This is a genomic window from Pareuzebyella sediminis (assembly GCF_008367235.1).
Lineage (GTDB): Bacteria > Bacteroidota > Bacteroidia > Flavobacteriales > Flavobacteriaceae > Pareuzebyella > Pareuzebyella sediminis.
The window spans coordinates 749,728-848,906 of the sequence record NZ_VTZS01000003.1 but is presented as its reverse complement, the minus strand read 5'-3'; the positions used below and the strand labels follow the sequence as shown (position 1 = coordinate 848,906).

Below are 99,179 nucleotides of genomic sequence, written 5' to 3'. Positions count from 1 at the left end.
AACGGAATCGGAAGTTCCTACGGCTATAGTAACCTTACTCTGCTCTTTTGTTCTTTGGTTTTAACTAATATAAATTAATCAAAGACAAACTTAGGATGGTTATAGCAAAGAGGGCTTCAAGTGCTATATTTAATGGCATGGGCATGCTTGCGAAGACCGCCAAATCTTTTGGATTTGGCAATTAAATATGAAAAAATAATTACAAAACAAAAAGCTTTGGCTCGGGGCCAGTCGGAATGGAAAGTGCCCATTACCTGCCCTACTTGCCATAGCCGAGACGTTAGGCGCAATAGAGCAAGTACAAGGAATAAAGCTATCACATCTCGGGGGGATTTTTTAATGACTATACATGAATCTAAATATTCAAAAGATCAATTATGAGAAATGTCTTAAAACCCTCTAGCAATATCTATATTATTACCGCCCTCATATTCTTGATTACAAGCATAGTCGCATTTGCACCGACCTCAATAAATCTAATTTCCAAAATAGAAACTGGTCAACGCCCAATGCCTCCTTTGATCCTTCATTTTCATGCTGCTTCAATGTGTTTGTGGCTATCGTTACTTTGCGTACAGACCATACTAATCAAATCCAAAAACTATGCAATTCATAAGAAACTAGGTATTGCTTCTATGGTTCTGGCCACAGGCATCCTAATATCAATGTTTGGAATTGATATAGCTAACATTGAAGGACGCTTGGGAATATCAAACAGTAACACTCAAAATTTCCTAATTGATTCTTCTGGGTTGTTGCTAATTCATGGAGTAAGCTACCTGTTCTTTCCACTTTTTTATGTTTGGGCAATTGTTTCACGACGCAAGGACAGTGAAACTCACAAGAGAATGATGATCCTTGCAACTGCCGTTTTAATGATCCCAGGACTGGGCCGTTTAATTATGTTTTCGAAAGTTCTTCCCGACTTTGGTCTTATTCCTATAGACGCTAGACATTTATACATGCTTGTGCTTATCACTCCAGCAATTACCTATGATGTCTATATACGACGATTGCCTCACCGTTCCTATTTGATTGGGCTTGGATTGCTCGCAGTATGGATTGTTTCTGCGCATTTTATCTGGGGAACGACTTGGTGGATAGGGTTTGTGACAAAGTTGCTTGGGTAACTTGACCTTAAATTAAAGTAAATACGGCTAACAAAGGATAAAGTGCATTAAAACGCATTTATCCAGACGGTTATGCTCAATATCTAAACCGAACATCCTTAAAACATGAACTATTTCAGACTATTACTTTTTTTAGTAATTGTTCCGTATTCAAATTTATTTGCCCAAACTTATGATGGTTTTTCAAATAAGGAAATTCAATCCGTATTTAAGCAATGGAATTTGGATAATTGGGATGATGGAGGCGAAATATCTCGTTATATATTTTTAAATATGCCTGAATTTTGGACTCATGCCATTATCAATAGAAAAGGCAATATTAAAAGCCTGAAAAAAGATTTCCGCAAAGAAATCGGGGAGTTTGTTGTTACTTCTGAATTAGGACAAATGAAACTTCAAGATTATGTCAAAACTAGTGAGAAAGTGGATGGCCTAATAATATTGCAAGGAGACCATATTGTCTATGAAGCCTACCCAAGAATGTTTCAAAACGACAGGCATCTTTACTGGTCAGTATCTAAAATATTTGCTTCAACTCTTATCGCAATTCTGGAAGACAGAAAACAACTTGATGTAACAAAACCAATAGAATATTATCTACCTGAACTTAAGGGCTCTGGATGGGAAAACGTTCCTGTCAAGGACATTCTCGATATGGCTTCAGGAATTAATTGTCGTGAGTGGGTCAATGGCGCTTTTGAGAACCCTGAAACTTGTTACTATCAATTTGAAGCAGCTCTCGGACTTCTAAAACGAACAGAAAAAACCGCAGACAATGCTTTTGAGCACATTAAAACCTTATCATCTGCAAAACCCTCTGGAGAGGTATTTGAATATACTTCAGTAAACACCTTCGTTCTCTCTTGCCTCATAGAGAGAATTACAGGTCTTTCTTATGCAGATAATATTGAAGGTGAAATTTGGCGAAAAATTGGTGCGGAATCTGATGCATTTATTACACAAACAAATGGCACTAGCGTTTCTCATGCTGGAATCAGTTCTACACTCCGAGATTTAGCTCGTTTTGGATATATGTTTTTAACCGACGGTCGGTCAGATGATAATGCTTTCGTTTCAAATAATTATTTTAATAAAATTCAAAAACAAGGTCGTCCTCAATTGATAACTGCATACGGTTCGGAAAATTATAAGCTTAACAATGAGAAAGTACGTCACAATACTTATCAATGGGACAAAGTAATGGAAGATGGAGATTTTTTTAAAGCTGGATTTAGCGGACAAGGTCTTTACATTTCACCTTCTCGTAATCTAGTGATAGCCTTTTTTGGAACTGCTGATGAAAATGGAGTGTCCAACGAATTAGATGATATTTCGAGACAGATTTCTACATCTGAACTTTTTGAATAAATAGGAGGATTGAATAAAACAAGCATCGATGTCTCTACATATCCATCCAATTTATATAAGATTGTGCTAGAAGGTAAACATAATGCCATTAACACATGGGCTCTCAAAAAATAATATTAAAACGAAGTAACGGAATAAGATAATCATAGATTCTTGGTTTATACCAATTGATTTAATTTTGAACAATTGGCATACAATTCAGTTTTAATGGTGGTAACCTCAAGTTTTAAGAAGGTAACCTTATTGGTAACCTTTTTTTTACTAAAAAACTGACAAGTTGACTTTTGGCAGGAAAGTGCACGTAGGGCATATAATGCAGTTAAAACCTTATATTACAGGCTTTAAACTAAAAAACCCAACCTAACGAATAGATTGGATTTTCTTGAAGAAGCTCCCCCTCTTGGGCTCGAACCAAGGACCCTCTGATTAACAGCCGAAAATGAGGGGTTTTCATATATCCTCATTTGCTTTCTTATAGTCTGATTTTCAATATTTTATGAAATTTTGTTTTGCATTTGGCTTAGCAATTTTTATATTTAATAGCCTATTTGTTGTCCCTATGTTGTCCCCAATATTATCATATGCAACCAGTAACAGCAAGGTCTCCAGATGTATAAATATGATCACGCTCAAGATTGTTCTCAAAAAGAAACTGCTATCAGATGGAACATATCCTGTCTGTTTGCGTGTTACAAAAAATAGGCAATGTAGATATTATAAAACTCCGTTCAGCGCAAAGTTAACCGAATGGATAGAACCCACAGGAAATTTCAATAAACGAAACCCAAACCATATTCAATATAACCGGCTACTTATAAAGTTTAAAGAAAGAGCTTACAAGATTATAACAAATCTAGAAATTGAAAATCCAGATTATTCTTTACAGGATTTCGACCGAAATTATAGAATTACATTTAACCCGGTAAAAAACGATGTTTTTGCTTTTTTTGATGATATCATTGAAGAAATGACCTTTGCTGGACGTATCGGTAACGCAAAGTCTTATAAAGACGCAAAAAACTCCATTCAAATCTTTCATAAATTCAAGAAGCTCAGTTTTAGGGAAATCAATCCTACTTTTCTAAGTAAGTACGATGCTTTTCTCAGGTCAAGGGGTGGTACCGACGGGGGTATCGGTGTGAAAATGCGTTCGATACGTGCATTATTCAATAAAGCTATTGAGCGCGGAGTAATCAGAGAAAGTCTGTATCCTTTCAAAACCTATAAAATATCGAATCTGCGAGGCAAGGGCTTTAAACGCGCTTTGGATTTCGAAGAAATCATGCGCATTATCCATCTGGATTTGACCGATAACCCACATTTGATAAATTCCAAAAACTATTTCGTCTTTAGCTTCTATACCCGGGGAATGAATTTTGCTGATATGATGTGTTTGGAATGGAAAGATGTTGAAGCCAATGTCATTTATTATACAAGGGCAAAAACCAAAGGAAATTTCTCCATCACCATAATGCCCCCTGTCCAAAAAATATTGGACTTCTATCGCATACATGGTTATGGAAACAAATATGTCTTCCCCTTACTCTTTTGTGAGGACTATACCCCAACGCAGCTAGCAGATAGAAAACATAAAATGTTGGGTATTTATAATAAAGAACTTAAGGAAGTAGCCAAGCTTTGTAAGATTACCAAGAACATTAGTAGCTATGTTGCCCGGCATAGTTTTGCCAATTGCCTCAAACAAAAAGGTGTCGCTACGGATGTGATCAGTGAATCTTTGGGCCACCAGAATCTTGGCGTAACCCAAGCCTATCTTAAAGAATTGGATACTGAAATTGTAAATAAAGCTCTTGAAGTACTTTTGTAGCTCTTAAAAGTGTGGAGGTCAAGAATACTAATGGTAGATAATTAACTGGCGAGAAAAACGGGCGTTAAAAGGATGGAAGTCTTCAATTGCACCTGAAATTAATAAATAAAATTTATATTTTTAGAATATCAATTGCAACATTCTCTATAAAAGGTAGATTGAAGTATGGTAGAAATCGCTACTTCATTAAATTCGCTGATTCAGAAGTGGTATAAACACTTGATTATCATATAATTAATTTGTGCCTTAGAGAGAACAAAACCCCGAAAATGAGGCCTTAGCTCAAAAAACGGGGTTTTAATTTAAATATCTATGTCCAAGGTACGAAGAATCCACGATTTCCAGCACAGCTTTTCATTTGCCTCCCAACAGGAACAGTTCAAAACTTTTTACGATTGTTTTCTGGGGAGCGGCCTGGGCAAGATCTACCGGGCCGTCCCTTGGGACGACCTTGTGTCGGCCTTTGGGTCAAAGGAACCTAAAAAAGGCCCTACTCCGATCTTTGGCACCCAAGGTAAATTGGCCCTGATGTTCCAGAAGAATTACTCGGGGTGTTCCGACCATAGGCTTATGGAGGGGCTCAACGGCAACCTGCACTGGCAGTTTTTCTGTGGCATCTATCTTGGCAGTGACTGCCTTGCCAATTTTAAGATTATCAGCGAAATCCGTACGGAACTTTCCAAGAAACTTGACATGGACAAGGTACATCGGGCCCTCTATGGGCATTGGGCACCCTATATAGCGGACAAGGTCAGTATCACCATGGATGCCACCTGTTACGAAAGTTATCTTCGCTATCCGACCAATGTAAAACTGTTATGGGAAACGGTGGACTGGCTCCACGCCCTGATGAAGGACACTTCCAGGGAGCTGGGCCTGCCCTTGATGCGGAGCAAATACCTTAAATGGAAAAGGCGCTATGTGTCGTAAAGTAAGATGAGAAGGAAGACCCAAAAGAAGAAAAGGGCGCTCACGCGAAGCCTATTACGGCTTTTGGGAAAAATAAGCGATGATTTGGACTGCTTGGAGGCGGTATATAAAATACCAATGACCAAGGACAGATACCGGCGAAGGGCGACGGCCAAAAGAATCCATGGCCAGCAATACGCCTACTTTCATCATGGGAAAAAACCTAAAAATCGTATTGTGAGCCTGGACAAGGACTACATCCGTCATATCCTACTGGGGAAAGAGAAAAAACCGGTGGAGTTCGGGGCCAAGGCCAACAAGTTCCAGATCGACGGGATCAGCTTCATAGAGTGCCTTGGTTTCGATGCCTTCCATGAGGGCAATAGGTTCCAGGATACCGTCTTCAAGGTACAACGCCTTACCAAGGCTAGGACAAGGCTGGCGGGGGCCGATGCCATCTATGCCACCACCAGGAACAGAAGGTTCGCCAGCAAGAACGATATCCGTACCGACTTTAAGAGAAAGGGCAGGGCCGGTAAACACGAAAAATAAAGAAAGAAGTTGGCCATGGCCATTACCAAGGAAAGGGCAAGCCGATTGGAGGGCAGCTTCGGTACGGAAAAGGAATACTACCACCTGAAAAAAATCAAGGCATGCACAAAGTCCACGGAAACGCTATGGATATTCTTCGGCATCCATACCTCCAACACCTTGGATATCGGAAGACGAATGGCAAAACAGCGACTTCAAGAGGCGACCTAAAAAAGGCTTCGGCAAAAATCCAGGGATTCCTATGCCCGATCTTCAAATAACGCCCGAAAACATCACTCTCCAAAGGTAAACCAACACAACAATCCCTTAAGAATCGTAGATGCCGTTCAAATCTTAGAATTCGGACAGCATAAGCATTAAATTTTCTTGATAATTAAGCGTACTCCCAAATATCCCTAAATTGTATCCCCCAGGTAAATCTTAACAGAAATTAATTCCATTGCGAATTAATTTTTTCTTCAAAATGCTTGGACAAATTTATTTCTTTTAAACATCCATCATTTTCTGAAATGTAGGTCTTATCTTTTAGTTTTTGAACATTTGTTAAGTCAATATCTAAAATTATGCTGACCTCTTGAAAAAAGCTTTCTTTAACAGATAAACTAGTTTTCGGTAGTATAAAAAAGAATATTTCACTTTTTTTCTTATATTTTGATAGTTGGTGTAATTCCCATGATAAACTCTCAGTAATCTCTCCTACCATTATAACAATTGAAGAAGAAATTTTTATAGTAGCAACAACTAGTTCTTTCCAATCGTTTTCATTTATCTTTCTAAATCTGCTTGCTCCTTTAAATGAATTGTCTTGATAACCCTTTAGAGCTATTAATGGCCCGTATTCTTTGAAATCCTTAATAAGGAAAGATTCTTTATTGTCTCTTTTAGTGGTTTCAGTAATAAAATAATAGTTATTTCTTCTTACACGAATTTCATCAATTCCTTGGGAGACATCGCTCTTAAAGTTTCTTAAAAAAAGGATTGGCCTTTTAAAATTTATATTCATTTTATAACCTGCCTGTGAATCTGTCCTTATTTTTTCCTGTAAATATTTTACGATTGGTAATATTATAAACCCAACAATCATAGTAGAAATAAACATAAATACGTGTCTAAGTCTCGCCAATATTGTAGTCCCAATAATTTCATCCAAAAAATTATATATGGTATAGAATACCCACAGCACTGATACTACTATTAATCCTAATAAAATATAATATAATAGCTTCCCTCCCGGTGAATTTGATTCATTAAGAGTTTTGATTAGGAGTTTTTTTTCTTTTTTAGAGAGGTTTTTCTCCTTATTGATAGTTTTTTTCAGTCTCATATTTTAAAAATTAGATACTGCCTATAAAAGTTCTCCCATTCTGCGAACACTTGAAATATCATTATAAAAATTATCTAAAATAAAATTCAATTAAGAAGAAAAAGTTCGTTTATTCGCCTTATGTACTAGGTTGTGCAATAGAATTGTTGGTTGTTTGTGATTATGTTTTAGACTATTAGACCATTAACCTCAAATGACGAAACTTGTTCGGAAGAATCATCTTCAAAATGTCTTATTTGTACCGATTCCAACTTTAAAGGTGTTGGTTTTATGATTGCATGACGGTCAATAGCATTATCAAATTTTAGTTTTGTGAGTTCTTCGATTAATGAAATTGGAACTTGATAATTTTCATCTTCTCTAAAATTTAGGAATGGTTTGAGGGATGATACACTCTCTTCTTCTCCAAATCCTCTTAAACTAAATTCATCAACTAATTCATCCCTTCTCAGCGGATTAATTTGACCCATTAAAAATCCAGCATGGTACAGTTTACCATCTTGTTTTATATAGTAAATTACCTTCCAAAATAAAATGGGAATTTTAAATGTTGAGCCATCATAAAGTTTTTCCTTAAATTCAGGGTCATTTTTATCTAATACTGGCCCTGTAAATACACATACTTTTGATGGTTTGGGAACTCGACCTTTGATAATTACGGAGTTTTCCAAATATTTCCAAGGTCCATTATTTAACGAGTCGTGTTGAGGTGATGCATTAGGGTAATAAAAAGTACTTTTAGCGGCTTCTTGAGCGTTATTTTCATTGCCATTGATATCCCATTGAACATCTTCTCTTTTGGTCATATGACCTTTTTCTATGGCAGCTGCTTTAATTCTGTTGAAACGTTTATAGTCATTTGTAGTTAATTGCTCATTTTTATTAATACGTTTGTCCCCTTTAAAAATACCTGTCCTAGAAACTTTTTCAAATTTTACCCTGTATATATTACTTGCACTAATTAAGGGAACTCTTCTGCTTTTACTTTGAATTACACTATAAGAGATATAATCTAATACACTATCATTTGTTTCTTTATTTACGGCAACATCATTAACAAATACCTGATAATCTGGTATGTTAACGACAGAATTCCCCCCAAGAAAATGACTATTGTAACCCCTCATATTCAGTATTTAGATTCTTCCATCACGAACCAATCGCCAATAGTGATGACCTAATGGAGTAAGTCTACATGACTTTGACCTAATGGCAGCAAAATACATATGTTCTTCATCAACAGGAACTACTAATCCCACACCTTCCAATTTTTGAAGGTCCTTAAAGATTGAAACATTCTCTTTCTTCGCCAACGGTTCAATTATATCATGTGGTACCTCTTTAGAATTGGTCTCTTCAAATGAAGGGTTCAATTGAAAACTATCTGACGGTTGCTTAAAGTATTCAATAAGCTTTCTTAGAGTACTAAGTGAAACTTGTGGGACAATGCTTCTCAACTCTACAAATTCAGTAACATTGGTTTTAAAAACTGGTCTTTGTTCATGTGCCCCCAAGCCTTGGTCTATATAAGCATATAATCCCCCTGGTGATATATGGCCTCTTATATCAGCCGCACCTCCTTTTAATCCCTCCATTAATAAATTTGTAAAAACCCCACGACCGTTAATTTCTTTTGACGGCTCATCCTCTCTGGAAGAAGTAAGAATCGAAATTCCCGTGCTAATAGCTGTAACTGTAGTATTTTGAGCTGGGTCAGCAAAACTTCCTGATTTACAACAATCAAGAATAATAATTTTGTTTCTAATTTCTGAATTATTGGCTAAGTTCAAAATGTTATCCATCGCAATTCCTTCATCATAACGACTATGGTCGGGTGTCACTAAGAAACCTCCTAATTCATTAACATAGCCGTGACCAGCGAAATATAAGACTCCCATATCAGCATTTAGATTAAAGAAATTGGCAATTTCAGTCATTAATTCCGTCTTGGTCTGAACATCGCAGATAGTCCTCACTTCAAAATTAGTGGAATCGTTTCCGTTAACTTTCAAGAGTTTAGAAATGCTTTGGGCATCATTAGCCGCTCCTTTTAGTGGATGTTTCGGATATTCATTAATCCCTATTACTAACGCCTTTTTCATACTTGCAATTGTTTAAAGACTATCGATAAAATTATTAATATTAATATCTGACCAAACTTTAGTATTAACACCTATTATATTTGTACGGTCTCCACTAGAAGCCCAAATACCCAGAATTTTTTTTTCTTCATCCTTTGCACATTTTATTTCCCATTTTTGACCACTTGATGAAAGAGAATTTCTGCTCACAAGAACAATCACCCCATGAGAACGTCTAATTCTAGTTCTCACTCTTGCTTTCCAATCTTCATCATAAGCCTGTTTAACCGACATATCAATGAATTCATATGGCGCCCTAGGATGTAGAGATTGCCCTTTCAAAAAATCCCTTTTTATTTTATCCTCGATTGCAAATGCAATGAATACAACTTTTTTATATGCCATAATATTTTGTTTTAATTGGTTAGTATTTTTTATATATCATTTGTGAATTATTCATTAAATAGATTAACCAACCACAAAGGCTTTTTATTAAATGAAATCCAATCATTTTTTAAATTCTCGTAGAGGTTGTCAATTTCGATAAGGTCTTTTAATTGATTTTCATTATCGGCCTTGAGCTTTAAAATATAAGCCATAAGCTCATAACAAATTGTAAACTGACCACAGGCAATCAAGGTTTCCATACGATTTTTTGCAACATCGTTTTTATCCCACCACAGCGTTGTAGGTGTTTCGGAAGCGGTTAAACAAACATTTTCCAAATTTTTACTGGGTGCAGGCTTTATCTCCTTATTATAACCCAATCCCTTGCTATAGGGAGACTTTTTACCATTCAATTTATAGACTGTAGCTGTAATACGTTTGTTTTTTAATTCGTCTTTTGAGTAGAACAAGTCGTAATTTAATCTTCGCATTTGTTTTAAAAAAACATCATTAATCATAGTCATCGCTGAAGTAAAACGATCTATCAGCATACGTTGAATCAAACCAATATCTAGCCTTTGAAAGGTTAGAACATCATATAATAAAGGTTCAGGTACATTCTTTTTGAATATTGTTTTCAATCTAGATAATACAGAAGCTTTAATGACTGAAGCTACCAAACCAAATACAGTTAGTAGTATGCCGATACCCATAACAACGCTTCCGAAGATATAAAGACCCATATATGATTTTGGACCAAACATTAGCATGTTATTAAAAAGTATAATTAGTAAGCCCAGTATTAACGTAATCCAATATGATGGTTTTATGGTAAAGCACTTTAGTAATTTATTTACAGTAAGTTTAACAGTAGAACTTTTTCCAACTTTATTAGTATCCTGCTGCCAAGGTAGCATTATATAGCTTCCTACGTCATTGACAATAATTAAGTCTAATTCACCTTTCATACGATCATTTATTAGCATCATGCTTCCGATACCTTGATTGTCAGCTATACCTCCATCCATGATTCCGACACCATCGATAAAATTGTCTAGCTCTTTTAAATTTTTATAGGCTGAATCGTCTTGATTTTTAAAATAATCATCTGGGAAAACCAAAGGCTCAAAACCTACTGGAAAACAAGATGATGATGCAATAACATCACTTAACTGCACTTTGTTGCGAAGTTCGTCGATTTCTCTTTGATTGCCTTTATACAGCGGGTTATTACCAAAATATCCACGATTTTGAAAGCGATAGGTTAAACCAAATGAAAAGTCGGTCGCATTAAAACACACCTGTTCTAATTGTTTGATTTTATCCTCCCCAAATTTCTCAAATGAGCCCTCAAATAAAGACATTTCGGCATATGTCAATGCGAATGCGTTGATAAGCGATCGTTTTTTATGTGGATTTGCCTTCCAAATACTATCATCTTCTAATTTGGCGATAGCAGTTTCTAGCAGTATATCATTTTTTGGTGTGAAAGTATTGTAAAATGTCTTAAAAAAGGCCTGGAAGTCGTAATCTTCAGACTGGACAGCTTTGGCGTAAGCCACCCCGGTTAAGGTACCTCCACTCACGGTACTTATTGCTTTAACCGATTTTAATAAAGACTTCCCGTAGTAATCAACATTATCTAGGTATGATAATACTCCTAACGCAAAAAAAGTGGCCCTGTAGCCTCCTCCGCTAAAACAAAGTCCTATATTTTCAAAAGGCCTGAAGCTTTTAAATTCTTTATCAGTGTCCATAGCTTTAATTTTTAAAAATCTATTATTTTTCTTTTCTTGACTTTATTGTTTCACCTGCATCCTTATAACTTTTGATAATATCAAAAGTGTAACATATTTTAAAACCTATTGTAGTTGCCATTTTATTTCGAAATATATTATTATCGTCGGAATCAAAAGAAACTTGAGCAGCATCGTCTACTGAAAATGATTTGTCATTTCCTTCATATTCTTCTATAAACCATTCTTTTGCTTGTCGTACATTGAAAAATTCCAAAGTTCCAACTATTAAAAAGTCTCCGGCAAATTTCCATCCTAGTCCAATTCCAAAATCTATCATGTTGAAAAATCCTTGATTGTCAGAAGCCTGATTAAAACTAAGTGGATTTATGAATGATATAAAAGTCCAACCATATGGTACAGAAATTTCCTCATCGTTCTCTGTTCGAATTAAAGTCAAGGTTTGTGGTGTGTAGGCTATGCCGAGGCTAATATTAGTTTTTAAACTCTGAGCTTTAGAAATGATTACATTCTTTGTAGATAAATCAACAACGGGGTTTTGATATAAAGTATTTGTGATATAGCTAGCCCCAACACCGGCAATAAATGATATTTTTTGATCTTCATTGTTAATTCCAGAGCGAGGTGCTTTTGTAGTATTAAAAATTTCCTTTCCCTCCATTATGGAATCAATTCTTACTGCCATATCTCCTTCCTGAGCCAAGGAATTTTGCGCTAAAGCTAGAGGTAGAATGGCTGAAAAAATTAGAAGTTTTTTTATTCTCATAATCACTGATTGAGTTAATGAAATTTTGAGATATAGCTAATAACTGTTGATGCCAGAATGTAAATTCTTAAAAAGGGGGAAGTTCGACGTAGGAAGTCAATTCTTTGGAGTTCTTAAATATAATAAAATTTAACAAGAAAAAAATTACGGATTTCTGTAACTGATTTGAACTTGTAGTTAAAACCTATTCCTCACAAATTAATTTCCTCTTCAAGGGTGGCCTTAATAATGAAGTTTTTATGCCATTTTGTGCGAGACTAAGTATTTCTGCCTTAGTTAGGAAAGTTTTTCTTGTTGTATTAGTTTATATATAAATCCACCTAAAAGTTAAAATTTGATTTGAAAGTCTGTAAAGAACAACTGTCCTATACTAATCGTTAATAACAGAAATAAAAAACGTATTTGGCAAATTAATTCTTCAATCCCAAATCTTACCATAACCTTACCTGCGCGTGGATCCTGTGCGGTTTTTATAGCGTTCCGGGAGATAAGCGTAAAGCAAAAATCGGATAGGGCGCACTTGCTTAGATAAATTGGAAGCATGATACCTTTTTTTCAAGGTACGTGACCGTTGGTTGGCAAGGATAAAGGCATGGGGCGTTTTTTCTACGCTCCATGCTTTTAGGAGTGGTTCCGAGGAGGTTGAAAAATCCGGAGGTTTTTCAACTTCCGCAGGAACTTGATTTGTTTTGCCGAAGCGTCCTCTTGTTTCTAACAAAACAAAGGTTAGGGTTTTGTGTAAAAACTTGACCTGACAGTAAAAGGTCTTCAAAAACTATTTCTAAGAAATTATAATTTGCCGCAAATTTTTGCCATTTTACAGGGGTTCCCAAGCCATTTGACGCAAAAAGAAGTTCGCTGAAAATTAATTATTTGAACTTCTTGCGCCTTTACCTATTGTTAATCAATGGGTTAGGATTAAATCAAACACTGCAACACCGCGCGAGCGTGTTGCCCTCTTGCTATTCCTTATCTTTCATCAGTTATTTTCTCCGACTTGGGCCGTCCAATTTTAAACGGTTGAACATTCTAACGAACCGATCCGAGATCTGTCTTCCGTACCGGTCCTCTATTTGGGAATTGTTTAAATTGGTCGTGATATGGGTCTTTGTCCCAAGGTTCTCAAAATTCCGATAACGGTTGAGCAGGATCCGTACGAATATTTCCTCCTTTCCATATTGGTAGACATTGTTTCCCACGGTTTCGGACCCCAGGTCATCGAATAGGAACGTCCCCTTGGAATAGTATTCGATGATCTCTTCCTTGTTCTTGTTTTCATTGTATTTGGCCACTACCTCTTGGGTGCTGATGCAGGGAAACCACAGTTCCCTAAGCCCGTATTGTTTGGACATGTCCTGGATGACCTTGAAGCTCGATGTCTTTCCGGTCCCGAAGCACCCGAAGACCAACAATCCTTTTCGGAGCGATATATTTTCCAGAAGCTCGAATCCGTGGTCCTGGTTCCAATACCTGCAAAAATGGCCCAGGAAATTTTTATTGTCTCTGTCCACCTCGAAGTCCAGATTCGCCCGGGCGTAAAATTCCTGTGCCGCCCTAAAAAAACTTTTTTAAAAAGCTCTGGGGCACATAACGGTCTTGGTTCCGCTTGCTTGTTTGAAAATTGGTCTAACCTTCCCTTTTCCATATTGTCTATTCCAATATTGGACTTCTATTTTTTTCTTTTAAAAAAGTAAATTGTTTTGTTTCTTGATTTATCTCTTGTTTAGTATGGTAGACACTTTTGTCAATGCTGCCTGGACAATTTAGTCTAGGCTGCCCGGAAACTTTTGTCGGGGCAGGGTTGTCCGTTTCTGGACCAAAATGCAGCAGACTTTTTAGATAGCGTTTTCTTCCGTTAAAGGAAGTCTCCGCTATCCAGCCCATGGATTTTAGTTCTGAAATGTACCTTGTGACCTGTCTTTCGGAAATATGGAGAAAGGAAGCGATGTATTTGTTGGACATATAACATTCCCTACCGTTTTCGGTAAAGCTGTGGATCTCCAGGAACAAGATCTTCGCGTACCAGTTCACTTCCGGATTCAGATAGATAATTCTTGGTATCCAGATTCCTTGAAAATTCCGCTCCGACAGTTTCATATTAATGGGAAGTTATTTCCTGTTCTTCAACAGGGACTCATTGAAAAGCTGTTCCAAGCTTTCGTCCGATAACTCCGGATTTCCCATCAACCAGGCATCGATTATGTCCTTGTCGAAGAACTTCTGGCGGATATGGGGATTGTTCCCCATGGGGATGAGCTTCAGGTGGGTCAGTTTGTAGATCTTGCTCTTGGACAGTCCGGTGTAGGCGGCAAGGTCGTCCACGTTCATTACTTTTTTTTGGTGCCAGAGCAGTCCCTTGATATCGGAGAGCAGCCCCACCACGTTTTCGTTTTCTTCCATGGTATTTCTTTTTAGGGTTCGGGCCAAATTAGAAGTGCAGGTACCGGTAAAGGAAAGCAATGGAAATTTTAACGTTTGAAAATGGTGGATTTTAAGGAATTATCAACGAGTCTTAGAAAACGCTTCGAATTGCGCAATAGGCAATTTTCATTTGATCTTTTTGCACGAAGGTATTTATGGCAGATGCTATTGGGATGAAAAATGTTTTAACAATCCATAGTTAACATCATGAAATCGGAAGCTGTAGGATTTGTTGTCCCTATGTTGTCCCCATTTAAAAAAGAAAGCCTCCCGATTTCTCGAAAGGCTTGCTATCACTGGGCTCCCCCTCTTGGGCTCGAACCAAGGACCCTCTGATTAACAGTCAGATGCTCTAACCAACTGAGCTAAGGAGGAAAATATGCCACTAAATAACGATTTAGCGGGTGCAAATATAATCGTTTTTTCAAAACCCTCAAACAAATTGCGGGCAACTTTAAGGGTAAAAAATAAATAGGGCCACAGTCCTGCAACATTGGCCCTACCTTATGTATAAAATCAGTGCGTTATTCAACAATCATGCTAAAGTCTTGAACCGTTTCATTTCCGGAAACGATAACCACCTCTTCGGCAATCTGTGTGGCATATCCGTTACGTTCAATAACAACCTCATAAGTTCCAGAAACGAGACCCTGAACCAGATAACCTCCCGAAGCGTCTGTAAACGTAGTCATTTGTACTTCGCCATCCTTTAAAATTGACAATTGGGCTCCCTCTACATCTGTTGCGACATCTTCTACCAAAGTTCCTACCTGACCCATCAAAGTTCCCGCAACCGACATATTCGATGCCCTGATCACAGGTTTGTACGTAAAGCCCGTTATTTCGGAGACCTCCTTGGTGCTTCCTTTGGCAATGAAAGACTGGCTCACATCGAAATCGAGCAACAATTCACTGGTCAAATTGCCGCTAACAATCAGTTCAGGGGCAATGAAAATCTTTATTCCACTTTGTTCGCCACTTGGTATCTTGAGATCAAACGTTCTACCATCGGTCAATAAAATAGTGGCATCCTTGACAAAGACCCTGACCAAATCATAACTTCCGGCAGGCACTTCGGTGTCACCCAACGACTCGGTAACTCCGTTTGTAAGTTCCAAAAGGTTCACGTGCTTTTCACCCGCAAAAAGCACTTGAAAGGCATCATTTTCATCACCTTCAAGGGCTTCATCTGATTTTAATCGTGCATCTATCTTGAAAATGGTAACATTTGCTTCTGACACCATATCGTACGGAAAAGGGGCGTCCGTAAGTTGTACCGAAATTTTACCAACTTCTACATACTGAAGTTCATTTCCGAAAGGCGAGTTGGAACAGGCGGACAATAGCAATGTGCAAGCCAGCACCGTGCCAAGCACGGTCTTGATTCTTTTCATAGGTTAAATTTTTAAGATTATTCGGGGACGTTATGTCAATAACGCATAATAAAGGTAATTACACAAAGCCATAATACCTCATTTTTTCGATAAAGCGCAATATGCAATTGAAAAGTTACACCAAGTCTGATACCTGTGAACCCTCTATAATCCCCTGTTCATCAATGCATAACCAGTGACCTGTTACATTACTTGTTTTGCCCTGCGAAGAACGTTTATTTTGTTAGCCAGCGATAAAGATCATTCCCATTGGCAAATACAATCAAGGCCAACAACAAAAAGAAACCGACCATTTGGGCATACTCTAGAAATTTGTCGCTAGGCTTTCTACCCGTAACCATTTCGTAAAGCAGAAACATCACATGCCCACCATCCAAAGCAGGAATGGGCAACAAGTTCAAGACGGCCAACATGATGGAAAGAAAAGCCGTGGTTCCCCAAAAAACGCTCCAATTCCAAGAATCGGGAAAGAGCCCTCCGATAGCCGCAAATCCTCCGACACCTTTATAGGCCCCGGTGTCGGGATTGAATATTTTTTTCAATTGTTTGAGATAGCCCGTTAGGGTATCTACCCCCTTGTCAATTCCCGCAGGAATGGATTCCAAAAATGAATACTTGATGGTTTCGACCCTCAACAGACCCCTTTTCTCCATTTCCTTCATGGATAACAGACCGGGGCGAACACCTATTTGGGCGGAATCATTGATGACCACTGGAATTATTTTCCTCACCTCATTATCGCGTACTACGGTCAAATCGACCTCTTTGCCTTTATACTCCTCAAGAATCGGCTTTACCTGATCAAAGTACTCAATCTTCTGACCTCCGATAGCCACAACCTCATCGGCTTTTTCGAGACCGGCATCCTTGTTTAAGGACTCAGGGGAAACTTCGCCTATTACAAATGGAATTCGTGGCCCTAGAAATCTGGCCCTGTCCATGTCGTCTATGAGCGTAGCAATAAAATCGACGGGGATTTCTTCATCAAACACTCTACCATCTCGCTCAATGGTCAAGGTATTCCCATTAATGATTTCCATGAGTACCGCATCGAAATCCTCCACTTTTTCTCCGTCCACCGCTAAAATTTTGTCCCCTGTCTGTATCCCGATCTTGTCTCCAATCGATTTTTCTACAACATGCACGCCGTCTTTCAAACTATCGGCAGGGATATATTCGTCGCCGTAGGCATAAGCCAGCCCAATATATATTACCAAAGCAAGAATAAAGTTGACGGTAACGCCCCCCACCATAATAATCAGGCGCTGCCAGGCCGGTTTGCTTCTAAACTCCCACTCTTTAGGCTCTTCTTTCATGGCCTCGGTATCCATGCTTTCGTCGATCATTCCGGCAATTTTCACATATCCTCCCAGAGGAAGCCATCCGATGCCATACACCGTCTCGCCAATTTTCTTTTTAAAAAGGGAGAACTTGACATCGAAAAAAAGATAAAACTTCTCGACTCGCGTCTTAAAGATTTTTGCGGGAATAAAATGCCCAAGCTCGTGGAGCACGATTAAAAGCGAAAGACTTAAAAAAAATTGTATGGTCTTGATCAGTATTGGACTCATCTAGGTTTTCTAAAATTAATAGAACTTATTTCAAACTATTCCTCGCCCCATGTCGGTTTTTGCCATCACCAAAATAAATTCAGCGCACAAAAGTACACTTTTAAGTACTCTTAAAAAAAGAAAGTCTATGTACCTAGGAGTTTTTAAGAAACATTTAGCAGCCCCCGAACGAATACCGCTTGAAAGCCATAAAAGTCTAACGTATCTTTGCACAAAAGCGTATGCGGTCGTTCTTCAGCAAATACAAATTCTTTGGAATCGTTCTATTTTGCATCTCGTGCATCATCGTATATCTTTTTTATGACGCGCTTAAGCCCAAAAAAATCTTACCTATCTATCAACCTTCGATGGTAAATTCCGAACTGGTAGACAGTACGGTGCAATACATTAAAAAATATCACACCATTGGCCCCTTCTCGCTTGTAAATCAAAATGGTGAGCAAATTACCCAAGACGATTATCGCAATACGATTTATATCGCTGATTTTTTCTTTACGACTTGCCCGACCATATGCCCTATTATGACTAAAAACATGGCCGATATCCAAAGTCGTATAGGTCACGATGATGTAAAACTGTTGTCACATTCAGTGACGCCCGAAATTGATTCTGTAGCACAATTGAAAAAGTATGCCCTTGAAAAAGGGGTAGACGACAGGAAATGGAACTTGGTTACCGGAGACAAAAAGCAAATTTATGAGTTGGCCCGAAAATCATACTTGGCGGTTAAGGATGACGGTGATGGTGGCCCTTATGACATGATTCACACTGAAAATTTTATTCTTGTGGATAAGGAAAAGCGAATTCGCGGTTTCTACGATGGCACAAAATCCGAGGAAATCGATCGGTTGATGGAAGATCTAGAGGTTTTAAGATCCTCTTACCATAAAGATTAAGACATCATTTTACTACCCTTAGGGGGCGACCTACTTCTATTTTACGACGCTACAGGCCACGTAGATAGGTTAAATAAGCGTCGGTATATGTGACCAAACCCGAAGCAATTGACCTTATCCTATCCTGCCCCAAGTTATATAGCGTTCAATATGCCACTTCAACTTCCGCTTCCCCTTAAAAATCGTTTGTCTTTTTTTGGCAAACCTCCGTCTATTCAAGATTTTTCCCTTAAATTTGTTGTTACTTATAATCAATCTAAATAAAAATTGACTGTAACCGTAGCACAGTTGAAGAGAGGGCAAAAGGGCATAATTAAAGAATTTGCCGATGATATTCTGCCTATAAAGCTTTTAGAACTTGGCTGTTTACCTGGCAATGAAATAGAATTGGTGCAGGTAGCTCCCCTTAATGATCCTATTTACATCAATGTCAATGGGTCTCATATCGCCATTAGACGAGAAACGGCACTTCTCATAGAACTGGATGTTTTTGAAGATAAGGTCGTCGTATGAGCAAACAGATCAACGTGGCCCTTATAGGAAACCCAAATACGGGTAAAACTTCAGTATTTAATCAATTAACGGGCCTTAATCAAAAAGTAGGCAATTATCCGGGGATTACGGTCGAAAAGAAAGAAGGTATCTGTAAATTGGCCCGAGGAGTCAAGGCCCACATTTTAGACCTACCGGGTACCTACAGCCTCAATACGACCTCCCTTGACGAGAGCGTCGCCGTAGAACTGCTGCTCAACAAAAATGACAAAGACCATCCCGACGTCGCCATTGTTATTTCGGATGTCGAAAACCTGAAAAGGAACCTACTGCTCTTTACCCAGATCAAAGACCTGAAGATACCGGTAATTCTGGTTATCAATATGGCTGACCGTATGTCGCGCAAAGGCATATCGATCGATATTACTTTGTTAGAGGAAAAGCTAGATACCAAAATTGCCTTGGTCAGTACTCGTAAAGGAACGGGGATCGATCGTTTAAAAGAACTTATCGCAGATTACAAGAATCTCTCCACGGCTCCTAATGTCGATACCACGGTCATTGCCCCCGAATATTTTGACAAATTAAGGACTACGTTCCCGAAACAAGACCTGTATAAGCTTTGGTTGGTAATCACACAGGATGTGAATTTTATGCCCATCGAAAAAAAGCTTATTAAAGACACCTCCTCCTTTGCTACAAAGTCATCCTCTGAACTCAAACGGCTACAACAAAAAGAAACGATTCTTCGGTATCAATTTATTAATGGTATCCTCAAGGAAACCTACAAAGTAGATTTGACCGCGGCAAAAGGGTTTAGGGCAACTCTTGATAAAATTCTAACACATAAGGTTTTTGGTTATCTGATTTTCTTCATCATTTTATTGACCATTTTTCAGGCCATCTATGATTGGAGCAGCTATCCCATGGACTTTATCGACGAACTTTTTGCTTCGGCCAGCGAATGGGTCAAAAACACATTGCCTCCGGGAATGTTCACAGACCTTCTGGCAGAAGGTATACTTGCGGGTATCGGCGGTATCGTCATCTTTATACCGCAAATTGCATTTTTATTTCTCTTTATTTCATTGTTGGAGGAAAGTGGGTACATGAGCAGGGTGGTCTTTTTGATGGACCGTATTATGCGCCCTTTTGGTTTGAGCGGTAAAAGTGTCGTTCCTTTGATATCGGGTACTGCCTGTGCCATTCCAGCTATTATGGCGACCCGTACTATAGAAAGCTGGAAGGAACGTTTGATTACCATTTTGGTCACCCCCTTCACCACTTGTTCGGCACGTCTGCCGATTTACCTTATTATAATTGCCCTTATTATTCCAGAAGGCCGCATTTTGGGATTGGGGTACCAGGCATTGACCTTAATGATGCTATATCTCATAGGTTTTGGTGCCGCTATATTATCGGCTATGGTGCTAAATAAGGTTTTAAATATAAAAAGCCGAACGTTTTTTGTCATAGAAATGCCGAATTATAAGCTACCGATGCTAAAAAACGTAGCTTATACCGTTTGGGAAAAGACCAAAAGTTTTGTGCTTGGTGCAGGAAAAATCATATTGGCCATTTCTATAATCCTTTGGTTTTTGGGTTCTAACGGATATTCGGAAGAATTCAACGATGCGGAGGCCATTGTTACAGAACGGGTTCAATCCGAAGGTTTTTCCAACTTCAACCAATCGGCCATCGCAGATGACCTTCGGTCTTACACCAAGGCCCTCAACGATAGTGTTTCATCCGGCGTATACGATATTAGCGCTTTGGCTATCAATGACTCTTTGGAACAAAAAAAAGCTACGCTATCCGAAACGGCCCTTCAACAAGAAATCTCAAGTTACAAACTGGAAAACTCTTACATAGGCAAGCTCGGTAAGGGTATCGAACCCATAGTTAAACCTTTGGGCTATGATTGGAAAATCGGTATAGCCGTATTGACTTCTTTTGCAGCAAGGGAAGTTTTCGTTGGTACATTGGCCACCATCTACAGTGTGGGAAGCGACCAGGAGGAAACGATAAAACACCGTATGGCGGCCGAAGTGAACCCAGAAACACAGAGGCCATTGTTCAATCTGGCATCCGGTATCTCTTTGCTATTATTCTATGCCTTTGCTATGCAATGTATGAGTACCCTAGCTATCGTGAAAAGGGAGACCAATTCTTGGAAATGGCCCGTTTCTCAATTGGTATTTATGAGTGTTTTTGCGTATCTTATAGCGTTGATTGCCTATCAAATTCTCAAATAAATCGTCATGTTTCAATCTATACTGGTTTATATTATTCTTGCGATTGCCGTGGGATACTTAATAAAAAAGTTTTTACTGCCCCGATCGCTCTTTGTATCCGGTTCCGATAAATCCAAACCCTGTGGTCAAGATGATTGTGGATGCCATTGACCTACCTTTTGGGGGTACCATAAGCTTTTCTAAAACTTTGTATCCGACCCTTTCAACTCCGTTGTTTGTACTCCCACATACCTTAATTCGTTAAAAAAACAATAATTCGGTATTAATTAAATCAAAAAAACTTCGGAATCTTCATCTGCTATTGCTTCTTTTGGGTATAATTTTAACGAATGTCCAAAACCCTCGCCCTTACGCTTTTCATTTTTGCAACTTCTGCGCACTATGGACAAACACTGACCGCAAGAATTCTTGACTCGGTCACGAAAAAACCTATACCCTATGTCACGGTGCAGTTGAACAATCGAGGGATGATTACCAATGAGGAAGGTCGTTTTACCTTTATCTTGAACGACCAAGTGGCACCGACCGACTCTTTACATATTTCTTCCATTGGTTATGCATCGATAGGTAAACCTATTCAAGAATTCAGCGAAGGTATTATCTATCTGAATCCTAAAGCAATCGAACTGAATCCGGTCATCGTAACCAACAAGAACTATACTCCAAAAGAAATTTTAGAACTCGTTGAAGACAACCTGAGCAAGAACTATAACATGGGGTATGGAAAAAAGAGGCTTTTTTTACGTGAAACCTATCAAAATACCGTGCTCAAAAGTGAGTATGTTATCAAAAAATCGACTATTGACGCTTTTAACAAAGACTTTCTAGATAGCGTTGTACGGAGTATCCCAAAAAGTAATACCTATTATACCGAAATGCTAGGAGACCTTTACGGGGGCGCTGACGAGGACGAACAAAAATTAGATCTCATCAAAGCATCGGAATTGTACGATAAAAACAAAGCCCTCGATTTTGAGGCCCTGGAAAAAAAGTTTGATGCCATAATAGAAGAGAATGTGAAGCCTGATTCGTATTTCAAGATAAAATCGGGACTGTTCGGCACCAAGATCGACGAGGAAGAAATGGACGGGCTATTTGAGACCGATATCGATTCGACCGATACCGCAGCCTTGAATGCATACTTGGAAAAAGAGAAAGAGAAGAAGGAAGAGCGCAGGAAGTTCTTTTCCAGTTTTAAGCGCAAGACCTTAGGCAATCTGTATACCAACCTACCCATCTTCGACGATAGCGATTACAATATAATTTTCAAACCTCGGAAGTATGATCTTGTGCTTGAAAATTACACCTACATCGGAGATGAACCAGTGTATGTAATCAGTTTTGTTCCCGATGGGCGTGCAGACTACCGGGGCACGCTGTACATCAATTCCGACGACTTTGCTTTGATTCGAATGGATTTTGAAAACGTAAAACCACTGCGTGATTTTAAATTGCTCGGTGTGTCCATCAATGAGTACCTCGCCAAAGGACGAATCATATTCAACAAAGGCGATGATGGCAAATATCATCTAGGCTACTACGATGTGGTCAAGGGCGTTCGCGTAGGAATCAATCGACCCTTGAAAATCATAGAAAAAAACAAAAACGTGAAAGGTCGTAGAAAACAGAATGAGCTGGCCATGAAGATAGACGCCGCCTTTGGCAATCGTAATCGTTACGAATTGGTTATTTTTAACGAAAGCCCTATCAACTCAGGTGAGTACGAAGCGTTTAAGGAAAATAACGATGTGCTTCCGGAATATATGCCCAACTACGACCCGGATTTCTGGAAAGGCTACGACATTATCGAACCGAATCAAGCCATTAAAGAATTTACTTCGGAAACCGAATTCGGTGACCCATAAGATGACGTATTTTTACTTGTAGCAGGTTGGTAATCCTATGTTTGCGCGTCAGAAATAGTTGCCGATAAAAAAATAACCTAGCAATCCCCAACCTGCTACCAATAACAACCCTCCAATGGGTGTTATAGGACCCAGAATTTTTAGTTTCTTTCCTTTGGCCGCACTAAGCGTTAGTCCGTAAATGCTGAAAGAGAATAGAAATATTCCGAATATAAAACAGTAGGCCATGATTCGTTGCAAGGGAGTATCTAAATTCAGGTTAAAACTCAACACTAATAGCACCAATGCATGATACATTTGATATTTGACCCCTGTCTCAAAACTTTTGAGTTCATTTTCAGAGAAGGTTTTTTTAAGGGCGTGAGCCCCAAAAGCACCAAATATCACGGCTAAAAGCCCATATAGTGCGGCTACCGACTGAGTTAGAAGTATCATAGAGTGTATTTGTGCAAAGTTAGCGATTGTTCAAACACCTTAGAGAACAATCCCTTGTTACCTCAAAATCCTTAGACATGGCACATCCGGTACGTTCCTGTAGTCATCATAGTATGATTTGAACACTCTGGTCCTTGGTCACCATAAATGCACATTCCTTATAGCTGGGAGGGCCAAAGGTCTTCATGTGTCCCTTTGAAAACCCACATTTTTCCTTAGGTATTCCCAACCAATTGACGTCTAAAAGGTTATTCCCATTTTCATCATGAAATATTGCGATCGCATACTCTCCCTCTGGGAGATCTTTAATCGCTATTTCGGTTTTCCCCTTTTTGGCCAAGATACTATCGCTCTTAAAGACTTTATCGAATTTCAAGAAGCCATCTTGCTTATTATAAACTGCTACACTAATATTACCTTTGGATGTGGCCACCCCAAGAACGGAAACATTGAGCGTATTTTGCGCTATAGCGAAAAACGGCAGTATCATCATGAGAATACTGATTCTTTTCATAATTTAAGTTTTAAAATACATTGGGCGTAAAAGCATTCTCGACTATATTTATTATTTTAAGTCATTTCGGTTCTTTGACGACCTTTGCTAAAAGAAATTGGTACAACTTGTCGGTTTCGGTCGAGTCCTTCAAATTAATATAGAGCTTTAATGAATCGTGATGTACCAATTTGATTTTTTGGTTCGTGAGATTATCAACATAAACATAGACCCTTTTATCGGTGAGCGAATCTTTAAATTCCCTAAAAATACCTTTTTCAGTATCTAAAGCCGAAAAGCCATTGATCCTTTCCATAGGTGGAATTTTCTCGAGCAGGTCGACACTATCCAATTCTAAGAATGGTACTTTTTGATAATAAAAGCCCGACAAGACCTGCATCCCCTCCGCATTTGTTTTCGTCCAGTTTTTGCTATGCATTACAAAGGCTGTTAGGCAAATAATGACCGTAATAACTAGTAGTATATTCCAAAAAACAAGTCGTTTATCGCCCATATTTCCAGAGAATTCCCATAATTTCTGAGGAAAGGATAAGCACCTTTCTCTTTCCCCCCTTTTCTAATTTATCCATTTTTCAAGCTAAAATCACCAACCGTATAGTATAACGTAGAAATATCATTAAACTTATAAAATCGCTACATATGAACCAAGATTTTATATCTTCAAACTAGAATACCAAAACTGTATGGCCCTAGACACAAAAGAACACAAAAGACTTGAAGCCCATTATTCAAAACATGAAGACTGGCTCAAGTGGGGGCCTTACCTGAGTGAACGCCAATGGGGTACGGTGCGCGAAGACTATAGCGCCAATGGTGACGCCTGGAATTATTTTACGCATGATCACTCTCGAAGTCGAACCTATCGGTGGGGTGAAGATGGTATTGCCGGAATTTCGGACCGCTATTGCAATATCTGTTTTGCTGTAGCCCTATGGAACGGTAAAGACCCCATTTTAAAAGAACGCCTTTTTGGCCTTTCCGGTCCGAGGGGAAATCACGGTGAAGATGTCAAAGAACTCTATTACTATCTCGAAAATACCCCCTCCCATGCGTACATGAAACACTTGTACAAATATGCTCAACGAGAATATCCTTACCTCGACTTGGTGGAAAAAAACCGAAATCGTGGCAAGAACGACACGGAATATGAGCTTTTAGATACGGGTGTTTTTGACAATAATGAATACTTTGATGTGCTAACAGAGTATGCCAAAGCGGATGTGGAAGACCTCTTGATCAAAATAAGTATTAGTAATAGAGGCCCTAAAGACGCTCCAATATATCTCTTGCCGACCTTATGGATCCGCAATTTATGGAGCTTCGAACCCATGAAGAAAAAACCGCTCATCAAAAAAGGAAAGGATGGTTTATCTGTTTCTGTCGAACATATTTACGTGGGTAACTACAATCTTTATTTCGAAGAGCCAAATCGCCTTTTATTTACCGAAAACGAGACGAATAGAAGTAGGATTTTTAATGACAAAAACAATCATCCTTTCAAAAAAGACCTGTTTCACGAAGCAGTAATTGCTAACGACTATTCCTTGGCCGAAAAAAATACGCAAGGAACCAAATTTGCTCCTCTTTACGAACTAAAGCTGGAACCTGGAGAAACAAAAACCATAAAGCTAAGGCTTTCCAACACTACTCATGAAAATCCTTTTGATGATAATTTCGATACTGTTTTTCTGGAACGTACCGCAGAATCTTCCGCTTTTTGGCACCAAGTCACCGAAAAATCATCTACTGACCAGCGTGACATACAGAAACAAGCGTTTGCAGGCCTATTATGGTCTAAGCAGTATTATAATTATGATGTTGAAAAATGGCTTGAGGGCGACGGTGATGACATACCCCCTCAAGAAAGATGGTTCGGCCGTAATAGGGATTGGCTGACCCTTCGAAACCATGATATATTATCCATGCCCGATGCTTGGGAATATCCGTGGTTTGCCGCTTGGGACACGGCGTTCCACTGTGTGACCTTCGCTATGATCGATCCTGATTTTGCCAAGGAACAAATGCTTTTGTTTACCAAAGAATGGTATATGGCTCCCAACGGACAAATACCGGCCTATGAATGGAACTTTAGCGATGTGAACCCTCCTGTTCAAGCATGGGCGGCCATACACATCTATCAAATGGAGCAGCGTATCAAAGGAAAGGGCGACCTCAAATTCTTAAAACGAATGTTCAACAAATTGGCCTTAAATTTTACTTGGTGGGTCAATCGAGAGGATAAGATGAACAACAACATTTTTCAAGGCGGATTTTTGGGTCTTGACAATATCGGGGTGTTCGATCGAAGCAATGCTATTCCCGGTGGAGGTACTCTTGAACAAATTGACGGCACCTCTTGGATGGCACTTTACTGCCTCAATATGCTAGAAATTGCCTTGGAAATAGCTGTTGAAGATGAAGCATTTGAAGATATGGCCATCAAATACTTCGGCCATTTCACCTTTATCGCCGAAGCCCTTAATAAAATAAGGGGTGGGTCTAGTTCTTGGGACGAGAAAGAGGGCTTTTTTTATGATACTCTTGTACTTCCAAATAAGGAGAAAGTACCGATAAAGGTACGGTCGATATCTGGGCTACTCTCTTTGGCCGCCGTCTTGAATATTAGAAAGGAAACTTTGGATAAACTGCCCCGATTCCGAAGTAGTATGGAATGGTTTCGTAAATATCGATTCGACACCGAAAAGTATACCGTAATTGAAGAATATAATCCTAACAAAGATGTGTTGCTCTCTCTTGTACCAAGAAAACGCTTGGAAATATTAATGAAAACAATATTGAACGAATCTGAATTTCTAAGCGAACATGGTATACGATCCCTGTCGAAAGCCCATGAAAACCCCTATTCGGTTCAAATAGATGGTCACACCTACAGCATCAATTATGAACCAGCGGAATCAACGACCGATCTTTTTGGAGGAAACTCAAATTGGAGGGGACCCATTTGGCTGCCGATGAATTATCTATTTATAGGCACTTTTAAAGAGTATCACAACCATTTCGAAGATCGTCTCAAATTTGCGTGTCCCACAGGAAGCGACACCTACTTAAATCTTAAGGAAATAGCCTTTGACATCAGCAGACGCCTCATTCATATTTTCAAAAAGGATGCCAACGACAATCGCCCAGTACACCTGCAGCATCAAAAAAAATACACCGACCCATATTTTAAAGATCTTATTCTCTTCTATGAATATTTCGATGGAGAAACCGGTCGTGGGGTCGGGGCATCGCATCAAACCGGATGGACGGCCTTAGTGGCCAACCTCATAGAAGAAATCAATAGGTAGGCCCTGCAGTATTCGATAGTCTAAGACATCACATATACATTTTTGGGGAGAAGCGCAATGGGCTCGTTTTAAAATACGAAGCAGCTATCCTGATTTGACAATCACACAATATCTTACACAATCTATACAAAAACCCTATGCTTGTAGGAGGCATAATACTACTTTTGATATCTATTTGAATCTTAAACTAAGAAGTTCACTCCCAACGAGGTTTAAATATCTGGGAGTATTACACTGATTAATACCGTTCGGTATTAATCTTATCCCCCTCTTTCCTCCAAAACAAAATTAAGATTTCCGATTGGGAAACACCCAATAACGGTCCATCCAATGTATTAACTTAATTCTTACACCATGGGAAAATCATCAAAACAAACTGTAAAGGGTACTGTAATCAATGAAAAGTACGGTCGATCCTTTGAGGGATTAGCGGTTGAAATCGTAGATAAAGACTTACGTCGTTATCCACATAGTAAACCGGCACCACTGGACAAAAATGGCGACTTCAGCCTTTCTTTTGAAACCGATGACCAAAACGAACAAGAGGCTATCGGGTATTTACAGGTCGTCAATCGCAAAGGAGAAGTTATTTCCTTTCAGGAAAAGGATATTTTCAATAGCAGTGGCTCGCTTGAAGAGTTGGAGATAACCCTTCCCAGTGCCGCGTTAAGCTCCTCAACTTTTGAATTTGCCCGCCACAATTTCAAATCAATAGTAGCTATTAATCCGAACTACTTCGGCGCTTTGGAGAAAAGCGACATTACGGATCTTTCGCCTTCCATTACATCGAAGCAGGGAGACACGAGATATGAAGAACTTGATTGTATTGGTCTTTTTCCCGAAAAGGATGAGGTCGAGGCCGTCTTTAAGGTTAAATTACCTTACGGCTTCGGCGGTGGGTTATGTACTGATGGCAGTAAGGAATATATAGCGTTCTACATCGACTATGGCTCCGGATTTCAATCGGTAGGCCCTGCAGTTTCGGTAAACACCCATGATCTTGCAGCCTCAAGGCACAGACCGATTTGCTACGCGGCCAAACAGTATGTAGATTTCAACAAGAGAAGCTGTAAGAAACCCTATTTGGTAAAGTTAAGAGCGATACTTAGCTGGAATACCCCTCCTACCGGGCCAAACTATGTTCCGGCCTGGGGTAACTCCGTAGATGCCTGGATTCAGATCGACCCCTCAAAAAAATCATGGCAATTGGTGACATCCGACCTAACGGAGCTTGCCTTGCAAAAATCGTATACCGACCTACAGGTTTCAAAAAAAGAGCTCATCGAATCGTTATCCAGCTCCCTTGATTATAATACCAAAAATCTCGAGGATGAACGGGTGGAGTTTAAGAAGAACATAATTGAGAACCCGAACTACTATGGGGGTCTGAGCGATAAAGATCATATTGAGGATGCCGTTGTCGCTATTAATAGTCTACCTGCCGACATTCTCGAAAAGTACAAGCCAAAGCTTATCGACCCCAAATGGCTATATCCGGTAAACCCGTTCTTATACAACACCAATTATGAAGAACTTACCTGCGTGGGACTATATCCGGAACGGGATACCTTAGAGGCCACCGTGGCCATAAAAAAGCAAAACGGCTACAAAGGAAATCTCTGTTCTACCGGTAGTGAGGAATATGTGGCATTTTATGTCAATTGGGGCGATGGTTTGGGGTACCAGCACGAAGGCACTACCTTTTTCAGGGCCCATGATATTCCACGTGATGTCAATCCATTGATGTATGCCGTGAACCTTCGCATAGACGATATGGAAAAGAAGTTACAACGGTGTCAAGAAGAGAACATTGTTAGGGTTCGTGCCATTCTAAGTTGGGAAGTGGCCCCTAGCGGACCCAATTATAGACCGGCCTGGGGGAATGTAAAAAACTGTCGAATTCAAATTAGGCCAGCCAGTGGAAATAGTGCCAAATGCGAAATCCAACACGTCAATAAAGTACTGGTCGAAGACATCGATTCGCAAGGGTATGCCCGTAAGGTAATTAACAATACGACCTTATCCCCTACCATCTTCGATAGGCCTTTCGGCAGTATCGTTGCCCTATGGGGCAATGTCAATGTGCCCGGTACTTTTTATTATCGTATACGCTATAGTGATGACAACGGACTTACCTGGAATACGGTAACGGATAAGAGAAGGTATAAGGTCAATAATTTTACGGTTGGCTTCAGAACACCCGACTCGAATGGTTGGTTCAACAGCAGTCAATATATCGCTGATGTGGGTAATTACAGTGATACTGCCCTTGCAGAGTGGTCTACCGGAGGGCGGAGTGGAAAACATATCGTTCGTCTAGAATTGGCAGACTTTTTCAAAAATCCAATTTCAGGGCAAGTATGCCAGGTCACCGTGTATTTAGACAATAAAAACGTCAATCACTATTCCTTCACGGGATCGACCATACCACAAGAAGGTGTGATTGTAAAAGATACGGCAGGCACGATTAAAAAATGTGGTAAATATCAGGCAGGCGAAGATGTTGTCGTTTATGGCAATTTCGAGGATGAGCATTTCAACGCCTTCTCCTTGGTATTGTTCGGTGGCAACCTACATTCTTCCGGCGTAAACATTACACCTGCTATCAACAAATACGATGAAGGTGGGGTGTTGGATACTCATGGAACGATAGGTGCTTCAGATCCGTCCAGTGGGTCGGTACTTACCACAGTGGATATGCCAACGATAGGAGCTAATGTAGAATGTGCCTATGGTATACGCATGGTAACTTCCGACCGTGCTATCCTAGGGTACTTTTCGAACTATATCTTTAAAACCACCTCGCATAGCAATGCAGTGTATGTTACCTTTAATTGGGAACCATAATAGTTCTATTACTTTCAGGAGAAAAACCGGTCCAAAAGTGGACCGGTTTTTTTACTTCGGGATAGTTTTCATAAATACCTCGCTTTAGTGGCGAAAGCGCTTAAAGGCGAATTCAAACAGAAAGCAAACAGCTATAATACTCCCCACTATAAGCACCCCGGTACGATTAGACCCGAATTGCTGCACCAATAATACCACAAATGCACTGAAGCACAAGAGCGTAGCAATCAAAGGCATCACCTTTTTAGCCTTGATTTCTTCGGCATTTTTAAAGGCTACAAAATTGACTACTGCAAAGATGAGCAAGAAACCTGCACTGCCCGAAGTTGAGATGCTTTCCAGATTTACAAAATTCGCTACACCTAAGGTAAAAAGGGCCGTAATAAAAAGACCGATTGGTTTATTCCAAAGTTGATAGGTAAATTCGTGTGGAAGCTCATCGTCTTCGGAGAGTTCATAACTCACGCGGCTTCCCCCATAAATACTGGCATTGATTGCCGAAAAAGTTGATATCATTGCGGCAATCGTCATCACGGTAAATCCTATCTGGCCGATAAGGGGCTTCGAAGCCTCGGCCAATACATAATCCTTTGCCTGGGAAATGGCATCAAAGGATAGCGAGCCCACGGTAATAATGGCAATAGCGATATAAAGCAGGACCACGAAACCTACCGAATAGAAATAGGCCCTCGGAACCATGCTTTTGGGGTCTTGCATGTCGGGTGCGGCATTGGCGATTAGCTCGAAACCTTCATAGGCTACAAAAATGACCATCCCTCCGGTAATCAACTGCAGAGGTGTTTCCCAGTTCGCGGGGTTTAACTGGGCTATGTTTTCATTGCCGAACAGCCCATATATTCCCAAAGCCACAAAAGCCAATAAAATGATCAATTTTACAAAAACAGTAATACTCTCGATGCGTCCGACAATTTTGATACTGTAGTAGTTGATTAGTGTCGCCAAAAGAACGACAGATGTAATAAAGAGATGGGTGTCTATCGATTTCGTTCCCGTTAGGGAGATAATATTTGGCGCATATGAGCCAAATGCACTTGCATACAATGACAACATAATAATATAGCTTATCCACAATAGGTTGTTGATACCCCCACTAAAAATACCTTTGCCGAAACCTTCATTGACGAATTTTACTGTACCTCCCCGATCTGGATAAGCCAGGGATAATTTGGAGTACGAATATGAAGTGAATAGGGCTATTATTCCTGCGAATAAAAAGGCAAGGGGCGTACCGCCCTTGGCCAAGGACACCGCCAGCCCTAATACGGCAAAGATGCCCCCGCCGACCATTCCGCCGATACCGATTGCTATGGCGTCCTTCAAAGTGACTTTATTTTGACTCTCCATATTAAATTGATTTGTTTCTTTAACCTGACTCCTTTCTTAAAATTCACACGTCAAATACACTCAATTGTCTTAATCTATCCTTTGGAATATCTCATCGAAACATGAAAGATCAATTCAAAGTACTTAAGCAAACGTGTAAAATTAGGGTTTATATCATTAAGGGTTAATCCATCCTTATGAAAAGTAAAGTATGGTATCCTTTTTAACCTCTCATACCATTTCTTTTAAATAATCTTTCCAAAAAAAATATTCGTTTAAAAATTCCGCTTAAAATGTCATAAAAACAAAGAATAGTGCATTTCATCGAAAAAAATAGCTATTTCGTCGATGCTCATCCGATTTAATATAGTTTTGTTTTTCCAAACTGATAGTAATCTATTTCTGAAAAATTCATCAATCCTGTCTTACAAATAACATAAAAGCAGGAATGTTCCAGCTATAGAAACGTTTACATGAACATATTCATTGGCTCTAAAGAAAACCCCCATATCTTGAAAAGTTTTACGTGTTTTTTATTAGCCATACTAGGTACGGCATGCCAAAATGTAATTGGCCAAAACTCAAAAGCGTTAACCTACCCTTCGATTACAATCGTTTCGGCTTCTGGAACTACAATCACAGAAGCCGGCAGCTTTTCATTTACGGTCGGACATTCGAATAATATATTGATTTTATCGGAGGAAGGCGGTGTACTCGAAAAGGATACACTACAAGATACAACCTCAACTGCATCTGTAGTGCCCAAAACCACGCTGGAACGGATTCCAGAAGCTGAGGAAGTTCATGAGAACCATGAAAATCTAGCCGAACTTGAACTAAACATATCCCCCAATCCCTTTGCGGAAAGGATAAACCTGAAAATCGAAGAATTCGAGTTCAGACAAAAAAAAGACTATCGTTTTGAGCTTTTCGATACCGCCGGAAATATGCTGGATTCGGAGCAATTAGAAACTGGTGAAAAAGAAATTATTTTAACGAACTTCCCAAGGGGCATCTACTTTCTAGTGCTATACAGCGAGGGAAAATTATTAAAATCATTCAAGTTAATCAAAAGCAACCCATGAAGACAAGCTACCTACTGATCTACTTATTCCTTCTTCAATCCTTTATGGTTTTCGGGCAGACCCCGGAAAGAATAAGCTATCAAGCTACTATTTTAAAATCAGACAATTCGGTATTGCCAGAAACGCGTGTAGCGATGAAAATTGCGATACTTCAACACAGTTTTTCTGGTAATTCCATATATGAAGAAGTTCACAATCCAATAACCTCTTCTACCGGGATAGTTAGCCTCGAAATCGGTGGCGGAACCCCAATCAGCGGCAAATTTTCGGAAATCGACTGGGCAGAAGGCCCTTATTTCATCGAAACTTTGGTCAAAATAAACGGAGATGATTCTTTTAGGCTCATAGGGTCTTCAAAGTTACTAAGCGTGCCTTATGCCCTTCATTCTAAAACCGCGGAACGCCTTGTCGGCGATGGCGATTATGTGTTAAAGGCCATGGTTTTTCCTTTGGAAAATTCGAGAGACGTCAGTAGTGCTGATATCGGAAATATCATAGAATGTACAGCTGATGCCACATTGACCTTGACCTCAGACTTTACCGATATGAAAATCGGTGAGATGATCAACATTGAAGCTCACAACGGGGCTATACTGAATGTAGAGACCGAAGGTCAGGTAAAACTGAACTATACTCCCAATGGGAGTGCCACTTTTGAAAGTGTCCCTGGCAATGTTCGATTCGGCCTCATTCGTAAAGTAGATGTAAACTCCTATATCATTTCAGGTCAATGAGATTATTTTTCATATTATCCATTTTTGGTTACTACACGGCAATGTTTGGCCAAACTTATACCTACAGTTTAGATAAAGACTCTAATACGTCCGCATCGGCCCTGGAGAAGGTCAGCACTGGAAACGAGCCGGAAGAGGATGTCTATTTTAATGCATACCTCTTGCCCATAGAACGTGCCGACGAGTTGCAAAAAGCCCTAGATACTTATGGTAGCGTGCGTTTGGAAAGAGGGAAATATACCGGTGACCCAATTGTCTTAAAAACTGGGCAAAAACTAATTGGGCATCCCGCCATTACCATAGTTGACGTTCCGATTACCATTAAGGCCGGCAGCAGTAAAATTCGATTACAGAACATCAATCCTAAAACGCTAAAGTTCGAATCTGGTGCCCCGATAAAGCATAATATTTTTAAGACCATTCAATACACCGATATTTATTGCAAGAACTGTTCTTTACAAGGAAATAGTTTCGTCAACATGGAAAAATGCGTGGTTCGATTTGACTGTAGTCAATCCGGTTATTTTAGAAATAATAAATTCATCAAACTTTGGACCCATACAAAGTCACCCCAGACGGTGATGAAGGGCAATACCACAACCCCTAGTTATGGCAACGTCATCCTTTGGCGAAATTACCTTATGCCTATCGGTGACGCTACTGAATTCGACCAAATCGAATCATTGACCATCGTGGGTATAGATGCGGAATCGTGGAATTTTAAAAACCAAGGGGACAAGCCCTTACTATATATGAGGGATATAGGGAATTTGAAAATCGGAAGCTTTTCTGGGCTCAACCATGGGAAAAACCCAACTCCTTCCTTCGATATCGAAGCGGAAAATATGTTAATAATGGGCAAAAACATTTATTCCCGATCTCAAAATGATATTGTCAGGTCGGGTACCAATTTCATAATGTTTTCGGGGCAATTTGAGGAATATTCCTATTTGAAAGATCCCGCTTATCTCAATCTTAAAGCCTATTTCAAAAACAAAGACGTGTATGTGAATGATTCCAAGGTCACATCCAAGATTTCAACTACTTATGCCGATAAAGTAGAACAAATGTTGACCAAAAAAGATGTGAAGACTTGGGAAAGACCATATTTTCATGCACCTCCAAACCCGGTGGGTGCCGAGCGAATGGCATCTCGGTCGGGAAAGAAAGACCGGTCCGATGAAATACAGGCCATGATAAACCGTGATGGCATCGCCGAATTAAAAGAAGGCATCTATTACATCGCAAAATCTTTGATTATAAAAAATGGGCAAGGCATTGTTGGAAAAGGCTCCGGTAAAACGGCGATTGTCGGAATTACCGACGACTTTTCCCTTATTCGTTCCGGAGATGATGTTTCGAGGGAAAACAAGACCAATGTGCATTACTATTTAGCCCATATGACTTTGCAGGGTGGGCTGAAAGGATTCTTGGTAAGTCCAAAAGGGAAAGAAAATAACAGACTGCAGATGAGCTCCTGTGTATTCAAACACCTCAATTTTAGGAACCAAAAGTTTGGATTGCACTTCGACCAATTCTACGGAGTCGACAACAACTTTTTTGACAATGTGAATTTTATTGACTGCGAAGCCGGAATCATGCAGACACCTGATCCCACTTTCGATGTGCATTCCGGGGAGACGACGACCATGATGTATTTGGACAAGAATGTCTTTTACAAAAATCAGATAATACGTTGCAAGACCGGTTTCAGTCTTTTGTCTCGAAGACCGAACCAACTTAACGCTTGGATCGAGTGCAACTTTGATGGGAACGGGATTTCAGTAGATATGGAAAAACCCATCAATCCTATATTTGCAAACTGTAATTTTAAGAACAGTAAGGGCGAATATGTTATCGGAAGGGAAAAGGCGGCAAGTTTCTACAATTGCGACTTTACCAATAATGATGTCAGAAGCATTTTTAGATTGCAAAAAGCCTATATCGAAGGTTCGAGATGTTACGGAACCAACCGTTTGTTCTCAAAATGGTCAAGCGATGCACTAATTTTAAACACTATGGTACAGGGCAGTCTAGGCTCAATGAAGAACGGACTCTTCGTCAATAATAACTTTACCCGATTTCCTGATTTCAATTATTTGATGGTAGAGGTAAAAGACACTAAAAGAGCCGTACTTATCGACCGGGCTAGCTCGGCTAAACCCCAGTTTCTTGTTTGGCAAAATTAAATTCAGAATTTAGGTTATCTAAATCAAAATCAGGTGCTTATACTACTTGTACAAGAAGTTTGTATTCGTAGTGTTACAGTTATCTGCGGGGTTTGCCGCTAGAAATAACCCTTTTTCTATCAAGACTTGATTACATAGACCTCGTTTTAAAATAAACTTATATAATCAAGCGTACTTCGCCCAACTCTTGAATTTTGTAGGGGAACTTGTCCCCTGGAGACCCAATAAACATAAAATTCACAGGTATTCCCCATCGTTTCGAGAGTTCCTTTATCTTTTCCGGGCCAAACTCGCCAGGTTCTTCAATAAACTCGATATGAATCTCTGGATAAGCTCTGTCCAATACTTCAATATCACTTTTGAGCTTCGGCGGGAGGATATCACCCTCGTCAAGAACCGAAACAATCTTTAATTTGCGTGTAGGTTCGTTGGCCTTTATATAAAGCATCGCCCGATTTAAAGTTTCCACATTATCATGATTGGTGAAAAACACAAACTCCTGTCCGACTACTTGAACCAACTTTCTCTTCGCCTTTCCATTGATATAAGCAAGTATTTTGTTACCCCGAGGGGAAATATATTCAATAAGCTTTAAAAGGGTGCGAAGCAGGTATTTATTGTACAACATGAAGAAAACCACAAAGAGTGTCGGAATAAGGTACTCTATGAAAATAGCCAAGTAAGATGGGTTGAGTATCACGTTCCCTATTATAGCTGCGACTACCGCACAAACAGCTAATATAACCGCGGCCCACGAAGCTCTTTCAGGGCGGGGCAGTCTTTTTCGATTGATTTTTAGAAGGAGATTCCCTATACCAAATAGCACCATAACGGATAGAAAAGCAATCGTATAAACCCCCGCTAACTTAGCCAGATCGCCCTGGGTGACCATAAGCACAGAAACGCATAGCACAAAAAACAGCGAATAAATCATATAAGAACTTCCTTTACTATTCTTTTTTAGGAGAAAACGAGGTAAAATTCGGTCCAAGGCCATACGTTCCATAAGTCCTCCCACACCAACGAACGAGGTAAGTACCGCGCCACTCAAGACCAATGCCGCATCAATACTTATCCAAAATGAAAGCCATTCACCGCCTGAGGTTTGACCCAAAAATGAAAGAAGGGCATCTTGATTTCCATCAATTGACCCCATAGGTATGATTGCAAGGGCCAAAAATGCAATCAGGGGATTAAAAACACTTACAACGATCCACATATTGCGCAGCGTCTTGGGGAATACTCCTTTTCGTTGTTCTTCCACATAGTTCGCCGAACTTTCAAAACCACTAATTCCGAGCATTGCGGCAGAAAACCCGAAAAAAAGGGCCATGCCTACATTACCGTCAAGAGGAGCCTTAAAATTGGTCAGCAAGACCTCACTTCCAAGTTGGAAGAACGAGTAAATACAAAAGCTGGAGAGTACGGTAAGGGATAACAAATGGAACAAAAAGATAAAAATCGCTACTTTGGAAGACTCACCAATCCCTAAGATTACCAACCCCATAAAGATGAGCAAGACCCCGATAGTAACAGGAACTACCGGTATGGCAGAAAAAATACTATGGGCGTACTTTACGGCCTCACTTGCGCTGATTACTGCTGTGGCCATATACGACAATACGGTCAACGAAGCGGCTATAGAGGCGGTCGACTTTTTGGTTGTGTTCAAAAGCGCATTATAGGCTCCTCCATTAAGGGGCAATGCACCCACCACTTCCCCATAAATTTTTCGAAACAAAAATAGCACGGCCGCTACCATTAGTAAGGATATCCATGCATACTGACCGGCATAGACAATGGCCAAAGCGGACACATAAAGGCACGAAGAACTAATATCATTGCCACATATCGCCGTCGCTTCTAGTTCGCTAAGTTTTTTCTTCATTTAGACTTGGATTGTTTTTAAATAAAGGTAATAATTATCATTAGCACTAGTGAAACTTCCCCTTGATTTATAAAAGTTGTATCTTTATCATGAGTACATGACAAAACTTCTATCCATAACGACCTCGCTGCTCATTTTGATTCAGAGCTTTGGCATTCATGCCGATGATCTGGTCGTACTGGACGAACTTCTTGAGCACGCAGAATTCCATGCCGAAGAATACGGCGACAATTTCTTTGTTTTTATATCAAAGCACTATGGTGAACTGAAAGTAGAACACAGCCAAAAGCATCAAGAAGAACGGGAAGACCACGAAAGACTGCCGTTTCAACACCATTGTCATAGTACTAACTTGCTTTCTGCCTTGGTACTCGACCAGGTCGACACTCCTGCTTTGACTATTCATCCTATCGCCGAAAGGGATTCCAATTTTTTCTATTTGGTGTCGTATCACTCCTTGGCCCTTGGTGAACTCTTCCAGCCCCCCCGCCACGCATAATCCATATTTTATTTAAAACATTTACACCGAATACCCTTAACGCGTATTCGGCACACTTTTATTCATCATGGATTATGCTCAATTCAATTATAAAATTTAGTATTCGCAATAAGTTTATTGTGATTCTTTTTACATTATTCATTGTAGGTTTTGGCATCTATGCCCTGACCCAAATACCCATAGGTGCAGTACCTGATGTAACCAACAACCAAGTTCAGGTTATTACCACCTCACGCAACCTATCTACACAGGATATGGAACAATTTATCACTTATCCCGTGGAGCTAGAAATGTCCAACCTCCCGGGCGTGAAAGAAATTCGTTCGGTTACCAAGTTCGGATTGTCTGTGGTCACCATCGTATTTGAAGACGACCTGGGCACCTACCTACCACGACAACTGATCGCAGAAAAAATCAAAAGTGCTTCCCAAAAAATACCAGATGGTTTTGGAGCTCCGGAAATGGGACCCATTACCACCGGGCTAGGTGAAATATATCAGTACATACTGGACGTTGAACCCGCCTACAAAAATCAATATGATGTCACCGAACTTCGTACTATTCAAGATTGGATAGTCAGAAGACAACTTTCAGGCATCCCTGGGGTCGTTGAAGTAAACACATGGGGCGGATACTTAAAACAATATGAAGTCGCCATAAATACAGGGAAACTGAATGCCATGAACATTACGGCCCATGACGTATTTTCGGCCTTGGAAAAGAACAATAATGTGGCCGGGGGAGGTTACATCGAAAAAGTGAACCAAGCCTATTTTATCCGTGGCGAGGGGCTGGTAAAAAACATTGAAGATATACAGAACATCGTAGTAACCCTCAAAAATGGCATCCCCGTTTATATTAAGGATGTCGCCGAAGTAGGCTATGGGAGCGCCACCCGTTTTGGAGCCATTACCGGAAATGGTGAGGGCGAGAAAGTACTTGGCCAAGTAATGATGCTCAAGGATGCCAACTCTAAACAAGTCATCGACGCCGTTAAGGAAAGGGTTGCCCAGATTTCAAAATCTTTGCCCAAGGGCGTCTATATTAACCCGGTCTTAGACCGCAGCGAGCTCATAGCCAAGACGACCTTTACCATTACGGAAAACCTGATATTGGGTTGTTTGATCGTCATTTTTGTGGTCGTACTGCTCTTGGGTAATCTCCGTTCGGGCTTGGTAGTTGCATCGGTTATCCCCCTATGTCTGCTCTTTGCCCTCTCTTTAATGTATATTTTTGGAGTGGATGCCAACTTAATGAGCCTTGGCGCCATCGATTTTGGCATTATCATAGACGGGGCCGTTATTATTGTCGAATTTATCGCTTTTCAGATTACGGCAAAAAGCCAGGAACTGGCTGCACTCCCGAAAAGCCAACTCCAAGCCGAGAAAGATGCCATTACCGTAAATAGTGCTTCCAAAATGATGAATTCGGCCATTTTTGGCCAATTGATTATTCTTATTGTCTTTATCCCTATTCTCTCGTTAAGCGGTGTGGAGGGCAAAATGTTCAAACCCATGGCCCTGACATTCAGTTTTGCCCTTATTGGCGCCATGGTGTTTTGTTTCACCTATGTTCCAGTGGCGGCCTCCTTATTCTTAAAGCCGGAAAAACAAAGACAAATCGCAAAAAAACCTAGCATATCTATCCGATTGGTTAATTGGCTAAATCGAAAGTACGAACCGATAATAGGCTGGGCCCTGCGAACCAAAAAACTAGTCTTGGGCCTGGCCGCTTTATTGCTCGTGTTTACGATAATGCTTTTTATACGTATGGGCGGTGAATTCGTGCCAACGTTGGACGAGGGGGATTTCGTCATTCAACCCGTGTTAAAAACTGGGACTTCTTTGGGCAGAACAATAGAGACCACCACAAAAATAGAGCGTATTCTTCTCGACAATTTTCCGGAGGTCAAACAGGTAGTAACCCGTATCGGGGCAGCAGAAGTACCTACCGACCCCATGTCAATGGAGGAAAGCGATGTTATCATCATCTTGAAACCGAAAAGTGAGTGGGTCTCGGCGGACAGTAAAGATGAGCTCGCCAACCAATTTAAAGAAGCCTTAGCCATCATCCCGGGAATAGAAGTCGAATTTACCCAACCCATAGAAATGCGATTTAACGAACTTATCACCGGGGTTCGTGCGGATATTGCCGTAAAGATTTTTGGTGAAAATCTCGATATCTTAAGTAAGAAAGGTAATGAAATCAAAGCCCTGATCGAAAATGTGGAAGGGGCCGCTGACATTTCGGTAGAAAAAATTGTAGGTCTACCCCAAATGAGCGTCAAATATGACCGCTCAAAAGTTGCTCGATACGGGCTTAACATTCAAGACCTCAACGATATGGTCTCCATGGGATTTTCCGGTCGCACCGTGGGAAGTATTTTCGAGGGCGAAAAAAGATTCGACTTGGTGGTGCGCCTTAATGCCCAAAACAGAAAAGACATCGACAATCTTAAAAACCTGTACGTCGATGTTCCTACCGGCGGCAAGATTCCATTAAGTGAACTCGCAGAGATTAGTTATCAGAAAGGGGCCGCAAAAATTGCCCGTGATGATACGCGAAGAAGAATCGTAGTAGGTATTAACGTACGCAACCGAGATTTACAATCAGTAGTCGATGATGTTCAAAAACTTGTGGATGAGAATATAGAATTACCTGTCGGGTACAACATAACATATGGGGGTCAGTTCGAAAATCTGCAAAGCGCCAAGGCCAGATTACTTGTTGCCGTACCGATTGCACTATTACTCATTTTTATACTCCTCTATTTCGCCTTTAAATCGGTTAAGGAAGCGCTATTGATTTATTCGGCCATTCCGCTAGCCGCGGTAGGAGGGGTTGTGCTCTTATGGATTCGCGGTATGCCTTTCAGTATTTCTGCCGGGGTGGGATTTATAGCGCTTTTCGGTATTGCGGTACTCAATGGTATCGTATTGATTGAACATTTCAAGGAATTAGGCGAGAAAAAATTTGAAAATATCGAAGCACTTATCAAACAAGGCACTAAAGACCGCTTGCGGGCCGTACTCTTGACGGCCTCAGCAGCAGCTTTAGGGTTTCTACCGATGGCCGTTTCCACCAATGCCGGGGCGGAAGTTCAACGACCGTTGGCTACTGTGGTCATAGGAGGCCTGATCAGCTCAACGCTCTTGACCCTATTGGTATTGCCCGTTTTATACTCCCTGTTTGAACGATTAAAGAAAGGCAACTGGAAACCTAAACTGAAAATGAAAAAGAACATCTTATTGTTATTTCTAGGCCTGATACTTCCATTGACAGGCCATGCGCAAGAGAAGAAACTAAACTTGCAAGACCTGATTAAAATGGCTATTGAAAATAATGCCGGACTAAAATCAGTGGCCCTTGATCGCCAAAAATCGGACGCCCTCTTAGGAAATGCCTTCGATTTTGATAAAACGCAGGTGTACTATCATTACGATCAAAACAACCTTTCACTCGGCAATCTTCCGCTGAACGTATTGGGCTTACAGCAAGACTTTTTATTCCCAACGGTATATTTCTCAAGAAGCATGGTTCAAAAAGCGAATCTGGCTTTGGCGGAAAAAAGATACACCATTCATGAAAAAGGATTGAAGCGTGAGCTTACATCGGCCTATTATAATTATTTATATCAGAGAAAAAAAGAAGCTATTTATCAACATCTCGATAGCCTTTACAAAGATTTTGCCCACATGGCACGGCGACGTTTCGAACTGGGGGAAACCAATTATCTTGAAAAGATTACGGCCTCCTCGAAGCAAAGACGTTTGCAAATGGCCCTTAAAAGCGCCCAAAAAGATGTGAGTATAGCGTATACCGAAGTTCTCGCCCTTGTACAGGGAGCCGATACTATTGTAATCGAGGAAACTCCCTTGGAACAAATTCAGATGGTACCCTTAAGGGCCTATGACACTCCAGAACTCGAATATTATGATACAATGATTGGTCTGGCCAGTGCAGAACAACGGCTCGAAACCCAGCGATTGCTTCCAGATATAAGCCTAAACTATTTTCAAGGAACAAACAGTGCCCTTGATGGTCATCTCTATGGGTATCAAGTGGGCTTAAAAATTCCGCTGCTCTTCGGGGGCAATGCATCTCGTATAAAAGCTTCGAAAATTGCTGAACAAAGGGCTGTGGAACAAGCCAAAGACTATGAAAAACGTTTGAAATCAAGAGCGTCCCTGCTTTTGAATGAATACAGGAAACATGATGAGGCACTGTCCTATTATAAAGAGGAGGGTGCTACCCTATCCGATGAAATTCTGAAAACCGCTACCGTTTCCTTCAAAAATGGCGAAATCGATTTTTTCCAATACATCCAGAGTTTGGAAAATGCATATGAGATCCAACTCGAGTTTTTAAATAGCCTCAATCAATACAATCAGACCGTTATTCAACTCAATTATTTAACGCTGTAGACTAATCAGATGATTTCAATCTGTGTGCTGCACTCAATATAAAAACATACATCATGAAAAAAGTAATATATATCCTGTCCTTAGTTCTATTTGCTTCCTGTGGCAACACATCTGAAAAAACCACGGAAAGTAGTCCGGAAACCTCAGATGATTTCATCACCGTCACGCGTGATCAATTCGAAAACGGGGAGATGACTTTGGGAAAAATACAAGAACGAACCTTTCCTGTGACCGTTGAAACCAATGGAATGATCGATGTGCCCCCAGAAAACAAAGCAGTGGTAAGTGCCACCATGGGAGGTTATATACGAAGAACTCCACTATTAGTGGGTGATATTGTAAAAAAAGGACAATTATTGGTAACACTTGAAAACCCGGAATTCGTGACCTTACAGCAAGACTACTTGGAGGCGAAGCAACAATTGGCCTATTTAGAATCGGAATATGAACGCCAAAAGACCTTGCGCGAAGAAAATATTACCTCCCAAAAAAGTTTCTTAAAGTCAGAGAGCGACTATAAAACTACGAATGCGCGTTATAATGGGCTGAAAAAACAGTTGGAAATGATCAATATTTCCACCGCTGAAGTCGAAAAGGGAAACATTTCAAGCACCTCTAGCATTTATGCCCCGATAAGCGGCAGTATTACCCAAATTAACGTTACAAAAGGGGCCTATGTGTCGCCAGCCTCCCCAATTTTGGAAATTATCGACAATGATCATATTCACTTAGAGCTATCTGTTTTTGAAAGAGATATTATGACTATCAAAAAAGGGCAAGACATAAGGTTCCAAATACCAGAGGCTTCCAAAACAACTTTCGAGGCCGAAGTACATTTAATCGGGGCGTCCATTGACGAAAAGCGCACCATCAAGGTACATGGCCACCTAAAAGATGAATCGGATAATCATTTTCTGACCGGAATGTTCGTCAACGCAGAAATTGTGGTTGATACGGTTCAAAAAAAGGCGCTTCCTTCTGAGGCCTTGGTGACCATCGATGATACCCCATACGCCCTTTTACTTCAGAAAGAAGAAAACAATACGCTATATTTCAAACAACTCAAAGTGGAGACAGGCCTTTCATCAGAGGAATTTACAGCACTTGAAAATAGTGCTGACCTTCCCTCATCGTCGGCTCAATTCTTAACGAAAGGAGCGTTCAATTTAATCGGAGAATAACCAAAGTACGTACAACAGGAAGAACACTATTTGCAACGAAGCGACTGCCTTCGAATAGGTGTACTAGAGGGCCTTTACCGTATTAATATTCGGCTAGTGTAATTACCGTGTCCAAGTTATAACGTCTTTAGCCCAGACCGACATCCAAGGTCATCATTACAATAAAGCCTGCTATAAAACCCATGGTTGCGATATCTGTGTACTTGTCTTGCTGGGTTTCAGGGATTACTTCTTCCACGACCACGAAAATCATGGCTCCAGCGGCAAAGGAAAGTGCATAAGGTAGAATGGGTTGAAAGGTCAGCACGGCCCATGCTCCTAAAACCCCTGCAATCGGTTCAACAATGGCCGATGCCTGACCGTACATAAAGCACTTGGTACGGCTCAGCCCATGGCGTCGCAATGGCATGGCCACAGCAAACCCTTCCGGAAAGTTCTGTAGGCCTATTCCCAGGGCCAAAGCCACGGCTCCCCCGATACTGGCCCCCTCGAAACCTGCCGCTACGCCACCGAACAAAACCCCTACCGCCAAACCCTCAGGAATGTTATGCAGGGTAATGGCCAGAGTTAGCAGTGTAGTGCGCCGCCACGGGGTCTTGACGCCTTCTGCCTCACTTTCCTTAAAATTAATATGTAAATGGGGTAGTATTTTGTCCAAGCCAAAAATAAAGGCCGCACCCAAAAGAAATCCGACAGCAGCCGGAATCACTTTGACAAACCCTTCACCAGGACTCATTTCGATACCGGGTGCCAAGAGACTCCAAAAACTTGCTGCCACCATTACGCCACCGGTAAAACCCAACATACCATCTAGAACCGCACGGTTCATCCCTTTAAAGAAAAATACCAAGCCGGCACCCAAAGCAGTCAGAAGCCAGGTAAATAATGTAGCATAAAATGCTGCTAATACCGGATCGATCGACTGAAAATAATTGATTACATGTTGCATGTCTATTCGGTTATCTTAAGAAAAAGGTTCGTAGCGATTTGATTAGAAATATGGATTTTCCTTCCCTGTATTTGAATGTGTAAAGAACCATCGAATTCCTCTTTGTCGAGAACCGTGATGGTGTCGCCTAAGGCTATCTTATTCTTATCTAGAAACTTTAGAAAAGGGCCCGAAGAATCCTTAACACCCACGCAAATGCCACTTATTCCGATGGGCACTTCATTCAATAATTTTTTGATGGCCTTCTTGAACTCCCCCTTCTTTGAGGGAATCGGATCGCCATGCGGATCGACCTGGGGAAATCCGAGGTGTTTATCGAGTCGGTCAATTAATTTTTCACTCTTAATATGCTCCAATTGCTCGGCTACTTCATGCACCTCATCCCAAGAAAAATCCAACTTTTCTACTAAAAAAACCTCCCAGAGCCGATGTTTACGCACCAGGGTAAGGGCCAACTTTTGACCGTACTCCGTTAAACTTACTCCCTTGTATTTCTTGTAATTGACGACGCCCTTTTCGGACAATTTTTTTACCATATCGGTCACTGAAGATGGTTTTGTATCCATTTTTTCAGCCACGGCATTGGTCGAAACGGTCGTATTGTTACCCTTCCCCAAATGGTAAATCGCTTTAATGTAGTCTTCCTCAGAAAGCGTCATTCGTATTTTTATTTGAACAAATTTACATTTTTATATGTAAAAACAAATTTTTAGTTTTGTCTAAAAATTTGTTTAAATAAACAAAATTAAAATATTGGGCTCCTCACGCATTTCAGTTATACTCATCTTTCTTCTTTTGACCATGTTTTCTTCGGTTGCCCAGCAAGCAACGCTTAAAGGGATAGTGACCGATAGTCAAGGTCCTATTGCTTTCGCCAACCTCTTCCTTGAAGGCACCACCATAGGTGGTGCTACCGATGAAAATGGCCAATATATCATTAAGGGTATACCCGAAGGCAATTATGGGTTAGTGGTAAAAGTACTTGGGTATCTACCTTACAAGGAAAAAATTGTACTAGGTGCCCAAACAATGAAGGCCCTGGACATTGTATTAAAAGCGACCTCTGAACACCTAGAGGAAACTGTAGTCACCGGAACCTTAAAAGCGGTCCGTCGCTCCGAGAGTCCGGTTCCGGTAGAAGTCTATAGTCCCACTTTCCTTAAAAAAAATCCGACCGCAAATATTTTTGAAGCCTTACAAAATGTGAATGGTGTACGGCCACAAATTAACTGTAATGTCTGTAACACCGGCGATATACATATCAATGGACTGGAAGGGCCCTACACTTTGGTATTAATCGATGGTATGCCTATAGTAAGTGGGCTCGGTACCGTTTACGGGCTTTCGGGAATACCCAATTCCCTTATCGATCAGATTGAAATAGTAAAAGGGCCAGCCTCAAGTTTATATGGTAGCGAAGCTGTCGGTGGCCTCATTAATATCATTACAAAGAATGCGCTTGAAGCTCCAGGTTTAGTGGCCGATGCCTTTGCCACGGGATGGGGGGAATACAATCTTGATATCGGCGCCAAAATTGATGTCGGGCAAGATACTGACCTATTATTAGGTGTAAACTACTTCAATTTTGACCAGTTGGTCGATAACAATGGCGACAATTTTACCGATCTGACCTTGCAAGACCGTATTTCAATTTTCCAGAAATGGAACTTTAAGAGAAGCCGTAATCGTATGTTTTCCCTTGCAGGTCGCTTCTTCTATGAGGATCGTTGGGGCGGGGAACTACAATGGACCCCTGATTTTCGGGGAGGTAGTGAAATTTATGGGGAAAGCATATATACCCGACGATGGGAAATATTGGGCAAGTACCAACTTCCCTTGAAGGAAAAAATATTATTCTCCTTTTCGTACAATGACCATAGTCAAAATTCTGTATATGGTAATATACCCTATTTAGCCGATCAACGTATAGGTTTTGCGCAATTGACCTGGGATAAAAAATGGAATAATCATGACCTACTTTTGGGAAGCGCCCTTCGTTACAATTATTATGACGACAATACGGCAGCGACCAAAAATGTCGATGAAGTGGTCATACCGAGTATCTTCCTTCAGGATGAACTGGCCCTCGCCCAGAACCATTCCTTATTATTGGGCCTCCGATATGACTATGATCCCAGGCATGGAAACATCATAACCCCTCGCAGCGCCTACCGATGGAAAGTAAGTGACAATGATATTCTCCGACTTAATACCGGTACTGGCTTTAGGGTGGTCAATCTCTTTACCGAAGAACATGCGGCACTGACCGGCGCCCGGGAAGTGGTCATAGCCGAGGCCTTGAAACCAGAGCGGTCGTTCAACCTGAACCTCAATTTCCTTAAAAAAATGTATGGGGATAATGGTACCTTCGTAACCTTGGATGCGTCGCTCTTCTATACCCACTTCAGTAATGCGATTTTACCGGACTACGATACCAATCCCAACCAAATCATTTACGACAATTTAGATGGTAAATCAGTTTCGCAGGGCGCGAGTGCCAATCTCGACTTTTCCTTTCCCAATGGCCTAAAATTTCTATTTGGCGTAACTTATCAAGACGTGAGCCAAACCGAAGGCCATACTAAGCAACGCCAGATCTTGACGGAAAGCTTTACGGGCACATGGAACATCGCCTATACTTTACCAGAACTTCAACTGACCTTTGATTACACCGGAAATCTTTATGGACCTATGCGCTTGCCCATTTTGGGAGAAAGTGACCCGCGACGGAAATATTCGCCTACCTGGAGTATTCAAAATATCCAGTTTACCTATAAAGGCTTTCAATCTTTCGAATTTTATGGGGGAATCAAGAACCTTCTCAACTGGACCCCTAACCGAGGTAACCCTTTTATTATAGCGCGGGCGCATGACCCTTTCGACAGAAACGTTAGCTTTGATAACAGCGGCAATGTAATTCCGACCAGCAGCAACCCCTATGCCCTTACTTTTGACCCTTCTTATGTGTATGGACCTAACCAAGGCATAAGAGGCTTTTTCGGTCTTCGCTATCGATTGAATTGAACGGAGCATCTCACTTTTCGAGACAATTCATTGGAAACAGGCACTTATTTACCTGAAAGGCGCTATCTTTTTTCGATTTTTACCAAATCATGGCGAGCGAAAAACCTAAAATTTGCAGGCGTATTTCCTTTTTTAAGATTACCACAACTTCCTAGAGGTATAATACTGTCAAGTATTTGTAAGAAAAAATGGCGGAAAATAACTTTAACTATAATCTTAACAATATTTTATAGTTTTTATGAAGAATTTATTACATTTAGCCCTTAAATAACTCTAAGAATCTAATATTTTATGAACTACCAACTCAATCTTAAGACGAGAGGGCTGTCTAGATACCGCTCGCTCCTAACATTATTTTTGCTTCTGGGCGGAGTCCTGTTCTCCTCTGCTTGGGCCCAATCTTTGGTTACCGGTACGGTGACCGATCAGGCAGGGGCACCCCTACCCGGGGTAAGCGTTGTAGTCGATGGAACTACCCAAGGGGTATCCACCGATTTCGATGGCAACTATTCCATTGATGTAGAAAGTCCAGGAGCTATTCTGGTCTATTCGTACATCGGTTTCGTGACGCAGGAAATTGCACGGGACGGAAGAGAAACTATCGACGTGGAAATGCAAGAAGACGTACAAAACCTTGACGAAGTCGTTGTGGTAGGTTATGGTACGCAAAAGAAAGCAACCCTTACCGGTTCGGTTTCCTCGGTCGATGGCGAGGCACTTGAAAAGTCGGCTTCACCCAACTTGGGCGCGGCATTGGCCGGTAAAGTACCTGGGCTATATGTAGATACAGGACAAGCCATACCGGGTGCGGATACTCCAGCCATTCGGGTGCGGGGTACCAATACCTTCAACAACTCAGGAGCTTTAGTTGTTATTGACGGTATACCTGCTCGTGAAGGAGGTATCGCGCGTATCAACCCGGCCGATATCGAAAGTATTTCGGTATTGAAAGATGCCTCGGCCGCCATCTATGGTGCCCGTGCAGCGAACGGGGTAATCTTGGTCACCACCAAACGTGGTAAAGTCGGTGCGCCAACCGTAAAATTTAGTTCAACGTATGGACTACAGAATTTCACCTCAAAGCCTGATATGCTAACTGGTGCTGAATATATGGATTTAGTGAACGTACTTAATGTATATAAATTACCTGTTTCCGAATGGAACGCTGCCCATGCCGGTAGAGGTGCGCCTTATACACGCCAAGACAATGGCGAAGTGGTAAATCCGACCTTTACCAACGACCGTATTGCGAATACCGCCGCCGGACAAGACCCTTGGTTGTATCCTGATACGGATTGGATGGAAGCCGTTACGACAAAGAGTGCTCCGATTAGCCGACAGAACATTCAAGTATCGGGGGGTACAGAGAACGTGCGCTATTTGGCGTCCCTCGGATATTTAAAGCAAGAAGTTAACTTTAAGAATGCCCCTAAAGGATATCAGCAGTATGATTTGAGATTAAATCTTGATGCTACCATAAGCGAATCCCTTAGTCTTGACATAGGACTCTACAGCCGTCAAGAAGATAATGTTCGGGCAACAAGAGATGAAAACGGTATTTTTGATGACTTGGTCCGTCAATATCCCTGGTTCCCGGCCTATTGGCCAACCGGAGAGTTTGGCCCCGATATCGAAAATGGTAATAACCCTGCCATTCGAGTTACCGATGGACCTGGTTACCGCGAATATGGCAACAATTTTGTGCAGAGCAATATTGGTCTGACCTTTAAGGTGCCCGGTGTGGAAGGTTTACAACTAAGAGGCCAAATTTCATATGATAAGGCCAATTACGAATACAAGAATTGGAATCGCCCATGGACCCTCTATACTTGGGACGGGATTAACAGAAACTCTTCAGGTCTCACCGCTGCACAACGGGGCCCAGGTGATCCGAGCCTACGTCAAGAGCATACCACCAAAACGGATATTATGGCCATGCTTAACGCCTCCTATGAGAAGGATTTTGGCAACCACTACCTAAAGTTGCTTGGCGGTGTTACAAGAGAATCGACCGAACAACAATTTTTTGGGGCGTTCAAACGCTTCTTCCTATCTAGTGAGTTAGCTCAACTCGACTTGGGAGGTACCGACGGTCAAAATAGCTACGGTAACGGATATGAAGCAGAACGCTTGAATTATTATGGTCGCTTGAACTATACCTTTAAGGACAAATATTTATTGGAATTTTTGTTCCGTTATGATGGTTCATACCTGTTCGCCGAAGGAAACCGCTTCGGTTTTTTCCCAGGGATATCCGCAGGATGGATCCTTACCGAAGAACCCTTCTTCCAGAAAGCCTTGCCTTTCTTGAATTATTTCAAACTTCGTGGATCGTACGGTCAGTTGGGTAATGATAATGTAGAGCGGTTTCAATATTTAAACGCGTACCAACTCTCGCAAACCGGTCTGGAGACTGTGGTTACCACGGCTTACGAAAGCAATGTGGCCAACCCCAATATTACTTGGGAAACGGCCATCTCACAAAACATTGGTTTTGACCTAAGAACGTTGAACAATAAATTGAGTATTGGTCTCGACTTGTTCAAAAACTCAAGGGAAGACATTTTGACCCCACCCTCACAAACGCTTCCTGAATATAGTGGAATTACACCACCGCCATTAAATATCGGCGAATTCGAAAACAAGGGATACGAAATTACCGTGGGTCTAAATGGGGGCAATGAAAATTTCACCTATAGTTTCTCCTTCAATTTAAGCCAATCTAAAAATAAGTTGGTGTTCTTCGATGAGCCTGCCTTGGATGACCGCCCTTGGCAGTTACAGGAAGGTGGTGAAATCGGACGGCCTTTGTTATATCGCTTCGATGGGGTGTTTAGGAACCAAGCTGAAATCGATGCGGAAACATTGGATTATAGTGCGGTGACTCCCGAACTAAAGCCTGGTGATGCCAGGGTCGTAGATATCAGTGGCGATGGTGCCATCGGACCCGAAGATAGACTAAGAACCGGGGGTAGTGCTTTTGCGGATACCCAGTACGGTTTTAATACCTCTTTAAACTATAAGAACATCGATTTCAGTATGTTCTGGTCAGGTCAAGCTGGTGGCTATAGCAACTACGAGTGGTCCTTTATGTCGGGTACTTTAGCCAACGTACAGCGTGAAGTTAGGGACAGGGCTTGGTCATTGGATAATCCCGATGCACCTCTTCCCCGATTGGCCGATCGTGGTGACCAGTGGTATTCTGGGCAAACCGACGGATACCTTATTACCCGTGACTTTGTAAGGCTTAAAAACTTAGAAATTGGATATACGTTCGATTCAGGACTTATCCAGTCTATCGGGGCGGACAACCTACGTTTGTCTGTTTCGGGTACTAACCTGATTACGATTACGGACTATCCGTTCGACCCGGAAGTATTGCAAATAAGCAACTCTGACTTGTCGAATAATGGAGTAGGTCAAGATGCTTCAACACAGGGCGTTAGTGGTGGAAGAACTGCCAACGGAGGTATCTACCCAATGATGAAAACGATTAATATGGGAGTACAAATAACTTTTTAAATTGTAATGAAATGGAAAAGAGACTAGTAAAAATCCTGACGGTTGTAGTAGTTTCGCTACTGTACGTCAGTTGTAATGAAGATGTTTTGGAAACGCAGCCGTTGAGTTCGGCCTCGGAACCCGCAGTATGGTCCGACCCTAAATTGGCCGAAGCGGCGGTATTAGACCTGTACCAAGGTACTTGGGCAGGAGTACTGAGCCGCGAAGAAACGACCGACGCCTTTACCGATCAAGCGGTATTTACCCACCCGGGGCGTGGGGTCGACGGCTATACCGAAGGAAAAATGAACCCCGCAGGAAACTATATGGAGATGTGGTGGATGGACTGGCCTAGCCTGTATCCCTTCATTCGTTCAGCCAATATAGCGATAGCTCGTTTGACCGAAAATGAGGCCGGCTTTGATCAGGCTACGGTCAATCAGTTGCTCGGGGAGGCCTATTTTATGAGGGCGCACTTCTACACCCAACTCATGCGCCAATATGGTGGTGTTCCATTATTGACCGAACCATTGCAGCTAGATGATGAAGCCAACAATCCTCGTGCTACGTTTGAAGAAACGGTAAATCAGATTCTGGCAGACCTAGATCAGGCGGAAGTCCTTTTGGCCGACGCACCAGCAAGCAAGGCGCGGGCACACCTACTTACGGTTTTAGCATTGCGTTCAAGGGTGTTGACCCATGCCGCCAGTGACCTATATGAGCCTTCCAAGGCTTCTTCGGTAAGCACGATTGGATCGTACAGCAATCCTGAGTTGATCGGATATACCAGTGGTTCCCAAACCAATCGATGGGAAGCGGCCAAAGCGGCTTCTAAAGATTTGCTGGATGCTACCACAGGGTACAAATTGGATTATACGGCTCCGGCTCCGCAAGAGGAAGCCATACAGAATTATGACGATATATGGCTCCAGGGCGATGAGAACCAAGATTTCATTTGGGGTCGTCTAGTGGAAGAATTCGGTTTTGGAAGCCGAACTTACGCCGGGGGTGATGGATGGTCTCAAGGCCCAGGTATGGTAGCCTTATATCACGGCCCGAACGGGTATCACGAGTGGGCCGGTACAACACCTACCGAGGCCCTGGCATCGAAATATCTTTTTGCCGATGGTACAGAGTTCGATTGGGATAATCCCGCACATGCCGCCGCACCCTACGACAATCGGGAGGCACGTTTCTATTCGACTCTTCTTTACGATGGTGCCCCTTGGAAACCACGTACCGATGATGTCGTTCGTTATGATAATTTCAATGAATTGCAGACGGGATACTATACATTCTCCGATGGTACCATCAAGAACGGTGTCGATACGCGTCAAGGGCCCATCGAAGATTGGAACGGTTCACGTACAGGGTATTATTATAGAAAATTTATGGATCCCCGTCAACCCGCTTCATGGCCTAAAAACCTTCAAAAAGTGGACGCGCCTTATTTGAGATATACCGAGGTATTGTTGAACTATGTGGAAGCATGCATCAACACAAATGATGAAGGGGAAGCGAGGGCATGGTTGAACCGTTTACGTTTTAGAAATGGACTTCCTGCCGTTACCGAAACAGGCTCCGCCCTTTACGAACTGTATAAAAGAGAACGCGACAAAGAGCTTGTTAACGAAGATGCTCGTTGGTTCGATATGAAGCGTTGGTTGGAAGGTCCGTATTCGTTAGACAAACAGGTACAGATGATTTTGATCCAAGCCACCCAAAAACCAGGCACTACAGTGGAAAATTATCGCAAGGATACGTCTGCTTGGGACTATACCTATCAACCTACGGATATCGTCTTGGAAAATCGCAGATGGCAAGACCATGTTTATTTCTTACCTATCAAACAGGAGGAAATCGATAAAGATCCATCATTAATACAAAATCCAGGCTACTAGTAGTATAGGAATTTTATATGTAAATTTGAATAACCCTTTACAATGTGTTTAGGGTTATTCTATTTTAAGATGTTTTGCCGAATTTTATGAAGAAGAGAAATAATTTAATATTCCCGCTATTATCGGTGCTATTGTTTTGGTCTTGTGAACAAAAGCCAGAGACCTTATTTTCTAAAATTGATGCTTCGGAAACAGGAATTACCTTTGCCAATACATTGACAGAAACCGATTCATATAATTACTTTGTGTTCTCCTATATGTATTTGGGCGGTGGAGTATCGACCGGTGACATCAACAATGACGGTCTAGAAGATATCTTCTTTACCGGAAACATGGTGGACAACAAACTGTACTTGAACAAGGGTAATTTCCAATTTGAAGATATTACCGAAAGTGCAGGTGTTTCAGGAGATGACCGATGGTTTATGGGTACGACCTTCGTCGACATTAATCAAGATGGGTACTTGGACATCTATTGCTCCGTAAGTGGTAAAAATCCACCTCATAATAACGTCTTATATATTAACAATAAAGACAATACATTCACAGAGAGGGCAGCGGAATATGGTATCGACTACGATGGCCACAGCATGCAATCGACCTTTTTCGATTATGATAAAGATGGCGATCTGGACCTTTATGTCACCAACTACCCCCCTACTAGCTTTATAGCACCCGTGGAATACTACGCGTACATGCTGAAAAACCCTTCTCCTGAAGATTCCGACAAGCTCTTTCGAAACGATAATGGGCATTTCACCGACGTTACCGAAGAGGCGGGCATAAGCAATTTCGGCCTCAGCTTAGGTGTGGTTGCCTCCGATGTGAACAATGATGGATATACCGATATTTTTGTATCCAACGATTTTAACGCCCCAGATTACTTGTTCATCAATAATCAAGACGGCACGTTTACCAATCAGATCAACACCAGTCTACAGCAGATTTCCTTTTTTGGGATGGGCGCGGACATCGCCGATTTCAATAATGATGGTTTTATGGACATCTTTCAACTAGACATGTCCGCTCCCGACCATTATCGCTCCAAGGCCAACATGTCGGCCATGGATACCGAAGCCTTTTACAATTCGGTAAAATATGGTTTGCATCATCAATACATGCAAAATTCCCTACAATTGAACAATGGGAATACGGCCGGAGAGCTCCCGCTATTCAGCAATGTCGCACGACTTGCCGGCGTAGCGTCTACCGATTGGAGCTGGGCAGGGTTGATGTCCGATTTTGACAACGACGGCCTAAAAGATATTTTTGTGACCAACGGGATTCGAAGGGATGTCAACAATAAAGACTTTTACGCCGAGCATAGGGCCTTCTTTGACAAAATGGAGAACGACCCCAATTATAAAGGTAAAGAAGAAGAGGTAGGCCTTTTGAACTATCTTAAAAAATTGCCTTCGGAAAAGCTCAGCAATTATATGTTCAAGAACAACGGCGATCTTACCTTCAGTAAAACGTCAAAAGAATGGGGCTTGGGTGAAAAAACCTTTTCGAACGGTGTGGCCTTTTCCGATCTCGATAACGATGGAGATCTTGACCTCGTCATCAACAATCTTGAAGAAACCGCCAGTATCTATAGAAACAATGTAGAAGGCAACAATTATATCGCAGTTGACATTCAAGGTAACAACAAAACCTTGCCCGAGGGTACCAAAGTGACCGTTTATACACCGAAGGGTATGCAAATACAAGAATACAACCTCGTTCGCGGCTATCTATCTTCGGTTACTCCTTTACTGCATTTTGGTCTTGGGGAAGATCAAAAAGTAGACAGTCTATTGGTCCAATGGCCGAACGGACGTAATACCAAACTTAAAGATATTCCGGTCAACGAAAAATTGACGGTTGCCTATTCGGAAAACGATACGTACTTGAGTCCCGCTCAGCCAAGCCAGGGTGAACGCTTTTTTGAAACCGTAGCGCTTAAAGAGCCTTTTAAACATATGGAAAACGACTATCCTGATTTTAAACAAGAAGTACTACTGCCCCATAGAACCTCCACCTTCGGCCCTGCTCTGGCCACGGGGGACTTGAACGGTGATGGTACCGAGGATTTTATCGTCGGGGCAGCCGTGGGACAGGCACCTGAAGTGTATATTCAAGATAAAGAAGGGAACTTCGAACAATTAGTTATACCGGAATTGGCCGAAGAAAAATACCACGAAGATCTCGGCGTGTTGATTTTTGATCCCGACAATGACGGCGATCAAGATTTTATTATTGTAAGTGGCGGAAATGAGTTCAAACCCGGTTCTTTGGGCTATGAAGATCGTTATTATGAAAATATAGGTCACAACACCTTTCAACGTAAACGTGGGGTTTTCCCTCCTTATATCAGGAACAGCGGTCTCGATATTTCTGCTTCAGACTACGACCACGATGGCGACCTAGACCTCTTTCTAGGAGGACGCTTGGTACCCCAAAAATATCCCTATCCGGCCAATTCTTATTTGATGGAAACCGAAGTGAGCGATACGGGAGCCCGATTTATGGACGTTACCGAACAAAAATTACCCGAATTGAAAGAGTTGGGATTGGTAACGGATTCTGCTTGGATCGATTTTGACGGTGACGGCTGGGACGATCTCGTCGTCGTCGGTGAATGGATGCCCATAAAGTTCTTCAAAAACAATGGGGGCACGTTCGAAGATGTCTCCGACCAAATGTTGAGCGGCAATACGCGTGGATGGTGGTTTGCCATTCAAAAAGGAGATTTCGATAACGATGGTGATCAAGACTTGGTCTTGGGCAATTTGGGAAAAAACTACAAATATAAAGCCAGTGAAGACGGCCCCTTTAAAGTATACCTCAACGATTTTGACGGTAACGAAAGCTCCGACATTGTACTGAGCTATAAAAAAGGGGATACTGAATTCCCCGTTCGTGGCCGCCAATGCTCTTCACAGCAAATGCCCGCCATCAAATCTAAATTCAAGGACTATAACTCATTTGCCAGTGCCAATTTGAAGCAAATTTATACGACCAAGCTTCTAGAGGAATCGTTGAGCTATGAGATAACCTCTTTTGAAAGCGTTTATCTAGAAAATGATAACGGTACTTTCAAATCGCACCCCCTACCCCAACTCGCACAACTTTCGAGCATCAATCAATTCGTTGTCGACGATTTTAATAGCGATGGCAACCTTGATGTAGTTTTGGCGGGCAATTTGTACAACGCCGAAGTTGAAACGCCAAGGGGAGATGCCAGTTTTGGGCTTTACCTCGAAGGTGATGGCAAAGGCCATTTCGAAGCCAAGACCATGATGGAGTCCGGGCTTAAGGTTGTTGGAGACGTGAGGGGCATGGAAGAAATCACTGTTGCTGGTAAAAAACACCTTCTGATGGCCAAGAACAATGATTTCATGCAACTCGTGAGGGTAAATTGAAAGCTGTGCCTTTGCACTGATTCTATCTTATGTTCCCTTCGGCACATTGATAATTCCGATAATATGCCCGTACTGTGTAAAAGGTTCTTTTTGAAGAGTATCCTTATAGTGGTACTATGTTTTGGTAGCATTCTTGTTTACCATTGCAAAAACCCAACAGTCGAATCGGATTATTACAATCCGGAGGTACTGGCGACCCATGACAATGGGGAAAAATTTGTCGGCTCGGAAACCTGCATGGAATGTCACGCCAACATCTATACCGATCATTTAAAAACGGCGCACCACAGAACCTCATTACTAGCCAACGACTCGACTATTTTAGGCAGTTTTGATCCGGGCTCCAATGTGTTGGATTTAGAATATGTCAAGTTTACCATGGAACGTCGGTTAGATTCCTTTTATCAACATACAGCATATAAAAACAGGCTAAAAAAATCTCCTCCCTCATCATTTGATATCGTTATTGGTTCCGGGGTCATGGGGCAAACTTATCTCACTTGGGAAGAGGATAAACTTTTTCAACTACAAAGCTCATATCACAAACCTGCCGATAGTTGGGTAAATAGCCCTGGCTTTCCCACCTATGCCATTCAAAGACCCGTTAGGGACGGCTGTATCAAATGTCATGTCACCTTTGCTAAAAACAGGAATATAAGAGAAGGCAACCAATATGACAGGGAGAAAATTCTATATGGCATCGAATGTGAACGCTGCCATCGGCCTGCTGCCAGGCACGTCATCTATCATAGGAAGCATCCCGAGGCCAAAATGGCCAAATTCATGGTGAACATCGACTCCCTTACAAGACAGCAGCGTCTTGATGTTTGTGCCCAATGTCACTCTGGCCCGCAAAACGAACAGCTAAAAGGGAATCCCTTTTCTTTTTTGACCGGTGAAAATTTAAACGAATATTCACGCAATAGCGGCCCAATGAGTTCAACCGAAACACTAGACGTACATGGCAATCAGTATGGCCTTTTGACCCGAAGCGAATGTTTTAAGCAAACCCAGACCATGGACTGTACGACCTGTCACGACCCTCATAAAAATCAACGGGGAGATACTGAATATTTTAACCACAAATGCATGCAATGTCATGTAGCTGAAACTAAGAAACCTTTCGTAGTTCAGGATCATCTAGAGGTAGTGGGAAATGACTGTATCTCCTGTCACATGCCCAAAATGCGTTCACAATCAATTTCCATCAAATTGACAGGGAAAGATAGTATTTCATCTTCCTTTAGCATACGCACCCATTTCATAAAGGTATACAAAGACTCTTTGGTACTGCCTTAATGATCTTGCCGCCTACTCAGCACTATAGAATCAATCCCTTTTTTAGCGCTTCCGGGAACATTTTCCAACCCATGATCCGTATATTGAGCGGTAAATACACAAATCGCACGGTCTTCAAATCCTTCGATTTTTGCGGGGGTCTTAAATGCCCCTTCGAGTCCCGTAAAATAATTAAAATCTTGTCTTGACCCGTTTTTCAAAATCCATTGGATTGCTTTTTTCAATCCTTCCGACGAAAGATGGGGCTGTGCCGGCATTATTTGGCTCCCCCATGTTCCGGTTGTTCCCTGGGTAACTTTTTGAGAAAGGTATTCCACCGCATCGCCCTGATGGGCATACCGTTCAGCAATTTGTAAAAAAGAAGGCCCTATTAATTTAGCCTTGGCATTATGGCAGGTAAAACAATTTGAAGCTCCCATCCAAGAAAGTATATCAAAATGGGAAGACTGGCCCTCATTCAAATTTTCTTGAACTTCTAAAGAATCAGAAAAATAGTGCACCGTCATGATTACTTCTTGAGATAGTATTTCTTCATATTCGGAATTACCATCTTCATTGTCTATCACACGAATACGGAACGGCACATATTGACCCCAAGTAAATTGCATATTCCCTTGCGGAGCGATAATCTGCACCACTGGAGCCCCATTTTCCTGTAAAAGTGTTGCCGATGAAAGTATCGAAACCAAAATAACGGCAAGAAGACCACTACGAATTTTAGAATGCATTACCGACCATCAAGCTTCATCGATTTCCTTGGCAACACGATTGGCCGAACGGGTAGCGGCCTCGGTTCCCCAATTGAGATTATCGGCGTACGCCCCCGCAAAATGAATACGCCCCTCGGGTTCTATAAGAAGGGGCCATATCTTTTTCAGTTCTCCCATTGGAAAGGCCAAACGTTCGCAAGTAGGTGCGTATTTCTGCTTGGTCCAATCCCTACCTAGCGCCTGCTCTATCGTATCTTTTTTCCCGGGATAAACTTCTCGAAAAGCGGCAAGTGCCCTTTGAGGTGAAATACCCCCAGGTCCCGTACCCAAAACAATAACACGATGGGTATCGACCTCATCGGCAGACTGCCAAACCGACCACAGGTCAGGGTGTTCGAAATTCATATTGATATGATCTAACCCATCCTCAAGCCAAAATTCCGAACTGGCCTGAAAAACAAAACGCTGGTACGAATCGTAGGCCACACTGTCTAGGGCATATTGTTTTTCGGCTGAAATTGCCGGTGAAACCGGAATTTTCTTAAAAGCCGGGGGCGGTATACAGTTGACATAATAATCCGCTTCTATAGTGTTGGTCTCATTATTTCGAACATAGGTTACGTTTACCTTATTCTTTCCATTTTCAATAGAGGTAATACGGTGATTTAACCACACCCTAGGGCCCAATCGCTTGGCAAAGGCATCAGGAAGCATTTGGTTGCCCCCCTTCAAGTGATACACATCCAACGGAAAATTTGCCACCCCTCTCTTTTTTAAGATAGCGGAATACCAAAGTTCGAATAGAGCGGATGAATTTTTACCTCCCAAAAGCTCCAACGCCCTTGGTGAAGCACCCTCCTTTTTATAAATTTCTACCATGGGAACCTCATCAAAATCGTCATAGCCGATTCCGAAAGGTTGGTATTCATCTTCAAATTTGTCAAGATAAGAGTCAATATATAACCATTTCAGTTCGCCCCAAGGGTGAACGGTTAAGTGGTCGATTTCACGTTGATTAAAGCCCATTCCTTTGAGTACAGATGGGTCATGAAGCATTTCTTGGGTATAGAATTTACCGCCTATGCTTCTTAAAAGATTTTTCCGGCGCTCATAAGGTAATACGGTAAGTCCAAATTCATCAATATACTTCCAATACAATTCATACCCTGGTTTGGTAATATGCTCTTGGCCCCCGTCACCATACAGCCCGTCAGAGAGGCCGTCATGGACGGTAAAGACATGACCCCCGTGCCTACCCGAAGCTTCGAGCACCGTTACATCATGCCCCAGTCTCATGAGCTCATAGGCGGTGCAAAGGCCTCCCATACCGGCACCGCCCACCACTATTTTTTTGGGATTGGCCGATGTATTTATCTTAAACGGCGTTACTTTTTTTTCTTTTTGTTCAATGGATTGGCTCATACCGAGCAAGGGCATGCTTGCTCCGGCAAGAAGAGTGTTCTTGATAAACCCTCTTCGTTTATTATCTTTCATATTAATTGGGTATCTAGCTCCTTAAATATAATTAATTTGAATTGATTAGACACTCAACCCTATATGTTTTATTGGGGAAAATACGCTAAAGGTATGAGACGGCCCTTTCGTTATATACCGTTCCTTCACATAACAAATTATAAAGGGTTCATTTATTTCCACCTACCTTTTTGAACCCATGTAGTGCTTAAAAATAAAGTGCTGTACCTAAGTTTTTGAGCGGCCATCATTCTTCGATGCCATTGCCACCCCTGAAAGAATAGCTTCTTTGGTTTTTCGGTTGTAGCTTCTACCAATAGGTATGGTCTTAGATCCAATCTCAAGACTATTTCCTTCTAAAGATTTCACCTTGTCGATGGCGATGGCAAATGATTTATGAACCCTAATAAAATTTTCCGAGGGGAGCTCTTCAACAATGCTTGCCAGTGCCTTATGCACTACAACATGGCCCTTGGTCGTATGTATTTTGATATAGTCCTTTAGGCTCTCTATAAAAAGAATTTCGCTTAAAACAACTTTTACCATTTTTTTGTCTACCCTAACAAATATATGAGGTTGTACCAAAGACTTCATGGTATGTTCCTTTGCTATATTCAACCTATCGATAACCTTATTGGCCGACTGCAAAAATCGGGTAAAAGAGATAGGTTTGACCAGGTAGTCAACTATATCAAACTCATAACTCTCCAACGCGTATTCCCTATATGCCGTGGTCAGAATAACTAGAGGTGGATTTTTCAAAGCACGCAGAAATTCTAACCCATTGATTTGGGGCATATTAATGTCTAGATAAATAAGATCAATATTTTTTTCTTGTAGTACGGGCAAGGCTTGAAGAGCATCTGTAAACGTCCCTGCAATATGTAAATAGTCAAGACTCTTGGCATGGGATTCCAAGATACTTATGGCTAGCGGTTCATCATCAATAATAAGGCAGTTAACTTTCATTTCAACGGAATTTTCAAAACTACCGAATACAGGTCAACTGAAGGACCCATTTCTAGCGAGAAGTTTTTTTCATATAACAATTCGAGCCTTCTTCTTATATTGATGAGACCAATGCCGGATTTATCATTGGTTTTTTCACTTTTGTCAAAACTATTCTTTATTGAAAATTCAAGCGCGTTTCCAGACCTTCTGAACTTCATTGTTATAATTATCCTGCCATTATCTAATTGTCCGTGCTTGAAACAATTCTCAACAAAAGGAAGGAATAAATAAGGGGGAAGCAAAATGTCGTCTATTTTTCCGATAATTTCGATTTTGGATACCACTAGATCTTTCCTGCGTAACTTTTCCAATTCGATATAGTTTTCCACATATTTTATTTCTTTGTTCAACGGGATTTTTTTCTTGTCAAGATCGTAGATAACGTACTCCATAATCTCAGAAAGCTTGAGTACTACTTCCGCTGCCTTTTTAGATCTTTTTAGTGTCAAGGCATAAAGATTATTCAGTGTATTGAAAAAGAAATGGGGTTGGATCTTGGCTTTTAGATATTTCATTTCAGTTTCCGATTGTAGCTCAAGCAACAGATTGTTTTTATTCAATTCAAAAACGTAATCAATCGTAAGCTTGATCGCAGAAACCAAACCAATAACGTACACCTCTCCTAAGGTGATGGTGACCACGTGATTGAAACTGAACAGGTCATTTGCCGTCTGAACTTCCGACAATGGGTGAGGCGATACAAGAGCAGAAAAAAGGCCTACCCGAACGAGATAATGCAGGCCCAGCACAAAAATCAACCAGACTACATATGTTTTGTATTTCTTCCCCACGATATATTTTGGCACCAAATAGTAAATGTTAAAGTAGACTATGATGATATGTAGCGGAAATTCTACTAGATTCGATTTAAAAGAGTACCAATAATCATCAAAGTAGCTGCCCCAACGAATAGAGTTAAAGGCAAAATAGATGGTCCAAAAAATAATATGGTAGTGCCATGGTATTGTTGGCTTAACCAACACATTATTTGCCCTTTTTCGAATCTGTTGCATCTTACTTCCCTTAAGTTAGATTGAAAACTGGAAATATAAGTTTATTCCCAAATATTTAAAATGAAAGGCTTTTGATTTACACACTAAAGACGAATATCGATTTCAAAGCGCAGTTCATTCCCAAAATGATGCATTTAAGATAAAAAGCAAGCAAAGGTTGTCTAAATCCCTTATTTTTAGAAGATGCGAATCAGTTCGCGTTCATGTCTCAGCCGATTTTCAACCAAGAATTTCAATACACTGGACTTCTTTTCAAATATGAGTTCATTTTTTATACCGTATAACCTGTCGATCAGAAACTCTTTGTTTTCAATAAGAGGGTTTTGTAATTCCCTTATAGTCGTTGGTTCCCTTTGTCTTATATGGCAATGCAGCCCCGATCAAGGTTTGCCGGCTGGGGACAAGGATAACGGCGGCCTGTATTTGCCGAACGGTTTTGAAGCGGTAGTCGTAGTAGACAGCCTGAAAGGAAGAGCCAGACATCTTACGGTAAACAGCAATGGGGACATCTATGTGAAGCTTAGATTCCCTGATTCCTTAGGCGGGAATGCAGCGCTCAGGGATACAAACAACGATGGAAAAGCAGATATTATTAAGACTTTCGACGATTATCAAGATAGAAGTAGCTATGGAACGGAAATGAAAATCCATAACGGCTATCTCTATTTTAGTTCTGTAACCCGCATTTATCGCCAAAAGCTTACTAATGATCTGTTACCCGACACACCTCTGGAGCTAATTCTTTCCGAAACGGAACGTCGGCCTGGGCAGCATTCTACAAAACCTTTGGCATTCGATAAGGAAGGGCACATGTACACTGTTTTCGGAGCACCTTCGGATGCCTGCCAAGAAGATGATCGATCCCCAATGTCTCCAGGCATTTATCCCTGCCCCATATTGGAACATCGTGCGGGAATATGGAAATTTGATGCTAATAAAACAGGACAGTTTCAAAAAGACGGTAAAAAGTTCGCAACTGGCCTCAGAAGTGTTGTGGGACTGCAATGGAATACAGAAGATGACAATTTATACGCCGTTGTTCATGGTCGCGACTACCTTCATAATACTTGGCCTAGGGAATTTTCTGCTTGGGAAGGGGCTGTTTTACCCTCAGAAGTTTTCTTAAGATTAAAGGAGGGAGATGATGCGGGATGGCCTTATCATTACTATGACCAAATTAAGAAAGGGTACTATCTCAATCCTGAATATGGAGGTGACGGTTCAAAACAAGGGGATATTGATCAGCTTACAACCCCTGTTGTAGGATTCCCGGGGCACTTTGCACCGAATGACTTATTTTTCTACGATGGTGATCAATTTCCCGAAAGATACAAGAACGGGGCCTTTATAGCCTTTCATGGTTCTACCAGTAGTTCGCCCTATCCGCAGTCGGGCTATTTCGTAGGTTTTGTTCCTATGAAAAACGGAATGCCTACAGGGCCGTGGGAAGTTTTTGCCGATGGTTTTGCTGGTCGTGATACGATAGTCAATACCAGTGATGCAGCCTACAGGCCAATGGGGCTGGCAGTAGGTCCGGAAGGATCATTATATGTTTCCGATTCAGAAAAGGGTAAAATTTGGAGAATTATGTTCAAGGGCGACAAAGCTAAATTCGACAGTTCTGATCTTGCAGGCATGGCAAAAAGAAAGCAAACCGCTCCCAATATCAAAACCCCTGATGAATATAAAGACCTTTTAATCAGAGATTTAACCAACCCTATGGATGAAGCTAAGATGGGCGAGGGTGGAAAGCTTTTCAATACATTTTGTTCAGTCTGTCATCAAAGGGATGGCCTTGGAAATGACCGCTTCCCTCCTTTAAATGATTCTGAATGGGTACTCGGTGATAAAGAAAGGTTGATCAATGTTGTGCTTCAAGGGCTGAGAGGGGAGATAATCGTTAAAGGAAAATCATACAATAATGCAATGCCGAAACTAAATATGTTGAGTGATGATGAAATTGCGGAAGTCTTAACGTACATACGCCAAAATTTTGGCAACAACGCAGCAAAAATTACTCCACAAGAAGTGGAGAAAGTTCGGAAACAAAACACATCGGCTGCAAATTAAGGAACAAGAAGAAAAGGGACTATCTTTCGAAAATGAAAAAAATGAACTTGCACCGATATTGTTTTAAAACAAATAATTTGAAATATAGTTTAAATTACTTTTATCAATCCGGTCTGATGGTCCTGCTTCTATTTGTTATGGGCTGTAAAGAAAAAAACTCAAAGGTGGTGTCAAAAGAAAGCGGTACAAAGGCCAATACCATCTTATACCAAAGTAAGGATTTCACTGAACCTTTAGGCTTTCCATCCGGCATCGAAGGCCCGGCCGTAGATCGCGAAGGTATTTTATATGCCGTAAATTTTGAAAGGAAAGGCACTATAGGACAGGTCGACTCGATGGGTAAAGCATCATTATTTATAAGCCTCCCCGAAGGAAGTGTAGGAAACGGGATTCGCTTCAATAGCAAAGGTGAAATGCTCGTTGCCGATTATACAAAACACAATATATTGAGGATCGATATGAAGACCAAGGAAATTAGTGTCTATGCACACCATGAGGCCATGAACCAACCCAATGACATAGCGATAATGAATAACGATATTCTTTTTGCAAGTGATCCCGATTGGAAAAATTCAAAAGGCCAGATATGGAGAATCGATGTCAATGGCGAAGCGACACTTTTAGAGGAAGGCATGGGAACGACCAACGGTATTGAGGTGAGTCCGGACAATAGCACATTATATGTAAACGAATCTGTGCAAAGAAATGTCTGGGCCTATGACCTTTCCCCCTCGGGTGAAGTGAGCAACAAGAGATTATTGTTGACATTCGACGATTTTGGGATGGACGGCATGCGCACGGATATAGCGGGGAATTTATATATTACACGTCATGGAAAAGGTACCGTGGTCAAAGTATCGCCAGAAGGCAAAATCTTGGAAGAAATTCGACTGAAGGGAAAAACTCCCTCCAATATAGCTTTTGGTGGCCAAAATGGAACAAAAGCCTTTGTCACTCTCCAGGACAACGGAAATATTGAAACTTTTCAGATCGAAAGCCCCGGAAGGGCCTACCGGATGCAAACAAAACATTGAACCCATACCATTAAAAAGATGATACTAAAAAAGCTCAACTACCTTATTCTCACTTTCTCTATACTTTGCTGTTCCCTATCACTAGTGGGGCAACAATATGACATGGTCATAAAGAACGGAACTTTAATCGATGCGAAAAGCGGCACCAACAAAAAAATGGATCTGGCTGTCTCCAATGGCAAAATAGCCGCAATTGCGGCTAATATTCCCGTTAAAAATGCTAAAACCCATATAGATGCCGACGGTCTGTTAGTCACTCCGGGCCTAATAGATCTTCACGGTCACGTTTTCTTTGGCACAGAGGAGGATGGTATGTACAGTGGAGGAATGAGTAGCGTTGCGCCGGATAATTTTACGTTTCGAAGTGGGGTTACTACCATTGTAGATGCTGGAAGCTCAGGTTGGAGAAATTTCAACACGTTCAAAAAACAGACTATAAACAACTCAAAAACCAGGGTTCTAGCTTTTTTGAATATTGTTGGATCTGGGATGAAAGGTGGTGTTATCGAACAAAATGTTACCGACATGGACCCTGACATAACGGCCAAGATGGTAAAAGGGCATTCCGAAATAGTAGGAGTCAAGTTGGCCCATTATGTGGGTCATGAATGGGAACCCCTAGAGCGGGCGGTAGAAGCCGGAACCAAGGCAAACGTACCGGTAATGATCGATTTTGGAGGTAGCGACCCTATACTCTCCCTAGAAACACTATTCTTGGAGAAACTAAGAACCGGTGATATTTTTACCCACACCTATGCTTCATTAAATAGCAGGGGAAAAGTAGTCGATAGTAATGGTAAGGTAGAACCCTTTGTGTTCGAGGCTCAAAAGAAAGGTATCATCTTTGATGTAGGCCACGGGGGAGGTAGCTTTGCCTTTGAACAAGCTGTACCGGCTATGAAACAAGGTTTTAAACCAAATTCGATAAGTACCGATTTGCATATCGGCAGCATGAACGGGGGTATGAAAGACCTCCTGAACATTATGTCAAAATTCTTGAACTTGAACATGCCCTTGACCGAAGTCATTGAGAGTACCACTTGGAGTCCTGCGCAATATATCAAAAGAACAGAGCTAGGACATTTGGAGATCGGTTCGATTGCCGATATCGCCATTCTTAAAGTCAGCAAGGGAGACTTCGGATTCATAGATACCAAAGGATTGAAAATGGAAGGAAATCAAAAGATCGAATGCGAAGTTACCATCAAAGACGGAAAGGTAGTTTATGATTTAAATGGTCTCGCCAGTAAAAAATGGAATTAAGGGGGTATTTTCATAAAGATGCTAAAACTAGCTACCTCAAAACAACGATCTAAAATACTGCTGCGAAAACAGGGCTTTCCCTTATAGTCTTTTCGGAAAATACCGTACATGAAAAAAATTAATATCTAAATAATAATTATGCAATTGGAAAACAAAACCACTAGAAGAGGGTCTTTTAAAAAACTAGGGATGGGATTAGCGGCCCTATTTGGAGTTGGCACAGCTGCAAATGCCATGTCAGCGAATAGTAACCCTAAAAAAGAAGTAGTGGGCAAGATTGAAACAGACCAAGACATTCCTCTCTTTTCAGGGGCAGTAAAACACGGAAACACCTTGTATATTGCCGGCAAAGGAGCGCATGTTGAACCTTTTGAAATCAAAGCACATACTGAAATCGTGCTGCAGGAATTGGAGAAAGAACTCAAGAGAAACGGCTCCTCTATGGAAAAGGTGCTAAAGGTGAATGTATATTTAGCCGACTTAGCCGATTATAAGGGTATGAACGAGGTATTTAGAGGGCGCTTTGGGAAAAATCCGCCCGTAAGAACTACCGTTGCCACCTATGGAGGCGTCCCAGGAAACTCTTTAGTTGAAATGGACTGCATTGCAGCCTTAGATTAATATACTATGATTACAAGAAGAAAATTATTGAAAAACCTTTCTGCCCTTCCCATTGTCGGTGGTCTGATAGGTACTGGTGTTTTATCGGCCAATACGATGAACACCGCCCCAAAAAAGAAACCCTCAAGCGACCTCTTTAAGGAACTTGGGGTTACTCCCGTAATCAATGCCAATGTCACCATGACCTTTTTATCAGGTTCTTTGATGAAGCCGGAGGTATTGGAGGCCATAAATTCTACGGCCCATGATTTTGCCAACATGTATGAGCTGCAAGATAAAATAGGTGCAAAAATGGCAGAAATGTTGCACTGCGAGGCCGCAATGGTAACTTCAGGTGCGGCCTGCGCCATGGTATTGGGCACCGCGGCCGCCATTACAGGTATGGATGAGAAAAAACGAAAATTGTTGCCCAATCTTCCCGGCCCTCGCCCAGAAGTAATTATGCAAAAGAGCCATAGATATGTTTTTGATCAAGCCATAACCACTACAGGGGCGGTCATAGTAGAAGTTGAAGGCCCGGACGAAATGCAGCAGGCGATGAACAACAACACGGTCATGACATTATTTTTCAATGCGGCGGGGTCATCAAGCATTTCTCATGAAGAATTTGTGGCAATTTCCAAACGGAATAACATTCCTTCTTTTATCGATGCCGCTGCCGATGTTCCTCCAGTAGAAAATCTCTTTAAATTTCAAAAAATGGGTTTTGATCTTGTTACGTTTTCTGGAGGTAAAATGATCAGGGGGCCACAGAGCGCAGGTTTGTTGTTCGGCAAGAAAGATTTGATCGAAGCTGCCAAGTTGAACCATAGTCCGCACGAAGCTCCTATCGGCCGGCCGATGAAAGTAAACAAAGAAGAAATGTTCGGCATGTACGTTGCTTTAAAAGAATATCTCGAAACAGACCATGAAGCTGAGTGGCAAGAATGGCTTGACCGTATCGAATACATAAAATCACGGGTCGAATCCCTTTCTAGTGTAAAAGGTAAAACACATATTCATCCGGGGCCGGCCAATGCGTTCCCCAGTATGCTTCTTAGCTGGGACCAAAATATAGTCAAGACCACGCCTAGAGAAGTCTATGAAACACTCAAAAATGGAACTCCGAGCATTGTATCGGGGCTTAGAAGAGATGGAGAATCCCAAATGTTGGTCATTGGGGTCGTATTGTTGAAGTCTGAACAGGTTTCCATTGTAGCTGAAAGACTGTATGAGATTTTGAAACAAGCAACGAAAGAGTAAGGCCAAAGCCTCTCGCCCCATGCCTTTTATCCTAGCCGAGATAGTTATATAACATCTCAAAGGTTTTGTATGAACGACGGAATTAATTGCCTACATATTTTAAAAAAATATTGAAAAGGGATGCTATTCCGCTCAAAACACTTTGCGATTGACTTCAATTAAATAACTTTATGAGTTCAAAGTACACAATCTTGTTTTTTTAAACCTTTATACTCCAATGAAATTTAAGACCCCCCTTTTATTCCTCTTTTCGATTTCACTGATCTCGAATATTTTCGGCCAAACGATCCCAAAAGAAGAACTCATCTTTCTAACGTCTAGTTGGAAAGGCGAACGTTTCGAAGACGGACGTCCGAAAATTCCGGATGACCTTCTGAAAAGAGCAGAAAAAATCGGGATCGATGACGCTTGGACTGTTCTAGAAAACGAAGGCTATACCAATCAATTTGAGGGCAACTGGAAAATGGTCCACGATGACGTACCGGTAGTAGGCCGCGCTTTAACCGCCGTTTTTATGCCTAGCCGCCCCGATGTGGAGAAAAATATAAAAGAACGGGGTGTCAATACCAGAGGAAGAAAAGGAAACACGAATTCATGGCCCATAGAAGTTCTCACCAAAGGAGATGTGTATGTGGCTGATAGTTTCGGTAAAATTGATGCAGGCACCCTTATGGGAGCCACTTTAGCCACTTCTATTTATAGTAAATCGGGTAATGGAGTCGTTTTTAACGGGAGCTCAAGAGACTTAGAAAGCATAAGTAAAATTGAAGGTTTTAATGCCTTTGTACGTGACTTTCATCCCTCTTTCCTAGAGGAGGAAGTGCTTATGGGCCTCAACACTCCCATACGTATCGGACAGGTCATGGTTTTACCCGGAGACCTTGTTCTGGCCAAAAGAGAAGGTGTGCTTTTCATTCCGGCGCATCTGGCCGAGCAGGTAATAGCCACTGCAGAATTTGTTGCCCTTAAAGACCTTTTTGGCTTCGAAATGGTCAAAACCAAGAAGTATTCAACCGGTGAGATAGACAGTCAATGGACAGAAGAAATCAAAAAAGAATTTTTGAAGTGGTTGGGCGAACATCCCGAGCTAGGCAAAATGTCAAAAGAAACATTGGACAACGTTTTGAGCAAACGCACATGGTAATTAAAAAGTCAGGAAATGTTTAGACTTAAGGGTCTAAAAGGTTTTTTTAATTTCTTATAAAAGACAGGGAGATAGCACAAGGTTTTGGATTTTTTTATACCTGTCGTTTCATTAATCGCTCTCCAAAATTCTTCAGCATCTCCTTTTTGTCGGCGTCAATGGTGATGCCCTCTAAAATTTCAAAGGCCTCATGAGTATACTTCTCGATAGCCTTTTTAATATTTTTAACCGCTCCGCTTTCCATAAATATTTCCTTTATGGTCTCTATTTTCTTTGATGGGTCATTAGGTTGAATGGAATACAAGTCTAAGAGTTCTTTTTTATGACGAGCGGAACCTGATTCACAAACGTTTACATAGAGGAAGGTTTTTTTATTTTCGATAATATCACCCCCGACCTGTTTCCCGAACGATTTTGGGTCGCCAAAAGCATCGAGATAATCATCTTGTAACTGAAAGGCCATACCCAGATTCAAACCGAAATTATAAATATTGTTCCGGTCTTTCCCGGAGGCTTTGGCAATAGTAGCACCCATCTTTAGGGCCGCACCTACCAATACGGCTGTTTTATATTGAATCATTGTAAGATATTCGGACAAACCTACATGGTCTCTCTCCTCGAAATCAATATCATATTGTTGTCCCTCACATACCTGCAATGCTGTTGTACTAAATAGCTTGGCCAGGCTTCGGAAAGTTTCACATTCATAATTCTCAAACAATTGGTAGGCAGTGATCAGCATAGCATCGCCAGAAAGAATACCCGTATTTACATCCCATTTCTCATGTACCGTCACCTTTCCCCTCCTTATAGGTGCGGCATCCATAATGTCGTCATGCACTAAAGAAAAATTATGAAAAACCTCTATGGCCAAGGCCGCATCGAGTGCCTTCTTATAATCTTCGCCAAAAATTTCAGCGGCCAACAGGGTAAGTACCGGCCGCAATCGCTTTCCTCCTAAACTTAGAATATAGGTAATGGGTTCATATAAGTTCTCGGGTTCCCTAGTCTTGATTTTGTCTTCCAGATAAGAATTGAATGTCGTACGGTAGCTGTCGATTGCCTGCATTGAAACGATTTTCATCAAAAATACATTCATTTTACGAGACCTTATCCATTCTTGTTTAGAAGAAAGGTTGTAAAAAAAACACGTGAAAATGCAATAGATTTGAAAAGCTTCGTCTTTTACTGTGAAGATCTATTGGGAAAATGCGCTTCAATGACCGCTGAAAACAACAATTATAAAAACCTGAGCAGCTTTTTTAGCGAAGAATATCGTTCGCTAAGGGCTTACGTGAAATCTCGTATTGAAGACACAGCCGATCGCGATTCCGAAGACATCTTGCAAGACGTGGCCGTTAAGGTTTTTTCAAGAGCCAGTAGCGCAACACCGATTGATAATATTGCAGGATTCGTTTATCACGCCCTACGAAATCGAATCATCGACCTAATGCGTACCACAAGAAAAGCATATTCATTGGAGCATGAAACGGATGCACGTTTATCGGAAATGGTAGAGCAAATCTATGGAGTATCCGATAATACCTATTCTGAAAAAATGTCGGCCCAACTTCGCAGGGCCATCGATGATTTGAAACCGGCCTATCGAGATATTATTAGAGCCATCGATTTTGAAGGATACACCTATAAAGAAGTGTCTTTTGAGACAGGGGTGCCCGAAGGTACTTTGATGTCCAGGCGACATCGAGCCATGGCATTACTCCTAAAGGCTTTAGAAATAAAAAAAGAAACTATATAAACTAAAATCTTGAATTATGAATGACTATGTAGAACAAAAGGTAAAGTCAAAAGTAGAAAAATTTGTGAAGTCCGCCGTTAAGGTCATCTTCATGATATTGCTATTTGCTCTATTTATTCTGGCCTTCGGGTATGTTTTTATGCTTTTATGGAATTGGCTTATGCCTACCATATTCGACTTAACGACTATAACGTACTGGCAGGCCGTGGGCATTTTGGTGCTGGCCAAAATGCTTTTCGGGGGTTTTGGCAACCACAACCCAAAAAACGGCAAACACAAAAATGGAAAAAGGAATTGCCGACCAGGGAACAAACTAGGATTAAAAACGGACTTTTCAAGATGGAAACACTACGAGGCATTTTGGAAAGAAGAGGGAGAACTAGCCTACAAAGAATATATCGCCCGTAAGACGGAAACTCCCCGTACTGAATAGAAATACTGGAAGGGACTATTAAATCATGGTAAAACTTTGGAAACTTTTTTTGTTTTTAAAGTTTCCATTACTATATTTGCCGCCGATTATGAGAGAGAAAATTCTAGAAACGGCAACTGATATGTTTTTGAATCTTGGTTTCAAAAGCGTTACCATGGACGATATTGCCACCCACATGGGCATATCCAAAAAAACGATATATACCCATTATGAAAATAAGACACAATTGGTCAAGGCATGTACCCAAAATTTATTTTGTACTGTTTCCAAAGGAATCGATCAAATCTGCGCCTTAGAGCAAAACCCAATTGAGGAACTTTACGAAATAAAGAAATTTGCGATGTATCACCTAAAAGATGAAAAATCCTCCCCACAATATCAACTCCAAAAGTATTACCCAAAAATATATGACGAGATGCGCAATCGGCAGTACAATTTAATGCAGGAGTGTACTATACAAAACATAAAGAAGGGTATCGAATTGGGCATATATCGAGAAAATCTAAATGTGCCTTTTATTTCCAGAATCTATTTTTCAGGCGTGACAAGCATTAAGGATGACAAGCTTTTTCCAGCCCATAAGTTTCCCAAAGCCTCTTTGATGGACGATTATTTGGAATATCATCTTCGAGGAATCGTCACGCCAGAAGGGCGTAAAATATTGAATTCAATTATCCACTCAAACCACGAATAAATGAGGACTCCTTTTATAGTATTCTTAGCGCTATTTTACATAGCACTGGCCTTTGCACAAGAACCTCCAGAGCAAACCTATAGTTTTACCCTCGATGAGGCCATCGCCTTCGCCCTTGAGAATAACTATAGCGCCATTAATGCCGATAGGGATTTAATTGATGCCAAGAAGCAAAAATGGGAAACCATAGCTTCTGGACTTCCTCAAATTGACGGAACGGTAAATTATCAGAACCAATTAAAACAACCGGTTTCTCTCTTACCCGCAGAGTTCTTTGGCGGAGAACCTGGAACGTTTCAAGAGATTACATTTGGTCAACCTCAACAAATGGTTGCGACAGCCACCCTAAGACAACAAATTTTTGACGGGTCTTATATTGTTGGCGTTCAGGCCACCAAGGCCTTTTTGAGATATAGTGCCAATAATGCCGAAAAAACAGATCAGGAAGTGCGGAAATCCGTGGTAGAAGCTTATGGTAACGTGTTGTTGGCCCAAGAAAGCGTCTTGATTTTCGAAAAAAATAAGGCTAATCTTGAAAAGAACCTTTTTGAAACTACGAAACTTTTTGAGAACGGCCTCGGCGATGAGGAAAGTGTAGAACAACTTCAGATCACCCTTTCATCGATAGACAATCAGCTCAAAAATGCCGCGCGACTAGAGCAAATTACCCTTCAAATGTTGAACTTGATTATGGGGATTGCAACGACTGCGCCTACTCAATTAGAAGAAAACCTAGACGATCTTACACGTAAACAAATCGATTTCAGTCTTATGGAATCTGAATTTGATTTACAAAACAACGTGGATTATAAAATAGCGCTCAACCTCAACGAGCAACGCTTTTACGAATTGAAATTGGCCAAAAGCCAAGCGCTTCCTACGTTGAATGCTTTTTTAAACTATGGAAGTTCTGCTTTTGCCGATACTTTTAATTTTTTAAATAGTGATCAAAAGTGGTTTGATTCTTCAGTACTCGGCGTAGACTTGAGCATTCCCATTTTCAGCTCCGGAAGAAGAAGCGCAAATACGGCTAGGGCCAAAATAGCCTTGGAAAAAGCCAAGACCCAACTAGTTGAAGCCGAAGAACAAATTCGATTGCAACTAGAGCGTGCAAAAAGTGACTATATCTTGGCCATTGAAGAATATGAAACGGCCAAGGAGAATCTGGGCCTTGCCGAACGGATAGAATATAAAAACGAAGTAAAATATTCTGAAGGTATAGCTAGTAGTTTTGAATTGCGCCAAGCACAGACTCAACTCTATGATGCCCAGCAAAACTACCTGCAGTCCATGGTAGAGGTTATTAACAAGAAAACTGACCTAGAGGTCATTTTGAACAATCAAGATCCGTATAACGAACAGTAAACCAATTTAAGAAGCTTAAACGATGAAAAAACTAGTATATATTTTGGCCCTCGGTCTACTTTTTTACGCATGCGGCGATAAAGAAGAATCGATCAGCGACCTTATAGCTCAAGGAAATCTCGAAACGCTACGTGCGAAAAAAAAGGAGATCTCGGAACAACAACGTCAAATCGAAAGCCAACTGAAAATACTCGATTCGGCCATCGCCACCAAAACTAACGACGAAAAGTTACCTTTGGTCAATACTATAATTGCCGAACCTCAAAAATTCGACCATTTTCTTGAATTGCAGGGCGACGTAAGTACCCGACAAAATGTATTGATCTACCCAGAAATGGCGGGCACTTTGCAACGTGTGTATGTTAGCGAAGGGCAAAAAGTGGCCAAGGGGCAGTTACTTGCAACTATCGACGATGGAGGAATGTCGAGCCAACTTTCACAATTAAAAACACAGGCCGAACTTTCAAGAACAACTTTTGAGCGTCGCAAACGCTTATGGGATCAAAAAATCGGTTCGGAAATTGAATATTTATCGGCCAAAACAAACTATGAAGCTGCTCAAGATGCCATTAAGCAAGCTGAAAGCCAATTAGGCAAATCGACGATCAGAGCCCCATTTTCCGGAGTTATCGATGATGTAATCAAAGATCAGGGCACCGTTGTATCGCCAGGGCCAGGTTCAGAAGTGTTCCGGATCGTTAATCTCTCGGATATGTATATTGAGGTTGACGTTCCAGAAACATATCTTGGTTCGGTTACCAAGGGCAAGCAGGCCTTGGTATATTTTCCAGTTTTAGGCGATAGCGTTCAGACCCATATTCGGGAGACCGGAAATTTCATCAACCCTTCCAATCGATCGTTCAGTGTAGAAATACCCGTGCCCAACAAAAATGGAAAAATCAAACCTAATTTGACCGCTAAGGTGAACCTGAACGACTATTCAAGCGATAAAGCCCTTCTGATACCCTCCAGCATCATATCTGAAAATGCAGAAGGAGAACAATATGTATACATAGCCGAAGAACCCAATGCCGATAGTGAAGCCGTGGTCAAAAGAACGATTATTACTACGGGAAGAACCCAGAACGGCGAGGTAGAGGTCTTGAGTGGAATTGCCAATGGCAACCATATCGTTAGAGAAGGTGCGCGAAGCGTGAAAGACGGTCAAAAGGTCAAAATAAAAAACTAGTGATTCATGAGTAAGATAAAAAAGAACGCCGATAAGGAATTCAAACTCTCTTCGTGGGCTATCGAAAATCCCTCGGTTATCTATGTGATGATCGCTATATTTCTATGGCTGGGATTTTCAGCTTACATGGCCATGCCAAGGGAAGATTTTCCTGAAATTGTTGAGACCAAAATATATATCAGCACCCCCTACCCTGGGAATACGGCCGAAGATATCGAAAGATTGATTACCGATCCTTTGGAAGATAGGCTAAAAAACATCAGTAATGTGGTGGAGATTGTCTCTACATCTCAGGAAGACTATGCCATTATCACGGTCGAGTTTGACGAGGAAATCACTGTAGAACAGGCCAAACAAAAGGTAAAAGACGAGGTAGACACCGAAAAATCAAGTGAAGATTGGCCAACTTTCAACGGTGCCAAGGTAGAGCCCAACGTTTTTGATTTGAATTTCTCCGAGGAAGTTCCCATAATGAACATCAATTTTACGGGAGATTATACCGTAGAAAAATTGAAGGAATACGCGGAATATCTACAAGATGAAATAGAAGATCTTCCAGAAATTAAAAAGGCAGATATACGGGGAGCTCAAGAAAAAGAGGTGGAGGTCGCCGTAGATATATATAAAATGATGGCGGCAAAGGTCAGCTTTCAAGATGTGCTCAGTGCCATAAGTAATGGTAATGTGACCATGTCCGCCGGGAACCTAAAGACAAGTGGACAACGTCGTACGATTCGTATCCTCGGAGAGGTTGAAGATCCAAAACAACTGGAGAACTTTGTTGTCAAGGCAGAAAATGGAGCCGTTTATCTAAAAGATATCGCCGATGTTAGATTCAAGGAAAAGGATAAAACCACTTATGCTAGGGAGTTTGGCGATAATGTGGTCATGCTCGATGTCAAAAAACGGGCCGGTCGCAACGCCATTTCCGCCGCCGATAAAATCAAGGAAATCGTTAAGACAGAACAGGCAAACTACTTTCCTCAAGATCTTCATATCTCTATAGCGAACGACTCTTCAACACGAACCTTGAACCAAGTCGATGACCTCGTCAACAATATTATTTTCGGTATTATTCTCGTCGTAACCGTACTGATGTTCTTTTTAGGTTTTCGAAACGCCCTTTTTGTGGGCTTTGCGATACCCATGTCGATGTTCATGTCTTTCGTTATCCTATCGTGGTTGGGATACACGCTGAATACTATGATTTTGTTCGGCATGATCATGGGTCTGGGAATGCTGGTCGATAATGGTATCGTAGTGGTCGAAAACGTTTATCGCCTGATGGATGAAGGTATGCCCCGTATCGAAGCGGCTAAAAAGGGTATTGGAGAAATCGCGTTTCCTATTATAATTTCTACGGCGACAACCGTTGCAGCATTCGTACCCTTAGGGCTTTGGCCCGGCATTTTTGGCCAGTTCATGATTTACTTTCCGATTACCTTATCCGTAGTGCTAGGGTCATCCCTTTTCGTTGCGATTTTCATGAACTCTATGCTGGTCTCGCAATTTATGAGTACCGAAGAAAAAGAGCTCACCTTGAAACAGCTTATACGGTTGAGTATCGTCTTAGGAGGGCTTGGTCTATTAATAGTATTGTTCGGAGGTGCCATGCGAGGTTTGGGCTCTGTTTTGATAGTAACGGGAATAATGTTCTGGGTATACAAGTATGCAGTTAAAGGTGCAGCTTTAAGTTTTCAAAAGAAAGCGATGTCCACGTTTGAAAATTGGTACGAAAGACGACTTAAACATGCGCTTCGTGGTGGCAATGTGTACTGGTATTTCGGGATTACGTTTTTGATGTTGATTGGCGTTTTTATGCTCTTTGGGCAATCTTTGGGCAGTGGTAGAACCAAAGTCGAATTTTTTCCCGACAACAAACCAAACGAGATTTACGTATACATTGAATATCCAGAGGGAACCTCCATCGAAAAAACCAATGAAATAACCAAGGAGGTCGAAACTAGGGTTTACGATGTGCTCGATGACCCAGCCTACAAAGCAAACGGTGAAAATTTTATGGTAGCTTCCGCTGTATCCGTCGTTGGGGAAGGTGCTGGAAATCCACTGACAGATGGTGGTTCATCGGCAGAAATGCCCCATAAAGGAAAGTTAACGGTCAATTTTAGTGAATATAAATATCGTCAAGGTATCAACACCGAAGATATTAGGGCCAAAGTTCAAGAAGCGCTCGATGATGTATATCCCGGCGTAGCTATTTCAGTAGAAAAGGATGCAAACGGACCTCCAGCCGGATACCCGATTAACATAGAATTGGAAGGCAATGACTACGATGAGCTTATCAACACAGCAGAAGATATCCGAAACTTTATAAACACTAAGAATATCGCCGGTATTGAAGAAATCAAGATCGATGTAAACAAGAGCAAGCCCTCTATGCAGGTTAAGGTCGATCGTGAAAAAGCGGGCGAACTCGGGGTCGCCGTGGGCCAAGTTGGAAATCAGCTGCGCAGATCTCTTTTCGGTGAAAAGGCAGGAGTATACAAAAAAGACGGCGATGATTACGACATCAATGTCCGCTTCAATGAAAATTTGAGGTACAATAAAAGTGCCCTGTTTAATCAGAATATCATTTTCAGGGACCCGGCTAGCGGGCAGATTAAGGAAATACCTGTCGCTGCGGTCGCTTCAGAAAAGAACACCTCTGGTTTTAGTGCTATCAAACATCGAGATGGCAACCGGGTCGTAACGGTTTATTCCGGCCTAAAGCCCGGCTTTACCGATGCAGGGGCAATTGTGTCACAGATTCAACGTGAAATGGAAGAGTTCAATGGCCTGCCTGAGGATATAAAGATTGATTATACTGGCCAATTGGAAGAACAGAACAAGCAGCAAATGTTCTTGATTGGGGCATTCTTTTCCGGTCTTGGCTTGATTATGCTCATCTTAATTTTTCAGTTCGGTGGCATTTCAAAACCCTTGATCATAATGATCGCGATATTTCTAAGTTTTATTGGCGTCTTTGGAGGTCTGATGTTGACCGGTTGGCCTTTCGTTATCATGATGACCATGATGGGTATTATATCCTTGGCAGGTATCGTGGTGAACAATGGTGTGGTATTGCTCGATTATACGCAGATTCTTGTTGACCGTAAAAAATTGCAGCTGGGCATGGAAGACAGTGATCTGTTGACCCTTCCGCAAGCCACCGAGGCTATTGTCAAAGGAGGAAAAGCAAGGTTACGACCCGTATTGCTAACTGCTATTACTACTGTTTTAGGCCTGATTCCTCTGGCAATCGGACTCAATATAGATTTCTTTTCCCTGTTTTCCGACTTCGATCCCAAAATATATATGGGCGGGGACAACGTAGTTTTTTGGGGTCCGCTGGCATGGACTGTCATTTTCGGGTTGTTAGTGGCCACCTTCTTGACCTTGGTCATCGTACCGGTGCTTTTTAATATTGTATATCGTATAAAAATCCGTATTCGGGGCGCTAATAAAGGTGAATCTAAAAAGGAAGAGTTGGAAACGGCAGCATAATTTAAATCACGGGTGCCGAACAGGTGCCCGTGATAAATTTCATGGAACGATCCGTGCTATTTTTTAGCCGATACCGCTATATCTTCTTACATTTGCCGTTCAAATCTAAAAGCATTCATGTATAGAAGCCACACTTGCGGAGAACTGAACGAGTCCCATATCGAGACCAAAGTAACCCTATCCGGATGGGTGCACAAGACCAGGGATAAAGGTTTTGTCGTCTGGGTCGATTTGCGTGACCGTTATGGTATTACACAACTCGTTTTCGACGAAGATCGCTCTTCATCAAAACTTTTGGAACAAGCTAGGAACCTAGGTCGGGAATTCGTCGTTCAGATTGAGGGAGAAGTCATTGAACGGACTTCAAAAAATCCGAACATCCCCACAGGAGATATCGAGGTTTTAGTAGAGAGTCTTAAAGTTTTGAACACTTCGAAAACCCCTCCCTTCACCATCGAAAATGAAACAGATGGAGGGATTGACTTACGAATGAAATATCGCTACCTCGATATTCGAAGGAACCCCATAAAGAATAACCTTATTTTTAGGAGCAAGGTAACAATGGAGGTTCGCAAATATCTTGCAGAAAATGGATTTATAGAGGTTGAAACTCCCTACCTTATAAAATCAACCCCTGAAGGAGCTCGTGATTTTGTCGTTCCCAGCCGCATGAACGAAGGACAATTTTATGCCTTGCCCCAATCGCCACAGACATTCAAACAACTTTTGATGGTCGGCGGCCTGGATAAGTATTTTCAAATCGTAAAGTGTTTTAGGGATGAGGATCTACGTGCCGATCGACAACCCGAATTTACACAAATCGATTGCGAAATGGCCTTCGTTGAGCAAGAAGATATTTTAAAGGTATTTGAAGGGCTGACCAAGCATTTGCTCAAAGCGATAAAGGGAGTTGAAATTTCATCATTTCCTCGAATTACCTTTGACGATGCTATGAGAATATACGGCAACGATAAGCCGGACATACGGTTCGGAATGGAATTCGGAGAACTGAATGCCGTAGCCCAACACAAAGATTTCAATGTGTTTAATTCATCCGAACTTGTCGTAGGTATTGCCGTACCAGGTGCCGCTTCTTACTCAAGAAAAGAAATCGATGCCTTAGTCGATTGGGTGAAACGACCCCAAATAGGGGCCAAGGGTATGGTATATGTAAAATGCAATGAAGATGGAAGTTTCAAATCTTCCGTAGACAAATTTTACGACCAAGAAGATTTTCAAAAATGGGCGGAAATTACCGGTGCGAGCTCTGGCGACCTCATCTTTGTACTTTCTGGGGAAGTAACCAAAACAAGAACACAATTAAGTGCCCTCCGTATGGAAATGGCCGAACGTTTAGGGCTAAGAAACCCCAAAGAATTTGCTCCATTATGGGTCGTTGATTTTCCTCTTTTGGAACTTGATGAAGAAACCGGCAATTACCACGCCATGCACCATCCCTTTACCTCACCCAAACCCGGTCAGCTTGAACTATTAGAGAGCGATCCCGGGGAGGTACGTGCCAATGCCTATGATCTCGTACTAAATGGTAACGAAATTGGCGGCGGTTCCATTCGAATTCACGATACAGAGATGCAAAGTACCATGTTCAAACATTTGGGTTTCACCGAAGAAGAAGCACAAGCACAATTCGGCTTTTTGATGGACGCATTTCAGTATGGCGCTCCCCCACACGGGGGCATAGCATTTGGTTTAGATCGATTGGTCGCTATTTTAGGAGGCCAGGAAACAATTCGAGATTTTATCGCTTTCCCTAAAAATAATAGTGGCCGAGACGTAATGATAGACGCCCCCTCACCCATTGACCAAAATCAACTTGACGAGTTGGGACTGAAGTTGACGGTTTAGGTACGCCTACGTTTAGGGCTTTGAGTGTTATTTTAATACCTTTACTATAGCAAATACGCTATGCCGAGCCGACAACAGAGATTGGTTGCCAAACTTCTAAAGTGGCGATATAAAAACATCTCCAATAAGATGTTCACCCACGTCATGAGCGTGCTGGTCGGACTTTTGGCAGGTCTTGCTTCGGTCACCCTAAAGAACATCACCTATTTTATCGAATCGTCCTTGGAAAGAGGTATCATTATCTCTACCAACGGGCTCTATTTTATTCTACCCATAATCGGGCTGACCCTGGTCTATCTTTATGTCAAATTTATACATAAGGAAAAACTGGGCAATGCGGTATCGTCCATTTTGTATTCCCTGTCTAAAAAGAAAGGTATAATCAAAACCAAACAAATCTACGCACAATTGATAACTGCTCCCCTAACCGTTGGTTTTGGTGGATCAACCGGATTATTAGGCCCCGCTGTCGGTATTGGAGCCGCTATCAGTTCAAACTTGGGAAAGTTTGTCCGCATCAATTCAAAGACTCGTTCCTTACTGATCGCCTGTGCTTCCGCGGGGGCCATAGCTTCTATATTTCAGTCACCGATTGCGGCCATTATTTTTGCGGTAGAAGTCTTTAGCCTTGACTTTACTATGCTTTCGATGATGCCCCTACTTTTGGCCTCTATATCTGGTGTGCTTACCTCTTACTTTTTCTTGGGCAATGAAGTGCTTTTTAGTTTTAACCTCACGCAGAGCTTTATGGTCAAAGACACGCTATTTTATATTATACTTGGTGTCGGTACGGCGTTTGCATCTATTTATTTTACCAAAATGTACTTTGGGATTCTCACCCTTTTTAAGCCTCTTAAAGGTCCTAAATACAAATTACTCGTAGGGGGTCTGGCTATTGGTATCATGCTCTATTTTATTCCTCCACTCTACGGTGAAGGTTTCAGCTTCATCAACAACTTGTTGCACGGAGATCACATCAAGGCCCTTGGTACAACCCCGTTTGATACCTACACACATCATATTTGGGTCGTTATCGCACTTTTGTTTGGCATTACGATCTTCAAGGCCGTGGCTATGACTACCACTCTGGCAGCCGGGGGTGCCGGTGGAATATTTATTCCTACGATGGTGATGGGCAGTGCACTGGGCAATGTGATGGCGAAGGTTATCAATAACTCAGGCTTGGGCTTTGCGGTCTCAGAAAGTAACTTTACCCTTATTGGTATGGCTGGGCTCATCGCCGGAGTTTTACATGCCCCGTTAACGGCCATATTCTTGATTGCTGAGATAACGGGGGGTTATGAACTATTCGTACCCTTGATGATTACGGCTTCTATTTCTTATTTAATTGCCAAGAACGCTATTGACTATAACATATATACACGTGAACTTGCCAAAAGTGGAGCCTTACTTACGCATAATAAAGATCAGTCGGTACTGACCCTGATGAAACTCGACCAAGTTATCGAGACCAACTTCAAAACGGTACGGCCCAGCATGACTTTAGGTGAAATGCTACATCAGTCGGTAGCCAAGTCGACAAGAAATATCTTCCCAGTTGTAGATGACAACGAAGCATTAGTTGGAATAGTGCTTCTTGACGATATTAGAGAATTTATGTTCGACACTTCCCTCTATACAAGCGCTAAGGTCGACACCTTTATGCACAATGCCCCGGAACATATCTTCTTTGAAACGGACAGTATGCAAAAAGTCATGGAAAAGTTTCAAAACAGTGGCGCTTGGAATCTTCCGGTCATTAAAAATGGGAAGTATGTAGGCTTTGTATCAAAATCCAAACTATTGACCGCATATCGTCGTGAACTAATTAATTTTACACGATAACTTTGACCTTCTTTTCTTGAGGACAAGAATCGAAGTACTACCAAATATTTTTACCCCATAATCCCTTTTGCTAATTTTATACAATGAAATATCTTATCATACTCGTTACGCTGGCTTCTTTCGCCTCCATCATTTATGGTTTTTCCCTTGAAACCCAAGATACCGTAGTTGCCCATAAATTTATAGGCTTCGGAACAGTTGGGCTTTTTTTGCTCGCCATGCCGCTATTCTTAATAAAACATAGTAAAGGCAAAAAAATGAAAGACTATATGTTGAACGAAGAAAACATAAGAAAGATGCGGAACAAGGAGACAGAAAAGCCTGAAAACCAATAATTTCCACACAATTAATAACTCGATTTAAATCGGTCTATCCAAAAAATTTATAAATTAGTGATTGAAATAATATATCAACTAATTTAATTTGGCATGACTGGTACAGTAAAATTTTTTAATGGGTCTAAAGGATATGGCTTCATTACCAACGACGAAACCGGAAAAGACATTTTCGTTCACGCGACAGCCCTGAACGGCGTAGAGATCAACGAAGGTGACAAAGTAGAATACATCGAACAGGAAGGAAGAAAAGGCTTGGTGGCGGCACAAATCCAAGTGATAGGATAGTTTGCAGCAGTACATTTAATATCAATAATTGTTCTATTTTAAAGACGGTAAACCTTGAAAATATTCAAGGTTTTTTTGTTCTATCTCTTCCTGTCCATTCTAAAAACTTAGTTTAGATTACGTCTTTGAAGAAAGAAACGTTTGAGTAGGGTACTTGCTTCATGATCCAATATTCCTTCTACAAGCTCTGTTTTAGGGTGAAGCTTTGTTCCCATTGCCTTAAAGCCACGCTGCGGGTCTTTCGCTGCAAATACAATTTTCGAAATCTGGGTCCAGTACAATGCCCCGGCACACATCTGACAAGGTTCTAAAGTAACGTACAGGGTACAATTACGTAAATATTTTCCTCCAAGAAAATTTGAGGCAGCAGTTATCACCTGCATCTCGGCGTGCGCGGTAACATCGGTAAGCCGTTCGGTGAGATTGTGCCCTCTGGCTATAATCCGCTGATCGACCACAATTACCGCACCGATGGGTACTTCTCCTTTCTCAAAAGCGGTCTCGGCCTCTTGCAAAGCCTTTTTCATAAAATAGGTATCGTCAAAAGGTAACAGCATAAACTCAAAAGTACAACTTTTGTACATCGAACAGCAATCTCAAAAATGATTTGGCGTATTTTTGCCTGCGATGACAAAATACCTTGACCGTATCGAATTTCCAAAGGACATCCGCCAGATGAATTCCAAAGAACTTCTAGCGCTTACCAAAGAACTTCGTGAATTTATCATCGATATTGTCTCTACAAAAGAAGGTCATCTCGGTGCCAGTCTCGGGGTTGTTGAGCTTACTATTGCCCTACACTATGTTTATAATACGCCGTTCGACAGAATCATTTGGGATGTGGGTCATCAGGCCTATGGTCATAAAATTTTAACCGGTAGAAAGGAAATTTTCGACACCAACCGACAGTTAGGCGGTATCAGCGGCTTTCCCAAGCGATCTGAAAGTGAGTATGACGCATTTGGTACCGGTCATAGCTCTACTTCGATTTCCGCTATATTAGGTATGGCCATTGCGGCAAACTTAAGCGGGGAAACGGAAAGGCAGCATATCGCGGTCATTGGTGATGCATCAATAGCGAGCGGTATGGCATTTGAAGCCCTTAACCATCTGGGATCGACCAATACCAATGTATTGGTCGTACTTAACGACAATGCCATCGGAATCGATCCCAGCGTAGGAGCACTTAAACACTATCTGAGCCAATTGAAAAAGGGCATGGCGAAAGAAGAGAATTTTTTTGAATGCCTGAATTATAAATACACAGGACCCGTTGACGGGCATAATTTAGATACCCTTCTGGTAGAACTCCGACGTCAAAAATCTATTTCGGGCCCTAAGTTATTACATATAGTAACAACGAAGGGCAAAGGGCTTCAGAAGGCCGAAGAAGACCAGGTCGTCTATCATGCGCCAGGGAAGTTCGACAAATTTTCCGGTGAACTTCAACACAACAATAGCGGCAAACAATCTTCTAAATATCAAGATGTGTTCGGGCTTACTCTCGTAGAGCTTGCCCATCTGAATGAAAAAATAATAGGTATTACCCCGGCAATGCCGACCGGAAGCTCCTTAAAATTCATGATGCAGGAAATTCCTGAGAGGGCCTTTGATGTAGGAATTGCGGAACAACATGCGGTGACCTTGGCCGCCGGAATGGCCTGCGAAGGTTTGATACCATTTTGTACTATTTATTCCACATTTTTGCAAAGAGCCTATGATCAAGTCATACACGATGTTGCGCTTCAGAATTTACCCGTTATTTTTTGCCTTGACCGGGCAGGTCTCGTAGGCCAAGATGGCGCTACACATCATGGCCTTTTCGATATGGCGTACTTGCGTTGCATTCCAAACCTCATTATTTTCGCTGCGATGAACGAGGTTGAACTGCGGAATATCATGTATACCGCTCAAAAAGGATTGTCACATCCAATTGCGATAAGATATCCGCGCGGGAGAGGCGTTCTTGACCAATGGAAGTTACCTTTTACAAAAATCAAAATAGGAAGTTCACGCGAGATAAGAAAAGGAACGAAGATTGCCGTTCTGTCCATAGGTCATATCGGCAATGCGGTCTCTGAAGCTATAAATGGCCTTGAGAACAACGAAAAAGTCGGACATTATGATATGAGGTTCATCAAACCATTGGATGAAAAGCGGCTCGCCTATATATTCGATCGCTATGAAGAAATCATTACTGTCGAAGACGGTTGTATCAACGGCGGCTTTGGGAGTGCCGTGTTGGAATTCGCCAACAGGAAAGGATGGTCACAGCATCCTATTATTTTAGGTGTTGATGATGTATTTTTGCAACACGGCACGATTAATGAGCTCTACAGCCTGGCTGCAATCGATATAACAACCATTCAAAACCAAATAAAAGTGCTTCTTCATGAATAACAACCTGCTTTTAGTACTACTTTTCTCCTTTCTTTTTAACGGTTTTTCGTTGTCGGCACAGGAGGTCGATTCACTACCGCCCACCCGTAAAATAGACTCGATAGCTATCGATAGTCTGCGCAGTGTGGTCATCGATAGCCTGGGAACCGTGGTTATCGATAGTGTGGCCACTATCGCAATTGACACAACAGTCGTCGATACGGTAGTCATACGCAAAGTTCAAGACCAGATAAAGTTTGTTCCTAGGGGAGTAGATTTAATGAACCCTATTATTTCATTCAACCGTACAAAGGCCTTGGGTGAGAAGCCTAATCGATTTCGGGTTCCTTCCTTTTGGACCAACGTCAACAAACTGGGTGCTAATTTCAGCGAAGTGGCTTTTGTCAATTGGAATGCTGGAGGAAACAACTCCATTTCCGCCCTCGGAAATGCGCGCTTCGAGCGTAATTATAAATTCCGTTACATACAATGGGACAATAATTTGGAAATGCGGTATGGTCTGAATATCCAAGAAGGCCAAAAGCTTCGGAAAACCGATGATGCGATTCGCTTTAGCTCTACCTTCGGTTTTCAGAGAGATACCATAAGTAATTGGTACTATTCTGTCAAGGCGAATTTCAATACCCAGTTTTCCAATGGGTATAAATATCCTGACAGGAGCACGCCCATTTCGAGATTTATGGCTCCTGGTTATTCCTTTTTGGGCGCAGGAACTTCGTATATCACCAAAGATCAAAGATTCAATTTATATATTTCACCAATTACACAAAAGGCCACCTTTGTACTTGATGAAGACTTGGCCAATAGAGGAGCCTTCGGGGTGCAAAAAGCCACCTACGACACCAACGGCAATGTTATAGAACCTGGGGAAAAGGTGTTTCTGGAATTTGGGTTCTTGGTAACTAATCAATATCAGACCTCTGTAATGGAAAACATGTTATTAAAACATCGTCTAAGTTTATATACCGATTACTTGCGAAGGTTTGGGAATGTCGATGTAGACTGGGAACTGAATTTTGACCTTCAAGTAAACAAGTATATATTGACAACGATAGGCACACATATTATGTACGACGACGACATTCTTTTTAATGAGCAAAAGAATGATGAAGGGGTAGTCATTGACGAAGGGGAACCCAGAATTCAGTTCAAACAACTGCTTGGGGTTGGTGTGTCCTATAATTTTTAGGTAATTTATAGTCCTCAAGAACCTTTATGAGGGTTCTGCTTCAGTTATTTGGTAAAATAAATTTACCCTCTAAAGTTCAAGCCCAAGAATTTTTTTATGAAGCAAGATTGCCGCACTGTCGGAGAGACTTGCCACGTAACAACATATACTCAATAAAATATCATACGTGTTCAATTCATAATTACGAAATTTTTGGGGTAACATTTGCACCATTAATCTATCATAATTTGAGGCTTTCCCCTCTTTATGGTGTATTAGCGCACTACAATAGAAGTCAAGTATATCGGCAATAATGCGATAGCCGGCGATTTCTTTTTCCAACACTTCTACCGATCGGTATATTTTTTCAACACTAATTGATATGATATCATCTATTTGTGCACCGTAAGTACTTTTATCCAGAAGTGAAGTTTCAAAATCGCCCTGCAGGATAGCCTCTTCATTCTCAACAAATATTCGCACGGCATCTCTGATCAGGGTATTGATAGCCAAGGCCCTTAAATAGCTCAACCGGTCTTCCTTGAGCTGAAGGCTATTGTATTTCTTGGTATCGATATTGTCCTTCACCAACTTTATCAGAAACTCCAAGGCATAGTCTTCGGGAATTAAGCCAAGATTTATACCGTCTTCAAAATCGATGATGGTATAACAAATATCGTCCGCCGCTTCGACAAGAAAGGTCAAGGGATGCCTGCAATAGGCGATATGCTCTCCTATACGCGTCTGAACCAAGCCCAGTTCCATCGCAATATCCTGAAAAGCAACTTTTTCCGATTGGAAAAACCCGAATTTTTTATCGGAGATATGAGGCGTGGGTTTTTTTGGCAAGGACTCCTTTGGATATTTCATAAAAGCACCAAGAGTAGCGTAGCTCAAACGGAGCCCGCCTAAAACTCCTTCTCTTGATTCTGTCAATAATTTGAATCCATTGGCATTTCCTTCAAAATCAATAAGATCTTGGAATTCCTTTGCAGTCAATTTTTCTTTATATCGCCTACCGTTACCATTCTTGAAGTACTCCCCTATCGCCTGCTCTCCACTATGGCCAAAGGGAGGGTTTCCAATATCATGAGCTAAAGAAGCGGCAGCTACGATGGCACCAAAATCATTAAAACGATAGCCATAGCTCTCTTTCAAATACGGATGCCTTTCAAGCACTTTCTGACCTGCGATCCGCCCAAGGCTTCGCCCCACAACAGATACTTCTAAACTATGGGTTAGCCTAGTATGTACAAAATCGGTCTTTGAAAGGGGTATAACCTGTGTCTTATCCTGTAGACTGCGAAAAGCCGTTGAAAAAATAATTCTATCGTAGTCCACTTCAAATCCCAAGCGCGTTTCATCTTGTTCCTTTCTCAGCCTTTTAAGAGTATCTCCGTGACGTTTTAAAGACAATAGGTTTTCCCAATTCATAGTCTATATTTAAAAGGCGAAAGTTACATTTTTTAACCCATTTGACGGTATTTGAATTCTGCAAGACCTAGAATTAAAATAGTAGTAGGTCGATTACCCTTCTTAACGATACATTGAGACGTTCCAAATATTTAACCTTAATTAAAGCAATTACTAATCTTTAGGTAACACTAATTTAACCTTGGGAAGCTTTCTTTGTAGCTGGTTATACGAAACCCTATGAGAAACGCTATTTTTCTTTTGATACTGTTGTGTTCCCTAGGACTTTTCTCGCAAAACACCGGCTCCATTAAAGGCAATATCGTCGATTTGGAAGCGGCTGAGGAACCCTTGCTTTTTGCGGATGTGTCCCTTCATAATACAAGTTGGAAGACCAAGACCAATTTTAACGGAAATTTCGAACTCTCCGATATACCCGTTGGCAAGTACGATTTACAAATCAGTTTTTTGGGCTATGAAACACGAACGGTTGCTGTAGAGATTAGGGCAGAAAGTTCAGTTCGAGTTGAAGCCGGGTTACAGGCCAAATCGCTTAGCCTTAACGAAATTGATGAAGATGATAAGGTGCTATCCAAGGAAATGGCTTCCATAGTCAGTACCGAGGGAGGGCTTCCCTAACATGACAAGCTCATACTATCGTATCTAAAATAATAAATAAAAAAGCTTTCAATTTAAATTGGAAGCTTTTTTGTTTTGTCGTATTTCTATCGGGTTTCAGTCTTTGGTAACTACCGGAGCCTTACCCTCTTTGTTGATAACACTTGCAATCACATTATTGTCAAACTCTACTTCCTTGACTTGTCCATCACTCCAAAAATACCATTTTCCGGTACGCACTCCTTGGTTGTAAGTTCCTTCGGAAACCTTATTCCCTTCATTATCAAAACTCATCCAATCACCATGCAACTTACCTGCTAAGTTAAAAGTACCTGTCTGACTAATCTCTCCATTTTCATGATAATAGGTAGCCTCGAATAGATTGGTCTCCTTATTCAATTCAACATCCTTCTGGTTTTGTCCGTATCCCACGGAAGCAATCAGCAGTATGGCAATTACAGCAATCAAATTTTTCATATCAATTCCTTTAAAATATTTGCAACAGAAGAGAGGGGTGATTCTTATCCATCCATTCCAAATATATTTATTTTACGTTAATTCAACTATTACTTAACGTTAAATTTACATAAGAAGTGTTCTAGGCTTGAAAAGTTTAGTTTTAATGTCGCCCTTGTGTTTAATAATTTATTAAAGTTAGCCTTACGATACGTTTAAATTTAAAATAGACATTTGTTGCATTCTTACCTAAACAATTAAATCTCTAGTAGATATTAGTTTTTGTCGACGATTTCTTCAGAGATTCAGAAGCTACCTTTTTCCGGGTAGCTTCTTTTTTCTGGCAATTTCATTATGCATAACGTTTAAGAAACATTAAATTGGGTTCTTTGCGTCGACAAAAACTAATATCTTATATGAAAATCAAGTATATGGCCATTGGGCTTTTACTGTCTTTCAGTTTCGTATCTTATTCCCAAGAGACCCATGCATCCTATTTTGGCAAAGGCTTGTTCAATCTTATAGGGAAAGACAGTACCTGGTCAATGAGAATAGGCTTGCGCATGCAACTCTTAGGGATAGCTGCTTGGGATAACGATTCGGAAAAGGGTCTTATCAACCCTGAACAAAATTTTCTCATAAGGCGTTCCCGCTTAAAATTTGATGGTTTTGCTTATTCGCCCAAACTGAAATACAAGATAGAATTGGGTCTTTCGAACCGTGATATGTCCGGCACTTCCGAATTCACTGCGAATGCCCCCAGATATATTCTTGATGCGGTGATTATGTGGAACTTTTATCAAAATTTCGAACTTTGGTTCGGACAGACCAAACTACCCGGAAATATAGAAAGGGTTATTTCTTCCGGAAACCTGCAGCAAGTCGATCGATCTCTATTGAACAGTCGTTTCAATATCGACCGTGATGTGGGGGTACAAATCCACCATTACTTTTATCTTACTTCAAAATTCTTGGTAAGGGAAAAATTCGCATTTTCACAAGGAGAGGGAAGAAATGTTACCAATGGAAATTTGGGCGGCCACCAATATACGACAAGACTTGAACTTCTGCCTTTTGGAAAATTTCAAGGCAACGATGAGTATAGTGGAAGCGATCTTCGACGGCAGGTAAAACCTAAGCTTATGCTATCGGGCACTTACGACTACAATCAAAATGCAGTGAAAACACGTAGTAATTTGGGTGCCTATATGGTGAACGACGACGGATTTTACGAGACGGACATTAAAACCATTTTCATAGACGCTATGTTCAAATATTCAGGGATATCGGTTATGGCCGAATTTGCGCATCGAAGTGCTGACCAACCTATTGCTAGTAATTCAGATGGAAGTCCAACAGGCGATGCTGTTCTTATAGGAGATGCCTTCAATCTTCAAACCGGCTATCTTTTCTTAAACAATACAGAAATCTCAGCGAGATTAACTCGTGTCCAGTTCGATAAGAACATTACGGGCGTAAATCAAAGGAACCAATATACCATAGGCCTCTCGAAATACATTGCGGGCCATAAACTTAAAATACAGAGTGATTTAAGTTATCTTTCGGTATTCGATCAAAATGATCAATTAATGTACCGCCTTCAGATAGACATGCATTTTTAGACCAAAAAAATAACCTTAACATAACATTCTACTAGGGCTTACTTTAGATATTTGCAAATTGATTTTTAGACAAAATTATGGATAATATTTACTTGATAATGATCATCGCCCTCGCCGTTTTGGCCGTTGCAGACCTTGTAGTGGGCGTAAGTAACGATGCGGTAAACTTTTTGAATTCCGCCGTGGGTTCTAAAGCGATTTCTTTTAAGACCATCATGATTGTGGCCAGCGCCGGAATTGCATTGGGAGCTATCTTTTCAAGTGGTATGATGGAGGTCGCACGAAAGGGAATTTTTAATCCTGGTGAATTCTATTTCAATGAGATTATGTTCATTTTCATGGCCGTAATGATTACCGATATACTCTTGCTCGACTTTTTTAATACATTGGGTATGCCGACCTCAACAACTGTTTCGATCGTCTTTGAATTATTGGGTGCATCGGTGGCCATGGCTTTGATTAAAATTGGTGCGGACAACGGAAATTTTACCGATGTTTTCAATTACATCAATAATTCAAAAGCAACGGAAATCATCTTGGGCATTTTACTTTCGGTCGTAGTGGCCTTTTCTATTGGCGCGCTTGTACAATGGGTTTCCCGTTTACTGCTTACCTTCAATTTTGAAAAAAAAGCAAAATGGATGGGCGCCCTCTTCGGTGGTGTTGCCCTATCTGCCATGACGTACTTCATTTTGTTAAAAGGAATCAAGGGAACGGCATTCGCAGAGCAAAGCTTCGATATCATCGGAAATGTTACCATCAAAGATTTTCTGGAATCCCGATGGTTAAGCGTGGTGACTACGAACTTCTTGTTATGGTCAATCGTCTCTTTTCTTTTAATGACCTTTTTCAAGACCAACATTTATAAACTGATCATTGGGGTAGGTACTTTTGCCCTCGCCTTGGCATTTGCCGGCAATGATCTGGTCAATTTTATAGGTGTGCCTATTGCAGCATGGCAGTCTTATCAGGCATGGCTCGCCTCTGGTGTTGAAGCCACCGAATTCAGTATGGACGTGCTGGCATCGAAAGTGCCGACCCAAACATTTCTTCTCTTCATTTCCGGCGTAATAATGGTGACCACCTTGTGGTTATCAAAAAAAGCAAGGTATGTTGCCGACACCGAGATAAACTTGGCTCGGGAAGGCGAGGCAAGGGAGCGTTTTCAACCTAATTTTTTATCCCGTGGTATTGTAAGACTGGCCATAAGCCTATCACAGGTCACAACATCATTGTTACCAGATTCACTAAATCAAAGGTTGACGTCCCGATTTAAGAAACCTGTTATTGCTTTGGCAAGAGAAAAAACCTATGAAGGTCCGGCTTTTGACATGGTGCGTGCCGCCGTTAACCTTATGGTTGCCGGTATTTTAATTTCTATCGCAACTTCATATAAGCTACCTCTATCGACCACCTATGTCACCTTCATGGTGGCCATGGGCACTTCTTTGGCCGACAGGGCATGGGGCGCTGAAAGCGCCGTATACCGAGTTGCAGGCGTATTGAACGTTATCGGCGGGTGGTTTGGTACGGCAATCATTGCGTTCATAGCTGCCGGCACGATTTTAGCGATTATTAGTTTCGGGAAAGGGGCCGCCATCGCAGTACTCTTATTTGCAGCAATTCTAATATTGGCACGCAACTATATTTCATATAACAAAAAATCGAAGGAAATTCGGGCAGAAGACAGCCTGCGAAAGGCAGAGAGTAGTTCGATTCAGGGCGTCATAGAAGAGAGTGCCCATAACATTTCGAATGTCTTGAAACGCAGTAAAAAAATATATACGAATTCTATTAATGGTTTGGCCAAGCACGACTTAGATCAATTGAAGAAAAATAAGAAACAAGGTTCCAAGCTTTCGGCCGAAATCGATGAACTACGCGATCATATTTTCTACTTTATTAAGAACCTCGATGAGGCTAGTGTCGGTGCCAGTAATTTTTATATCAACACTTTGGGTCACCTGACCGATATTGCCCAATCTTTAGAATATATCGGTAAAGTCAGCCATAAGCATGTACACAACAATCATAAAAAACTGAAATACAACCAGATCAAGGAACTCAAGGAGATTAACCAGAAGCTAGAAGAAATATTTGACAATACCCGGCAAGCTTTTGATGATCGTTCTTTCGAACAAATTGGAAATGCACTTGAACGAAAACAAGAACTATTCGATTTGGTTTCGCAGAAAATTGAAAAACAGGTGGCACGGACGCGTACTGAAGAATCGAGTCCAAAAAATACCACTTTGTACTTCTCTCTTCTTCTTGAAACCAAAGACTTGATGAAGGCAATCATCGATCTTCTCGAGATGTATTATAAAGAACATGATGATAGCATTATTCCAGCTAGAATTGAAGACCTAGGTTGAGTTCGTGCTATCAGATAAAATTCCTCTTCATTTTGCCCAAGCAGCCTCTATTTGACCCTTTTTATACGTTGCAGGCATTTCGTCGGATTCATTTCACAAATGGTCGATTTTTTGTAAAATAGTTGATTCTAAGAAAAGTCGAATCGGTCAAAATCGTATCTTGTTCCGAGAGACACTATTAAATGGCATCTATTGCACATGAAAATCAAAAATTAATCGTCGAGCAGCAATGGGCTATCGGCAAATTTTCATTTTACACGAATGTCGTAGTGAGCGAACTTGCTGAAGGTATCCATGCAACCAAGGATAAGCTTGAGGAACCGATTCAATACGCTCAACAGATTTACAATAGTAAAACCCCCGTTATCTATATTTCGCACCGTCTCAATTCGTACTCCTTCGACCCAGTGGCATACGGTGAAATTGTCGCTATGTTTCCTAACCTTATTGGGTTCGCTATCGTTTCCACCAACAGATACAGAAGGATGCTTGCCTCCTTGGAAAAGCTCTTTATAAAAAGGCCGATTTCAGTATTTTACGATTTGGAGGAAGCTTTCATTTGGGCGGAAAAACTCATTGGTACGCATATTCCTACGTCGCCCTTACGCTAGGCTAGGTAGGCCAGAATAAGCTCTTACATCACTCTTCAATTCAATTTTATACCATCTTGAAAACAAAAATCTCCCGGAATCCGTTGAAATTCCGTTAAGTAAGTCGTATCTTTTACGATGTATTTTCTTACGTTGTTTTATGGATTTCGACAAGACATTAATCAAAAAACACGAATTAGAGGTAGGCACGTTCCATTTTTTTAAAAACTATATGGTTGCCGAAGTGAAGGAAGGAATCGCATTTTCCATCGAAAATGCGACCGAAATGTTGCAGCTGGCGAAAGAATATTATGGAAATACAACGCCTTTCGTCTACATTACCAATCGTATTAACTCCTACTCGTTCAATCCAACCCATCATTTCAAAACCGTGGCCATGTTTCCCAACTTGGTAGGATATGCCACTGTCACATATGACAGTATCAACCATGAAATTGCCAAGATGGAAGAAGCCTTCATGCTGAGGCCGGCCAGAAACTTCACGACTCTCGAGCAAGCAATTGAGTGGGCAAAAGAATTAATACCTAAAGACTAACCGCAAAAGTTACCGATAGAAGTTCATCTCGTCCATATATTTCCAAACACTGTCCGTTAGCATTGTTCGTATATTCTTTCCCTTTTTATGTGCTTTCCGAATAAAAGTCGACGATATCTCCATAATGGGTGCCTCCACCTCATGAATTTTGGGGTGCCCATTAAATTGATGTGCTACTTTACCCTCAGATATTCTAGGGTAAACGTATATATCGTGATTTTCCAAAATAACCTCATGGTTTTTCCATTTATGGAAGCTTTTAAGATTGTCGGCCCCCATAATCAGGCAAAAATCGTAGTCTTTACCATATTTTTCACCAAGATGAACCAAGGTATTTATCGTATAGTTAGGTTGAGGTAGATCGAACTCGATGTTACAGGGCTTCAATTTCGGAAAATCTTTTGTAGCCTCAAAAACCATTTGATATCGATGGTTATCCTTGAGCAGGGTGCTTTTTTTCTTAAAAGGACTCTGAGGTGTTACTACGAACCAAACTTCGTCTAAACTTGAGAACTCGACCATGTAATTCGCAATAACCATATGGCCGATATGTATCGGATTAAAAGTTCCAAAATAAAGTCCGACTTTTTTCACCTGCTTATATACCGTCTAATCTAATTTTTTAGTCTCCGAGTTTTCACTAGAATTAGGAGCTGCAATAAATTCGGAAACAAGGTTGTAAGACTCCTTTAAGGCCACCTCGAGATCATAGTTCTTGATAATTTTGTCAAATTGGGGTGCCGTAGCCAACTCTACAGAAGCCTTTGCGATACGCATATTAATTTTATCCTCACTTTCCGTACTGCGCTTTTTCAGTCGTATTTTTAACTCATCTATGCTCGGTGGCTTTACAAAGACCGCCAAGGTTTCCTTTGGAAATTTTCGCTTGATACGTAGGCCCCCTGCCACATCAATGTCGAAGATTACATTTTTACCCTCGCCCCATAAGCGCTCAATTTCGCTCTTAAGGGTGCCATAAAAATTATCGCGGTACACCTCTTCCCATTCTAAAAAATCTCCATTCTTAATATGGTTCTTAAACTCGGAAATCGACATGAAATAATAATGCTTTCCATGTTGTTCCTTGGCTCGCCGTGGCCGTGAGGTTGCGGACACCGAAAATGCCAAATTCAGCTCAGATTGTCTCAATAGATGCTGCACAATAGTAGTTTTGCCGCTTCCTGACGGTGCAGAAAAGATGATAAGTTTACCGCCCTTCATAATAATTGGTTTCAAGCTGTTTGCGTGCTCAAAGAACGTTGAGCATTTGTTCTTTTATTTTTTCGAGTTCATCTTTCATCTGCACTACCAACTGCTGCATAGGGGCATAATTGGCCTTAGAACCGATCGTATTAATTTCACGACCGATTTCTTGGGAAATAAACCCGAGCTTTTTACCATTGGAATCATCCGATTTCAACGTATTTATAAAGTAAGTCAAATGGTTCGCCAAACGCACTTTTTCTTCCGTAATATCATACTTTTCAAGGTAGTAAATCAATTCTTGTTCGAAACGATTCGCATCGACTTCGGCCTTTATCTCCGAAACGGCCCGTTCAAGACGCTCACGTACATCAGTCTGGCGGGCAGGATCCATTTTTTCGACCTGCTCCAAAAGACCCTGTAAATTTGTAATCCTTTTTGTAAAATCTTGTTCTAAAGCACGTCCTTCCTCAGAACGAAAATCATTGATTTCATTTAACGCTTGACCAAGGGCCTGTTGAATCGAATTATATTCATCTTCGTCAATTTCTTCTCGTTCGGTTTGAAGAGCGTCGGGCATTCGCAATGCCATTTCAAGTAATCGTAAATCATCACCATCGGCAATTGACCTTAACTGCTTCATATAGCTCTTTATGGCCATTTGATTGACTTCTGCTGAGGTTTCGTCTCCAGTGTACTCTACATAAAGTCCAAAATCGACTTTACCCCTATTTAGAGATGTGGCGATGGTCTTTCTAAGTTCAAGTTCTTTCTCTCGATAGGCCGATGGCATACGTGCATTTAAATCGAGGCTTTTACTATTGAGCGATTTGAGCTCAACGGTAATTTTTTTAGTTGGAAGTTGTATGACATGCTTACCAAAACCGGTCATTGATTGAATCATCGCTTATTAGAATTTCGGCAAAGGTACTTAAAAATGGTAGTTCGTTTTGAATCTTCTACTTAGGGCTACCCTTTATAACCAAAGTGTACATGGACATAGACGAAAAAAGTTCTTAGAGTTCCCGCAACCAGATGTTGCGATAACTTACACGACTATCGTCTCCATGATCCTGCAACCTAATGGGCCCCTTGCCATGCGCATCGTTCTTGGGCCATCCGATATACTCCGTAGTTCCTTTTATTTCGGTATTGTCCTGAATGAGTACGCCATTGTGAATGACCGTAACGGTACCCGATTTAGTCTTTCCCCCTTGGGCGTTGAACTTTGGTGCATGGTAGATAATATCATAGGTGTTCCATTCGCCAGTGGGCACTGAGGCAAATGCTAAAGGTGTACGTTGTTTGTAAATCGAACCCACCTGTCCATTGACATAGGTCGGATTGTTATTCTGATCTAAAACTTGCACTTCATAAAGTCCATTCAAAAATATCCCACTGTTTCCCCTATGTTGGGAATCGCTTTGTACCGGCAATGGTGAACGCCATTCAATATGTAATTGTATGTCTCCAAAATGCTGCTTGGTCTGAATGTCCCCAGATTTATCCTTTACCGTCATTACCCCTCCATAAAGGTGCCAAGGGGCAGCTTGGAGAGTGTCTTGTGAAGAAACCCAATTCTCAAGGCTACTACCATCAAATAAAACAACAGCATCGCTTGGCGGTTCACCGTTGACCCCTGGCGTAACTTTTGGCACCTTTGGTTCATAAAATTCCGTGGCTTCCGGTTTGGTAGGTTCCTTTCCTGAAAACTCTTCATGAACAATAACACCATTCTTTAATCTACCGACTGCTTCTTCATCGATCCTTTCCTGTGCATAAAAAAACATAGTTGAGCACAAAAAAAGACAGCTATACACTATTTTCATATCTAAAATTTATTGGATTAGGGGTAAAGCCTTCCGAACCATCCGAGTCGGATTGGCTGTTGAACAGGGTTGAGACCTAATCCGGTTCAGCATTCTAATTATTAAGTTCTTTAATTTTTATATCTCGAAAAGAGACCCTATTGCCATGATCTTGAAGTCCGATTTTACCGGTGGAGTATTTTCCAAATTCTTCCCAATCCGCAAACTTAGATTCCGAAACCATTTCATTCCAAGCTTCGTTTGCCAAGGGGAAGGAGACAATGTCTACCCCGTTCAATTCAACGCTACCTTGCTTCTTTTGATGGTCAACGGTGATAATCATCGTATTCCATTCGCCAACGTCATTGGTTACATCTTTTGAAGGTGCGACCATATCGTACAGCGATCCGGCCTGATGGGTCGTTCCGTTTTTGGCATCGGGATGTTTTTCATTATCCAATACTTGAATCTCTGGGCCCGTATGATATGGTTTTTTCAATTCAAGAGCTTCGTTAATCCCCCAAAAAACACCGCTGTTGCCTGCCTCGGAAATTTTCCAGTCTAAAGACAGTATAAAATCGGTAAACTCCCTTTCGCTAACCAAATCGAAGATTTCACCCTCTTTACGTTCTTCTGGAGGATAAAATACCATAGCCCCGTCTTCAATTTTCCAATGGTCAGGGACCCCTTCTTTCAAATACCCTTTCCAACCCTCAAAAGAAGAGCCATCAAAAAGTACTTCCCATTCGTCTTCAGTAGAATTTTCCATTTGGGCATTGGGTTCCGTTTCTATTTGTCCTTCTTTATCTTTGGTCTTTTCTTTGCACCCTAAGGTCATAAATACTATGAGGGCAATCCCGATAAAATTTTTCATTGTCATGTTTTTGCTTTGAGTATATTTTATTCCACAAACCGATTAGAGTCGATTGTTTTCGGCATCGTTAGACACCTAGTATTTTTTTCAAAACTTCTTTATCTATTTCTGCGCCCGCAAAATCATCAAAGGTCTTCTCGGTAGCCTCAATAATGTGGTCTTGAATAAAGATGGCACCTTCCCTTGCACCTTGTTCCGGGCTTTTAATACAACACTCCCATTCCATAACTGCCCATACATCGCAACCGTATTGAGTCAATTTAGAAAAAATCGTTTTGAAATCGATCTGGCCGTCGCCCAATGAACGGTATCTTCCGGCACGATCGCCCCAATCATTGTATCCGCCAAAAGCTCCTTTTTTGCCCGTGGGGTTGAATTCGGAGTCCTTCACGTGAAAAGACTTTATGAATTCGTGATAGTGGTCGATATAAGTAACATAATCCAATTGTTGCAATACGAAATGGCTGGGGTCATATAGAATATTTACTCTTTTGTGGTTTCCTGTGGCCTGTAAAAAGCGCTCAAAGGTATCGCCGTCGTGAAGGTCTTCGCCAGGGTGAATCTCATAACACACATCGACACCTTCTTCATCGAAATGGTTCAGGATTGGCATCCACCTCTTGGCCAATTCCTCAAATCCCATTTCGACCAATCCAGCGGGACGTTGTGGCCATGGATGCCACGTATGCCATAATAATGCTCCTGAGAAGGTCGCATGCGCGTTCAGCCCCAATCTTCTACTTGCGGTCGCGGCCTTTTTCACCACATCGATAGCCCACTCGGTACGGGCCTTGGGGTTGTTCTTCACTTTATCGGGAGCAAAATTATCGAACATCAAGTCGTAGGCCGGATTCACGGCCACCAATTGCCCCTGAAGGTGCGTGGAGAGCTCCGTAATCTCCAATCCATATGAATTGATTTTTCCCTTAAGCTCATCACAGTAGTCTTGGCTTGCGGCTGCTTTGTCGATATCGATCAGAAAGGACTCCCAAGTGGGTATTTGAATTCCTTTGTAGCCTAAATCAGCGGCCCATTTACACATGCCGTCCAAGGTATTGAACGGTGCTTCGCTATCTACGAACTGTGCTAAAAAAACGGCCGGTCCCTTAATTGTCTTCATTTCTTATTTTGATTTTTATAATCGGGTCCATTTCAAATACTATTGAATTTGAGAATAAACCCTATATTTAGTTAGTAAAAATTTATTGCTTTTCAAATCCGTTCGAGAAGCTATAAATATAGGAAATCCATAAAGATAATAACAACTAATTATAGTATTGAATCGGCAAGGCTTAAGGTCATTTGATATCGAACAAGGCGAGACTATAGTCTTTAATTTCAAATCTTGGGATGTCGTACCATTGACCGAAATAATAACCGTTATTCTAGAAAATAACCTATTGGCCAACAAACCACCGTATATTGCTATAATTATTTTGGGTAAGACAAATTGCCCATTAATTCAAACCAGTGCGAAATATGGAAAATGCCTCAGCCCGTAACTTATGGGGAGATTATTTAGACCAACATTTAGAACATGCCTTTGTCGAAGCTCCTGAGGTGGTACACTTTTGCAACAATGAGCAAGATGCAGATGAATGTGCTTCCCTAGTCAAGCGAGGCATTAAGAGAGCCACGTCGCATTCTTTGTTAGGCCTTCAATATCGAAACGAGCAGCTCCCCAAAATTGGCGATTTTATGGTCATTACCAATTG

General features: G+C 41.3%; 79 protein-coding genes and 1 tRNA gene (1 of these 80 running past the window's edge). 47 read left to right on the top strand and 33 right to left on the bottom strand.

All coding sequences use genetic code 11. From position 1 onward, the window contains the following. Positions 1-377: 377 nt before the first annotated feature. From F2B13_RS14155 to F2B13_RS20655, 6 genes are all read left to right on the top strand, one after another. Positions 378-1,130, top strand: coding sequence for a hypothetical protein (locus tag F2B13_RS14155; RefSeq protein WP_149304456.1), 753 nt, complete (start codon positions 378-380; stop codon positions 1,128-1,130). 105 nt (positions 1,131-1,235) lie between these two features. Beyond that, the gene (locus F2B13_RS14150) at positions 1,236-2,498 is read left to right on the top strand and encodes a serine hydrolase domain-containing protein (protein WP_149304455.1); all 1,263 of its coding nucleotides are present in this window, start codon (positions 1,236-1,238) and stop codon (positions 2,496-2,498) included. Positions 2,499-3,117: 619 nt separating this feature from the next. Beyond that, complete coding sequence (locus F2B13_RS14145; protein WP_198440130.1) at positions 3,118-4,326, top strand: site-specific integrase; 1,209 nt, start codon at positions 3,118-3,120, stop codon at positions 4,324-4,326. A gap of 312 nt (positions 4,327-4,638) precedes the next feature. Beyond that, positions 4,639-5,256: a transposase gene (locus tag F2B13_RS20665; RefSeq protein WP_232625241.1), complete on the top strand. Its 618-nt coding sequence runs from the start codon at positions 4,639-4,641 to the stop codon at positions 5,254-5,256. Positions 5,257-5,262: 6 nt separating this feature from the next. After that, on the top strand, positions 5,263-5,787 hold the full coding sequence (locus F2B13_RS20660) for a hypothetical protein (RefSeq protein WP_232625240.1): 525 nt from the start codon (positions 5,263-5,265) through the stop codon (positions 5,785-5,787). A gap of 15 nt (positions 5,788-5,802) precedes the next feature. Then, positions 5,803-5,997 (top strand): hypothetical protein, encoded by a 195-nt coding sequence (locus F2B13_RS20655; RefSeq protein ID WP_232625239.1) that lies wholly within the window; start codon positions 5,803-5,805, stop codon positions 5,995-5,997. Positions 5,998-6,217: 220 nt separating this feature from the next. Here the strand turns inward: F2B13_RS20655 and F2B13_RS14130 are convergent, their stop codons facing one another. From F2B13_RS14130 to rseP, 12 genes are all read right to left on the bottom strand, one after another. Beyond that, entirely contained in the window at positions 6,218-7,111 is an 894-nt protein-coding gene (locus tag F2B13_RS14130) for a hypothetical protein (RefSeq protein ID WP_149304453.1), read from the bottom strand. Between the two features lie 167 nt (positions 7,112-7,278). After that, a complete protein-coding gene (locus tag F2B13_RS14125; RefSeq protein WP_149304452.1) occupies positions 7,279-8,238 on the bottom strand; it encodes a DNA/RNA non-specific endonuclease in 960 nt (319 codons plus the stop codon). A gap of 9 nt (positions 8,239-8,247) precedes the next feature. Further along, positions 8,248-9,213 (bottom strand): caspase family protein, encoded by a 966-nt coding sequence (locus F2B13_RS14120; RefSeq protein ID WP_149304451.1) that lies wholly within the window; start codon positions 9,211-9,213, stop codon positions 8,248-8,250. A 12-nt stretch (positions 9,214-9,225) separates the two neighbouring features. After that, entirely contained in the window at positions 9,226-9,597 is a 372-nt protein-coding gene (locus F2B13_RS14115; protein ID WP_149304450.1) for a TIR domain-containing protein, read from the bottom strand. 47 nt (positions 9,598-9,644) lie between these two features. After that, a complete protein-coding gene (locus tag F2B13_RS14110; protein WP_149304449.1) occupies positions 9,645-11,336 on the bottom strand; it encodes a patatin-like phospholipase family protein in 1,692 nt (563 codons plus the stop codon). Between the two features lie 22 nt (positions 11,337-11,358). After that, positions 11,359-12,102, bottom strand: coding sequence for a hypothetical protein (locus tag F2B13_RS14105; RefSeq protein WP_149304448.1), 744 nt, complete (start codon positions 12,100-12,102; stop codon positions 11,359-11,361). A gap of 983 nt (positions 12,103-13,085) precedes the next feature. Next, the gene (locus tag F2B13_RS14100; RefSeq protein WP_149304447.1) at positions 13,086-13,454 is read right to left on the bottom strand and encodes a P-loop NTPase family protein; all 369 of its coding nucleotides are present in this window, start codon (positions 13,452-13,454) and stop codon (positions 13,086-13,088) included. A 298-nt stretch (positions 13,455-13,752) separates the two neighbouring features. Beyond that, positions 13,753-14,199, bottom strand: a complete 447-nt coding sequence (locus F2B13_RS14095; RefSeq protein ID WP_149304446.1) for a helix-turn-helix domain-containing protein — start codon at positions 14,197-14,199, stop codon at positions 13,753-13,755. Positions 14,200-14,211: 12 nt separating this feature from the next. After that, a complete protein-coding gene (locus tag F2B13_RS14090; protein WP_149304445.1) occupies positions 14,212-14,562 on the bottom strand; it encodes a helix-turn-helix transcriptional regulator in 351 nt (116 codons plus the stop codon). Between the two features lie 262 nt (positions 14,563-14,824). Beyond that, positions 14,825-14,898, bottom strand: a tRNA-Asn gene (locus tag F2B13_RS14085). A gap of 149 nt (positions 14,899-15,047) precedes the next feature. Next, positions 15,048-15,917 (bottom strand): DUF4382 domain-containing protein, encoded by an 870-nt coding sequence (locus tag F2B13_RS14080; RefSeq protein WP_149304444.1) that lies wholly within the window; start codon positions 15,915-15,917, stop codon positions 15,048-15,050. Between the two features lie 215 nt (positions 15,918-16,132). After that, the gene (gene rseP, locus F2B13_RS14075) at positions 16,133-17,488 is read right to left on the bottom strand and encodes an RIP metalloprotease RseP (protein WP_149304443.1); all 1,356 of its coding nucleotides are present in this window, start codon (positions 17,486-17,488) and stop codon (positions 16,133-16,135) included. A 221-nt stretch (positions 17,489-17,709) separates the two neighbouring features. Here rseP and F2B13_RS14070 point away from each other — a divergent pair, with 221 nt between their 5' ends. The 4 genes from F2B13_RS14070 to F2B13_RS14055 all read left to right on the top strand — a co-directional run bounded on the left by F2B13_RS14070 (position 17,710) and on the right by F2B13_RS14055 (position 22,996). Then, complete coding sequence (locus tag F2B13_RS14070; RefSeq protein WP_149304442.1) at positions 17,710-18,384, top strand: SCO family protein; 675 nt, start codon at positions 17,710-17,712, stop codon at positions 18,382-18,384. A gap of 267 nt (positions 18,385-18,651) precedes the next feature. Next, positions 18,652-18,897, top strand: a complete 246-nt coding sequence (locus F2B13_RS14065) for a FeoA family protein (protein WP_149274173.1) — start codon at positions 18,652-18,654, stop codon at positions 18,895-18,897. Beyond that, positions 18,894-21,131: a ferrous iron transport protein B gene (feoB, locus tag F2B13_RS14060; RefSeq protein WP_149304441.1), complete on the top strand. Its 2,238-nt coding sequence runs from the start codon at positions 18,894-18,896 to the stop codon at positions 21,129-21,131. Before F2B13_RS14065 ends, feoB begins: the two co-directional genes overlap by 4 nt. Before the next feature lie 329 nt (positions 21,132-21,460). Then, positions 21,461-22,996 carry a peptidase associated/transthyretin-like domain-containing protein gene (locus tag F2B13_RS14055; protein WP_149274168.1) on the top strand — a complete coding sequence of 512 codons (1,536 nt, stop codon included), beginning with the start codon at positions 21,461-21,463 and terminating at the stop codon, positions 22,994-22,996. A 48-nt stretch (positions 22,997-23,044) separates the two neighbouring features. Here F2B13_RS14055 and F2B13_RS14050 read toward each other — a convergent pair whose 3' ends face one another. The 3 genes from F2B13_RS14050 to F2B13_RS14040 all read right to left on the bottom strand — a co-directional run bounded on the left by F2B13_RS14050 (position 23,045) and on the right by F2B13_RS14040 (position 24,363). Next, positions 23,045-23,431 carry a DUF423 domain-containing protein gene (locus F2B13_RS14050; RefSeq protein WP_149274166.1) on the bottom strand — a complete coding sequence of 129 codons (387 nt, stop codon included), beginning with the start codon at positions 23,429-23,431 and terminating at the stop codon, positions 23,045-23,047. A 106-nt stretch (positions 23,432-23,537) separates the two neighbouring features. Continuing rightward, positions 23,538-23,945 (bottom strand): DUF2141 domain-containing protein, encoded by a 408-nt coding sequence (locus F2B13_RS14045; protein ID WP_149274164.1) that lies wholly within the window; start codon positions 23,943-23,945, stop codon positions 23,538-23,540. A 61-nt stretch (positions 23,946-24,006) separates the two neighbouring features. Beyond that, positions 24,007-24,363 (bottom strand): hypothetical protein, encoded by a 357-nt coding sequence (locus F2B13_RS14040; protein ID WP_232622898.1) that lies wholly within the window; start codon positions 24,361-24,363, stop codon positions 24,007-24,009. 265 nt (positions 24,364-24,628) lie between these two features. Between F2B13_RS14040 and F2B13_RS14035 the strand changes: the two genes are divergently transcribed. Beyond that, positions 24,629-27,253 (top strand): MGH1-like glycoside hydrolase domain-containing protein, encoded by a 2,625-nt coding sequence (locus F2B13_RS14035; protein WP_149274160.1) that lies wholly within the window; start codon positions 24,629-24,631, stop codon positions 27,251-27,253. A 354-nt stretch (positions 27,254-27,607) separates the two neighbouring features. Then, complete coding sequence (locus F2B13_RS14030) at positions 27,608-30,100, top strand: hypothetical protein (RefSeq protein ID WP_149274158.1); 2,493 nt, start codon at positions 27,608-27,610, stop codon at positions 30,098-30,100. Between the two features lie 84 nt (positions 30,101-30,184). On the opposite strand, the gene F2B13_RS14025 is transcribed toward F2B13_RS14030, so the two are convergent. Further along, complete coding sequence (locus F2B13_RS14025) at positions 30,185-31,465, bottom strand: APC family permease (protein ID WP_149274156.1); 1,281 nt, start codon at positions 31,463-31,465, stop codon at positions 30,185-30,187. Between the two features lie 452 nt (positions 31,466-31,917). On the opposite strand from F2B13_RS14025, the gene F2B13_RS14020 reads away from it, so the two are divergent. The 3 genes from F2B13_RS14020 to F2B13_RS14010 are packed head-to-tail and all read left to right on the top strand — an operon-like array spanning position 31,918 to position 35,452. Further along, positions 31,918-32,529 (top strand): T9SS type A sorting domain-containing protein, encoded by a 612-nt coding sequence (locus F2B13_RS14020; protein ID WP_149274154.1) that lies wholly within the window; start codon positions 31,918-31,920, stop codon positions 32,527-32,529. Continuing rightward, positions 32,526-33,263: a hypothetical protein gene (locus F2B13_RS14015; RefSeq protein WP_149274152.1), complete on the top strand. Its 738-nt coding sequence runs from the start codon at positions 32,526-32,528 to the stop codon at positions 33,261-33,263. Before F2B13_RS14020 ends, F2B13_RS14015 begins: the two co-directional genes overlap by 4 nt. Further along, complete coding sequence (locus tag F2B13_RS14010) at positions 33,260-35,452, top strand: hypothetical protein (protein ID WP_149274150.1); 2,193 nt, start codon at positions 33,260-33,262, stop codon at positions 35,450-35,452. Before F2B13_RS14015 ends, F2B13_RS14010 begins: the two co-directional genes overlap by 4 nt. A 157-nt stretch (positions 35,453-35,609) precedes the next feature. On the opposite strand, the gene F2B13_RS14005 is transcribed toward F2B13_RS14010, so the two are convergent. Further along, a complete protein-coding gene (locus tag F2B13_RS14005; protein ID WP_149274148.1) occupies positions 35,610-37,340 on the bottom strand; it encodes an APC family permease in 1,731 nt (576 codons plus the stop codon). A gap of 97 nt (positions 37,341-37,437) precedes the next feature. Here F2B13_RS14005 and F2B13_RS14000 point away from each other — a divergent pair, with 97 nt between their 5' ends. The 3 genes from F2B13_RS14000 to F2B13_RS13990 all read left to right on the top strand — a co-directional run bounded on the left by F2B13_RS14000 (position 37,438) and on the right by F2B13_RS13990 (position 43,444). Next, positions 37,438-37,839 carry a hypothetical protein gene (locus F2B13_RS14000; RefSeq protein WP_149274146.1) on the top strand — a complete coding sequence of 134 codons (402 nt, stop codon included), beginning with the start codon at positions 37,438-37,440 and terminating at the stop codon, positions 37,837-37,839. A 74-nt stretch (positions 37,840-37,913) separates the two neighbouring features. Continuing rightward, complete coding sequence (locus F2B13_RS13995; RefSeq protein WP_149304440.1) at positions 37,914-42,263, top strand: CusA/CzcA family heavy metal efflux RND transporter; 4,350 nt, start codon at positions 37,914-37,916, stop codon at positions 42,261-42,263. A gap of 53 nt (positions 42,264-42,316) precedes the next feature. Beyond that, the gene (locus F2B13_RS13990; protein WP_149274142.1) at positions 42,317-43,444 is read left to right on the top strand and encodes an efflux RND transporter periplasmic adaptor subunit; all 1,128 of its coding nucleotides are present in this window, start codon (positions 42,317-42,319) and stop codon (positions 43,442-43,444) included. 127 nt (positions 43,445-43,571) lie between these two features. Here the strand turns inward: F2B13_RS13990 and F2B13_RS13985 are convergent, their stop codons facing one another. Next, on the bottom strand, positions 43,572-44,393 hold the full coding sequence (locus F2B13_RS13985) for a ZIP family metal transporter (RefSeq protein ID WP_149274140.1): 822 nt from the start codon (positions 44,391-44,393) through the stop codon (positions 43,572-43,574). Positions 44,394-44,395: 2 nt separating this feature from the next. Next, positions 44,396-45,052: a metal-dependent transcriptional regulator gene (locus tag F2B13_RS13980; protein ID WP_149274138.1), complete on the bottom strand. Its 657-nt coding sequence runs from the start codon at positions 45,050-45,052 to the stop codon at positions 44,396-44,398. A gap of 142 nt (positions 45,053-45,194) precedes the next feature. Between F2B13_RS13980 and F2B13_RS13975 the strand changes: the two genes are divergently transcribed. From F2B13_RS13975 to F2B13_RS13955, 5 genes are all read left to right on the top strand, one after another. Then, complete coding sequence (locus F2B13_RS13975; RefSeq protein ID WP_149275407.1) at positions 45,195-47,417, top strand: TonB-dependent receptor; 2,223 nt, start codon at positions 45,195-45,197, stop codon at positions 47,415-47,417. 291 nt (positions 47,418-47,708) lie between these two features. Then, the gene (locus tag F2B13_RS13970) at positions 47,709-50,939 is read left to right on the top strand and encodes a SusC/RagA family TonB-linked outer membrane protein (RefSeq protein WP_149274136.1); all 3,231 of its coding nucleotides are present in this window, start codon (positions 47,709-47,711) and stop codon (positions 50,937-50,939) included. 11 nt (positions 50,940-50,950) lie between these two features. Next, on the top strand, positions 50,951-52,819 hold the full coding sequence (locus tag F2B13_RS13965; RefSeq protein ID WP_149274134.1) for a RagB/SusD family nutrient uptake outer membrane protein: 1,869 nt from the start codon (positions 50,951-50,953) through the stop codon (positions 52,817-52,819). An 86-nt stretch (positions 52,820-52,905) separates the two neighbouring features. Beyond that, positions 52,906-56,223 carry an FG-GAP-like repeat-containing protein gene (locus F2B13_RS13960; RefSeq protein ID WP_149304439.1) on the top strand — a complete coding sequence of 1,106 codons (3,318 nt, stop codon included), beginning with the start codon at positions 52,906-52,908 and terminating at the stop codon, positions 56,221-56,223. A 90-nt stretch (positions 56,224-56,313) separates the two neighbouring features. Continuing rightward, a complete protein-coding gene (locus F2B13_RS13955) occupies positions 56,314-57,522 on the top strand; it encodes a multiheme c-type cytochrome (protein WP_198439702.1) in 1,209 nt (402 codons plus the stop codon). Here the strand turns inward: F2B13_RS13955 and F2B13_RS13950 are convergent. From F2B13_RS13950 to F2B13_RS13935, 4 genes are all read right to left on the bottom strand, one after another. Next, positions 57,519-58,250 (bottom strand): c-type cytochrome, encoded by a 732-nt coding sequence (locus F2B13_RS13950; protein ID WP_149274128.1) that lies wholly within the window; start codon positions 58,248-58,250, stop codon positions 57,519-57,521. The two genes, F2B13_RS13955 and F2B13_RS13950, sit on opposite strands and share 4 nt — an antisense overlap. Before the next feature lie 9 nt (positions 58,251-58,259). Beyond that, positions 58,260-59,726: a flavin monoamine oxidase family protein gene (locus F2B13_RS13945; protein ID WP_149274126.1), complete on the bottom strand. Its 1,467-nt coding sequence runs from the start codon at positions 59,724-59,726 to the stop codon at positions 58,260-58,262. Between the two features lie 207 nt (positions 59,727-59,933). Further along, positions 59,934-60,674: a LytR/AlgR family response regulator transcription factor gene (locus tag F2B13_RS13940; protein ID WP_149304438.1), complete on the bottom strand. Its 741-nt coding sequence runs from the start codon at positions 60,672-60,674 to the stop codon at positions 59,934-59,936. Further along, on the bottom strand, positions 60,671-61,729 hold the full coding sequence (locus F2B13_RS13935) for a sensor histidine kinase (protein ID WP_149274122.1): 1,059 nt from the start codon (positions 61,727-61,729) through the stop codon (positions 60,671-60,673). The genes F2B13_RS13940 and F2B13_RS13935 overlap by 4 nt, the downstream gene beginning before the upstream one ends. A gap of 258 nt (positions 61,730-61,987) precedes the next feature. Here F2B13_RS13935 and F2B13_RS13930 point away from each other — a divergent pair, with 258 nt between their 5' ends. The 6 genes from F2B13_RS13930 to F2B13_RS13905 all read left to right on the top strand — a co-directional run bounded on the left by F2B13_RS13930 (position 61,988) and on the right by F2B13_RS13905 (position 69,103). Then, complete coding sequence (locus F2B13_RS13930) at positions 61,988-63,799, top strand: c-type cytochrome (protein ID WP_149274120.1); 1,812 nt, start codon at positions 61,988-61,990, stop codon at positions 63,797-63,799. Between the two features lie 77 nt (positions 63,800-63,876). Then, a complete protein-coding gene (locus tag F2B13_RS13925; protein WP_232622897.1) occupies positions 63,877-64,833 on the top strand; it encodes an SMP-30/gluconolactonase/LRE family protein in 957 nt (318 codons plus the stop codon). 18 nt (positions 64,834-64,851) lie between these two features. Further along, entirely contained in the window at positions 64,852-66,096 is a 1,245-nt protein-coding gene (locus F2B13_RS13920) for an amidohydrolase/deacetylase family metallohydrolase (RefSeq protein ID WP_149274118.1), read from the top strand. 138 nt (positions 66,097-66,234) lie between these two features. After that, positions 66,235-66,717, top strand: a complete 483-nt coding sequence (locus F2B13_RS13915; RefSeq protein WP_149274116.1) for a RidA family protein — start codon at positions 66,235-66,237, stop codon at positions 66,715-66,717. 6 nt (positions 66,718-66,723) lie between these two features. Beyond that, on the top strand, positions 66,724-67,959 hold the full coding sequence (locus F2B13_RS13910) for an aminotransferase class V-fold PLP-dependent enzyme (protein ID WP_149274114.1): 1,236 nt from the start codon (positions 66,724-66,726) through the stop codon (positions 67,957-67,959). 217 nt (positions 67,960-68,176) lie between these two features. After that, positions 68,177-69,103: an RraA family protein gene (locus F2B13_RS13905; protein WP_149274112.1), complete on the top strand. Its 927-nt coding sequence runs from the start codon at positions 68,177-68,179 to the stop codon at positions 69,101-69,103. Between the two features lie 94 nt (positions 69,104-69,197). Here F2B13_RS13905 and F2B13_RS13900 read toward each other — a convergent pair whose 3' ends face one another. Beyond that, entirely contained in the window at positions 69,198-70,172 is a 975-nt protein-coding gene (locus F2B13_RS13900; protein ID WP_149274110.1) for a polyprenyl synthetase family protein, read from the bottom strand. Positions 70,173-70,322: 150 nt separating this feature from the next. On the opposite strand from F2B13_RS13900, the gene F2B13_RS13895 reads away from it, so the two are divergent. From F2B13_RS13895 to F2B13_RS13850, 10 genes are all read left to right on the top strand, one after another. After that, entirely contained in the window at positions 70,323-70,862 is a 540-nt protein-coding gene (locus F2B13_RS13895; protein WP_149274108.1) for an RNA polymerase sigma factor, read from the top strand. A 16-nt stretch (positions 70,863-70,878) separates the two neighbouring features. Then, the gene (locus tag F2B13_RS13890) at positions 70,879-71,295 is read left to right on the top strand and encodes an RnfABCDGE type electron transport complex subunit D (RefSeq protein WP_149274106.1); all 417 of its coding nucleotides are present in this window, start codon (positions 70,879-70,881) and stop codon (positions 71,293-71,295) included. Positions 71,296-71,383: 88 nt separating this feature from the next. Then, positions 71,384-71,989, top strand: a complete 606-nt coding sequence (locus tag F2B13_RS13885) for a TetR/AcrR family transcriptional regulator (RefSeq protein ID WP_149274104.1) — start codon at positions 71,384-71,386, stop codon at positions 71,987-71,989. Then, positions 71,990-73,354, top strand: a complete 1,365-nt coding sequence (locus tag F2B13_RS13880; protein ID WP_149274102.1) for a TolC family protein — start codon at positions 71,990-71,992, stop codon at positions 73,352-73,354. 22 nt (positions 73,355-73,376) lie between these two features. Continuing rightward, complete coding sequence (locus tag F2B13_RS13875) at positions 73,377-74,543, top strand: efflux RND transporter periplasmic adaptor subunit (protein WP_149274100.1); 1,167 nt, start codon at positions 73,377-73,379, stop codon at positions 74,541-74,543. A 6-nt stretch (positions 74,544-74,549) separates the two neighbouring features. Next, positions 74,550-78,047, top strand: a complete 3,498-nt coding sequence (locus tag F2B13_RS13870; RefSeq protein WP_149274098.1) for an efflux RND transporter permease subunit — start codon at positions 74,550-74,552, stop codon at positions 78,045-78,047. A gap of 117 nt (positions 78,048-78,164) precedes the next feature. Continuing rightward, the gene (gene aspS, locus F2B13_RS13865) at positions 78,165-79,913 is read left to right on the top strand and encodes an aspartate--tRNA ligase (RefSeq protein ID WP_149274096.1); all 1,749 of its coding nucleotides are present in this window, start codon (positions 78,165-78,167) and stop codon (positions 79,911-79,913) included. Positions 79,914-80,042: 129 nt separating this feature from the next. Beyond that, on the top strand, positions 80,043-81,758 hold the full coding sequence (locus tag F2B13_RS13860; protein WP_394348973.1) for a chloride channel protein: 1,716 nt from the start codon (positions 80,043-80,045) through the stop codon (positions 81,756-81,758). An 83-nt stretch (positions 81,759-81,841) separates the two neighbouring features. After that, positions 81,842-82,093 carry a cytochrome b family protein gene (locus F2B13_RS13855; protein WP_149274091.1) on the top strand — a complete coding sequence of 84 codons (252 nt, stop codon included), beginning with the start codon at positions 81,842-81,844 and terminating at the stop codon, positions 82,091-82,093. Positions 82,094-82,186: 93 nt separating this feature from the next. Continuing rightward, on the top strand, positions 82,187-82,381 hold the full coding sequence (locus tag F2B13_RS13850) for a cold-shock protein (RefSeq protein ID WP_149274088.1): 195 nt from the start codon (positions 82,187-82,189) through the stop codon (positions 82,379-82,381). 107 nt (positions 82,382-82,488) lie between these two features. Here the strand turns inward: F2B13_RS13850 and F2B13_RS13845 are convergent, their stop codons facing one another. Beyond that, on the bottom strand, positions 82,489-82,938 hold the full coding sequence (locus F2B13_RS13845) for a nucleoside deaminase (protein WP_149274086.1): 450 nt from the start codon (positions 82,936-82,938) through the stop codon (positions 82,489-82,491). 70 nt (positions 82,939-83,008) lie between these two features. Between F2B13_RS13845 and F2B13_RS13840 the strand changes: the two genes are divergently transcribed. Together F2B13_RS13840 and F2B13_RS13835 are read left to right on the top strand one after the other, a co-directional pair. Further along, positions 83,009-84,781, top strand: a complete 1,773-nt coding sequence (locus tag F2B13_RS13840; protein WP_149274084.1) for a 1-deoxy-D-xylulose-5-phosphate synthase — start codon at positions 83,009-83,011, stop codon at positions 84,779-84,781. Then, entirely contained in the window at positions 84,774-85,970 is a 1,197-nt protein-coding gene (locus F2B13_RS13835) for a DUF3078 domain-containing protein (protein ID WP_149274081.1), read from the top strand. The genes F2B13_RS13840 and F2B13_RS13835 overlap by 8 nt, the downstream gene beginning before the upstream one ends. A gap of 69 nt (positions 85,971-86,039) precedes the next feature. Here the strand turns inward: F2B13_RS13835 and dgt are convergent, their stop codons facing one another. Then, entirely contained in the window at positions 86,040-87,383 is a 1,344-nt protein-coding gene (gene dgt, locus F2B13_RS13830; protein ID WP_149274079.1) for a dGTP triphosphohydrolase, read from the bottom strand. Between the two features lie 219 nt (positions 87,384-87,602). Here dgt and F2B13_RS13825 point away from each other — a divergent pair, with 219 nt between their 5' ends. Then, positions 87,603-88,001 (top strand): carboxypeptidase-like regulatory domain-containing protein, encoded by a 399-nt coding sequence (locus tag F2B13_RS13825; RefSeq protein WP_149274077.1) that lies wholly within the window; start codon positions 87,603-87,605, stop codon positions 87,999-88,001. A 96-nt stretch (positions 88,002-88,097) separates the two neighbouring features. On the opposite strand, the gene F2B13_RS13820 is transcribed toward F2B13_RS13825, so the two are convergent. Continuing rightward, entirely contained in the window at positions 88,098-88,457 is a 360-nt protein-coding gene (locus F2B13_RS13820) for a toxin-antitoxin system YwqK family antitoxin (RefSeq protein WP_149274074.1), read from the bottom strand. Positions 88,458-88,852: 395 nt separating this feature from the next. On the opposite strand from F2B13_RS13820, the gene F2B13_RS13815 reads away from it, so the two are divergent. The 4 genes from F2B13_RS13815 to F2B13_RS13800 all read left to right on the top strand — a co-directional run bounded on the left by F2B13_RS13815 (position 88,853) and on the right by F2B13_RS13800 (position 93,579). Continuing rightward, a complete protein-coding gene (locus F2B13_RS13815) occupies positions 88,853-90,058 on the top strand; it encodes a porin (RefSeq protein ID WP_149274072.1) in 1,206 nt (401 codons plus the stop codon). 77 nt (positions 90,059-90,135) lie between these two features. Beyond that, positions 90,136-92,433, top strand: coding sequence for an inorganic phosphate transporter (locus F2B13_RS13810; RefSeq protein WP_149274071.1), 2,298 nt, complete (start codon positions 90,136-90,138; stop codon positions 92,431-92,433). A gap of 182 nt (positions 92,434-92,615) precedes the next feature. Continuing rightward, positions 92,616-93,044 (top strand): hypothetical protein, encoded by a 429-nt coding sequence (locus tag F2B13_RS13805; protein WP_149304437.1) that lies wholly within the window; start codon positions 92,616-92,618, stop codon positions 93,042-93,044. A gap of 139 nt (positions 93,045-93,183) precedes the next feature. Beyond that, positions 93,184-93,579 carry a hypothetical protein gene (locus F2B13_RS13800; protein ID WP_149274066.1) on the top strand — a complete coding sequence of 132 codons (396 nt, stop codon included), beginning with the start codon at positions 93,184-93,186 and terminating at the stop codon, positions 93,577-93,579. A gap of 9 nt (positions 93,580-93,588) precedes the next feature. Here F2B13_RS13800 and nadD read toward each other — a convergent pair whose 3' ends face one another. The 6 genes from nadD to F2B13_RS13770 form a co-directional block, all read right to left on the bottom strand. After that, positions 93,589-94,173, bottom strand: a complete 585-nt coding sequence (gene nadD / locus F2B13_RS13795; RefSeq protein WP_149274064.1) for a nicotinate (nicotinamide) nucleotide adenylyltransferase — start codon at positions 94,171-94,173, stop codon at positions 93,589-93,591. 15 nt (positions 94,174-94,188) lie between these two features. Next, positions 94,189-94,800, bottom strand: a complete 612-nt coding sequence (gene gmk / locus F2B13_RS13790) for a guanylate kinase (RefSeq protein WP_149274062.1) — start codon at positions 94,798-94,800, stop codon at positions 94,189-94,191. A gap of 28 nt (positions 94,801-94,828) precedes the next feature. Next, on the bottom strand, positions 94,829-95,686 hold the full coding sequence (locus tag F2B13_RS13785) for a YicC/YloC family endoribonuclease (protein WP_149274060.1): 858 nt from the start codon (positions 95,684-95,686) through the stop codon (positions 94,829-94,831). Positions 95,687-95,798: 112 nt separating this feature from the next. Beyond that, complete coding sequence (locus F2B13_RS13780) at positions 95,799-96,611, bottom strand: 3-keto-disaccharide hydrolase (protein ID WP_394348972.1); 813 nt, start codon at positions 96,609-96,611, stop codon at positions 95,799-95,801. Positions 96,612-96,705: 94 nt separating this feature from the next. Beyond that, positions 96,706-97,464, bottom strand: a complete 759-nt coding sequence (locus F2B13_RS13775; RefSeq protein WP_149304436.1) for a 3-keto-disaccharide hydrolase — start codon at positions 97,462-97,464, stop codon at positions 96,706-96,708. Positions 97,465-97,531: 67 nt separating this feature from the next. Then, entirely contained in the window at positions 97,532-98,584 is a 1,053-nt protein-coding gene (locus F2B13_RS13770) for a sugar phosphate isomerase/epimerase family protein (protein WP_149274056.1), read from the bottom strand. Between the two features lie 359 nt (positions 98,585-98,943). Here F2B13_RS13770 and F2B13_RS13765 point away from each other — a divergent pair, with 359 nt between their 5' ends. Then, positions 98,944-99,179: the 5' portion of an ASCH domain-containing protein gene (locus F2B13_RS13765; protein ID WP_149274053.1), read on the top strand. 229 nt of this gene lie beyond the right edge of the window; 236 of the gene's 465 nt are visible here — the first part of the coding sequence; the start codon lies at positions 98,944-98,946; its stop codon lies off the right edge, out of view.

What these genes read in the sequence shown, in the direction of transcription:
- F2B13_RS14155 (WP_149304456.1), top strand. Translation starts at nt 378, where the DNA reads ATGAGAAATGTCTTAAAACCCTCTAGCAATATCTATATTATTACCGCC.
- F2B13_RS14150 (WP_149304455.1), top strand. Translation starts at nt 1,236, where the DNA reads ATGAACTATTTCAGACTATTACTTTTTTTAGTAATTGTTCCGTATTCA.
- F2B13_RS14145 (WP_198440130.1), top strand. Translation starts at nt 3,118, where the DNA reads ATGATCACGCTCAAGATTGTTCTCAAAAAGAAACTGCTATCAGATGGA.
- F2B13_RS20665 (WP_232625241.1), top strand. Translation starts at nt 4,639, where the DNA reads ATGTCCAAGGTACGAAGAATCCACGATTTCCAGCACAGCTTTTCATTT.
- F2B13_RS20660 (WP_232625240.1), top strand. Translation starts at nt 5,263, where the DNA reads ATGAGAAGGAAGACCCAAAAGAAGAAAAGGGCGCTCACGCGAAGCCTA.
- F2B13_RS20655 (WP_232625239.1), top strand. Translation starts at nt 5,803, where the DNA reads ATGGCCATTACCAAGGAAAGGGCAAGCCGATTGGAGGGCAGCTTCGGT.
- F2B13_RS14130 (WP_149304453.1), bottom strand. Translation starts at nt 7,111, where the DNA reads ATGAGACTGAAAAAAACTATCAATAAGGAGAAAAACCTCTCTAAAAAA.
- F2B13_RS14125 (WP_149304452.1), bottom strand. Translation starts at nt 8,238, where the DNA reads ATGAGGGGTTACAATAGTCATTTTCTTGGGGGGAATTCTGTCGTTAAC.
- F2B13_RS14120 (WP_149304451.1), bottom strand. Translation starts at nt 9,213, where the DNA reads ATGAAAAAGGCGTTAGTAATAGGGATTAATGAATATCCGAAACATCCA.
- F2B13_RS14115 (WP_149304450.1), bottom strand. Translation starts at nt 9,597, where the DNA reads ATGGCATATAAAAAAGTTGTATTCATTGCATTTGCAATCGAGGATAAA.
- F2B13_RS14110 (WP_149304449.1), bottom strand. Translation starts at nt 11,336, where the DNA reads ATGGACACTGATAAAGAATTTAAAAGCTTCAGGCCTTTTGAAAATATA.
- F2B13_RS14105 (WP_149304448.1), bottom strand. Translation starts at nt 12,102, where the DNA reads ATGAGAATAAAAAAACTTCTAATTTTTTCAGCCATTCTACCTCTAGCT.
- F2B13_RS14100 (WP_149304447.1), bottom strand. Translation starts at nt 13,454, where the DNA reads ATGTCCAAACAATACGGGCTTAGGGAACTGTGGTTTCCCTGCATCAGC.
- F2B13_RS14095 (WP_149304446.1), bottom strand. Translation starts at nt 14,199, where the DNA reads ATGAAACTGTCGGAGCGGAATTTTCAAGGAATCTGGATACCAAGAATT.
- F2B13_RS14080 (WP_149304444.1), bottom strand. Translation starts at nt 15,917, where the DNA reads ATGAAAAGAATCAAGACCGTGCTTGGCACGGTGCTGGCTTGCACATTG.
- rseP (WP_149304443.1), bottom strand. Translation starts at nt 17,488, where the DNA reads ATGAGTCCAATACTGATCAAGACCATACAATTTTTTTTAAGTCTTTCG.
- F2B13_RS14070 (WP_149304442.1), top strand. Translation starts at nt 17,710, where the DNA reads ATGCGGTCGTTCTTCAGCAAATACAAATTCTTTGGAATCGTTCTATTT.
- feoB (WP_149304441.1), top strand. Translation starts at nt 18,894, where the DNA reads ATGAGCAAACAGATCAACGTGGCCCTTATAGGAAACCCAAATACGGGT.
- F2B13_RS14055 (WP_149274168.1), top strand. Translation starts at nt 21,461, where the DNA reads ATGTCCAAAACCCTCGCCCTTACGCTTTTCATTTTTGCAACTTCTGCG.
- F2B13_RS14050 (WP_149274166.1), bottom strand. Translation starts at nt 23,431, where the DNA reads ATGATACTTCTAACTCAGTCGGTAGCCGCACTATATGGGCTTTTAGCC.
- F2B13_RS14045 (WP_149274164.1), bottom strand. Translation starts at nt 23,945, where the DNA reads ATGAAAAGAATCAGTATTCTCATGATGATACTGCCGTTTTTCGCTATA.
- F2B13_RS14040 (WP_232622898.1), bottom strand. Translation starts at nt 24,363, where the DNA reads ATGCATAGCAAAAACTGGACGAAAACAAATGCGGAGGGGATGCAGGTC.
- F2B13_RS14035 (WP_149274160.1), top strand. Translation starts at nt 24,629, where the DNA reads ATGGCCCTAGACACAAAAGAACACAAAAGACTTGAAGCCCATTATTCA.
- F2B13_RS14030 (WP_149274158.1), top strand. Translation starts at nt 27,608, where the DNA reads ATGGGAAAATCATCAAAACAAACTGTAAAGGGTACTGTAATCAATGAA.
- F2B13_RS14025 (WP_149274156.1), bottom strand. Translation starts at nt 31,465, where the DNA reads ATGGAGAGTCAAAATAAAGTCACTTTGAAGGACGCCATAGCAATCGGT.
- F2B13_RS14020 (WP_149274154.1), top strand. Translation starts at nt 31,918, where the DNA reads ATGAACATATTCATTGGCTCTAAAGAAAACCCCCATATCTTGAAAAGT.
- F2B13_RS14015 (WP_149274152.1), top strand. Translation starts at nt 32,526, where the DNA reads ATGAAGACAAGCTACCTACTGATCTACTTATTCCTTCTTCAATCCTTT.
- F2B13_RS14010 (WP_149274150.1), top strand. Translation starts at nt 33,260, where the DNA reads ATGAGATTATTTTTCATATTATCCATTTTTGGTTACTACACGGCAATG.
- F2B13_RS14005 (WP_149274148.1), bottom strand. Translation starts at nt 37,340, where the DNA reads ATGAAGAAAAAACTTAGCGAACTAGAAGCGACGGCGATATGTGGCAAT.
- F2B13_RS14000 (WP_149274146.1), top strand. Translation starts at nt 37,438, where the DNA reads ATGACAAAACTTCTATCCATAACGACCTCGCTGCTCATTTTGATTCAG.
- F2B13_RS13995 (WP_149304440.1), top strand. Translation starts at nt 37,914, where the DNA reads ATGCTCAATTCAATTATAAAATTTAGTATTCGCAATAAGTTTATTGTG.
- F2B13_RS13990 (WP_149274142.1), top strand. Translation starts at nt 42,317, where the DNA reads ATGAAAAAAGTAATATATATCCTGTCCTTAGTTCTATTTGCTTCCTGT.
- F2B13_RS13985 (WP_149274140.1), bottom strand. Translation starts at nt 44,393, where the DNA reads ATGCAACATGTAATCAATTATTTTCAGTCGATCGATCCGGTATTAGCA.
- F2B13_RS13980 (WP_149274138.1), bottom strand. Translation starts at nt 45,052, where the DNA reads ATGACGCTTTCTGAGGAAGACTACATTAAAGCGATTTACCATTTGGGG.
- F2B13_RS13975 (WP_149275407.1), top strand. Translation starts at nt 45,195, where the DNA reads ATGTTTTCTTCGGTTGCCCAGCAAGCAACGCTTAAAGGGATAGTGACC.
- F2B13_RS13970 (WP_149274136.1), top strand. Translation starts at nt 47,709, where the DNA reads ATGAACTACCAACTCAATCTTAAGACGAGAGGGCTGTCTAGATACCGC.
- F2B13_RS13965 (WP_149274134.1), top strand. Translation starts at nt 50,951, where the DNA reads ATGGAAAAGAGACTAGTAAAAATCCTGACGGTTGTAGTAGTTTCGCTA.
- F2B13_RS13960 (WP_149304439.1), top strand. Translation starts at nt 52,906, where the DNA reads ATGAAGAAGAGAAATAATTTAATATTCCCGCTATTATCGGTGCTATTG.
- F2B13_RS13950 (WP_149274128.1), bottom strand. Translation starts at nt 58,250, where the DNA reads ATGCATTCTAAAATTCGTAGTGGTCTTCTTGCCGTTATTTTGGTTTCG.
- F2B13_RS13945 (WP_149274126.1), bottom strand. Translation starts at nt 59,726, where the DNA reads ATGAAAGATAATAAACGAAGAGGGTTTATCAAGAACACTCTTCTTGCC.
- F2B13_RS13940 (WP_149304438.1), bottom strand. Translation starts at nt 60,674, where the DNA reads ATGAAAGTTAACTGCCTTATTATTGATGATGAACCGCTAGCCATAAGT.
- F2B13_RS13935 (WP_149274122.1), bottom strand. Translation starts at nt 61,729, where the DNA reads ATGCAACAGATTCGAAAAAGGGCAAATAATGTGTTGGTTAAGCCAACA.
- F2B13_RS13930 (WP_149274120.1), top strand. Translation starts at nt 61,988, where the DNA reads ATGAGTTCATTTTTTATACCGTATAACCTGTCGATCAGAAACTCTTTG.
- F2B13_RS13920 (WP_149274118.1), top strand. Translation starts at nt 64,852, where the DNA reads ATGATACTAAAAAAGCTCAACTACCTTATTCTCACTTTCTCTATACTT.
- F2B13_RS13915 (WP_149274116.1), top strand. Translation starts at nt 66,235, where the DNA reads ATGCAATTGGAAAACAAAACCACTAGAAGAGGGTCTTTTAAAAAACTA.
- F2B13_RS13910 (WP_149274114.1), top strand. Translation starts at nt 66,724, where the DNA reads ATGATTACAAGAAGAAAATTATTGAAAAACCTTTCTGCCCTTCCCATT.
- F2B13_RS13905 (WP_149274112.1), top strand. Translation starts at nt 68,177, where the DNA reads ATGAAATTTAAGACCCCCCTTTTATTCCTCTTTTCGATTTCACTGATC.
- F2B13_RS13900 (WP_149274110.1), bottom strand. Translation starts at nt 70,172, where the DNA reads ATGCAGGCAATCGACAGCTACCGTACGACATTCAATTCTTATCTGGAA.
- F2B13_RS13895 (WP_149274108.1), top strand. Translation starts at nt 70,323, where the DNA reads ATGACCGCTGAAAACAACAATTATAAAAACCTGAGCAGCTTTTTTAGC.
- F2B13_RS13890 (WP_149274106.1), top strand. Translation starts at nt 70,879, where the DNA reads ATGAATGACTATGTAGAACAAAAGGTAAAGTCAAAAGTAGAAAAATTT.
- F2B13_RS13885 (WP_149274104.1), top strand. Translation starts at nt 71,384, where the DNA reads ATGAGAGAGAAAATTCTAGAAACGGCAACTGATATGTTTTTGAATCTT.
- F2B13_RS13880 (WP_149274102.1), top strand. Translation starts at nt 71,990, where the DNA reads ATGAGGACTCCTTTTATAGTATTCTTAGCGCTATTTTACATAGCACTG.
- F2B13_RS13875 (WP_149274100.1), top strand. Translation starts at nt 73,377, where the DNA reads ATGAAAAAACTAGTATATATTTTGGCCCTCGGTCTACTTTTTTACGCA.
- F2B13_RS13870 (WP_149274098.1), top strand. Translation starts at nt 74,550, where the DNA reads ATGAGTAAGATAAAAAAGAACGCCGATAAGGAATTCAAACTCTCTTCG.
- aspS (WP_149274096.1), top strand. Translation starts at nt 78,165, where the DNA reads ATGTATAGAAGCCACACTTGCGGAGAACTGAACGAGTCCCATATCGAG.
- F2B13_RS13860 (WP_394348973.1), top strand. Translation starts at nt 80,043, where the DNA reads ATGTTCACCCACGTCATGAGCGTGCTGGTCGGACTTTTGGCAGGTCTT.
- F2B13_RS13855 (WP_149274091.1), top strand. Translation starts at nt 81,842, where the DNA reads ATGAAATATCTTATCATACTCGTTACGCTGGCTTCTTTCGCCTCCATC.
- F2B13_RS13850 (WP_149274088.1), top strand. Translation starts at nt 82,187, where the DNA reads ATGACTGGTACAGTAAAATTTTTTAATGGGTCTAAAGGATATGGCTTC.
- F2B13_RS13845 (WP_149274086.1), bottom strand. Translation starts at nt 82,938, where the DNA reads ATGCTGTTACCTTTTGACGATACCTATTTTATGAAAAAGGCTTTGCAA.
- F2B13_RS13840 (WP_149274084.1), top strand. Translation starts at nt 83,009, where the DNA reads ATGACAAAATACCTTGACCGTATCGAATTTCCAAAGGACATCCGCCAG.
- F2B13_RS13835 (WP_149274081.1), top strand. Translation starts at nt 84,774, where the DNA reads ATGAATAACAACCTGCTTTTAGTACTACTTTTCTCCTTTCTTTTTAAC.
- dgt (WP_149274079.1), bottom strand. Translation starts at nt 87,383, where the DNA reads ATGAATTGGGAAAACCTATTGTCTTTAAAACGTCACGGAGATACTCTT.
- F2B13_RS13825 (WP_149274077.1), top strand. Translation starts at nt 87,603, where the DNA reads ATGAGAAACGCTATTTTTCTTTTGATACTGTTGTGTTCCCTAGGACTT.
- F2B13_RS13820 (WP_149274074.1), bottom strand. Translation starts at nt 88,457, where the DNA reads ATGAAAAATTTGATTGCTGTAATTGCCATACTGCTGATTGCTTCCGTG.
- F2B13_RS13815 (WP_149274072.1), top strand. Translation starts at nt 88,853, where the DNA reads ATGAAAATCAAGTATATGGCCATTGGGCTTTTACTGTCTTTCAGTTTC.
- F2B13_RS13810 (WP_149274071.1), top strand. Translation starts at nt 90,136, where the DNA reads ATGGATAATATTTACTTGATAATGATCATCGCCCTCGCCGTTTTGGCC.
- F2B13_RS13805 (WP_149304437.1), top strand. Translation starts at nt 92,616, where the DNA reads ATGGCATCTATTGCACATGAAAATCAAAAATTAATCGTCGAGCAGCAA.
- F2B13_RS13800 (WP_149274066.1), top strand. Translation starts at nt 93,184, where the DNA reads ATGGATTTCGACAAGACATTAATCAAAAAACACGAATTAGAGGTAGGC.
- gmk (WP_149274062.1), bottom strand. Translation starts at nt 94,800, where the DNA reads ATGAAGGGCGGTAAACTTATCATCTTTTCTGCACCGTCAGGAAGCGGC.
- F2B13_RS13785 (WP_149274060.1), bottom strand. Translation starts at nt 95,686, where the DNA reads ATGATTCAATCAATGACCGGTTTTGGTAAGCATGTCATACAACTTCCA.
- F2B13_RS13780 (WP_394348972.1), bottom strand. Translation starts at nt 96,611, where the DNA reads ATGAAAATAGTGTATAGCTGTCTTTTTTTGTGCTCAACTATGTTTTTT.
- F2B13_RS13775 (WP_149304436.1), bottom strand. Translation starts at nt 97,464, where the DNA reads ATGAAAAATTTTATCGGGATTGCCCTCATAGTATTTATGACCTTAGGG.
- F2B13_RS13770 (WP_149274056.1), bottom strand. Translation starts at nt 98,584, where the DNA reads ATGAAGACAATTAAGGGACCGGCCGTTTTTTTAGCACAGTTCGTAGAT.